Below are 94,676 nucleotides of genomic sequence, written 5' to 3'. Positions count from 1 at the left end.
AGCGGAGCACTGGCTCTAACCCACAAGGTCGAGGCCGAAGCCCCGCATTTAGGGATGGTAGGTGACTCCGCTTCCTTGGCTGGCTACCCAGAAGATAGGGCAGTGCAATCATACAAGGGGTGGTTGAAAAACTAGCATTAGAAATTACTGTCTAGAGTCAGCACGCGAGATGTCTCGACAAGCTCGACATGACGTTCCACATGGGTCGTTCAACTGGTAATCAACCACCCCTAGCCCCTCCTCAACTGAGGAGGGGAACTAGCCTTAGCTAGCCTGCGGCGGACAGTTGTATTAGATGATGAGGTTTGGCTACGTTCTAGACAACAGCGCCCCGGACCGCCGCTAGCCGGCTCGTCCCATTTTTCCGGGGCTTCGTCACATCTGCTTCCGGTGGGACAGGTGGCGGCGGTAATCTTGTTTCAGCAACCCGGCCCGCCCGCCCGCTACCGCGCCGGAGCCGAATCGTTGCTGATTCTCCCACTGCTTTTCCGCCCGCTGCCATGCTCCGCGACTCCGCCCTTGCCCACCGTCTCCGCGCCCTGCTGGGCAGCCCCGGGGAAACCGGTCCCACCGCCCGCCGCCGCCTGCTGCGCGACGCGCTGCTGGCCCTGGTGCTGTGGGGGCTGGGCATGCTGCTGCTACTGCCAGCCGAAAACGGGCCGCTGCTGCTGTTCTGGTTTTTGCTGCTCGTGTCGGGGCAGCTGCTGCACCGGCTCAGCTCCATCATCCTGATTCCGAGCGTGTGGGGGCGGCGCCGGGCCTGGTGGCATTACCTGTGGCGCTACGCCCTGGTGATAGTGGGCACGGCCTGGGTGCTGGGCGTGTTCATCGGGGCGGTGCTGCTGCAGGATGGGGAGGCCGGGGTCGGGTATGCCTGCGCCTACCTCGCCTTTCACCTCGGGCTGACGGGCCAGCTGAGCTGGCTGCTGTTTCGCTGGCGCAACCGCGAGCAGCAGGCGCTGGAAGGGCTGCAGCAGGAGCTGGGGCAGTCGGAAGCCAGCCTGGATTTGCTTCGCTCTCAGATCAATCCGCACTTTCTGTTCAACGTGCTGAACACGCTCTACGGCACGGCCCTGCAGGAAAACGCCGACCGCACCGCCCAGGGCATTCAGATGCTGGGCGACATGATGCGCTTCATGCTGCACGAAAACCACCAACCGCGCATCCTGCTGGCCCGCGAAATCGAGTACCTGCGCAACTACATCGAGCTGCAGAGCCTGCGCACCGCCACCTCGCCCGACATCAGCCTCGAAACCCACCTGGCCGAGGTGCCCACCGGCGAGTACATTGCGCCCATGCTGCTGATTCCCTTCGTGGAAAACGCCTTCAAGCACGGCATCAGCCTGCAGCGCAAGTCCTGGATCAAAACCACGCTGCACTGCGAAGGCCGCCGCCTGTACTTCGACGTGTACAACAGCACCCACCCGCGGCGCGAGGGCGAAAGAATGCCCGAGGACTCCGGCATCGGGCTGGCCAACGTGCGGCAGCGCCTGCAGCTGCTCTACCCCGGCCGCCACGAGCTGGTAATCCGCGAAACGCTCGGGGAATACTTCGTGCACCTCACCCTGGAGCTCTGATGGTAGCCACCGCCGCCCGGGCCGCGGTATCTTCGCCCCCGAGTCCGCCTTCCCGCCCACTTGCCCGCCCCCGCATGCGCGCCATTGCCATCGACGACGAACCCGTAGCCCTGGAAGTGGTGCGCGCCCTGGCCGCCAAAGTGCCCTTCGTGGCGCTGCAGGCCACGTTTACCGACGCGTTTCAGGGCCTGGCCTACCTGCAGCAGGAGCCCGTGGATCTGCTGTTCGTCGACATCAATATGCCCGATATCAGCGGGCTGGAGCTGGTGGGCAGCCTGCCGCAGAAGCCGCTGGTCATCTTCACCACCGCCTACGCCGAGCACGCCGTGTCGGGCTTCGAGCTGGACGCGGTGGACTACCTGCTCAAGCCCTTCTCGCTGGCGCGCTTCGTGAAAGCCTGCAACAAGGCCCACGAGCTGCTGCAGCTGCGCCGCCAGAGCTCCGCGCCCGTCCCGCCCCCCGCGCCGGTGGTCGACTACCTCTTCCTCAAAACCGGCTACGAGCAGGTAAAGGTGCGCTTCGACGACATTCTGTACCTGGAAGCGGCCGGCAACTACATCACCTTCGTGCTGACGGGCCAGCGCCTGCTCACCCGCATGACCTTCCACGAGGTGCAGGAGCTGCTGCCGCGCGGGCAGTTTATCCGCATTCACCGCTCCTACATCGTGGCCCGCCACCGCATCGACCGGATTGAACGCCACCAGGTGCGCGTCGGCGCGGCGAACCTGCCCGTGGGCGCTTCTTACCTGGCGGATTTGCAGCTGGCCGGGCCGGGCGCGGCGGAGTAGTTTGGCTCCGCTGAAGCTGTGCAAGAAGTGTCATCCTGAGCGCAGCGAAGGACCTTATCACGTGTGAACGAGTCGTCACAACGATTGTCGTTCATGCGTGCTAAGGTCCTTCGCTGCGCTCAGGATGACGGGCATTTTGTCGCGAATCGACTGCCCGCCAAGCTTCGCTCAACAAAGCACGCGAGATGTCTCGACAAGCTCGACATGACGGGCTGGCGAAGCGCCAAAACTTACCCCGCGGCAATGACGGCCAGCACGGCGCTCAGGCCGACGAGCAGGGCAATGATGACGCCGCGCTTGCGGGCTTTGCTGCGCCACTCGGTTTTCTCGGCGGTTTCGGAGGTGAGCAGCTGCTGCTGGTCGCTGAGGCTTTTCTGGTAGGAGCGGCCCACGTCCTGCTGCAGGGCGGCGGCGCGCTGCAGGCTGTCGGCGGAGCGGCGGTAGGCACCGGCCGCGAGGCGCCACTGCCGGGCCTCCTGCCGCACCACGGGCAACACCCGCAGGCTGTCCTCAATCTTGGCCGCCTGCGCCACCGACAGCGTGACCGACTTAGTAGTCTGACAGTTCGCGCTGGAGCTCGTCAGCAGAAGTGTCAGCAGCAGCGCGCTGGCGGCTGCGGCGGTGGAGGCGGAGGGCGTTTTCTTCATCTTGCTGGCCTTCGTGGTAGAGGGTTTGGGCCGTGGAGTCGGCCCGGACGATTTGCAGGGAGTCGCGGCGGCGGCGGACCTCCTGCTGGCTCATATCCTGGCGGAGGGCTTTCTTTTCGCGGTTGGTCAGAATCAGGCTGTTGCCGTCGGCATCGGTGGGGCGGCGCACGTACCAGAAGGCCAGCAGCAGCAGCAGAAGCAGCCCCAGGATGGCCAGCCAGGCAACGGGCTTTTTCAGCAATGCGGCTAAGTTCATAGGAAGTAGAAAAGCGGGGGAGGAGAACAGAACTCAGGCCTTACCGGCCGGCAGCGGCGCGTCGGAGCCAGCCGGGTCGGGCGGGGGCAAATCGAACACGACGTGGTGAGCCGGGGGCGGCGGGGCAATGGTCGGCATCGGCGGTAAGGTTTGGGCCGGTACGGGCGGCGGCGCGGCGGCCGGGGCCGAAGCTGGCGGTGCGTAGGCCCCGGCAGCGGCGGGTGGGGCGGCGTAAACCGGGGCCGCGGGCGGCGGGGCAAACGTGGGCGCGGCTGGAGCCGCCGGGCTGGGCATGGGTGGCGGAGGCGCGGTGCCAAACCCAGGAGCGGCCGGAGCGGGCGGCGGGTAAACGGGCGCGGCTGGTGCGCCGTAAACCGGCGCCGTCGGCGCAGGATAAACCGGCGCGGCGCCGGACGGCATTATCGGCGTGCCGGGGGCGGCGAACTGGCTGGGCAGGCCCGCGCTGCCGAGGGCGGCGTTGTCCTGCTTCTGGCCCTGCCATTTCAGGCCCAGGTAGGTGGCGCTGCTGATGGCCAGCAGCAGGGTTTCGTTGTTGTCCCACTCCGGCAGGGCCACCGTCTTGTACACCGTGCGCACGAAAAAGTAGCCCAGCAGCAGCGTAATGACCACTTTCTGCAGGCGGTTGATGCTCACGCCCTGCTCGTCGGACAGCAGATCGGCGAGGAAGCCGCGGCTGGGGCGCAGCGGCTCATTGGCCTGTAGTTTGGCTTTGTCGCCCACGTCGAGCAGGCCGCTGATGCCGGTGGTGCCGGCGCTGATGCCCAGCAACGAGAGGGTGGTCATGCTGATGTTGGTCATTTCGCCCGTCACGCAGTAAATGACCAGGTAGCAGCTCATAATCAGGAAGGTCCAGAACGCCAGCTGGGTTTTGGCCAGGCTGAAGGGCGGCGTGAGCGTGCCATTGGCCGCCAGCTGCTCGTAGGCCGCGGCGCTGGGCTTGGTTTCCCACTCGCGCAGCATCCAGGAGCGGTGGGCCAGCAGCAGAATGCCCAGCGCCAGCAGCCCCGTACCGATGCCGGCCACCCACAACGAGCTGGGCTGAATCAGCTCCAGGCGCACGTTGTTGGGGTGGTTGGGGTAGAGCTCCGTAAACACGCGGTCCTCGTAGCCCAGCCCGATTTTGCCCGGGTGCGAGTAGTCCCAGGGCGAGTCGTACACGATGTCCCAGTAGCGGTAGTTGTCGGGCGTGCGCACCAGCTTGAAGATGACCTTGTCGCGCACGGCAATGGGGTCGTCGTCGCCGGGGCCGGTGGCCGCGTCGCCGGTGGAGGAAATGACCAGCGTGGAATCGGAAGCGGCGGCAATGCTGGAGTCGGGCGCGGCGGTTTCGTCGGCGTACACGGCCAGGGGCGGCAGCCCGATGAGCGGCGCGTCGTCGATGTAGAGCACCAGGCTGTGGGACTTCTGGTGGGCCTTCTGCGGGTCGAAGCCGCGCTTGACGAGGTTGGCTTCCTCGGCCTCCATCCACTGCCCCAGGCCGGTGACTTCGAGGGTGATGGTGCTGCCGAGCTTGAACACCGAGTCCTGGCTTTCGTCGGCCGTGTCGTGGATGCGCTGAATGACCGGGTGCTGGGCCCGGGCGGCGGGGGCGGCCAGCAAGAGCAGCCCGGCCGCCAGGAACATCAGACGGAAATAAAAACGGGTAAAGCGTGGGGGCATATCAATCCCGAAACGGGCGGCGAGGATAAGAGCAATGACGCGGGCAACATACAGGAGTCGGGAGGCAAAACCCGACAAAAAGCAGTGAAACCGGCTAATCCGTAAGTCAACGTCGCAATCCGGTATGTTGCCCGCCAACAACTAAGGTAGCAGGTCCGTAGCGCGGTTTTTCATCCCATTTTGGGACTGAGTATCGATGGGCTTGAATATTCTTTAAGTTGGCATACCAAGCGGCGCCGTTCACATACCAGCCGGCCGGGCTTCACCACATTTCCCGGCCCGGGAAGCCCGAATCGAGGCAGTTTCACCCCGCCGGTTCGCCCCGGGCCGGGCTTCGTTGTTTTTCCTGCTTATCCCATTTTTTTCCCCGCGTACTATGGCTGACTTCAACCACTACTATCCCACGCTGCTGGCCAACGAAGGCGGCTACTGCCACGACCCGCTCGACCCGGGCGGCGAAACCTACCGCGGCATTGCCCGGGCCTCCAATCCGCACTGGGCCGGCTGGCCGGTGGTCGACGGCATCCGCAACCACGTAACGGCCGCGCACCCGGTGCCCCACACCGAGTGGCACGCCGTGAGCCGGGCCCTGGAAGCCGACGCGGCCCTGAACCAGTCGGTGGAAGCCTTCTACAAAGCCGCCTACTGGAATCCGCTCAATCTCGACCTGGTGCACACCCAGGCCATTGCCGACCAGCTGGCCGACCACGGCGTGAATGCCGGCACCGCCCGCCCCGCCAAGATGCTGCAGTACCTGCTGGCTTCGGAGTTCGGGGCCCAGCTGGTGGTCGACGGCAAGGTGGGCGCGCACACTATTGCCGCCCTCAACGCGGTCGACCAGAGCGCCTTTTACAGCCGCTTTATTGCCATGCGCCGGGCTTTCTACGCCTACCGCGCCGGCTCCTACACCGCCGCCGAAGCGCAGGCGCTGGCGCCATGGCACCAGTTTTTTCACCAGCACCTGGGCCTGAACACCGACGTGCGGATGCAGAAATACCTGGCCAGCTGGATGGGCCGCACCCACGAGCAGTTCACGGCTTGAGTTTAGGGTATGAGGGTATGGGGGTAGGAGGGTAGGAGTCTTTTGGGTAGAAAGGTAAAAGGGTACGGGGGGAGGAGTGGGGCAGTAGCGCCCTTACTTCCTCCCGTCTGCAAACCTGTACCCTTTAACTAGCCCTGCCAGACTTATTCCCTGACAACTCTTACCCTCACACCCGCCTACCCTCATACCCTTACAACACCCCACTATCCCCGTATGAAACAGGCTTTGCTGGTGCCCGTGCAGCTGGAGGCGCTTTTTCTGGCCCATCCGACCCCCATGCGCGAAGGCCTGGCCGACTACACCGGCCTGCCCTACTCCGACGGGCAGCAGGACTACAACCCCGACGTGCCCTTCCTGGGCGAGCAGGTGCTCACGCCGCCCCTGCAGGAGCCCAACCTGGTGCTGCCCGCCGGCCTGCACCTGCACTGGTACCTGCCCGGCGTGCTCACCCGCACCTTCAGCCCCCGCGCCGACGCGCCGCCTCTGCAGGCCGGCCAGCTGCCGCCCCGCACCATGCCCGCCGCCCCCGACCGGTGGCTGGTGACGCGCTACCGCCAGGGCCAGCCGGAGAAAAGCTGGCTGATTGAGGGGGACGTGCTCAGCCGCGAGGGCCCCGATAACGGCATGGTGCGCTGCCACGTGCCCTTCTACAGCGGCGACCCGCGCAGCCCCGACCAGCCCTTCCGCTTCCTGGGCCGGGTCAGGGAGCTGGACGGCCAGTGGCAGCGCAACGCCCCGCTCGACGGCGAGCGGCTCGATTACCTCACCGCCGTGGGCTACGAGCCCCAGCCCGGCGCCACCGGCTACGGCGAGCCGACGTTTGCCGCCTTCTACCCGCACTGCAGCTCCGTGTTCGGCTTTTACGACCACGAGGTGGACGAGCCGGCCGCCCAGTCAGGGCAGCTGAGCTACCAGGTGCTGGGCTTCTACGGCCGCCCCGCCCACGACTACCTCAGCACGTTCATTGCCGATTTTGTGGCCCAGCCGCTGGCCGCGCCCCTCAGCCCGCGCGCCTTCCACGAGCAGCTCGTGGCGGCCCTGGCGCGGGAGTTCAGTTGGGAGCTGGCCTTCGATACCAGCGCGCTGCCCGACGACAAGACGCAGGCCGCGTTCAGCGTCGACGACGTGCAGCTGCCCACGCAGAGCCTGTTTTCGGCCCGCATCGAGGTGCAGCTGAGCCGCAAAACGGAAGTGGTGCCCTACAAAGTAGCGGTGGGCAACACCGGCACCGAGGCGCTGTCGGCTTTCCTGGCCGACCACCTGCCCGGCGACAAAAGCCTGCTGGAGGAGCAGCTGGAAGCCGTGCAGCTCACGGCCACGCTCAGCAACCGCAGCCTCGACCTCGGTGCCAAATTCCAGGAGGCCCGCCACGAAAAGGGCTTTGCCGCCCTGCCCGGCGAAACGCACTGGACCGTGGTGGTGCGCTCCACCGACAACACCCAGCCCGACGGCCCCGACGAAGTGGTGACCGAGCAGGCCCTGGCCGCCGCCGAGCTGCAGCTGCTCAACACCCTGCAGCGCCGCTACGAAAAAGCCGGCCTCGACCTCGACGCCTGGCAGCGCCACCTCTTCGCCGACTGGACCAAGTACATGCTCTGCGCCTACCCGCCCCACGACAGCCCGGACGCCTACCCGGACGTGGACGAGGCCCGGCGCTACATCGAGGAGGAGTACCTCGCGCCCATGACGCGGCTGCGGGCCGTGATGGGCACCCTGCTGGTGCAGCGCAACGAGCGGGGTCACCTGCTGCGCGCTGCCCCTAGCCCCGGCGACGTCGACAGCCTGGCCGCCCAGCTCAGCGCCCAGATCAACCGGGTAACGCAGCTGGTGGCCGACGCCAACACGAAGGGGCAGATCGACAAAACCAACAAGGAATACGCCCTCAAGCCCCTGGCTGGTCCGCGCTACTGGCGCCCCAACGACCCGGTGGTGCTGCTGGCCCGCCCCGGCGCGGCCAACTCCGGCGCCCCCGTCGAAGGCCGCGACCCGCGCGCCACGCTGCAGTGCCTGAGCCTGCCCGCCGGCCCCGGCTTCGACCCCGCCCAGCTCGACGCCCCGGGCCTGCTGCAAGCGCAGGCGCAGGCGGCTGGCTTCTACCAGGCCGGGCAGCTGAAGGCCACGCGCTGGCAGCAGAACCCCTGGCAGCCATTTTTGCTGGAATGGGAAACCGAGCTGTTTCCGCACGTGGCGGCCGGCAACCTCGCCACCAAGGACAAAAGCTACTCCCCGGACTTTATCACCCAAAACTACCGCCTCGACGAGCTGGCCACGGATTTCAGCCTGCGCGCCGACGCCCCCGAGGCCCCGGCCGACGGCGAAGTGGCCACCGTGTACCGCGGCCTGTCGATTCTGACGCCCGGGGCCGGCCTCAAGCTGGGCGCCGATGTGCGCGCCTACCTCAGCAGCTGGCTGAAAACCGACCTGCCGGCCCGCTTCTACGCCGCCACCAAGGTGCCCGACACGGACATCAGCCCCGGCTACCTGGAAAAGCACCTGGCCGCTTTCGGCAGCTGGCTGCAGCCGCTGGTGCCCGGCCTGGCCGCCCTGCCCGCCGCCGACGACCCCAACGTGGGCGCGGCCCTCGACGCCTGGTGGACCGCCAGCTACGACCAGCTCACGGCCTGGTACCTGGGCCAAACGGGGCCGGCCGCGCCGCCGGATGCGGTGCTGAACCTGCTGCGGGCCCAGCAGCAGCTCGGGCAGTGGCAGTGCCTGGCGCAGTCGTTGGGCGGCTTCAACGAGGCGCTGCTCATGCGCCAGCAGGCCCGGCAGCTGGAAGTGGCCGACCCGCTGGGCTTCGCCGAGTACCAGGACTTCACCGACCAGGTGCGGGCCGCCGGCGCCGGCCGCAGCACCAGCGCCCCGCTGCCCCTCAACGACTTTATGCCCCTGCGCTCCGGCTACCTGAAGCTGCTGGGCCTGCGCCTGGTCGACAACTTCGGGCAGGTGCTCGACGTGGCTGGCCTCGACCAGGGCATGGTGGCCAGTGAGCCGCTGCGCGACCCGCTGCACCCCGACCGCGTGGCCCTGCGCCCCCGCCTGAGCCAGGCCGCCCGCCTTAACCTGCGCTGGCTCTCGGCCCGCGACGGGGCCGAGGAAACCAACTACCACCCCGACACCAACCCCATCTGCGGCTGGCTGCTGCCCAACTACCTCGACAGCAGCCTCAACTTCTACGACGCCGATGGCCAGCCCCTGGGCGCCCTCACGCCCAATCCCGACGCGCCCTGGCAAAGCGCCCCCGGCAGCCCCAGCCCCGTCACCATCGACCACATCGATAATCCGCACCTGCGGGCGGTGGCCCAGTCGCTCTACAACCAGCAGACCGACAGCCTGCAAACCAGCGGCGGCCGGTTTCTGCAGCAGTTCATCGACACGCTGGAGAGCGGGCTGGAAAACATTGCCCCCGAAAACTTCGCCCAGCACGCCGACCTGGCCCTGCTGATGGGCCGCCCGGTGGCGGTGGTGCGGGTGGCGCTGGACCTGCAGCTGCAGGGGCACCCGGCCCGGCACCAGGGCTGGAACGTGTTCATCAAAGCCCTGCAGGGCGCCGCGGCCGAAACCGACAACTTCGAGCTGGTGGAGTTTCCGGTGCGGCTGGGGGAGCACCGCCAGCTCAACGACGGCCTGCTGGGCTACTGGCCCGAGGACCTCGACGGCCGGCTCGGGCCGGTGTTCTACAGCCCGGTGGCCAGCAGCCCGGCCGAGGCCAGCGCGCTGCCGCCCGGCATCCGGGTGTACGAGGAGGGCGGCGAGCCGCTGAACGTGGGCGTGCGGGTCCAGGGCGAGGCCCAGAACTACACCCTGCTGCTGGACCCGCGCGGCAAGCTGCACGCCACCGCCGGCATCGTGCCCACCAAGGTTATCGACATTCCGGCCAGCCAGTACGGCCCCGCCCTGCGCAACATCGCCGTGACCTTCCTGGTGACCCCGCTGCTCAGCGACCCGGGCAAAACCCGCATCAACCTGCCCACGGAGGCGGGCTTCAACTGGAGCTGGCTGGAGCAGACGGCCCCGGCCCAGTGGCGCGAGCTGACCCGCCAGGCCGTCATCAGCCGCACGGTGTTCGACGAGAAGCTGCCCGACCCGGCCGGGCTGTGGGCCGCCTTGCTGGCCGCCGGCTGGCTGCAACCCCTGCCCGAGCGCCCCGGCGTGGCCGCCATCGTGCCCAAGGACCAGCGCCCTAAAATCGTGGCGCCCGACCCGCTGGCGGCCGTAGCCGAGTCCGTCGACCAGGTATTCGACGCCTACGGTCAGCGCCTGCAGCCCATGAGCACCACGGCCACGTTTGCGGCGCCCCAGGTTATCCGGGAAGGCTGGCTGCGGCTCAGCCCCGAGCCGGCGCCCGCACCCGAGCCCGCCGGCAGCTAATCGGCCGGCCCCTTTTTCCCCTGTCACATCCCGCTTACGGCGCCGGGCCCCTGGCGCTGCTACCGCCTAATCTTCGTCATCTTCTTATGAGTACGCTGCTGCAGCTCCAGACCCGCAAAACCCTTCCCCTCGATTTCACGCTCCGCAACGAGCAGTCCTTGGCCGTGCTCTACATCCTGGACACGCCCGGCGGCCAGAGCCTGACGCTGGAGCTGACCAATACGGCCGGCGAGTCGCTGGACCTGCTGGCCCCGGCCCCGGATGCGGCCCGGCCCTACCACTTCGAGCTGGTGTTCCGGCCCGGCGTGCTCAACGAGGCCACGCTCCCGAGCCTGACGCTCAAGGATGGCACCAAAGCCACCTTCAGCCAGGCCAAAAACACCGACGGCACCGTGGCCCTGCGCCTGACCGTGCCGGCCCAGACGCTGGCCAAGGGCGATAAGCTCACCTTCACGCTGCAGCACGTGGAGCCCGACGGCCGCCTGGGCAGCCGCGGCACCCGGGTGCTGCTGCGCTACGCCAACGCGCAGGTGCACGGCGCGGGCGTGGTCATCAGCGGCTTCCGCGAGACGCACCTGAACATCGTCACCCACGTGGGCAAGCCCACCATTCCGCTGCACCTGGGCGTGGTGGGCAACGACAAAGTGCTCAATACCGGCACCCCGAACGACCCCAAACACCCGCTGACCATGCGCGTCAGCAACGTGTCGAGGACGGATACCATCCAGCCCGCTGACAAAGCCGTCTTCTACCTCTCGTTCGATACCGGCGAGAAGGCCGAGGAGTGGGCCCTGGGCACCGCCGACCAGGTAAAAGCCATCCAGGTTGCCTACGGCAGCCACGACAACTGGAAGGGCGCCGGCCAGCCCGGCAGCGACGTGACCCTGGGCCTGCACTGGACGATTCCGGTGCCCGAGCTGAAGCCCGGCGAGTACCTCGACATCCGGTTGGACAAGATCCTGACCATGCACCCGGCCGGGCTGACCAACGTGTACCTGCGCTACGAGAACGTGCCCGGCTACTGGGACGGGCAGCTCACGACGCAGCTGGAAAAGTCGCCGCTGGTGTACGCGGGCACCAATGTGGGCATTGGTACGACGGCGCCGGGCCAGAAACTGGAAGTGGCCGGCGTGGTGTACACCAACGGGGAGAGTTCGGGCTTTATTACCGATGCGGGCAATGCCAGCCGGGTGGGTCTGCTGAAATACTTCGGGCGCGAAGGCGGCATCTGGCGCACCAAGGCGCAAAGTTTTGAAATCGGGCGGGTAAACGCCGACGTGCTGCCCGGTACGCCCAGCACCTGGACCACCGACTTGTTTGTGAGTGGCACGGGCGCGGTAGGTATCGGTACCACCAAGCCCACCGAGCAGGTGCAGATTGGCGACTCGGAAACCAGCAAGACGCCCACCTACCTGGCCGTGCAGGCGGTCGACGGCGTGGCGGCCGGCGTGAAGCTGCGCCACGGCGGCGAGGATACCGGCTACGACATTACGAGCGACAACAAAACCCTCAACATCACCAGCAACAAGCACGAGGCGGCCCAGGTGCGGTTCAGCGGGCAGAAGCACGCCATGGAGGTGGTCATCGAGGCCGATACCGACAACAACGGCGGCGACACGCCCATCCTGACGTTTACGACCCAGGCAGGTAGCGTGAAGGGCCAAGTGGGCTTTCTGGGCGCCGGGCACAAGTCGTTTTCCATGGTCAACTACGCCAGCCAGACTTCGGTGGAACTGAACGAAAACGGAAACGCCCACCTGATGAGCCGCACCACCCTGCTGGCCGTGCAGGGCGACGGCAACGTGTGCATCTACCGCGTGGGCAACGGCAACGCGGTGTGGTGCACCGGGACCAATATTTCCGATATCCGCCTCAAAACCGACATCGAGCCCATTGCCAGCCCGCTGCAGCGGCTCAGCGAGTTGCGCGGCATTTCCTTCCGCTGGAAAGATACCGCCATCGGCAAGGAGCGGGAGCTGGGCCTGGTGGCGCAGGAGGTGGAGCAGGCCTTCCCGGAGCTGATGCACCGCGTGGAGGGTCAGGACATGAAAATGGTGCAGTACGAGAAGTTTGTGCCGGTGCTCATCGAAGCCATGAAGGAGCAGCAGCAGCAGATTGCGCAGCTGCAGCAGCAGCTCAACCGGCTTTTGCAGGCCACTAACGCCCCGCAGTAATGGCCGCCTTTACGTTCATCTTCGTGGAAATGGGGCAGGGCGACTGTACGCTGGTGCAGTGCCCCGACGGACGGGTGGTGGTGGTGGACTGCGGCTCGACCAACGCCAAGGAAGCCAACGACAAGTACTGGATTCAGGCCTACCTGCAGCTGCGCACCTGGACGCGCACCCGCAGCAACAAGATTGACGCCCTGATCCTGACCCACCCCGACGCCGACCACCACAACCAGGTCGTGACCTTCTTCCAGGCCCTGACGTGGAGCGGCAACGTGACGCTGCCCGACGGGACGGTCCTCACCAAGCCCGCGGGCGGCAAGGTCGACATCGACACCATCTACGTCAGCAACGCCGTGTCCGACACCTCGCCGCTGGGCCACTACACCGGCGCGGCGCTGAACACCAACGTCTACAGCCACTACTTCAACACCTCCACGGTGTACGAGGTAACCAGCAACACGACCAAGAGCAAGGGCAACGTGCTCAAGCGCTGGACCAAGGCCAGCAACTTCGGTACGCTGGCCGGCACGCAGTCCATTACGGGCAACAAGGTGAACGTGCTGTCGGGCGGCACCGGCGCGCAAAGCTGGTCGATTGACATCCTGGCCGGCAACGTGCCCGGCGGCTACGGCAAAGTGAAAGACCTGGCCACCGAGGACAACGCCCGCAGCCTGATTACGCTGTTTACGATGGGCACGCGCAAGGTGCTGCTGTGCGGCGACGCCACGCTCAGCACCGAAAAGTTCCTGCTCGATGCCCACGCGGCCACCATCAGCGACGTGGATTTGATTATGGTGCCCCACCACGGCAGCGCCTACGCCTCGGGCTGGGACTTCGTGAAGAAAACCAACCCCTCGGCCGGCGTGGTCAGCGTGGGCTTTCTGGAGCACAGCTTCCGGCTGCCGCGCTACAGCATTCTGGAACGGTGGCTGGAAACCATCGAGAAGAAAGGCGCCACCATTGCCGACCACGACATCGACTACTGGGAGCTAATCGATTTTGACGAGGTGGATGAGCAGTACAACAAGTGGGTGGCCAGCAGCCAGAAAGTGGCCTGGAACGACTCCAAAACCTTCTGCTACCTGCTCAACCCGGGCAACAAGGCCTTTGCCCTCTACAAGCTGCAGAAAGCCGGCATGTGGCTGTACCGCGAAACCGTCAACTCCCCGCTGACCATGACCTCACAGAAAACCCAGGTGTACCAGCTCAGCAGCGCCGGCGTGAGCCTGCAGTAACTGCTTATTCCTCCTTGCTATTCCCGTTTCTATGAGCAGCCTCTCCCTCGCCACTTTCAAGCAGCTGCTGGCCGACGCGCAGCAGGCCGGCGCCTTTTCGCTGGATCTGACGCAGCTGCAGTCGGCCGCCGTCAGCCAGCTGGCCCAGGACTACCTGCCCGCGCAGCCCCTGCAGCTGGCCGCCCCCGTCACCGTAAGCACCGCCGCCGACGGGGCGCAGGTGACGGTGAGCGGCACCGGCACGGCCGGCTGGCTGGCCAAAGCCGGCGTAACGGCCCAGTTCACCTACGCCGACAACGCCGACGTGGCCCTGCAGCTGACCGTGACGGCCCCAGAGGGCTGGTCGTTCGGCGCGGGCTTCCCCACGCTGCAGGGTACGGTGCTGGAAAACTTTGCCTTCGTGGCCGGCCAGCCGTCCGTGCTGCAGCTCGCCTCGGCCGCCCTCGACGCGGGGCTGACGTTTACGGCGGCGCTGGACCTGCAGAAGCTGTCGGGCGGGCTGGCCGAGCTGCTGGGGCTGAGCAACCAGACGTTCACCGGCTTTTTCCGCTGCGCAAAGAATGGTACCGCCATTCAGCAGGTGGAGCTGGATTCGCCCGTCATTGCCCAGACGGACCTGAAGATTTTTGCGGTGCAGGACACCAGCTTCAAGGTGGGCAGCAACATCACGTACGACTTCCTGGCCAAGGAGACGCACGCCGTACCCTACGTGGTCTTCGCCACCAGCATTCCGTTCTCGGCCCAGGGCCAGCAGCACACCCTGCCGCTGACGGCCACCGTGTACGACTTCGGCCGCAGCCTGCGCTTCGAGGCCGACGTGACGGGCGTGGCCAGCGCCGCCCTCGACGAGATAGTGGCCCTGGCCAAAAACTTCCCCGTGGACATTCCGAGCGTCGTTCCGCCCGATTTCCACCTCGAAGACGTGCTGCAGTTCCGCGGCTTCTTCTTCGATATTGACTTCAGCAACCCCAACAAGCTCGCCCTCATCGGCTTCGACATCGGCAGCGCCTCGCCCTGGACGCTGCTGCACCTGAGCGCCGCCAAGCAGGACATTGCCCTGACCAACGTGCTGCTGCAGTTCCGGCTCAACGACCCGCTGGGCGCCAAGCTGCCCTGGGCCAGCCTCGGCGGTGACATCGTGCTGGGGCAGGCCGGCGTCATCGAAGCCGGGGCCACTTACCCCGAGTTCAGCGTGCACGGCGGGCTGAAAGACGAGGCGCTGCTGCACTTCAGCGAGCTGCTGGGCAGCCTGCTCGGCCCCAGCACGGCGGAGCTGCCGCTGATTGACGTGACCACGCTCAACTTCGCGTTTGCCAAGGGCAACTACGCCTTTGATGCCGAGGTGGAGGGCTACATGCCCCTGGGCAGCCTGCCGCTGGCCATCGAGGACATCCGCTTCGGCGTGGCCTACACCCCCGAGAAGCTGACGGGCGTGCTGGCGGGCATCATCAATGTGGCCGGCGTCGACGTGCTGCTGTCGGCCACCTACGCCGGGGCCGGGCTGGGCTGGCAGTTTCTGGGCGCCACCGGCACCGGGCAGGCCATTCCCATCGGCACGTTGATGAAGGACGTGGCCGACCGCTTCGGGGTGGGCGAGGACCTGCCCCCGGCCCTGACGGGCCTCACCGTGGACAACGTGACGGTGACACTCGACACCAAAACCAACGACTCGACCTTCAGCTGCGAGCTGCAGTTCCCGGTGCAGGGCCAGACCACGGTGGACCTGACCCTGGACATTGCCCTCACCCACGTCGACGGCAAGTTCGAGAAGACCTTCAAAGGCCGCCTGACGCTGGCCGGCCGGCAGTTCGACCTCGATTTCAGCACCGGCGGAACCGACACCATTTTCTGGGGCGACTACGAGAATACCGCCGGGCAGGAGCTGGCCGTCAGCGACCTGCTGCGCCTGCTCCTGCCCGCCGACGACAGCCTGCTCACCGAAACCCAGGACCTGCGCTTCAACCTCAAGGACGCCTTTGCCGGCTACCTGAAGGGCACTGACGAAGGCGCCGTGGCCAAGTGGCTGCTGGGCCTCGACATGGAGTTTGGGGCCGACCTGACGGCCCTGCCGCTGGTGGGCCAGTACATTCCCAAGGACGAGGCGCTGCGCCTGGTGTTCCAGCCGCGCATTGCCACCCAGGAGTTCCTGCAGGCCGACGTGACGGCCCTCAAAGACCTGCTCGGCGACGCGGCCATCGTGCTGCCCGATGCCTTCAGCAAGGGCCTGCTGCTGCAAATCGAGCTGAGCCTGGGTACCGTGGTCATTCCCATGGCCTTGCCCATCGGCCTGAAGCAGGGGCAGCTGGCCGACGACCCCACGAAGGCGCCCGCGCCGCCCGCCGGTACCACGCCCGCCCCGGCCGAAAAAGCCACCTGGTTTAACCTGCAGAAGTCGTTCGGGCCGCTGCAGCTGCAGCGCGTGGGCGTGCAGTACGAAAGCGGCCTGCTCACTTTTCTGCTCGACGGGGGCTTCTCGGTGGCGGGCCTCACCGTCTCGCTCGTGGGCCTGTCGGCCTCGGCCCAGCTGCACCCGTTCGCGCTGTCGTTCGGGCTGCAGGGCCTGGGCATTGAGTTCAAGAGCGGGCCGGTGGAAATCGGCGGGGCCTTCCTGGCGAAGCACTACACCGACAGCCAGGGCAACCCCTACACCGAGTACAGCGGGGCGGTGCAGATCAAGGCGGAGGAGTTTTCCCTCGCGGCCGTGGGCGCCTACGCCAACTACGAGGGGCACCCGTCCATGTTCGTCTACGGCGTGCTCGACGTGCCGCTGGGCGGGCCGGCCTTCTTCTTCGTGACCGGGCTGGCCGCCGGCTTCGGCTTCAACCGCGCCCTGCAGGTGCCCGGCATCGATAAGGTGGCGCAGTTTCCGCTGGTGAGCCTAGCCGCGGGCGGCGCCGGCGCCGCCAAGCCGAGCCTGGCTACGATGCTGGAGCAGCTGCACAGCTACATTCCGCCGGCCGTGGGCGAGTATTTCCTGGCCGTGGGCATCAAGTTCACTTCCTTCAAGCTCATCGACTCGTTTGCCCTGCTCGTGGTGAGCTTCGGCTCCGATTTCGAGCTGGATTTGCTGGGCCTCTCCACCCTGGTGCTGCCGGCCCAGACGGGCGGGGCCGTGCCGCCGCTGGCCGAGGTGCAGATGGCCCTGAAAGCCAGCTTCGTACCGGCCATCGGCTTTGTGGGCGTGGAAGCCAAGCTCACCAGCGCCTCCTTCCTGTTCTCGCGCGACTGTCACCTCACCGGCGGCTTCGCGTTCTACTGCTGGTTTGCCGGCCCGCACCAGGACGACTTCGCCGTGACGCTGGGCGGCTACCACCCCAGCTACCAGCGGCCCGCGCACTTCCCGGTGGTCGATAAGCTGGGCTTCAACTGGGTTATTACCAGTCAGCTCAGCATCAAGGGCGACGCGTACTTTGCCCTGGTGCCCTCGGCCGTCATGGCCGGCACCCACCTGAGCGCGGTGTGGGAAGATGGCAGCCTGCGCGCCTGGTTTAACGCCGGCGCCGACTTCATCATCGCCTGGAAGCCCTACCACTACGACGCGAGCATGTACGTGGACATGGGCGTGTCGTACACCTACCACTTCTTCGGCACCCACCACATCAGCGTCGACGTGGGCGCCGACCTGCACATCTGGGGGCCGGAATTCGCCGGCAAGGCCCACGTGCACCTCTGGATTGTCACCTTCGACGTGCGCTTCGGCAGCAGCAGCTCCCAGCAGCCCAGCCCGATTTCGTGGCCGGAGTTCAGCCAGTCGTTCCTGCCCGACCACAATACCGTGTGCAGCCTGGCCGTGCAGCGGGGCCTGGTGAAAAAGGACGGCGACGGCGCCGATGCCCACCCGGTCGTCAACCCCAAGGACATGGTCCTGGGCTTCAATTCCCTGGTGCCCCTGAAATCGGCCAAGCAGCAAACCGCGGCCCAAACCACCGCCGACCTGTCGCTCAACGGCGCGGCCACCAACTGGGGCGTGGGGCCGATGGGCTTGCCGGCCGTTCTGGTGGGCTCGGAGGCCGTCGTGACGGTGAAGCGCGGCAACGATTACGTGACCGAGGGCCTGCGGCTCGAACCGGTGACCAAGGGCGTGCCGGTGGGCTTGTGGGGGCAGTCGGTGAGTCCCGCCATCAACGGCGCCCGGCTCATCGACGGGGCTGCCTGCGGCTTCACCATCAGCTGCAGCCCGCCCAAGGAGCCCGCCGAAACGGCCTTTATCGACCGCGCCGAGCTGGAATTAGAGCCCGAAGACATATCCAGTCCGGCCTGGCAGTGGAGCACGATGCCCGCCTTCAACGCCACCGCGGCCGAGCAGCAATTCAACGCCCCCAGCCAGGAAACCGCCCGCCGCGACTACCTGCGCACGCACCTCGAAACGCTGCAGGCCGGGCGCGCGGAGCTGCTGCGGCAGCTGGGCTTCACCGCGCCCATCTTCCCCGATAAGTCCTTGGCCGACGCCTTCGTAGTGGCCCCGCAGTTTGCCGAAGCCCTGAGCTAAGCCCGTTTGTTCCTGATTCTCGCCCGCTTATTTCCGCTGTTATGGCCGACGATACCCCCGCCCAGCTCGAATTCCTGCAGTTTCATTTGCCCAGCCTCACGCCCGGCACCTACTCCGTCGAAGTGCAGCAGACGCTGACCGGCCCGGGCATCGGCGGCAGCACCGGCAACACCTTCGGGGCCGCGCTGAGCTTCACCGTGGCCGGGGAGCGGCTGCTGCTCCCGCCCACCGACATCCAGGCCGTGTTTCCGCCCGAGGGCAGCCTGCTCGACCACAACAACGTGCTGCCCCACCTGGTGCTGGGGCGCAGCACCGCGCCCTGGGAGCGGCACGCCGACCCCGCCGACCCTGAAAGCCCCTGGCTGGCGCTGGTGCTACTGGAGGAAGGGGAGAACTTCGCCACCCAGACCTACCCGCTCGACAAGCTGCCCGGCGTGCTGCCCGGCTTCGTGGCCGAGCCCGGCGAAGCGGCCGATGCCCAGGCCACCGTGCTGACGCTGAACGACGGGTTGGCCCAAACCCTACTGCCCGCCACCACCGCCGAGCTGAAGCTGCTCACCCACGTGCGCCGCGGCAAGGACGAAAAAGGCGTGCTAGGGGAGGAGCTGGCCGTGGTCATCGGCAGCCGCCTGCCGGCCAAGGGCGTGCGCAGCACCGTGCACCTGGTGGCGCTGGAAGGCCGCTACCCCGGCGGCCAGTTCGACGCAGGCAGCGGCCAGGTGGCGCTGCTGAGCCTGAAAAGCTGGAGCTTCAGCTGCCTGCGCCGGTTTATGCTCACGTCAAAGGCCATCAGTGAGCTGCAAGCCACCGTGCCCGCCGCCGATTTGGCCCTGCTGCAGCCGCTGCTGGACACCGAAGTAACCGGCCAGGAAGCTTTCCTGACGCAGGTCGGTCAGCTGCTGGGCCACGAGGTGCCCGCCAGCTACCGGGCCGACTTGCTGAAGTACGCGGAGCAAAGCAAGACTTTCCGGGAGCTGGTGCACGCCCTGCAGCCGGGCACGCTGCGCCTGCCCGGCCGCGGCGTAGCCGAAAACCTGCTCGGCGCCGGCTTCCTGCCCCTCGCGCACCAGTTCCGCGACGGGCAGCAGCTCGTGTCCTGGTACCACGGCCCGCTCATTCCGGCCACCAGCACCGCGGCCGATGCCCCCCAGCCCGTGCGCGCCGCCGACGCGCTGCTGCGCTACCACCCCAGCACCGGCCTGCTCGACGTGTCGTACGCCGCCGCCTGGGAGCTGGGCCGGCTGCTGGGTCTGAGCAGCAAGGCGTTTTCGGTAGCCCTCTACAACTGGAAGCGCAGCGTGGCCCAGCAGCAGCTGGTGCTCCAGAACGAGCCCCTGCACGCCGCCCCGCTGCTGCTCACCGCCGCCCCGGCCACGGCGCCGCCACCGGTGCCGCCCGTCGTCAGCAAGTGGTTTGCCGATATTAGCCTGCTCGTCGACCTGCCCTTCGGCTACCTGGTGCCCGACGAAAGCCTACTGCCAGTGGAGTCCCTGCGCTTTTTCCAGGTCGATGCGCTGTGGATGGACGCCTTGCTCGACGGAGCGGCCAGCCTCGGCCGCATCATCGGTCAGGACGTGCAGCACGAACAGGCCCTCAACGCCGATTTCCGCTTTCCCTACCGCGAAAAAGGCCTGAGCGGGGTACTGATTCGCTCGGAAATCGTGGCCGGCTGGCCCGATCTGGTCGTTCTTGGCCATGCGGGAAATGACGCAAGCACCCCGCAGCAACCGTTGCGCCGCGCCCTGCTCTCCAAAAACGTGCTACTGTGTTTGTTCGAAGGCCCCCTGCAGACGTTGGACGTGCAGCTCAAGCCCGAAACCATGCACTTCGGCCTCGACGACTCTACCACCCACGAAGGCGCCTACAGCAAGCTCCTGCGCGGCCCCAAGGGCAGTACCACCGGCCAGCCCACCGTCGACCCCGTGCCTTGGCGCGCCGAAGACCACCGCGTGCTGGACATCAGCAACCTGGCTAACCAGATCCAGCAATTGCAAACGCGCACCACCGCCCCCGATTCGGCCTGGTTTGCCCTGGAAATGATTGAAGGCTCGGTGAAAGCGCGCTTCCACCGCACCATTTAAAAACCGTTCGTGACCCGGCGGCTCGCCGCGTCGTTCCCTTCGGTGGCAAAGCAGCTGCCGAAGGGAACGACGCTTGCTGCTGGACGCACCATAAGCGAAAAGCCCCGATTCTGTAGTCGAATCGGGGCTTTTGCAATTTGTGGTGGTCACGTAGGGAGTCGAACCCCAAACCTCCTGGTTCGTAGCCAGGTGCTCTATCCAGTTGAGCTACGTGACCGTTTTTCCGTTTTGGTGGTGCAAAGATAAGGGCCGTTTTTTGGCTTGTGCAAATGTTACGTCAATATTTCCGGGAAGAAAGCCTTGTAAAAGCGGCAAGCGGCTGAGAGTCAGCCGACATTTTTTTGCGACTTTTTTAGCGCCCGGTTCAACGCCCGGTTGAAGAGGAAGTACAGGCCGAATACCGACACCACAATCAGGCCGATGACGAGCAGCTTGCCGGCGGTGCCGCTGTCGGGGTCCTTGATGAGGTCGAACACGTCCTGGGCTTTGGTGCCGAGCCAGTAGAAAAACAGGCTGCGCGGGAGCATGCCCATGACGGAGGCGGAGAGGAAACGCTTTTTCTCCACGCGCATCACGGCCAGCACGAAGGTCATCAGGGCAAAGGGCAGGACCGGGGAGATGCGCGTGAGCAGGATGAGCTGCCAACTGTCCTTTTTCAGCTCCTCCATCACGGCGTCGGCCTTGGGGAAGTGGTGCAGGAAGCTGAGCATCTTGCCGTGGTCGAGGGAGGAGGCCACGGTGTAGCCCACCATGGCGGCCAGGGCGTAGCTGAGCACCATGCCGGGAAAGCCCCACCAGCCCAGGTAAAAGCCCGTCACCAGTGCCACGAAGGTGGTAGGGGTGAGGGCAAAGGCCATGGTGAAGGCAATGATGGCGAAGTACACCAGCGTCTGGGCCACGGTGAGGTGCTGCAGCAGGGTCTGGTTCTGGTACAAGACCCAGCTGAGCGTGGAGCTGCCGAGCACGGGCAGGGCCACCAGCAGGCCCATCGAGAGCAGGGTGGAGGCGTTGTGGCGAAGCAGTTCGCGGAGAAAGCGCATAGGCGGCAGAAAAGAAAGCGGGCCGGCCTGGCGACCGGCCCGCTGCTGGGGCTCAAACGTAAAACCGGGCGCCGAAGCTACACCCCGGGCGCCGGAGTGGCGTCGTCGGTGGTTTCCTCGGCGGCGGGCTGCTCATCTTCCGAGGACGACCCGCGGCCGGTGAAGAAGCGGCGGATGGCGGTGAAGCCGGCGGCCAGCAAACCCAGCAGCACCTTCCAGAACTTGGCCAGCAGGGCGAAAGCGCCCACCTTGGCCAGCACCTTGCCCGCCACCAGGCCACCCAGCGAGTAGGCGGCCACTTCGTCGATGTCGGGGTTGAAATCGGCGTAGCGCTGGCCCTGGGCAAAGTCGGTGCCCTTGACCACGGCCGGAATCTGGGCCTGCACCACGGCCAGCTGGTCGGTGTTGGCCACGGCGTTCAGGCTCAGCACGCCCTTGCGGCCCAGGATGCGCACGTCGTAGTTCAGCGTGGGTCCTTCGCTGCCCTCAAACTGGATTTTCTTGGCCCAGTGCAGGGCGTGGGCGGCTTTGTCGTAGTGCGGGGCGGCGGCCCAGCCCAGCAGCTCCATCGTGGGGAAGCCGGCGGCCTTACGGTCGGGGTTGGCGTCCTTGATTTCCTGCTGCATGTCGCCGAGCAGCTCGGTGTAGTCGATTTCCTCCGCGTCGTCGTCCTTCACGTAGCCCATCGACTCGAAGCTGACGATGAAGGCCCAGTTCTTCTCGTCGAGCGGGCCCTTATCGGCCGGGAAAACCATGCCCTCCAGGCCCTCGGTGGTCGACTCGGGGTTGCCCCAGAGGCGGGTGAGGACGTGGCGGCTCTGGGCGGCGTCGAGGTAGCGCATGCCGGCGGGCACGGTGAAGGTGCCACGGCCCTCGGTGAGGGTGATTCGGCCCGTCTGGTAGCGGAACGAGGCCTGAATGGAGTCGATGCGGGCCTTCATCAGGGCAGCGGAGTCGACCGGGGCGGGCGTGGGGGCGGCCTGGGTGGTGGCCGGCAGCAGCAGGCAACCGGCGAGCAGGAGGCGTAAAAGTTGTTTCATGCGGTAAATGAAGAGGTTGAAGGATAAATACAAACCAGCGCAAGTTAAGGGGCCGCGCGGGTTTGTAAGCGGGCAAGGCAGAAGAAAATCAGCTTGCTACCTTTGGCGTCCCATTCGTTAAGCTCCCCGCATCCCAATTCCCCGCCCATGAAATTCGGCACCAAAGCCATCCACGCCGGCGTACACCCGGACCCCAGCACCGGGGCCATCATGACGCCCATCTTCCAGACCTCGACCTACGTGCAACGCTCGCCCGGCGACCATAAGGGCTACGAGTACTCGCGCACGCACAACCCCACCCGCACCCAGCTGCAGAACGCGCTGGCCGCCCTCGAAAACGGCAAGCACGGCCTGTGCTTCGCCTCGGGCATGGCCGCCATCGACTGCATCGTGAAGCTGCTGGAGCCCGGCGACGAGGTGGTATCGACCAACGATTTGTACGGCGGCTCCTACCGCCTCTTCACCAAGGTTTTTGCCAAGTACGGCATCAAGTTCACCTTCGTGCCCATGCACGACGTGGCGGCCGTGCGCGCGGCCATGACCGAGCGCACCAAGCTGGTGTGGGCCGAAACGCCCACCAACCCGCTGCTGCACATCATTGATATCAAGGCCATTGCCGAGGCGGCCCACGAAGGCGGCGCCCTGCTGGTGGTCGACAACACCTTCGCCACGCCCTACCTGCAAAACCCGCTGGACCTGGGCGCCGACGTGGTGATGCACTCGTTGACCAAGTACATGGGCGGCCACTCCGACGTGGTGATGGGCGCCCTCATCGTGCAGGACGACGAGCTGCACCAGCGCCTGGCCTTCCTGCAGAACGCCTGCGGCGGCACGCCCGGGCCCCAGGACTGCTTCCTGGTGCTGCGCGGCCTCAAGACGCTGCACATCCGCATGCAGCGCCACTGCGAAAACGGCCGCGCCGTGGCCGAGTACCTGCGCCAGCACCCGAAAGTGGAGAAGGTGTACTGGCCCGGCCTGGAGTCGCACCCCGGCCACCAGGTGGCCCGCCAGCAGATGCGCGACTTCGGCGGCATGATGTCGTTCGTGCTGAAGGGCGACCGGGTGGAGGACGCCACGGCCGTGCTGGAGAAGTTCCAGCTGTTTTCCCTGGCCGAAAGCCTCGGCGGTGTGGAAAGCCTCTCGGGCCACCCCGCCAGCATGACGCACGCCAGCATTCCGGCCGAGGAGCGCCGCAAGGCTGGCCTGTCCGACTCGCTCATCCGCCTGTCGGTGGGCATCGAGGACGCCGAGGACCTTATCGAGGACCTGGCGCAGGCCCTGGGCTAAGCCCACCGCTTATCTTCGCAGGCCGTCATTCCGAAGCGTTCGGGGTGGCGGCCTGTCTGCGTCCTGGCCTTTTTGCAATTGTTTCGGATGAATCGTTTTCGTTTGCTGCTGATGCTGACCCTGCTGGGCGCCGCGGGCGCGGCTGCAGCCCAGGCGCCGGCACCGCGCCCGCGCACCGTGAGCGTGCGGGGCACCGCTACGGCCGAGGTGGAGCCCGAGCGCATGGAGCTGCTCATCACCTACCGCGTGGCCGACAACGTGAAGGACGCCGACAAGGCCAAGGCCCAGGAGCAGGCGCTGCTGGCGGCCCTGCAGAGCTTCGGGGTGCCGCGCGAGAAGCTGGTGCTCGACAACCTCTCGGCCTACGGCTACGGCGCGTTTTCGAAGACCTTCAACTCCACCGTGTCGCTGACCAAGGTGTACCGGCTCACGCTCGACAAGCCCGCCGTGCTCAACGACCTGATACCGCGCCTGGTGCAGACCGGGGCCGACAACGTGCAGGTGGCCCGGCTAGAAAGTGCCCAACTGGACGCCCGCCGGCAGCAGGTACTGGCCGCAGCCCTCGACAACGCCCGGCAGAAAGCCGCCGTGCTGGCCCGGCAACTGGGTTTGCAGCTCGGCGCACCGTTGTCGGTGGCCGAGGCCTTGCCCCTGCGCCTGCCCCCGGCCGACGACGCGCCGCGCGGCTACTACAAGCTGCGCGGGAGCCTGCCGGTGGAACCAGGCGCCGACGCCGACGGCCCCGTGCCCAACCTGCGCACCATTCACCTCAGCAGCTCGGTCGACGCCGAGTTTGAGCTGAAGTAGCCGCGTGCCCGCCCCCGCTGCATCCCGCTGGCCCGCCTGGCTGCGCCGCTGGCCGCTGGGCCCGTACGCCGGCCCGTACCTGCTGCTGCTCACGCTGCTGGTGGTATTGCTGCCCGAGGCGGGCTACCCGGCCGATACCTGGCTGTGGGCGCGCTGGGCCGAGTACAGCCGGGCCCACGGGCTGGGCAACGTGTACGCCCTGCACGGCAACAACTACAACCCGCTCTACCACTACCTGCTGGCCTTGTTTGGGCAGCTGGAAGGCAGCGCGGCGGCCATTCAGGCCCACTGGTACCGGCTGAAGCTGCTCACCCTGCCCTTCGACGTGGCCGGGGCGCTGCTGGCCGCCTCCCTGGCCCGCACCGACCGGCGCCGCTTCCTCGCCTCGTTGGTGCTGCTGCTCAGCCCGGCTTATCTGTACAACACGCTCATCTGGGGCCAGGTCGACGCTATTTACACCGGCTTCGTGTTTGGGGCCGCGTGGCTGGCCCTGCGTGGGCGACTGGTTGGCAGCGGGGTGTGCTTCGTGCTGGCGCTGAATGCCAAGCTGCAGGCGCTGATTTTTCTGCCCCCGCTGCTGCTGCTCTGGGCGCCGCTGGGCCTGGCCGCGCCGCGCCGCCTGCCCGGGGCCGTGCTGGCCGCCGTCCTTACGCAGGGGCTGGTGCTGGCGCCGTTCATCTGGGGCGGGGAGCGGAGCTACCTGCCCGAGCTGCTGCGCATCAACCGGCAGGCCGTGGGCTACTACCCGTTTCTGTCGATGAAGGCCTTCAACTGGTGGCAGCTCACGGCTACGGGTAACCTGATGACCCGGCTCGACACCGACCTCTGGCACGGCATGACCTACCGGCACTGGGGCATGCTGCTGTTTCTGGGGGCGGCCACCGGGGTGCTGCTGCCCTTGCTGGGCCACACCGTCGGGCGGGTGTGGCGCCGCCGGCCGGCTGATGCGCCGCTAGTGCTGCTCACGATGGCCCTGGTGCCGCTGGTTTTCTGCTTTTTCAACACCCAGATGCACGAGCGGTATTGGCACAGCGCCCTGCTGTTTCTGGCTGCTTACGCCTTCACCTCGGGCCGCTACGCCCTGCTGGCGCTGGTATCGGTGGCTTACCTGCTGAACCTGGAAGCCGTAATGAACCACCTGCGGCTGCCGGCCGCGCTGCTGACGCCCGAGCCGATTGCGGCCCTGTTTGGGCTGAGCATAGCGCTGGGCACCTGGCAGCTGTACCGCCGGGCCCGTCACGTAGTCAGCCGCCGCGAAGCATGAAGCCCCTTACTGCCGTCCGCCGCCTGAACGAGCCCTACCTGCTGCTGTACCTGCTGCTGTTCGGGGTGCTGGTCGTGCTGCTGCCCCGCACCGGCTACGGCCCCGATTTGTCGTCCTGGATTTTGTGGGCCCAGCACATTCACGCCCGCGGGCTCGGCGAGGCCTACACCATCCCCGACAACAACTACCCGCCCGTGTACCTGTACGTGCTCTGGCTGTACGGCAAGCTGGCGGGCAGCGCGGCGGCCATCCGGGAGCAGGTGTACGGACTGCGGCTGCTCACCCTGCCCTTCGATGTTGCGGGGGCGCTGCTGGCCGGCCGCCTGGTGCGCCGACCCGCCCGCCGCTTCGCTGCTTCGTTGCTGCTGCTGGCCAATACGGCTTACCTCTACAACACCCTGCTGTGGGGGCAGGTCGACGCCATCTACACCTGTTTCGCCTTTGGAGCGGTGCTGCTGGCCCTGCGGCAGCGGGCGGCCTACAGCGGCTGGCTGTTTGTGCTGGCCCTGAATACCAAGCTGCAGGCCGTGCTGTTTCTGCCGGGCCTGCTGCTGCTCTGGCTGCCGCTCTGGGCTGAGCGCCGCAGTGAGTTGCTGCGTGCCTTAATCGGCGGCGGGCTGCTGCAGGCCGCGCTGCTGCTGCCGTTTTTCAGCGCCGGCGGCTGGGCCTACCTGGGGCGGGTGGTAGCGGTGGGGCAGCACGCGGTGGGCTACTACCCCTACATTTCCCAGAGTGCCTACAACCTCTGGCACCTGCTGGTGGGCCCCGGGCAGGTGGGCCTGTCGGACACGCGGCCCTACCTGGGGCTGACGTACCGGGCCTGGGGCCTCATCTGGTTCGGGCTGGCTGCGGCCGTAATCCTGCTGCCGCTGGCCCGGCACACCGTTCGGCAGCTGCGGGGCCGGGCCCGGCCGCTGGACAGGGCGCGGGTGCTACTGGCCTTCGGCTTGCTGCCGCTGGCGTTCTGCTTTTTCAACACCCAGATGCACGAGCGGTACTGGCACGGCGCCCTGCTGTTTCTGGCCGCCTACGGCTTCACTTCGGGGCGCTACGCCGCTTACGCGCTGGCCTCGGGGGCGTACTACCTGAATCTGAACCAGGTGCTGCGGGCGGCGCCGCAGTTCATGCCGGCCCCCGGGCCGGCGGTGGCGCTGCTCTTTGCCGCCGTGCTGCTGCTGGGCCTCTACCAGCTCTACCAGCCCGCTGGTGCTAGCCGCCCGGGTCTGCGTAGCTTTGGCGGCATGACGAATGGGTTCCGGCCTTTTGGGCGCTACGCCGTGCGGCGCCGGCTGGTGAGCTGGCGCTACGGCGTGCTCCATGGGCTGCTGTTCAGCCTGCTGCTGGTGCTGGCCGGCCCCACCGCCCACCAAGGCGACCTGGAAGCCTGGCGCACCTGGGGCGTGTACCTGCAGCAACACGGCTTGAGCCGGGCCTACGCCAACCCGGCCATCGACTACAACCCGCTGTACCTGTACGTGCTGTGGCTGTTCGGGCGGCTGGCCGGCAGCGCCGAGGCCCTCATCAGCCACCTGCACGGCCTGAAAGCCATTACCCTGCTCTTCGACTTCGCCGGGGCGCTGCTGGCCGCTTCCCTGCTGCGGGGGCGCTGGCGGCAGTTCGTCGGCTCGTTGTGGCTGCTGCTCAATGCCGGCTACCTCTACAACACCCTCGTCTGGCAGCAGGTCGATGCCATTTATACCTGCCTGGTGTTTGCGGCGGTCCTTCTGGCTTTGCGGCAGCGGCCGGCGCTGAGCCTGGTTCTCTACGTGCTGGCCCTAAACGCCAAGCTGCAGGCCATTGTGTTCTTGCCGCTGCTCGGGCTGCTGTGGCTGCCGTTGCTGCGCCGCCGGCCGCGGCAGCTTTTGCCGGGCCTGGGGGCCGCCGCGGCGGTGCAGCTGCTGTTGCTGGCCCCTTTCGTCTGGGGCAGCGGGCAGAGTTACCTGGGGCGCATCCTGCACATCAACTTCTCCGCCGTCAGCGTGTACCCCTACACCACCGTCAACGCCTTTAACATCTGGGTGTTGCTGATGCCCGACGCCCTATTCTGGGTACCCGATACCCTGCGCAAATTCGGCCTGAGCTACCGGCACTGGGGCCTGCTGGCTTTCGGCGGGGCCTCGGCGCTGGCGCTGGCGCCGCTGCTACTGGGCGCCTGGCAGCGGCATCGAGGTGCTTTTACCGCGGCGCAGGCCCCGCTGGTGCTGCTCGTCGGCGGGCTGATTCCGCTGGTTTTCTGCTTTTTCAACACCGAGATGCACGAGCGGTACTGGCACCCGGCCGTGCTGTTTCTGGGCGCCTACGCGCTGGTTTCGCGCCGCTGGCTGCCCTACGCGCTGGTGTCATTGGGCTATTTGCTGAACCTGCACACCATGTTCAGCCACTATCACCACCGGCCCACCTGGCTGGTGCAGCACCCGCAGGTGGTGGGCGCCATCTTCGCCGCGGCCCTGCTGAGCGGGTTTTACTGCCTGTGGCTGGAAGTTCGACCGGTCGCTGCCAGGCCAGTCGAGCAGCCCTGAAAAAAGCCGCCCCGCTACTTCACCGGAAGCAGCGGGGCGACCAGGACGGCCGGCGTCCGCGCGTATTATTCCGCCTTCACCAGGCGCACGGTTTGCTGGCCGTCGGGGGTGCGGGCGAAGTACAGGCCGGCCGGCAGGGCCTGGGGCTGCCAGCTCACGCGGCCGTCGGCGGCGCTGTGCAGGCGGGCTACCAGGCGGCCCAGCCCGTCGGTTATCAGCACGGGTTGGGCTTTGGGCTCCAGTAGCTGAAACGTTACCTGCTGGGTAAAAGGCGTGGGAAAGGCGCTGAGCAGGCGCGCCGCCCGACCCCCGGTGGTGGCGTTGGGGCGCCGGCCGCTCACGCGCAGCAGCACGGTGCGGGTGTCGCTGCCGTTGAGGGGGCAGGCGTTGTCGGTGGCGCGCACGGTGAAGGCGTACTGCCCGCCCGCCGCCGTGCCGGGCACCGTCCAGCTCAGCTGCGCCGTGGGCGTCACCAGGTTGGGCTGAAAGGTGGCGCCGGGCAGCTGGCTGGCCACGTTGCTGCTCAGGCGCACCGCCTGGCCCGCGTCGGGGTCGGTGGCCGCGAAGGTCAGGCTCAGCACCTGCCCGGGGCTAACCGTCAGGGCCTGGTCGAAATCAACCGGCGCGTTGTTGCTGGTGGCCGTCAGCGTGGGATTGAGGTTGGGGCTGGCCTGGGCGAAATAGGTGACTTCCCGCCAGGTGCTGCCCAGCAGCACCGCCGTGCCGTTCAGCCGCCGGTACTCGTCCACGCGCACCACCACGGCGTAGCGGCCCGGCTGGGCGGGGGCCAGCTGCAGCAGGCCGGTGGCCGGGTTCAGCGCCGCCCAGGGCGTAGCCGCGCCATTGCTTACGCGGAAGGAGGGCAGCGGAAAAGTGGCCGAAAACTGCCCGGCCGGGTAGCTGCCCGTTTGCCCGCTGGCCGCATCGGTGGCGGTGCCGGCCGGGTAGCCGAGGTACTGCATGTCGAGCGGGCAGGGGTACACCGTAGTGCCGCCGGTAGGAGTGGTGACCAGGCTCCAGCGCGCCGCCGCCAGGCTGTACCTCAGCGAGTCGCCGTCGGCGTCGTAGGCGGCGAAGCTGTAGCGGTGCGCCGCATTCAGGGGCACAATCGGCAGCTCCAGCTCGGCAAAGCGCGGCGAGCTGTTGGCCTGCCCGCCGGTGTTGTCCAGCACGGTCTGCAGGTACATGCTGCGCATTTCCGACTGGGCCACGTTGGCTATGCCGGACTGGCGGTTCGTGTTGTCGACGCTGAGCGTCCACTGGGCGGCCGGCAGCGTCACGGTAACTTCGCCGACCAGGAACTGGTAGGGCGCCGTGCCGCCGCAGGTAGGCGGTACGGCCGCGGCGGGCTGCAGGTACAGCTGCGCCACCAAGCTGCCCGCCGCGGTGCTGGTGCAGTCGTTTTTCTTGCACACCAGCTCCACGTTGCGCGCCGCCGAAGCGGGCGAAGCCGGGTCAAAATATTCCTCTACCCGCACCCGGTACTGGTTGTTGCCGAGGGCGGTGTAGCTGATATGCCCGCCCAGGTGGTGGGTGGCGTGGGCGCTGAGCGGGCCGGCCAGGCCCGCCAGCAGCAGAAGCCAGCAGCGGCGAGGGTACAGACGAGTCATAAAAAAGCAGGAATCGTTAGGATTAGGATGACAGCCTAAACCTAACGATTCCTGCGCGTTGGGTGTTGTTCGGCGGGCTACTTTCCGGCCTCCGAGTTGGTGCCCAGAATCTGGAACAGCTCGTCGAGCTTGGGCGTGAGGATGATTTCGGTACGGCGGTTCAGGGCCTTGTTCGGGGCCGAGTCGTTCTGGGCCACCGGTACGTACTGCGAGCGGCCCGAGGCCGTCACGCGCTCCGGCTGCACGCCGCCGTTGGTCAGCAGGCGGGCAATTTCGGTAGCGCGCAGGGCCGAAAGGTCCCAGTTGTCCTGCATGCCGGCCGTGCCGCGCAGAATCGGCACGTTGTCGGTGTGGCCTTCCACCACCACGTTCACGTCGCGCTGCTCCTTGAGCACCCCAGCCAGCTTGGTCAGGGCCTCCTGGCCCTTGGGGTCGACCTTGGTGGAGCCCGACTTGAACAGCAGCTGCTCCGACAGAGACACGTACACCTTGCCGTCCTTCACCTTCACCTGCAACTCGCTGGATTTAAACGCCAGCAGGGCGTTGCTGACTTTGGTTTTGAGCGCATTCACGGCGGCGTCCTTCTCGGCCAGGGCTTTTTCCAGCTCGGCCAGGCGCTGCTCCCGGCTTTTCACGTCGGCCGAGAGCTTGTCGATTTCGGTGCGGCTCTTGTTCAGGTTGGCCGACAGCTCGCCCAGCTCGGCTTCGCGGCGGGCCAGGTCCTGGGCTATTTTCTGGTAGTCGGCCGTTTTGTTGGCCAGCACCTTCTCGTTGTTCTTGATGAGCTTGTCGTAGGTGTCGCTCAGCTCGCGGTACAGGCTCTGGGTGCGGCGCAGCACGTTGCCGGTCTGGGTGGAGTCGCTGATGAGGCGGCGGTTGGTCAGCTTGGTTTCGTTCAGCTCGTCGGTGGCCTTTTTCAGCTCGGCCACGGCTTCGCGGGCCTGCCGCTCGGCGGTGGTTTTGGCCTGCTCGGTGGCGTTCTGCCGGGCCTGCAAATCGTCGAATTTCTTGGCGGTGACGCAGCCCGGCAAGGACAGCGCGGCGCCGGCCAGGGCGGCCAGCAGCAGGGTAGGAGTGGACTTCTTCACGGGCAACGTAAGGCAAAGCCGCCGGACCTGCCCCGCAGGCCCACGGCCCCGGCAAGGTAGCCCCAACCGGTCGGAAATGCCAACGCCGCCGCGCCGGCTCCCGTACTTTTCGGCCTATATTGGGCTGACACTCACCTTGCCCGCTACCTCCAAAACCCCTGTTCTATGGCCGCCCAGCTCCAGCTCACCGCCGACCACGAAGCCCTGCTTCAGCACCAGTGCCGCACCATCCCGAAGGAGCAGCTGCACCAGCCCGGCCCCGACTTTATCGACCGCAGCTTCGTGCCCAGCTCCCGCTCGGCGCAGGTTATCCGCAGCCTCGGCCAGCTCTACAACCACGGCCGCCTCGGCGGCACCGGCTACCTGAGCATCCTGCCCGTCGACCAGGGCATCGAGCACACGGCCGGCTCCTCGTTCGGGCCGAACCCGATGTACTTCGACCCCGAAAACATCATCAAGCTGGCCGTGGAAGGCGGCTGCAACGCCGTGGCTACCACCTTTGGCACCTTCGGCACGGTGGCGCGCAAGTACGCCCACCGGATTCCCTTCCTGGTCAAAATCAACCACAACGAGCTGCTCACCTACCCCAATAAGTTCGACCAGATCATGTTTGGCTCGGTGGAAGAGGCCTGGAACCTGGGCGCGGCGGCCGTGGGCGCCACCATCTACTTCGGTTCGGAGGAGTCGGGCCGGCAGATTCAGGAAGTGTCGGCGGCTTTCGAGCGGGCCCACGAGCTGGGCCTGGCCACGGTGCTCTGGTGCTACACCCGCAACAACGCCTTCAAGACGGCCGACAAGGATTACCACGTGGCGGCCGACCTCACGGGGCAGGCCAACCACCTCGGCGTCACCATCGGGGCCGACATCATCAAGCAGAAGCTGCCCGAAAACAACGGCGGCTTCACGGCCCTTAAGTTCGGCAAGATCCACAAGGCCATGTACGAGCAGCTCTCGTCCGACCACCCCATCGACCTGACGCGCTACCAGGTGGCCAACTGCTACATGGGCCGCATCGGCCTCATCAACTCCGGCGGGGAAAGCCTTGGGGCCGGCGACCGGGACGCGGCCATCAAAACGGCCATCATCAACAAGCGGGCCGGCGGGCAGGGCCTGATTTCGGGCCGCAAAGCCTTCCAGCGCCCCTTTGCCGAGGGCGTGGAGTTGCTGCACGCCATTCAGGATGTGTATCTGGACGATTCCATTACCTTAGCCTGATGCGGGGCGCGCCCAACGGCGCGCCCCGTTGCTTTCAGCCCCTTTAGCCTACCTCTATTGCCCCGATGTACGACGAGCAGCTGACCGCCCTGATTGATGCCACTATTGCCGACGGGCAGCTCACCGACAAGGAGCGGCAGGTGCTGACCCGCAAGGCCCAGTCCTTTGGCGTGGATGCGGACGAGTTTGAGGTTTACCTGGCCGGGCGGCTCTTCGAGCGGCAACGCGAGCTGCGCGACGATGAGCTGCTCAACCAGCAATTGCAGCAGCGCGCCACGCGGCTGGCGCCCCCCGCCCCGCCATACGCCGCCGCTCCCGCCGACCGCGACCGTGCCCCGCTGAGCAAGTGCCCGGCCTGCAAGGAGCCCTTGAGCGGCCTCAGCCACGTGTGCCCGGCTTGCGGGCAGCTCGTCGACGCCGAACACGACGCGCACGGCAGCCTGGAGGAAATGATGGGCGAGATGGAAGATTTGCTCATCGAGGCCAAGGCCCAGGCCGTGCGGCCCCAGAGCCAGCTGAGCCGCTCCGGCGCCCTGTACCTGGTGCCTACTCTGCTGGCCCTGGTGCTGTCCGTGGTCAGCTTTGCCTTCGTCGGCAACGAAATGGGCTGGGGCTGGTGGGTTATTGCCGCCCTGGCCTTCGGCGTGGGCTGGCTGATCGACCGTGCCCTGCAGCTTCGCCGCCAGCCGCCGGCTCCGACGCGCCACCACCGCCCGCTGGCTGAAATCCAGGCCGAATTCGACAAGCACGCCCGGCAGATTACCCTGTTTTTCGGCGCCGACCGGCAGGTGCGGCAGGTCGTCGACACGCTCGGCGGCGAAATGAGCCGGCTGCGGGCTGCGCCAGCGGCTGCCGGTACCTACCTCACGCCCCGGCGCGTGCTCGGCGGGCTGTGCCTGCTGGCCCTCGGGCTGGGGCCGCTGCTGAGCCGCGGCCGCGTGTTTCCGGCCGATACTAAGGCGCAGATGGCCCGCGGCGAGCAGCTGGTGGAGTTCGGGCGTCTGCCCGAAGCCCGCCGCCTGCTCGATTCGCTGGAGCTGGAGCCCAACCGCGTGCGCCTGGCTAGCCTGATTCAGCACGCCGAGTTGGAGCAGCGCCTGGATTCGGTGCCGGAGCTGCTGACGGCCCGCCGCTACACCGAGGCGCGGCGGCGGCTGGAGCGCCTGCGCTGGCGCCGCATCAGCCCCGATGCGGCGTACCTCTACCAGGAGCAGCCAGCGTTTCAGGCCTTTCAGAACCGCAAAACCGCGCTGAACGAGCAGCTGCCCGCTAACTACCAGCTGCTCGTCGACACCACGTTCAGCCGGTAACCACCTGCTACTTCCCGATTGATTATGGCACTGTTTGGCCCAAGCCCCGAAGGCGGTCTGCTCGACGCAATCCGCTGTGACAAACCCGAATACCTGGTGTGGAAGTGGCGCCCGGCCGGCGCCCACGGCCCCAGCCACAAGGAAAACGCCCTGCGCTGGGGCAGCAGCCTGCGCGTGAAGGAAAGCGAAGCCGCCGTGCTGGTGTACCCGCAGGCTGATGGCAGCGCCTACGACGTGGTACCGGGCCCGCAAGACCGCCTCCTGCGCACCCTCAACCTGCCGGTGCTGACGGAGCTGCTGGGCCTGGCCTACGGCGGCGACTCGCCCTTCCCGGCCGAGGTGTACTTCTTCAACCTGGCCGCCAACAACCAGATTCGCTTCGGCCTGCCCGAGTTCGACGTGTTTGATGCGCGCTTCCCCGACCTGGCTCTGCCCTGCGTAGTGCGCGGCACGCTCACCTTCAACCTGACTGATATTCGGCAGTTCATCCGCCTGAACCGCCTCGTTACTTTCGACCTGGAAGACCTGCGCCTGCAAATCCGCAGCGCCTTCGCCCGCCAGGCCAAAACCCTGATCATCAACGCCGCCCTGGCCGCCGACTGGTCTGTGCTGCAGATTGAAAGCCGCCTCGACGAGCTGAGCGCGTTGCTACAGGCTCGCCTCGCCCCGGTGCTGGCCGAAGACTTTGGTGTGAACCTGAAGCGCGTCGACGTGGCCGCCATCGAGCTGGACAAGGCCCACCCGCACTACCAGCAGCTGCGCCATACCACCGCCGACCAGCAGACCCGGCTGGCCGCGGCCCAGACCGACCTGAGCATCCTGAACCAGGCCGAAAACGCCCGTATTCAGCGCCGCGAAACCGAAATGCAGATGGAAGCCCGCAATTTCCCCCTGCACCAGTTCGACCAGCAGGCCCGCATCCTACACGCGGCCGCCGCCAACCCCGGCGGTGCAGGCGGCGCTGCTCTGGCCGGCTTGCTCCCGGGCTTGGTGATGGGCCAGCAGCTGGGCAGCATGCTAAACAGCTTTGTGCCGGCTCCGCCCGCGCCCCCAGTGCAGCTCTACCACTTGGCCCTGCATGGCCAGCAGTTAGGCACCTACACGCTGGCGCAGCTTGGGCAACTAGCCGCCGCGGGGCAGCTCAGTCCGGCCCACCACGTCTGGCGTGAGGGGCTGGCGGGTTGGGAACTGGCCGGGCAAAACGCCGAAGTAGCCGCCGTTTTTGCGGCGGGGCCGCCCCCGGTCCCGCCGCAGCCCTGAGCCCGGCTACGCAGGCGCCGCGGCCAATCCTTACTCATATTTAAGCCGCTTTGCCCGGCCCGGTTGCGCGAAGTCGGCGGGGCTACTTTACTTTTGTAGAACCGGCCGGCCCTTCCCGGGTCCCGTTGCCGCCGGCCCCACCCGGCCGCGGCGACGTAACTTGCCCGCGGCGGCCCCGGCAGCACTCCCATCATATGACGCAGTCCCCGAACATAATGGCTTGGTTTAAACGGCAGGAAAAAGGCATCATCACCCCCACGGAGGAGAAAAAGGAAACCCCCGACGGGCTGTGGTACAAGTGTCCCGAGTGTGGCACCGTGGCCGATATGGGTGAGCATCGGCGCATGCTCTACACCTGCGCCAAGTGCAACTACCACGACCGGATTGACTCGGCCGAGTACTTTGAAATCCTGTTCGACGGCAACCAGTTCACGGAGCTGGACGCCGACCTCTCCTCCGGCGACCCGCTGCACTTCGTCGATACCAAGGCCTACCCGCAGCGCATTGCGGCTACCCAGCGCAGCACCGGCCTCAAGGACGCCGTGCGCACCGCCCATGGCCCCATGAACGGGCAGGAGCTGGTAGTGGCCTGCATGGACTTCCGCTTTATCGGCGGCTCCATGGGCTCGGTGGTGGGCGAGAAGATTGCCCGCGCCATCGACTACGCCCGCCGCAACCGGGTGCCCTTCCTGATGATCAGCAAATCGGGCGGCGCCCGCATGATGGAGGCTGGCTACTCGCTGATGCAGATGGCCAAAACCTCGGCCAAGCTGGCCCTGTTGGCCGAAGCCGGCATTCCGTACATCTCGCTGCTGACCGACCCCACCACCGGCGGCGTCACCGCGTCCTACGCCATGCTCGGCGACTTCAACATCTCCGAGCCCGGCGCCCTCATTGGCTTCGCCGGCCCCCGCGTGATTAAGGAAACCATCGGCAAGGACCTGCCCAAGGGCTTCCAGAGCGCCGAGTTTGTGCTAGAGCACGGCTTCCTCGATTTTATCGTCGACCGTAAGCAGCTGAAACAGAAGCTCACCGACCTCCTGCAGATGCTGCGCCCGGCCACCGTACCGGCCGAAACCGCCGGCCAGTAGCCGCTCCGGCACGCTTGTTGGATAACCCCGCCCGGTTGCTGAGTAAGCAGCCGGGCGGGGTTTGTCGTTTGCGGCCCCACCCCGGGCCAAAATCCTGGGCTGAGTATTAGGCACTTGCTATGCTTGGCCAACCTTTTCGGCCCGAACCGGGTAAAGCCCAACTGAAAGTTCTTCCCCAACCTTCACCTTTCACTGACATTATGAAATCATTCAATTCTTGGATTGCCCTGCTCTTGTTGTTCACCCTGGTCTTCGGCTCCTGCCAAACCTCCCGGACCACCGGCAGCACCGGCAGCACCGACCTGCCCAGCAGCAACGGCACCGGCGAGCGTAAAGACGGCATGAGCAAAACGGCCAAGGGCGGCGTTATCGGGGCCGGGGCCGGGGCCGCGGCCGGCGCCGTGCTGGGCCGCGTTATCGGCGGCAAATCGGGTACGGCCATTGGGGCCATTACGGGTGCTGCCGTGGGCGGTGCCACCGGGGCCGTCATCGGCCGCAAGATGGACAAGCAGGCCGAGGAGCTGCAACGCGACATGAAGAATGCCCGCGTGGAGCGCGTGGGCGAGGGTATCAAAATTACCTTCGACTCGGGCATCCTGTTCGACACCAACAAATCGGATTTGCGCCCGGCTTCGATTACGGAAATCGATAACATGGCCGAAGTGCTGAAAAAGTACCCCGACACCAACGTGCTGGTGGAAGGCCACACCGACAACACCGGCTCCGACGCCATCAACCAGCCCCTGTCGGAGCGCCGGGCCCAGGCCGTGGCCGCCGAAACCCGTGCCCGCGGGGTAGCTGCTGAGCGCATCACCACGCAGGGCTACGGCTCCTCGCAGCCCGTGGCCGACAACGCCACTGCCGAAGGCCGCCAGGCCAACCGCCGCGTGGAAATTGCCATCTACGCGAATGAGAAAATGAAGAAAGCGGCCGAAAAGGGCCAGCTGTAAGCTAAGCGCCGCTTCGGCTGCGCGTTCGGGCCGTCCTGCAAAGGGCGGCCCGTTTTATTTTCAGGAGAGGTCGGCCGGAAACTCGACCGTTGGTGTAACCCCAACCCGGGCAGTTTACGTTTTAAATCCAAACAGCCCGCTATTTCCCCATTTCCCGCGGCGGGCCCTAACTCCTAGACTGCCATGAACTTTCATAAAGGAATCGTTGCTGCCGTACTGTCGGTAGCCTTGCTCGGCGGGGGCGTATCGGCCCAGGCCCAATCGAAGATTACCAAACCCAAAACCTGGAGCGGCAAGGCCAAAGGCGCGGCCATCGGCGGCGCGGCCGGCGCCGCTACCGGGGCCGTAGTAGGTGGCGGTAAAGGCGCCCTGATTGGGGCCGCCGCCGGTACCGTCGGCGGGGGCATAATTGGCCGCAAGCGCGACAAGAAGAAAGACCCCGTACGCCACGAGCAGTACACTCGCAAGGACTAAGCCCGAATGGGATTTTTTTTGGAAGGCCCCGCGGGCCGGAAAAGATAAGTTTCTCAGCTACTTGGAAGAGAAAAGCCCTCCCGAATCCGGGAGGGCTTTTTTTGTGCGCTGGGATTTAGCACAACATTCCAGATAATTGTAGCGTTGAATGGGACGCTCCGCAGTAGGCGGTAGCTTCCGCCCTGATCTGGTAACCAGCCGCGTTACCTGGTTTTCGGACGCTGTAAATCAGCGGAAATTCAGCTGCAAGGCAAGTTTTTAATGAAATTATTGCCTTGATAATCATGTATTTGTGTAATTAATCTGCTACTGTTGGCCGAGTTGGCAAGGTGGTTGCAAAACCCACATCAGACAGGGGCGTTACACTGACCAGATTTCTCCACTTGCTCCTCTCAACTCACCAACCCGAAACCCAAGAAAAATGAACAAGCTTCGTTCTTCCCTTGCCTTCCTGCTGGCCCTGGTGCTGCTGCTGACCTCGGCGGCTTCGCAGGCGCAGACCACCACTACGACCACCCAAAAGAAAGGCATGAGCAAAACCGCTAAGGGCGGTATCATCGGTGGCCTGGGTGGGGCTGCCGGCGGCGCCGTGCTGGGCCGCGTTATCGGTGGCAAAAAAGGCACGGCCGTCGGGGCCGTTATCGGGGCTGCCGTAGGTGGCGGCGCCGGGGCCCTCATCGGCCGCCGCATGGACAAGCAGGCCGAAGAGCTGCGCCGCGACATGGCCGGTGCCAAAGTAGAGCGCGTGGGCGAAGGCATCAAAATCACCTTCGACTCGGGCATCCTGTTCGCCAAGAACTCGTCGGAGCTGACCGGCGCCGCGCAGTCCAACATCGACGTGCTGGCTACCACGCTGAAGAAGTACGGCGACACCAACGTGCTGGTGGAAGGCCACACCGATAACACCGGTAACGACAAAATCAACGACCCGCTGTCGGTACGCCGCGCCCAGGCCGTGGCCAACTACGCTATGAACCAGGGGGTAGAGTCTTCGCGCTTTGAGGTGAAAGGCTACGGCTCGAAGCAGCCCATTGCCGACAACACGACCGAAGCCGGCCGTTCGCAGAACCGCCGCGTGGAAGTGGCCATCTACGCCAACGAAAAGCTGAAGAAAGCAGCCGAGAAAGGCCAGATCTAAGCCGGGCCGGCCAACGCCGCGTCCCGATGCTCTCCGGCGGTTCCCTTGCGGGAGCCGCCGGATTTTTTTTGTGTAGCCCTAGGGCGGTATTTAATGCAAAGTTTACAATGAAACGCGGGCTCTATCCTTATATTTACTGCCTATGCCGCACTTTTTTCTCTTGCGGCGTCGGACGATGAGAGGGTGGGCCAGCCTGCTGCTTGCCTCCTGGGCCACTGCTGCCACGGCTCAGCAACCCCCCACCGCCCCGGCGCCTCCCGCTCCCGCCCCCACCGTTCCGTCCGCCGCCAACCCCGCCCAATCTGCCAACACCGCTACTACTCAAGCTTCTAAGCCCAAGCAGACCCGCGGCGCCGCCAGCCTGCTGCAGTCGGGGCCGATGGTGGGCTACTCCGCCATGCGGGAAGTCATGCTCTGGGTGCAAACCTCGGAGCCCACGCTGGCCCAGATAGAGTACTGGGAGCGGGGCAAGCCCGAGGTCCGGCACCGCACCCTGGAGCTGGAAACCAGCGAGGAAACCAGCCTGACCGCCCACCTGCTGGCCGACGAGGTGCAGCCCGGCCGCCGCTACGAGTACGCCCTGTACCTGAACCGCCGCAAGATAGAGCGGCCCTACCCGCTGGAATTTCAGACCCAGGAGCTGTGGCAGTGGCGCAAAGACCCGCCCGACTTTCGCCTGGCCCTGGGCAGCTGCAACTACGTGAACGAGCCCGCCGTGGAACGCCCCGGCGCCCCCTATGGCGGCGACTACCGCATCTTCTCCGCTATCGACCGGCTGCGGCCCGACGTGATGCTGTGGCTGGGCGACAACGTGTACCTGCGCGAGGTGGACTGGCACACGCGCACCGGCATCCGGCACCGCTACAGCCACACCCGCGCCCTGCGCGAGCTGCAGCCGCTGCTGGGCCACACCCACCACTACGCCATGTGGGACGACCACGATTACGGCCCTAACGACTCGGACCGCAGCTACGCCTACAAGCAGCTCACCCTGGATGCCTTCAAGCAGTTCTGGGCCAACCCCAACTACGGGCAGGGTGGGGGCGGCATCACCGGTACTTTCGAGTGGAACGACGTGCAGTTTTTCCTGCTTGACGACCGGTGGCTGCGTTCTTCCAACCACCTGCCCACTGCCGCCGGCAGCTACCTCGGCGACTCGCAGCTGCAGTGGCTGGTGGAAGCCTTGGCGGCCAGCTCGGCTACGTTTAAGGTGGTGGCCGTGGGCGGGCAGGTGCTGAACCCGGCCAAGGTCTTCGAGAACTACAGCAACTACCAGCAGGAGCGCGCCCGGCTGCTGGCGGCCATTTCATCGGCGGGCATCAAGGGCGTGGTATTCCTCAGCGGCGACCGGCACCACACCGAGCTGACGCGCATGGAACGGCCCGGCACCTACCCGCTCTACGATTTGACGGTGTCGCCGCTGACCAGTGCGCCCTCGGCCAGCGGCAAGGACGAAAACAACTACTACCGGGTAACAAACACGCTCACCACCCAGCGCAACTTCGCCATCGTGGACGTGACCGGTCCGCGCTTCGACCGCCGCCTGAACATCCGCATCCTCGACGTGGACGGCAAGCAGCTCTGGACGCAGGAGCTGAGCAGCAAGGAGCTGAAGTAAGCCCCGCCGTAGCGCGAACCGCGGGTCAGCTCCGCTGACCCGCGGTTCGCGCTACTACCGTCCTGGCTTCCTGGCGCAACCCCGGCCGTGCGGCGGCGGTACACCCCGGTATGCCCACCCTTGCCCTGACCACCGCCTACGACCTGCCCCCGGCCGCCAAAACCCGGGAGGACCACCGCATCCTGAACGCTTTTTACGGTCCGGTGCCGCCCGGGCAGCGCCGCACGCCCATGCGGGAGCTGATTAGCACCGTCCTCTCGCACCGCACCACGCACCGCGACGAAGAGCTGGCCTACGAGCGGATGCTGGAGGCTTTTGGCGACTGGCAGGGCGTGGTAGACGCGCCCACCGCGGAGCTGGCCCACGCCATCCGCACCACCCGCTGGCCCGATACCCAGGCCCCGCGCATCCAGGAAATCCTGCGCCGCATCAAGGCCGAGTTCGGGGGCTACTCGCTCGACGCCCTGGCCGACTGGCCGGTGGAGCGCGGGCTGACCTGGCTGACCGACATGCCCGGTATCGGCCTGAAAACGGCTTCACTGGTGCTGCTCTTCAACTTCCAGAAGCCCGTGCTGCCCGTCGATACCCACGTGCACCGCGTGGCCCAGCGCGTGGGCCTGATCGGGCCGAAGGTGTCGGTGGAAAAGGCCCACCAGGTGCTGCTGAGCCAACTGCCGGCCGAGGCCACGGACCTGCTCAACTTCCACAAGCACAACTACTGGCTGGGCCAGCACATCTGCTTCTTCACCAAGCCCAACTGCCCGGCCTGCCCGCTCAAGGGCCTGTGCAACTACTACCTGGAGCACTACGGCCCCGCCTCAGCGGCCGAGCTGGCCGCCGTAGCGCCGGAGTGGACGGGGGAGAAGCTGCACTGACCACAGATGGGACGGATGGATGAGCAGATGGGAACGGATTCGTTCTGGTGGTACCTTTAGGTCGTTTGGTCGGCACCAGCGAATGTGAAGCCGGTCAACAATGTCTTTACGGAGCGGTTGTCTTTACCGCAAGTCGTCAGAACGAATCCGTTCCCATCTGCTCATCCATCCGTCCCATCTGTGGTCCATGCGCCTCGTTCGTCACCCGGTCTTGTGCAACTACTACGTCACCTACCGGTGCAATGCGAAATGCTCCTTCTGCGACATCTGGGAGAAGCCCTCGCCCTACATTCAGCTGGCCGATGTGGAGCAGAACCTGCGCGACCTGAAGCGCCTGGGCGTCTCGGTGATTGACTTTACGGGCGGGGAGCCGCTGCTGCACCGGCAGCTGCCGGAGTTCCTGGCCCTGGCCCACGACATGGGCTTCATCACCACCGTCACCACCAACGGGCTGCTCTACCCGAAGTACGCCGAGCGACTGCGCGGCAAGGTGGACATGCTGCACTTCTCGCTCGACTCGTCGGAGAAGGAGCAGCATGATAAAGGCCGGGGCGTGGCCTGCTTCGATTTCGTGCTCGAAAGCATCCGCGTAGCCCGGGAGCTGGGCGAGCGGCCCGACATCCTGTTCACCGTCTTCCCCGAGAACCTGCACCAGCTCGAAGCGGTGTACCGCGACATCACCCAGCCCAACGGGCTGATGCTCATTATCAACCCCGCCTTCGAGTACAACGCCGTGGCCACTGGCGAACAGCTCTCCGACGCCGAGCTGGATTACCTTTCAGCTTTCGGCAAGCGGCCGGGGGTGTATTTGAACGAAGGCTTCATCGGGCTGCGCCGCGACGGGGGCAACCACGTGGCCGCACCCGTGTGCCGGGCCGCCAGCACCACGCTGGTCATCTCACCCTCCAACGAATTGGTGCTGCCCTGTTACCACCTCGGCACGAAGACCTTCCCCGTTGAGGGCAATCTGTACGAGCTATACCGCTCGGAGCCGGTGCAGCAGCTAGCCGCGCTGGAAGGCCGCCTGCCCCAGTGCGAGGGCTGCACCATCAACTGCTACATGCAGCCCAGCTTCGCCGTCGAAACCAGCAAGTACTTCTGGCAGGCGCTGCCCAGCACCCTCAAGTACAACTGGTACAAGGGCACCTGGAAGCGGATGCTGGCCCGTTGAGGAATGGTCAGAACGAGGTAGAGACGCATCATTGCGTCTCGCCGTTCAACGACCGATGCCGCAACAACTTCAGCAACGCTTTGAGACGCAACCGAAGGAAGGCGTAGCCAATTATGCGTCTCTACAGCGGGGCGGCCGTTTCCGGGGCGGGGTGGCCCAGCTGCGCCAGCGCCCGTCGCGCCTCTTCGGGGCGCTGGGTGCCCAGCAGCAGGCGGCGGCCGTCGAGTAGCTCCAGCTGAATACCCTCGCTGCCGGCCACGTTCAGGACGCGGTTGCGGCGCGTGCCTTTGAGGCCCCAGCCGCCGTACTCGCCCAGCGGGTCGTAGCTGCGCACGTAGGCGCGGCTGATTTCCGCCCAGGGCTGCTGCCGCTCCGCCAGCTGCAGGGGCCAGAGGCGGTAGTGCGCCCCGGTGGCGTCCAGGCGCACGTCGAGGCGGATGCTGAGCACCAGGCCCAGCAGCGCCAGCGCCACCAGCGGCGCCACCCAGGCCTCGGCCCCCACGGCCCGCGGGCCGTCGACGCCGGCAATAATGGCCGGCAGCAGGGCGGGTATCAGGGCCAGTAGCAGCAGGCCCCACCAGTGGCGCAGGAAGCGTTGCTGCTCGGTGAAAACGGGCGGGAAAGCAGCGGTGGGTTCCATGCGGGCAAAGTAGCGGATTTGGGCGGGGCGCAGGTGAACGGCTGGTTAGGGCACTTGACGGCTAGTTGACCTACTTGGCGCATCGGTTACGGTACCTGGTGGTCGGTTGACCTACTTGACGCTCGGTTGGGGTGCCCGAAGCCGCCACGGCGGTACTTGACAGCGCGGCCAGGGCACTTGAGGTACTGGCTAGCGTACTTGACGCGGTGCGCAAGGCGCTTGAGAGGACGGTCAGGGCACTTGGGGCGGCAGCTAGGCCCCTTGATTCGCCGGTTACCCCGCTTGAGCCTTCACCACCGGGGCTTGAAGCGGTGAACATAGTCCTTGACGGTCTTTGGGCGGATTACGACAAATTTTTACCTTACCCGCATCCAGTCGACTCATTCTTTCCCGCTCATACCATGAAAAACGATTTGATTGAGGCGCGTCTGCGCCGCGACACCGCCGCCGCCGCTTTTCTGGCGCAGGCCAAAGCCGATTACGCCGACATCGAGGACGACGTAGCGCCGCTGCGCAGCCAGCTCACGGCTAATCTGGAGCGCGCCGGCACGCTGGTTCAGCAGGTACTCAGCGCCGATAACGACGGCAACCCCGACCGCAAAAAAGGGGTCCGCAGCCAGCTCACGGCTCTGCTGCGCCGCCTTATTCTGGCGGCCCGCGCCGAAGCCATGAGCAGCAAGGACGCTGCCCTACGCGCCGCCCTGGGTAACCTTGGGGAGCTGTCGAATCTCAACGAAAGCACCTTCCGCGAAGAAGCCACCCGCCTGCTGGGGCTGGTGCCGGGCCGCGAACAGGCTCTCACCAAGCGCCGTTTCAGCGCCGACCACGCCCGCGAGGCCCAGCAGCTGCTCCAGGACTTCACCGCCGCTACCACCGCCGGCCGCCTGAACGACACCAGCGGCAGCACCGGCCGCCAGGCCCTCGAACGCCTCATCAAGGAATCAGCCCGTCTGCTGGAGGAAATGAAAGTGTACTTCGACCTCTACAAAGCCGACGACCCGGACCTCTGGCAACGCTTTCAGGCCGCCACGAAGGTGGTGAAGCGCGGCGGGGGAGGGGGCAAGGAGGAGGAAGACGATAAGGGTTGAAAAAAGAACCGCCCCGCTGGATTTCCGGCGGGGCGGTTTTGGGTTATTGCTGTATCATGTCCTTTATTTTGATGATTACAGGAGTGAATGTTTCTTTTGCGATGCTATTGCAGTCAATATTATTGTAAATTTTGCTATAATATTCGGTGTAAATATCTTTGCCATCTGTTGATCTTATTTTGTAAACAAAATCTTCAAATATTATAAATATATTGCTTGTTATATTTTTATGCTCTGGATTTTGTTTGAACTTGCTGTATACAAAATCAATCTTAACGCTGGCTAGCCCCTTGTTCTTATACATGGTAATAGCAGTTGCTGATATTGCTGATGCAATATTCTCCAGAAACATTCTGTCTTTAACATCATTTTGCTCTTCAAAGTAGCTTCCTGTGTAATTAACTGGTCTTTCAGAATCAGGTATTGGAAACACTGTTATGCCATAAGATGGGTTGTGAAATAAATCGGATATTTTTAAATGCTTATCTAAAATAAACGGAAAGCATTTGTTAAAGAAATTAATAATAGTGCCACTTATTTGTTCGGGATTGATTTCTTTTCTGGAAATAATGTCTGTGGATACGCTCTTCTTTAGAAGGGCTATTTCCTTGTCTAAATCATCGTCGTCATTAATATCCTCCCCTCTAGCCCCCTTCAAATAAATATCCAACGACCGAATCAGCCGCTCCGCGAAATACTCCAGTAGCGGCGCTTCCACGCCCGCGTCGGCTTGGCTGAGCACGGCGTAGTACTCGCGCTTCTCCTCGGTTTTGACGACGATGGGCGGGTAGCCGGCCTTCATCAGCAGCATGTTGGTGAGCAGGCGGGTCATGCGGCCGTTGCCGTCGTCGAAGGGGTGAATGGCGACGAACCGGTGGTGAAACTGCGCGGCCAGCACCAGCGGGTGCAGGGCGGCGCGGTGGCTGCGGTACCACTCGATGAGGTCGTGCATTTTGCCCGGCGTCTCCTCGGGCGTGGCGTAGTAGTGCGTTTCGCCGGTGCCGGTGAGCGTGTGGTTGGGCATGGTCTTGTACTGCCCGGGCTCAATGAGGCGGCGTTGGGGGCCGGCGCTGGTTTCCACCGTCACCTCGTAGGGCTCGGCCATGATGATGCTGTGCAACTCCCGGATGTCGCGCTCCGTCAGCTCTGCCTCCGCGTTGCGAATCATGTCCTGCAGCACGTCAATAGCCTGGTTGTGGCCGCGCAAATCGAGGTGGTCCTTGAGCGGCTTGCCCTTGGCCGTGACGCCCTCCATGATGAAGGCCACCGTCTCGCCGTAGGTCAGGGAGTTGCCCTCGATGGAGTTGGAGTGGTAGTTCCAGTCGAGGCGGAACTTCTGGAAGATGCGCGCCTGCACGTCGGGCGGCAAGGGGCGCAGGGCGTCAATCTGCTGCTGCAGGCTGTCGATGCGGGCCAGCTGGTCTTGTAGTTCGTCGGAATAGATGGGCATGACTATCAGGCGGGAAACGGGCGCGGAAAATAGGGTACCGGCAGTGTGTGCAAATTAGCTCACTATTTCACCATCTCACCAGTTCACCCGATGCCCCCGCTCATCCTCCCCATCCAAGGCAAACACCCCCAAATCGACCCCAGCTGCTACGTGGCCGACAACGCCACCATCATCGGCGACGTGACGCTCGGCCCCGGCTGCACCGTGTGGTTTACCGCCGTGGTGCGCGGCGACGTGAACAGCATCCGCATCGGGGCGCGCACCAACATCCAGGACGGGGCCGTGATTCACTGCACCTACGAGCGGGCCGCTACCACCATCGGCAGCCGCGTGAGCATCGGGCACCGGGCCATCGTGCACGGCTGCACCGTAGAGGACGACGTGCTCATCGGGATGGGCGCCATCGTGATGGACCACGCCGTGGTGGGCCGGGGCTGCATCATTGCTGCCGGCGCCGTGGTGCTGGAGAATACCATCTGTGAGCCCGGCTACCTCTACGCCGGCGTGCCCGCCAAGAAGATCAAGCCGGTGAGCGAAGCCCAGCAACAGGGCCTCAGCCGCACCGCCGACAACTACGTGATGTACGCTTCTTGGCTGAATGGTCAAATGGCTTGATGGTTAAATGGCTGGTCGTTCAACGAAACCGCTAGAACGACCAGCCATTTAACCATCAAGCCATTTGACCATTTAAAACTTACTCCTCCAGGTCCGGCAGGGTGCCGCTGATTTCGCGCTCGGCGGGCTCCAGCACCCGGAGCTGCACCAGCTCCACGGCGCGGCGGGAGCGGTTGAGGATGCGGAACTCGTAGTTCTCGAACACGGCCACGTCGCCGATTTCGGGGATGGAGCCATAAATGACGTTGACCAGCCCGCCCACGGTTTCGTAGTCGTCGCCCTCGGGCAGAGCGTAGGGCAGAAACTCGTTGGCGTCGTTGATGGCGGTGGAAGCGGCCACCCGGTACTCCTGCTCCGACACCTTCTCCACCACCGGCACCTCGTTGTCGTACTCGTCCTGGATTTCGCCCACCAGCTCCTCCATGATGTCCTCGATGGTGACGATGCCCGACACGCCGCCGAACTCGTCCGACACGATGGCCATGTGCAGGTGCTTGCGCTGAAACTGGCGCAGCAGACGGTTGATCTTCTTGGTTTCGGGCACGAAGAAGGCCGGGCGCATGATCTGCGCAATGTTGATCGGGTCGCCGCGGCGGATGAGGGCAAACAGGTCCTTCACGTAGAGGATGCCCACGATGTTGTCGATGTTGTCCTCGTAGACGGGAATGCGCGAGAAGCCCTCGTTGAAGGCCGCCTCCACAATTTCGTCTTCGGTGCAGCTCACGTCGATGGCCGAAATCCGGGTGCGCGGCACCATGATCTGCTTTACCATCCGGTCGTTGAACAGGAACACGTTCTCAATCAGCTCGTGCTGCGACTCCTGAATCTCGCCGCTCTGCTTGCTCTGGTCGATGAGCAGGCGCAATTCCTCCGCCGTGTGCACCTCGTGCTCCGAAGCCGGCTGAATGCCCACCAGCCGCAGAATGGCGTTGCTGAGCTTGTTCATCACCCAGATGATGGGGAACGTGAGGTAGTAGAAGCCCTGCAACGGGGCCGCCACCACCATGCTCACCGCCTCCGAGCGTTGGATGGCCAACGATTTGGGCACCAGCTCGCCCAGCACGATGTGCAGCAGCGTAATCAGGCCGAAGGACACCGGCACCGAAATGCTGTGGGCCGCGGCCGGCGCCATGTTGTAGCCCAGGCCGTGAATTACGGCCAGCACGATTTCGGCCACCACTTCTTCGCCCACCCAGCCCAGCGCCAGCGAAGCCAGCGTAATGCCCAGCTGCGTGGCCGATAAGTAAGCGTCGAGGTGGTGAATCAGGCCCAGCGTCAGCTTGGCGAAGCGGTTGCCCTCCTGCGCCTTGAGCTCGATTTGGGAGGCCCGAACCTTAACTAAAGCAAATTCGGCGGCGACAAAAAAACCGTTCGCCACGACCAACAGAAGCGTCCAAAGGATGTTTAAGCCCATATAGTCAGCGACGGCCGGCACCCGCGGATCCGCGCTGTATGCTACAAAAGTACGACAATCCGCCTAAGCGGTTCTGGCCGAGTTGGCCGGGCGGCGGATGCAACGCTTCGCGTACCTTTGTTTCTTCTGCGGAAAGCCCCACACTTCTATGTTCCTGCGAATCATCCTGTGGCTGAGCCTGGCGTTGCCGCTGGCCGCCGCCTGCCCGGCCACAGCCCAGATTTTGGTGCCCACCAAGCTGAGCACCACCGTCAGCCCTGCTACTGCCAAAGTGGGCGACGAGGTCGACCTCATCGTCAACGCCCGCATCGACCCGACCTGGCACCTCTACGCCACCGATTTCGACCCCGACCTGGGGCCGACGGTCTTCGCCTTTAACTGGACCAAGAGCCCGGCCTACGAGCTGGTGGGCAAGCCCAAGTCTGTCGGCACGAAGAAGAAGTACGACACCGTCTTCAAGGGCGACGTGACCTACTTCGAGACGACCGGGCAGATCCGGCAGCGCGTGAAGCTGCTGCAGCCCGGCACGCTCACCATCCGGGCCGCCGTGGAGTACCAGAGCTGCACCGACACCGACGGCCGCTGCATCCCCGGCGACGAAACCCTGAGCTTCGGCCCGCTGACGGTAACCGGCGCCGCCGCTGCCCCGGCCACCACGCCCGCCGTCCCCGCTACATCGGCCAAAGCCCCCGTCACGGCCGCTACGCCGACTACGGCTGCTGCTCCGCCGGCCGCGGCGCCCACGACGGCGCCGGCCACCCAGCCCGCTGCTGCTCCTGCCGAAACCACCGCCGTAGCCGCCGCCCCGGCGGTACTGCCCGCCGATACCGCCCCCGAAGCCACCGCTGCAGTGGCCCCGACGGAGCCGGCCGCGGCTGCCGGAGCCGCCCCGGCCGTGGCCGCCAAGCCCGTCACGGCCGGTCTGGGCCTGTGGCAGTTTCTGCTGCTGGCCGTGGGCGCCGGGCTGGTAGCTGTGCTCATGCCTTGCGTGTACCCCATGCTGCCGATGACGGTGTCCCTGTTTTCGCAGGGCAGCCGCAGCCGGCAGGAAACGGTGCTGCGGGCCGTGGTCTACGGCCTGTCCATCGTGGGCATCTACACCGGCGCGGGCGTGGTGCTCAGCCTGCTGTTCGGGGCCGATACGGCCAACCTCATCAGCTCGCACTGGCTGCCCAACCTGCTGTCCTTCGTGATTTTCGTGGTGTTTGGCCTTTCGTTCCTCGGCTTGTTTGAAATCAATGCCCCGAGCGGGCTGGTAAACAAGGTCGACGCCAAGGCCGACAAGGGCGGTTGGTCGGGGCTGTTCTTCATGGCCGCCACGCTGGTGCTGGTGTCGTTTTCGTGCACGGTGCCCATTGTGGGCTCGGTAGCCATTGCGGCCGCCAACGGGGAGCTGCTGCGCCCCACGCTGGGCATGCTGGCCTTCTCCACGGCTTTTGCCCTGCCTTTCGTGCTGTTTGCGCTGTTCCCGACCCTGCTGAAGTCTATGCCCTCCTCGGGTGGCTGGCTGAACACGCTGAAGGTGGTACTGGGCTTCGTGGAGCTGGCCATGGCCTTCAAGTTCCTCAGCTCCGCCGACCTTTCCTACCACTGGGGCCTGCTGCCGCGGCCGCTGTTCCTGGTTATCTGGATTGTGCTGGCCGGCCTGCTGGGCTTCTACCTGCTGGGCAAGTTCCGCCTCTCCCACGACAGCGAAGCCGCCTACGTGAGCGTGCCGCGCCTGCTGCTGGCCGCCGCCGCTTTCTCGATGATGCTCTACATGGTGCCCGGCCTGTTCGGCGCCCCGCTCAACGCCCTGTCGGCCCTGGCCCCGCCGCCCAGCCGCCACGATTACGCCTGGACCAGCGGTGCCGCGGCCGCGCCCGCCGTGGCTACTGCCGGGGCCGCCACCTGCACCACGCCGCAGTTTGAGGGCCGCCTGGAGCTGCCGCTGAATTTGTCGGGCTACTTCACGCTGGAAGAGGCGCTGGCCTGCGCCCGGCAGAAAGGCAAGCCGGTGTTCGTGGATTTCACCGGCCACAACTGCGGCAACTGCCGCGTGATGGAGTCGACCGTGTGGAGTGACCCGCGGGTGCTGCAGCGCCTGCAGAACGACTTTGTCATCGTGGCCCTGTACGCCGACGACAAAACCGAGCTGCCCCAGGCCAAATGGTACACCTCCCCCCGCGACCAGCGCGTGAAACGCACCATCGGCGAGCAGAACCTGGACTTCCAGATCCGCGCCTTCGGCATGAACGCCCAGCCCTACTACGTCATCCTCGACCCGGCCAGCACCCCGGCCAAGCCCCTGCAGCTGACCCCGGCCGTGGCCTACGAGTCGGACATCGACAAGTTCATCCAGTTCCTCGACGCGGCCAAGACCAGCTACCAGCAGCAAAACCAGGCCGTGGCAGCGCACTAAGCGTCCCGCCTGCGTATTTTGCCCGACCCGTCTGCCCCCGCGGCAGGCGGGTCGGCTTGTTTTCCCCCACCGAAATTCCCCGCCATGAAACGCCTGCTACTCCTGCTGCTGCCCTTGTTGCTCGAAGCCGCCCCCGCCGCCCGGGCCCAGACTGCCCCCGCGCCGACTGCCGCCGCCGACCCCTCGCGCATCACCCTGGTCATTCACGGCGGGGCCGGCACCATCACGCGGCAGAACATGACGCCCGAGAAGGAGCGGGCCTACACCGAGGCGCTGAATCAAGCCCTGCAGGCCGGCTATACCGTGCTACAACGTGGCGGCACCGCCCTCGACGCCGTGGAGGCCACGGTGCGCGTGATGGAAGACTCGCCCCTGTTCAACGCCGGTAAGGGCGCCGTCTTCACCCACGACGGGCGCAACGAGCTGGACGCGGCCGTGATGGACGGACAGACGCTGAAAGCCGGCGCCGTAGCTGGCGTGACGGTGGTGCGCAACCCCATCAGCGCCGCCCGGGCCGTGATGGAGAAGTCGGAGCACGTGCTGCTGACGGGCACCGGAGCCGAGCAGTTTGCCCGCGAAAAAGGCTTGACCATCGTCGAGCCCGGCTACTTCTACACCGAAGCCCGCTACCAGCAGCTGCAGAAAGCCCTGGCCAGCGAAAAAGGCGCCGTGCCCGACCAGCTGAACACGCCCACCAAAACCACCCCAGCAGCCCCGGTACCTACCAAAACCAAGACGAAAACCAAAGCTGGTAAGCCCCAGGGCTACGCCGAGCCGCCCATCTTCACCGAGGGCCGTAAGTACGGCACCGTCGGCGCCGTAGCCCTCGACCAGTACGGCAACCTGGCCGCCGCCACCAGCACCGGCGGCATGACCAACAAGCGCTACGGCCGCGTGGGCGACGCGCCCATCATCGGGGCGGGCACCTACGCCGATAACCAGACCTGCGCCGTGTCGTGCACCGGCTGGGGCGAGTATTTTATCCGCGTCGGGGTGGCCCGCGACGTGGCTGCCCGCATGGAATACGGCCGCCAGCCCTTGGCCGCTGCCGCCCAGGCCACCCTCGACAAAGTGGCCCAATTAGGCGGCGACGGAGGGCTTATTGGGCTGGATCGGCAGGGCAACATTACTATGCCGTTTAACAGCGAAGGGATGTACCGGGGCTACATCAAGGCCAACGGGCAAACCGAGGTACTGATCTATAAATGAGGCAGCCAGCTGTTGGCAGGAGACGAAAAAACCGGCGGTTAATAAAAAAATTAGCCGCCGGCTATTGTCAAGGCCGGCGGCTAAAAGTGCCAAATTTAGCGTTTCGTGCAACAATTGGGCGGCTTCGTTGTCATTGATGAAATGCCAGCTTGCCAGCCCCGTCCAAATCTTTCGTTGCAGTCGTCTGTAAAATTGCCAACTTGCTGGCTAAAGAGCACAGAAAAGGCGGCACCCACCCAGATGCCGCCTCTAATGAAGGACACACCCACCCAGATGCGTCCCAGTTTTTCCCTCCTCACACGATCCACCCAAGTTGTAGATGAAGGAGTTGAACCTTCCCAGATTCTTCGCCCGGCTAGCGTGCCAGCGCCAAGAATTACTGTTGAACCGCCAGGCCCACCCAGGCACACGGCTATCTTCTACAAGATTCGCAACGCCGGCTGCGTTGTGTTGTGACAAATGTAACAGCTTTATTTAATTGGTAAAATATTTTCAGTGTTATTCTGAAATATTTACGTACTTTTTTCAAGCCGCTACTTCCTTTTGCAACTTTCTTAAGCAACGCCCCTTAAAATGTCTCGTAATTACGAACTTGACGACACTGACCGGAAAATCCTGTCCCTGCTGCTGGATGACGCCAAGATGCCTTACACCGAAATAGCCCGCCGCGTGCACGTATCGGGCGGCACGGTCCACGTCAGGATGGCGCGCCTGGAAGAGCTGGGTATCGTCAAGGGCGCTACGCTCAAAATCGACTACGCCAAGCTAGGCTACGGCGTCAACGCCTTTCTGGGCATCTACTTGCTTAAGAGCTCGGTGTACGGCAGCGTGGCCGAGCAGCTGCGCGACATTCCGGAAGTAGTGAGTATTCACTTTACCACCGGGGCCTACGGGGTTTTTGCACGGCTGGTGTGCCGCGACACCCAGCACTTGCGTGACGTGCTGCACGACCGGATTCAGCTCATCGAAGGCATTGAGCGCACCGAAACGCTCATTTCGCTGGAAGAAACCCTGAACCGCCCGATTCAGCTGATGTAAGCAGCGGCGGCAATCCGCAATAGACTAAGCGCCTCGACCCATCTGGGTTGGGGCGCTTTTTTTGTGCTTTAACAAGTCAGTTGTATATATTAAAATAAAAAGAAAGTATTTAACTGTATTTATTTTGGAGTCATTTTTATAGTATTATAATTACATAAAATTGTGTTATCGAGCTGCGCCACCCTCTTTAACACCCGCCGGGGCCCGCCAAGCCTGCCGAGCGTGCAAATCTCCCATCATCCCTGTTAAAGCCATGAATTCCACCATTGTTGTACTGAGCCGCTGCCGCTCGCGCTGGCGGCACTGGATCTGGTTTCTGCTGCTGACGCTGCTGGCGGGCAGTAGCCACGCCCAGGCAGTAGGCGACTACCGGTCGTTGGCCGGGGGCGTCGCCAACTTCGCCAACCGAAGCAGCTGGCAACGCTGGGACGGGAGCAACTGGGTCATCAATACCACCGCCCTGAACTACAGCAAGACCTTCACCGTGATGCACTCCAAAACCATTGCTGCGACGGGTATTGCCGCGACCATCGGGCGCATTGTGGTAGCCGAGGACCCCGCTACGGGGGGAGCCGGTACGCTTAACGTTAACGGCGAGGTGCATTGTACAGCGCTGGAAGTCGACGGCAACAACACGCAGGTGACTATTAAAAGCGACGATGCCGAATTCGGCAGCACCCATATCACCAGTAAAGGGCAGCTGACCTTGCTAAGCGACGCCCGCCTGGGCACCGTGACCGTGGATACCGACGCCCGGCTGCAGCTGCTGACCGGCGTGAGCAGTGCCACGATAGTGGGGCCCTCGACGGTGAGCAGCGGCGGCATACTTAGTGTAGCGGCCAACGGCCCCACCTTGCAGGAGCTGACCGTAGCCGCCGGCGGGCAGGCGCTTATCGGGGCGCAGGTGAAGCTGGTGAAAACGGTGGTAGACGCCGGCGGGGTGCTGGTGCAGCAGCCCAGCGGCCAGATTCAGGTGGTGCGCGACGCCTCCGCCAGCGGGGTCGACTTCGTAATGAACGGCCAGCTGCGCAACGAAAGCAACACGGCCAGCATGAGCCTGACGACCGGGGCCCAGGCGCGGATGCAGGCGGGCTCCGTTTACACGCACTCGGCCAACGGCGGCCTGCTGCCGGTGTGCACCTGGGACGCAGCTTCGACCCTGGAAATCAAAGGCGTAATAGATGCCTCGGGCTTTGCCAACGACAATCAGACCTTCGGTAACCTGGTGTGGGATACGCCGGACTACGGGACGTCCGGCACCGGCAGCAACGTATTTTACCTGAACGCAGCAGGCTCCATGCGCCTTGCCGGCAAGCTGACGGTACGCAACACGGGCCTGGGCCGCCTGCAGCTCACGCCGGCCAGCGGCTCGGGCAGCATCGTTACCGAGCTGGGTGAGTTTGAGCAGCAGGGCGGGCAGGTATGCGTGGCCCGCTTCGGCTCCACGCTGACGCGAACCGTGAAAGTCAACGGCGACTTTGTGCTGGGGAGTGGGCGGTTTGAGCTAAGCAACTCCTCGTCCTCCGGGGAAGGCGTGCTGAACGTGGATGGGAAACTGCGCCTCGACGGTGGCACGCTGCTGCTCAGCGGCGGCACGGCGGCCGGTACCCTCAACCTGAAGGGTGACCTGGCGCTGAATACCGGCAGTGACTTGCGCCGGGAGGTAACGGGCGGCACGGCTACCGTAAACTTTGCCGGCACTCAGGTGCAGTATTTTAGCCGGGCCAGCGGCACGACCATTACGGGCGTGGTCAACTTCGCAGTGCTGAGCGGGGCCGCCCTGGATGTGGGCAACCAGGTTATCGACGGCGACGGTGACTTCGTGCTGAATGCCGGCGCTACCCTGCTCATCGGGCACAACCAGGGCATTGCGGCCAAGACGCCCGTGGCCACGGCCAGCACCGGCAACGTGCAGGTAAAAGGGGGCCGCAGCTTCAGTACGGCCGCCGCCTATATCTACAACGGCAGCGCCACCCAGCAAACCGGCAACGGCCTGCCGGCCAACCTGGCCGCCGGCGCCACCCTGGGCCTCGACAACAGCAGCGGCGTGGTAACGCTGAGCCGGGCTACCTCGCTGGCCGGCCGGCTGCTGCTGCGCCGGGGCCGGCTGCAGACCACCACCAACGCCCTCACGCTGGCGCCCGCGGCCACCTGGGCCGAAGCCAGCGACGCCAGCTACGTCGACGGGCCGCTGCTACGCCAGACCAGCAGCGCCGCCCAGGTGTACACCTTTCCCATCGGCAGTGGGGGGCGGCTGAAAGTAGGCGGGCTGCGGCCCGGAGCAGCCACGGCCGCCACCTACCGCATGATGGCCTACGCCGCCACTGCGCCCACGCCCGACGCGCTGGCCCCCGGCAGCGGCCTGTACAACGTCAGCCGGCGCGAGTACTGGGAGGTGGCCCGTACCGTCGGCACGACGGATGCCACCGTGCGCCTGTACTACACCGTGCCCCACAGCGGCGTGCAGGAAACCCTGGAAGGCCGGCAGGCGCTGCGCGTGGCGGCGCTGCTGGGCGGGCAGTGGCAAAACTACGGGCAGGCTGCCCTGCCCAACACCACGGAGAAATACGTGGACGCCGGTCAGCCCCTAACCCTGACCACTGGCGCGCCCGTGGAGGTGACGCTGGGCTCAGCCACGCCCATCAATCCGCTGCCGATAACGCTGGTGCTGTTCAGGGCCAAGCTGGTAGGCAAGGACGTGCAGGTGACCTGGCGCACGGCCCAGGAAATCAACTGTGCGGGCTACGAAGTGCAGGCATCCGGCGACGGAACGAACTACGAGATATTGGATTATTACAATGGGCAGGGCAATTCCACGGTGGCTATTGACTACGCCCACCTCGATGCCGGGGCCTTCCGCAACGGGCAGCGGGTACGCTACTACCGCCTGCGCCAGCTCGACGTGGATGGCAAGTTCTTCTACTCGCCGGTGGTGGCGGTGGCCGCGCCCGGCAGTCCGGCCGGGGAGCTGGTCGTCTGGCCCGTGCCGGCTACTGATTGGCTTAATATCAACCTGAACACCAAACAACAAAACGAGCTGACCATCCGGGTAACCGACGCCCTTGGGCGCCTGTGCCGGGTGCAGCACTACCCCGCCGCGGAGGCGCCCGACGTCGTTCGGCTCCCCGTGGACCAATTGCACCGCGGACTTTACTTCGTGCAGGTGGAGACGAAGCAGAGTCGCGTGCAGGTGCGCTTCCAAAAAGAGTGAGGCGCCCGACGCCGGCCGTGGGTGGCGCCACGGCCGGCGTTAAATTTTGTAAAAAACCGGGGCAGTTGACTTCCTTTTTGCGCCGGTAGCGTATATTTCGGAAAGGCTTGTTTTTACTCCGACCCCTATGAAGGCTTGGCTGGCAGTTTTGCTGTTGGGCGGCACACCGGCTGCGGTGGCCCAGAGCCTGCCCGCCGTGTACCTGAACGAGCAGAACCAGCCGACCGTGCCCGACAGCGCCACGCATTACCGCGTGGTGGAGCAGCAGCTCGAAGCCGGCCTGCACCCCATGCGCGAGTTTGCCATGAACGGCACGCTGCTGCTGCGGGGCTTCCTGGCCAGCATCGACCCGCCGCGCCGCAGCGGCTTGTTTACCGGCTTTCACGCCAACGGCGCCAAGGCCAGTCAGGTACACTTTCAGGACGACGAGCCCGAGGGCCTGTACGTATCGTGGTACGAAGACGGCAGGGTGCAGCAGCGCGGCGAATATCACCACGGCGAGCGGGTGGGCCGCTGGCTGAGCGTGCATCCCAACGGGCAGCGCCGCTCCACCGGCAACTACCTGGCCGACCGCCCCACCGGCGAGTGGCACTACTACTATAGTTCCGGCCAGCCCGCCGCGGTGGAAACCACCCAGGCCGGTCAGCCCACCGCCCTGACGCTGTACAACGAAGACGGCAGCCGCTACGAGGGCTTACCGCTGCGGCGCCAGGCCCCCGAGTTTCCGGGTGGGGAGGCAGCGTTGCTGGAATACCTGGCCCGGCATACCAACTACCCGCGCGAGGCCCGGCGCAAGGGCATTACCGGCAAGGTGTACGTGAGCTACACCGTGGGCGAAGACGGCCGGGTAGGGCAGGTGCGCGTGCTGCGCGGCCTCTCACCCGACGCCGACAACGAGGCCAAGCGCGTGGTGGCCAGCCTGCCCCGCTTCCGTCCCGGCCGCGAGTACAACGTGCCCACCAGCTTCACCTATACCGTCCCGATTTACTTCGCGCCGCAGTTCAGCCTGTTTGGTGGCCCCAAGCCGCCGCCCACGCCGCCGGTAGAGGCCCGCGCCAACTGGTAGAGCCGCCGGAGTTGAACAGACGAGCCGGGCTTTCAACAACAAAGCCCCGCCACCTGTATTCAGGCGGCGGGGCTTTTGCATGAACGGCGCGCAGCCGTCGGGATTTAGGCGGTTACCTGGGCGTCAAGCTTCTGGGCCAGTACGTGCTTGGGCACGGCACCAACCTGCTTGTCAACCACTTGGCCGTTCTTGAACACCAGCAGCGTGGGGATGCTGCGGATGCCGAACTTCATGGACGTCTGCGGGTTAGCGTCCACGTCAACTTTGCCGATAACAGCTTTGCCTTCGTATTCGCCGGCCAGCTCTTCTACTACCGGGCCTACCATGCGGCACGGACCGCACCATTCGGCCCAGAAGTCCACCAGCACGGGCTTATCCGAGTTGATGATTTCGTCGAAGTTGGCGTCGGTGATTTCAATGGCTTTGTGTCCCATTGTCGTAGTCAATTGTTAAGGAGTGGGTGTCAGTGTTGAGTAAGCTGCTTACGCAGATTGGGCGCGCAAGGTAGCAGATTGGATGTCAAACATGCGGCCCGCTGGAAAGTTCAAATATCCGGGTTTGGCTATGTGGTTCCCGATAGCACCAAAGAAAAAGAACGTCATTCCGAGCTTGTCGAGGAATCTCGCGTGCTGACTTCCGAGAGTAATTTCTTCGTCCGACGAGGAATGTACTATCTGGCATCAGCACGCGAGATTCCTCGACAAGCTCGGAATGACGTTCTTTAGTTCGTCATTTTGATGACTCTAAATCAGCTGGCAGGCGTCAATTTCCATCTCGCGCATCTTGAAAATGAACGACTTGGGCTCGATGCGGTACTTGCGCGAGTAGGTATCTACCGTCAGGTGCTCGTGGGGCTCGGCGAACTTGATTTCCAGCTTTTTCGAGCCGGCGCACTCCTCCACGGCGGCCATGAAGCGGTCCATGAACGGCTCGGTGATGGTGCGCAGGTCAAGCTGCACGCGCACGCCACCGGCCAGCTTCTCGGCCACGTTGATCAGCGGCTCCATGGTCATGACCTTGAACTCGAACTGGTCGGAGTCGCGGAAGCGGGGGGCGTACTTGCCGCGGATGAACATGGGCGGCACCTGCTCCTTATCGTAGTTGCGCGGGTTGATCAGGGCCGAAAAGCGGGTGTAATCATCGCGGAACAAGGCCAGGTTCAGCGAGGAGTCGTAGTCTTCGATGTTGAACGAGACGAAGGGCTGCCCGGTCTTGGTGGTCTTGAACATCACGTTGGAAATCAGCCCGGCCACGTTGATGTCGCGGTTTTTGTACGTCTCGATTTTGTCGAGCGCGCAGGTGCAGTACGAGTCGATTTCCAGCTTGAAGTCGTCCAAGGGGTGGCCCGAGAGGTAGAAACCCACCACGTCTTTTTCGCGGCGTAGCTGCTCGGTGGCGGGCCAGGGCTCCATGTCGGGCACTTTGGGCAGGGGCATAGCCACGGCCCCAAAGGCCCCGCCGCCAAACAAACTCTGCTGGGCCGAGTCCTTGTCGGCCTGGTGCTGCTGGCCGAGCTTCACGGCCTTGTCGATGAGGTTCTGGTCGCCGCTGGGGGCTTCCACGAACTGCCGGCGGTGGTAGCGCTCAAACGAGTCGAAGGCGCCGGACAGGGCCAGGCTTTCGAAGGTCTTCTTGTTGACGGCGCGCAGGTTCACGCGCTTGGCGAAGTCGAAAATATCGGTGTACGGGCCCTTTTTCTCGCGCTCGGCCACGATGTTCTCGATAGCGGCTTCGCCGGCGCCCTTCACGGCAGCCATGCCGAAACGAATCTGGCCCTTCTCGTTCACGTTGAACTTGAGCACCGATTCGTTCACGTCCGGCCCGAGCACCTGCACGCCCTGCCGGCGCGCCTCCTCGATGAAGAAGGTCACCTTTTTGATGTCCGACATGTTGTTGGTCAGCACGGCGGCCATGTACTCGGCGGGGTAGTTGGCCTTGAGGTAGCCCGTCTGGTAAGCCACCACCGAGTAGGCGGCGGAGTGGGAGCGGTTGAAGCCGTAGGCCGCAAACTTCTCCATCACGTCGAAGACCTCGTTGGCCTTCTTTTCCTTGATGCCGTGCAGCTCCAGGGCGCCTTTGCAGAATTTCTCCCGCTCCAGCGCCATCTTCTTCATGTCCTTCTTACCCATGGCGCGGCGCAGCAGGTCGGCGCCGCCGAGGGAATAGCCGGCCAGTATCTGGGCCGTCTGCATGATCTGCTCCTGGTACACCATGATGCCCTGAGAGTAGTTCAGGATGGGCTCCAGCAGCTCGTGCGGGTAGTCGATTTCCTCGCGCCCGTGCTTGCGGTTGATGAAGTTCGGGATGAACTGCATCGGGCCCGGACGGTAGAGGGCGTTCATGGCAATCAGGTCCTCAATGTTGGTGGGCTTGAGGTCCTTGAGGTACATGCGCATGCCCTCGGATTCGAACTGGAACGTGCCGATGGTGTCGCCGCGCTGGTACAGCTCGTAGGTCTTGGGGTCGTCGAGCGGAATGTCGTCGATGTTGATGTCGACGCCGTGGTTTTTCTTGATGAGCGTCAGCGCGTCCACGATAATCGTGAGCGTCTTCAGCCCCAGAAAGTCCATCTTCAGCATCCCCGCCGACTCGATGACCTTGCCGTCGAACTGCGTGACCAGCAGATCCGAGTCCTTAGAGGTCGATACCGGGATGTACTTCGTAATGTCGTCGGGGGCGATGATGACGCCGGCGGCGTGGATGCCGGTGTTGCGCACCGAACCTTCCAGCTTGTGGGCCAGCCGCAGAATCTGCCCGCGCAGGTTGTCGGGCGCCTCGTCGCGCAGGATGTAGTCCAGCTCCGGGTTTTCGGCGAAGGCGTCGTTCAGGGTGGTGCCGGGCTTTTCGGGCACCATCTTGGTCAGCTCGTTGGTGGCGGGCAGGGGCAGCTCCATAGCCCGCGCCACGTCCTTGATGCTGGACTTGGCCGCCATCGTACCGAAGGTGATGATCTGGGCCACCTGGGTCTTGCCGTACTTGTCCACCACGTAGTCGATGACGCGCTGGCGGTTCACGTCGTCGAAGTCAATGTCGATATCGGGCATCGACACGCGCTCCGGGTTCAGAAAACGCTCGAACAGCAGGCTGTACTTGATGGGGTCGATGTTGGTGATGCCCACGCAGTAGGCCACCGCCGAGCCGGCCGCCGAGCCGCGGCCCGGGCCCACGGCCACGCCCATGTCGCGGCCCTTGTTGATAAAGTCCTGCACGATGAGGAAGTAGCCGGCGAAGCCCATCGTCTGGATGATGCGCAGCTCGTATTCCAGTCGTTCCTCGATTTCGGGCGTGCGCTCGGAGTAGCGCGGCGGCTTGGTCATCGTCACGATGCCCTTGCCCGCACTCGGGCCGAACGCGCCCACGTAGGTCAGCTCGCGCAGGAACTCGTCGGCGTTGGCAAAGCCGGCCGGCAGCGGGAAGTTGGGGAGCAGGATGTCGCGCGCCAGCTTGGGCGGCGTGATTTTGTCAACGATTTCGTTGGTGTTATCCAGGCTTTCGGGCACGTCGGCGAACAGGTTCGCCATTTCCGCCTGGGTCTTGAAGTAGAACTGGTCGTTGGGGAAGCCGAAGCGCGACTTGGGCTTGGGCATCTGCAGCTCCTCGTCGATGCGCATGAGCTGGCGGCGCACGGCGTCGTCGCGGCCGGCCAGGGGGCGCAGGTTGTCGAGGTGGTCGTATAGCACCTCGTTCTGACCCGAAATCAGACGGAAGTACTTGGTCTGGAAGTCACCGACCGGGATGCTGTGCTCCTCGCCGGTGTTCACGCACAAGAGCAAATCGTGCGGGGCGAAGTCCTGCTGATCGACGTAGTGCGAGTCGTTGGTGGCAATGACCTTGACGTTATACTTCTGCGCCCACTTGAGCAGCGTCTGGTTCAGGTCCTCCTGGCTCTTGCCCGTGTTGTCGATGTTCTCGATGCCGTGGCGCTGGATTTCGATGTAGTAGTCCTCGCCAAACAAGTCCAGCCACCAGCGCAGCAGCTTTTCCGCCTCTTCCTCCGATTTCCACAGCAAAGCCTGCGGAATCTCAGCCCCGATGCAGCAGGAGGTAGCAATCAGGCCCTCGTGGTACTGCAGCAGCAGCTCCTTATCGATGCGCGGGTACTTGGAGTACGTGCCCTCGATAAAGCTCATGGAGCAGAGCTTGGCCAGGTTCTGATAGCCGGCCTGGTCCTTGGCCAGCAGCAGCTGGTGGAAGCGGTTGTCCCGCTCGCCCTTTTCCCGGCTGAAGGTTTTCTTGTGCCGGTCCTCCACCAAATAGAACTCGCAGCCGACAATGGGCTTGACGTTGTACTTGTTGGCCTCGGCCACGAAGTTGAACGCCCCGAACATGTTCCCGTGGTCGGTGAGGGCCACGGCGGGCATGCCGTCCTTCTGGGCCTTTTTCATCAGCGCGCTGATGCTGGCCTGGCCGTCGAGCAGGGAATATTGGGTGTGGCAGTGCAGGTGCGAGAACGTGGGCATGGGCAAGCGGGTCCGGCGGCATTAGGCCACCAAACCAAAAGTAAAGTTACCGCCGCTAGCGGGGAAAGGAAACGTTGCGGCGGCGGGAGTTTTTGCGTATCAGAGTAACAAAAAAGGACGGCCTTTGGAGCCGTCCTTTCTACTCTGTAACCCGGGTGTCATTCGACGACCACGCGGCGCGACACTGGCAACTGGCCCGGCACCTGTACTTTGAGCAGGTACACCCCACTGGCCAACCCCGCGGAACTGATGCTGGTGCGCTGGCCGCTGAAGGTCTGAGCCCGTACTGCCTGCCCGAGCCCGTTCAGCAGGAAGTAGGATGCCGTGGGAGCGGCGGCGGCCAGGGTCAACTGTAGCGCATTGCCCGGCCCGAGCGGGTTGGGCCAGAGCTGGAACGAGGCGGCAGAAGCATCTAGGGTGCTGGTGGGGGCCGCCGTGCCGTTCAGGCGGACGCTGAGCTGGTTGGAGCTTTGGCCATAGTTGCCAAACACCAGGTCGAGGGCCCCGTCGTTGTTCATATCGACCAGTGCGAGGGACTGTGCGCTGCGCTGACCGACGCTGAGCGTGGAGGCGACGCTAAAGGAGCCAGTGCCGTTGTTGCGACTGATGCCGACGTTGCCACCCGGAGCCGTGGCCAAAATATCCAGGTCGCCGTCGTTGTCTACGTCGCCGAGGGCTACTTCCGTGGCGTAGGGCACGGCCAGCAGTTGGGTGGCGGGGGCAAACGCGGCATTGCCGTTGTTGAGCCGCACGTAAATAACCCCGTTGTAGTCGAAGGGCGGAATGATGACATCCAGGTCTCCGTCGCCGTCGATATCCCCGACGGCAATGGTGCCGGTGTAGCTGGTTTCAGCCACATCGGGGACAGCAGTGAAAGTGGCTGCTGACCCGTTGTTCAGGCGGATGCTGAGGCCACGGCTGGTGGCAGCCAGTACATCCAGGTCACCGTCGTTGTCCAGGTCGTGAAGCTGCAGGCGCCGCGCATCACTGGGAAGCGTGATGATGACGTTGCCAGCAAACGAGCCGCTGCCGTCGTTGAAAAGCACTTCGGCCTGAGGTGTCCCGCCCCGCTGCATAACGATATCCTGGTCGCCGTCGCTATCCATATCACCCAGGGCCACGGCCGGAATACCTGAGCCGTTGGTGGAGCTGATGATGTCGGCAGGGCCCGTGAAAGTGCCGTTGTTGTTACGGAGCAGAAAAATCCGGGTGGCTACGGCCGTATTGCGCGTGGCCAGCAAGTCCAAGTCCCCGTCGTTGTCGATGTCGCCAAGCAGAGCCACGTTGACGGAGTTAGAGCCGGTGCTCAAGCTGCGCTGGGTCAAGGCGCCGGTACCGTCGTTGAGCAACAGGTCGAGGGCGGTGCCATTGGTCGGCACCACCGCGTCCAGGTCCCCGTCGCCGTCGATGTCCCCCGTAACCATCGAGGTTTGCGACACAGGCGTGTCACTGCCGCCGCCAAACACGCCCGTACCAGCGCCCGTGGCGGCGGTAAACTGCCAGAGGTATTTCACGCTGCCATCGGTCACGACGGCTGTCAGCTGCTCACCCGGCTTGAAACCGGTGGCCGGGGTGAAGACGACGGTGTTGCCGGCAATGGTAGCGGTGCCAGCTTTTCGGCCGCCGGCTTGTTGGCTGAAGACCGTCAGCACAGCACCGGCCGACAGCGCCCGCGGCAGCGTAGCTGAAACCGTTGCCGAGCGGGGCACTGCTAAGGCGTTGCGCACCGGCAGCAGGCTGGTTGGCGCCTGGGCCGCGGCCATTTCGGCGAATAAGGAGGTCCAGGCCGTGGCAGCGGTGAGTAGTAGAACTGCTTTCATGTCGAAGATTGAAGAAATAATCGAAACTGAACTGCCCAGCCGGGCTAATATTTCGTTGAGAAGATACCTGTTATAACAGGTAAAGTTGTGCTATTAAGGACTTTAATCTGCTTTTGTCCAGGGCCAAGCTTTGGAGCCCAGAGAAGGGCAGACGGAATTAGCTTGCTGGGCCACGAACCTGATCGGCAATGACCTTGCAGCCGCCTATTCACCGACTACATCGTGAGCCGAGCCCTACAGCGGCCGGGCGCCGGCTGGCGCGCTGCCCGCCGGGCCGCCGTGGTGCTGAATCTGCAGGTATTCGGCCTGTTGCAGCCGGGCTGCCGCCGCTTTTAGCGCCGGGTGACGGTTGGCCCGGGCCTGAAAGCCGCGGTACTCCGCGCTCAGGCTGAACTCGCGCAGCGCCCGAAACCACGGCTGTTGCTGCATGCGGGCCGCTAGCTGGTCCTGCTGCTCCGCCGGCAAACTTGCCTGGTAGCGCATAAACCGCTCGTAGCGCGGCCCTATTTCCCGGATGGCCTGGTCGATTAGCCGGGCGGCCCGGGCATCATCGGGCTCGGCGTAGATGGCGCGCATCCGCTCAATACCCTGACGCGCTATTTCAATCATGATGGCGGTAGAATCGGGGGCGGCGGTCTGTGCCCGGGCGGATGGCGCAATGCCCGGCAGCAGCAAAAGCAAGCCGAAAACCGGGAACAAACGGAGGGCAAGGCGCATAGTCAGAAGCGGTAATAGTATCGTTCGGTGGCTGTACGGGAAGACTGACAAGGTAACGCTGCAACGAAAAAATACCGGTTGTTCAGTTGCCTACAATCTGCCATTCTGAGTACCGGCTGCGGCAGCAAGCAAAGGGAAGCAGCCAGAAAGCGGGCAGTTCGCGCGGTTCCAACTCCCACCCGGGACGCGGCGTAAGGTCAACAAGACCATCCTTGCCGCTTGACTATGAAATGCTTCGAAAAAACCTGCTGGGGCGCGTTACTGAGCCTCGGCCTGCTGCTGGGCGCCGCGCCTGGGGCCCAGGCCCAACAATCAGTCGAGCTGATTATGGACAACTTCACCAGCAGCGTCGTGTCGCAGACCAATACGCTGCTGGCCAACAACGCCGTCGAGGCGTCCATGCGCAACGCGGACCGGAGCAAAAGCGCGAGTGCCGGTGCGGCGACAAAATCGGCCGGCACCGCCTATAGCCCCAGCGCCACGGCCCGCCGGCAGGCCCTGGCCGCGCAAAACCACGGCAAACCGGCCGCCGCCGCGCAGCAGTTCACCGCCGCGTTCGGGCCGGGCGGCACCACTGATTACACCACGCTGTACCGCAAGCTGCTGAGCGGCTCGGGCCTGCGCGAAAACGACCTGGCCGATGCTTACGCCGCCTACCTGGTGGCTACCTACCAAGTGGCGCACGGCGCGGTGCCGGGCCAGGCACTGCTGCCGGCCGGTAAGTCGGGGGCGGTGCGGGCGCAGCTAGCCCCGGCCGTGGGCCGCGCCCTGGCGGGCAAATCGGCCAGCACCACGGCGGCCCTGGGCGAGTACCTGAAGCTGCAGACCGCCCTGCTGTACGTGGGCGCGCAGGGTGCCCCCGATACGCAGCCGGCTTTCCGGCGTAACGTGGCCAGCACCCTGCAGCAGCGCTTCGGCATCGACATAAACGCGCTGACATTGACCAACAAGGGCTTTGCCAGAAAATAGCGGGGTGACCCTGCCTGGGACATTCTTACAGCAAAAAGGCCCGCTTCGAAAAGCGGGCCTTTTTGCTAAGCATTGCCGGCGGTGCTACTGAATGACCACGCGCTGCACGGCCGGGGCCGCGTTGGGTGTGCTGACGCTCAGCAGGTAGAGCCCCGGGGCCAGACCCGCCGTCGGAATGTCGGTGGCGGTGCTGGCTACGGCCTGCTGCCGCACCAGCTGCCCCAGGGCGGTGGTGAGGCGGTAATGGGCCGGGCCGGCGTGCGTTAGGCGCAGCGGCTGGCCGGCGGCTACGGGGTTGGGCCAGGCCAGCGTGGCATCGAGGCGGGGGCGCTGCGTGGCCAGCGGGCGGTTCTGGTTGAGGAGCACGTAGCCGCCGCTGGTGGCGTTCCAGTTGGAGGTGACCAGCGCATCCAGGTCGCCGTCGTTATCCAAATCACCCATTGTCAGGGTATTGAGGTAAGCCCCGGCCACCGCTTGACCGCTGCCGCTGAAGTTGCCGGCCCCGTCGTTCAGGCGCACCTGCAGCGACTGATCCTGCCAGCTGCTGGCAATAAGGTCCAGGTCGCCGTCGCCGTCTACGTCGCCCAGCTGAGATGCGCGCGGGTCCGTCCCGGCCGCCACCGTGGTAGGCGCCCCGAAGCTGCCGCTGCCGTTGTTGCGGCGCACGATTACGCCGCTAACGGTGCCGTAGCTCGTGCCCAGCCAGTCCAGGTCGCCGTCGCCGTCGATGTCGGCCAAGTTGACGGCCTGAAACGAGCCGGCCGTCCAGGGCATGGGGGTCGGGGTAAAGCTGCCGCTGCCGTCGTTGAGGGCGATGGTTACGGGCGTGGGGTTGGTGGCGACCAGGCTGACGGCCGTAAAATCCACGTCGCCGTCGTTGTCCACGTCGCCCAGGGCTAGGGCCGTGGGCTGAATGGTCACGGGCACGTCGCCGGCGGAAGTAAACGAGCCGGTGCCGCTGTTCAGCAACACGGTGACGTAGCTCGTCTGGGAGCTGGGAAACGGGGTCAGCACAAACATATCCAGGTCGCCATCGGCGTCGGCGTCGGCCAGCTGGATGCTGGCCGGGTTTGTATTGCCGATCGGTACGTTCGGGCCCGTCAGGAAAGTGCCGTCGCCGTTACCAAAAAACACCTTGATGTGGAACGGCAGCGTTGGGGTGCTGGTGCTGTTCGGAATCAGCGCGTCGGGGCGCCCGTCCCCGTTGACGTCGCCCACGGCCAGCGCGCTGGCCGTGCTGTTCGGGTTTACCGGCGGGGCCGGTATGCTGCTAAAGGTGCCGCTGCCGTTGTTCAGCCAGAGGCTGATGCCCGTCGGCTGATTTTGCTCCGAGGACAGGATGTCCAGGTCGCCGTCGCCGTCGAAGTCGGCTAGTCTGGGCGCGGCCGGAGACAAGCCAAGGTTGAGGCGGGTGGGGCTGCCGAAAGTGCCGGTGCCGCCGGTGGTAGCGGCCGTGAACTGCCACACCTGCCCCTGGGCCACCGTGCCGCCGTTGGCCGCGCCGAGCAGGGTGGCCTGCACGGTTTCGCCGGGCCGGAAGGCGCTGCCCGGGCTGAGGGTAAGCGTGTTGCCGCTGGTCGCGAGCGGGCCGGTGCGCTTGCCCCGGGCCTGCTGGCTGAACACGTGCAACTGGGCCGGGCCCGTGGCCGGCAGGGCGGAGGAAGCCGTAACGGAAATCGGCGTGCTGACCGGGGCGGCCACGGCATTGCGCGCCGGCGAGAGGGCCGTGACGACGTGCTGGGCCGCGGCGTAGCTGCTAATCAGCAGCAGACCAGCACTCAGTACCGTACTCGGCCCGAGGCTTTTGGGGGTACGGAGGTGCTTCATAGACGGGTAAGGAAAAAATGACGAACTGTATCAACGGGAAGAAATATAGCTAAAAGGTTGACTTTTTCCGGGCTGCTGATGCTTTTGGAAGCCAGTTGGCGTAGCCAGGCACTGAGCCCGCCCACCACTCAGCGCCCCGCCGCTTCGGGGAATAGCTCGTCCAGCCGCGCATCCAGAAACCGCTGGTACGCCGTTTCCAGGGCCGGATTGCGGCGGCAGCGGTCGAAGAACTTCACGGCCTGGGGCGTTTTGTTGAGCGCCGCCAGCTCCTGCCGCCAGCTGTCGGTGGGCTTAATGGTGAGGCCGGTTTTGCCGGGCAAAGCGGCCGTCAGCTCGGCGCGCAGGGCCTTGCGGCGGGCGCTCAGCTCCTCGGTGGCGGTGCTCAGCAAGGCCGTGGCCCGCGGGTCGCCGGGGGCAAAGTAGGCCGCCCGCAGCCGCTCCAGGTAGTCGCGGTGGTACTGGGCCACGCGCTCCGACGAGGTAGCGGCTTGAGCGGCCCGGGGCTTGGGGGCCGTCTGAGCAGGGGCCGGGGAGGCCAGCAGCAGGCTCAGCACAAGGGACAGGTAGGACATGGCAAAGGGGCGGGAAAGGGCCGACAGCGCGAGAAGTAAGAACGGGAAGCTGGGGGCAAAGCACGGAATAATACGCTGGTAACGTTCGGGGCGGCGGCCATTCGCTGGTAAAAGCCTTATCTTGGGCGTAGGTTCCCCGACCTATAACTGCTCCTGCCGGGCGTATTGTCCAGCTTTACCTGCCTCTCACCTCACCTGCCTTTGTTTCGCTTGTCAGCCCCCGCGCCGGCGGCGAATCCAATGCATTTCACTCCCCATCAGCTCCTTGTTCAACTGATGCCGGCCCGCTAATGCGTCGGATTGCTGCCTATGAAATCATTTAGCGTCCTCACGGACCCCACGTACCAGGAGCCGGCCCAACGCTCCGCCGTCGACCAGTGGCTGGTCAGCCTCATCAACGACAAGCGTGACCTGCCGTTTGTGCACCTCACGCTGCGCATCACCGCCACGCTGATTCCGCTGGCGGCGCTGCTGTTCGTGCCCGGCCTGCCTGGCTGGGCCTGGTGGCCGGCGGCGGTGGCGTACCAGTTTCTGAACAACATCACCTTCAAGGGGCCCTTCGGGCTGATGCTACACTGCACCAGCCACCGGGCTTTCTTCAAGAAGGAGTACGGCTTCCTGAACCACTACCTGCCCTGGGTTATCGGGCCCCTGTTCGGGCAGACGCCGGAGACCTACTACGCCCACCACCTGGGCATGCACCACGCCGAGAATAACCTGGAGGACGACAAAAGCTCTACCATGTACTACCAGCGCGACTCGCTGCGGGGCTTTGCGCACTACCTCGGCACCTTCATCATGCTGGGCATCTTCCACCTCTCGCACTACTTCATCAAGAAGCGCAAGATGAAGCTGCTGTGGCGCTCGGTGCGCGGCGAAGTGCTCTACGCGGCCCTGTGCGTGGGTTTGTGGCTGGTAAACTGGCCCGCCACGCTGGTGGTGTTCGTGCTGCCCTTCCTGATTTCGCGCGTCATCATGATGCTCGGCAACTGGACCCAGCACGCCTTCATCGACGGCAACGACCCGGGCAACGACTACACCAACAGCATCACCTGCATCAACACCAAGTACAACCACAAGTGCTGGAACGACGGCTACCACGCCAGCCACCACATCCGGCCCGCCCGGCACTGGACCGAGCACCCGGCCGCCTTCCAGAAGGATATTCCCAAGTACGTGCAGAACGACGCCATCGTGTTCGACGGCATCCACTTCCTGCACGTCTTCGCCTGGCTGATGCTGAAGCGCTACGACCTCATGGCCAAGCACTTCGTGAACCTCGGCGACCGGTACCAATCGGAGGCGGAAGTCGTGGAGCTGCTCAAGAGCCGCACCCGCAAAATTGCCAAGGCCCGGCCCCAGCTGGCAGCGGCCTAGCGGGCAACTCCCCCTCAAGCACGAAAAAAGGCAGCCCCGACGGGCTGCCTTTTTTCGTGGGGCGTCCCGCGGCCGGGCGTCAGCCGCCCACGCGGTCGAAGCCGAAGGTGGCGGCGTAGCGGTGGGGCCGGCTGGTGAGGGCCGCGCAGATGATTTCGGTGGCCAGCAGGCTGTAAGTGGTGCCGTTGCCGCCGTAGCCGAGGGCAAACTGGTGCCGCGGAAAGTCCTTGTGCGCGCCGATGTAAGGCAGCCCGTCGTCGGTTTCGCCGTACACGCCGGCCCACACAAAGTCGCGGGTGAAGGGCGTCTCGCGGGCAAACAGATCCTGAAACTGCTTTTCCAGCTTGTCGACCTTGTGCTCCAGCACGGTGTTCTGGAAGGCGGCGCTTTTTACTACTTCGTCGCGGCCGCCCACCATGATGCGGCCGTCGGCGGTGGTGCGGGTGTAGAGGTAGGGGCGGGCCGTTTCCCAGATCTGGGCGTTGCCGGTGGGCAGGCCGCTCATTTCGCCGGGCTGACTGATGACCACGTAGGTGGAATGCAGGTTCACCAGGTCGCGCGGGACCAGGTTGTCGGCCTCGTAGCCGGTGCACACCACCACGTGCCGGGCCCTGATGCGCCTCTCGCCCGCGTGTACCGTCACCGATTGGCCGTCGGCCTCCGTGGCGCAGTGCTGCACGGGTGTGCGCTCAAACACCCGCAGGCCCTGCTTGGCGGCTTCGGCCAGCAGCGTGTGCGTGAGCCGGTACGGGTCCACCTGGGCCGTGTCGCCGGAGAGCAGGGCGGCGGGGGCCTGCAGCTGGTAGCGGCGCAGCAGCTCGGCGCGCTCCAGGTACTCCGCGTCGATGCCGATGCCGCGGCGGGCTTCGCCTTCGTCGTGCAGGTGGCCGGCGTCCCGCTCGCGGCTGGCCAGGTAGAAGCTGCGGCAGTACTCGTAGCTGCAGGGGTCGGGCAGCTGCTCGCGGCAGAGGCGGCCCAGCTCGTGCACGGCGTACACGTTGGCCAGGTAGGCATCGTTGGCCCGGCTGGTGCCGAGCTTCTCGCGCAGGTCGATGAGGTCCACGTCCAGCTCGTACTGGCACATGGCAGTGCTGGCGGAGGTGCTGCCGCCGCCTACGTAGCGGCCTTCCAGCACCACGGCCCGCAGGCCGGCCCGGGTGAGGTAGTAGCCCAGGAAAGCCCCGGTGATGCCGCCGCCGACGATGGCCACGTCGCAGCTCAGGTCTTCGGTAAGCACGGGGTAGCGGACGAGGCCCTGCTCGGTAAGCCAGAAGGGCTGGCCGGTAGTCAGAATCATGCGGGTGGGAATAGGGGAGGAGCACCGGCCGTGGAGCTGACCAATACTGTTTCTGCTTACGACGAAGCCAGCAGAGCCGTTGGCACTGGCCGGTATCCAACGCAAAAGCGCCGCCGGCTCGGGGCCGGCGGCGCTTTCGGGAGGGCGGGGTACTGCCGCTTACCGGCCGGGCTGAATGGTCAGCACCTCGCCCAGGCGGACGGTTTCCTCGGTCTTGTTGTTCCACTGCATAATCTGCGCGGGCTTCACCTTGTACTTCTGCGAAATGCTGAACAGCGTCTCCTTGGCCACCACCGTGTGCTTGATGGTGCCCGCCGCTGCCACCGGCTTAGCCGCTGGCGCCGCCGGGGCGGGCTTGGCGGCCGTCGTGGCGGCTGGAGCAGTTGAAGCGGGTTTGGCCGGTGTCGTTGTCGCCGCTGGGGCAGTTGAAGCCGGTTTAGCTGGGGTTGTTGCAGCCGCCGGGGCCGGTTTGGCCGGGGCGGAGGCCGGCGTTTTGGGCGCAGCAGCAGCGGCAGTCGGAGCTGGGGCGGCGGTGCCGGTGGGCGGCGTCAGGCGCAGCACCTGGCCCAGCTGCAGCGAGGGGTTGGGCGGCAGCGCGTTCCACTGCACCAGGTCGGCGGGGCGCAGATTGTAGCGGCGGGCCACGCCGTAGAGCGTTTCCTTAGCCTGCACCGTGTGCTGCCCGCTGGCCGGAATGGGCCAGCCGGCGCCCGGCGTCATCGTGGGGTCAGCGGCGGGAGTGGCCGGGCTGGCAGCCGGCTTGGGGGCAGGCACGGCCGCCGTTGGGGCGGCCGGAGTGGTTTTCGGCACCGACGTCGGAGCGGGTTTCGGGGTGGCGGGCGTAGCAGCTACCGGCGTCGGGGTGGTGGGCTTGGGCTCCGCGGCCACCGGCTTGGGCTCGGTCACGGCGGGCTTCGGGGCCGGCGCGGCCGGTTTGGGCGCCGGGGCGGGCGTAGCGGCCGGCTTGCTGACGACCGGGGCCGAAGCCACCGCCGGTTCTTCGTCGGGCTCGTTGCCGCTGGGCTCGTCGGCCAGCGGCGCGGCGGCGGGCAGCTTCTTCTCCGTCGGCTCGCCGGTGTAGAGGCCGCGGGCGGGCTTGGGCGCGGGCGCGGCGGGGGCCACAGCCGGGGCTTCGGCGGCCACTTCGTTGATAGTTTCCACCGTGGTGTCGACGGCCACGGTATCCGCTTCGGGCTCAGCGGCGGCAGGTTTGCGGCCCAGTTTGCTCAGCAGCCCGCCGATGCGCGAACTGTCCTGCTCAGCCTCCGGCGCATCGTCGATGGCGCGCTGGGCGGCGGCAGTACGGCCGGTATACACCTCGGCCTCGGCGGGCTTCCGCTTGGGTGCGGGCGTCGGGGCGGGGGTAGCGGGAACTGGAGCAGGCGCGGGGGCCGGGGCGCCGGTGGGACGCTCCATGGCGGCGGCCACGGCGCCCGTCTGGTCCTGCACAAATTCCACGGCCACGGCCCGGGGGCGGGTGTGTTGCAGCCAGAGCACGCGGCCGGGCTGCAGGGGCTCATTGGCGGCCATGCGGTTCTTGCTCCGGATGGCCCGGGCCCGCACCCCGTACTTCTGCGACACGGTGACCAGGCTTTCCCCGGCCTGCGTCACGTGGTACTCCACGGCGGCCTTGTCGCGCTTTTTCTGAGTGAAGTAGGGCTGGCCCGCCACCACGCGGTCGAAGGGCATCAGGTCGTTGAACTGCATGAACTTGCGCAGCTTCACCCCGGCGCGGCGGGCCAGCTCTTCCTTTGACTCGTTGGGCAAAGCCACCACGGCGCGCATCCCGTTTACCGTCACGAAAGCGGCGTTGCGGGCGTCGGTTTCGGGCGCGGTTACCAGCTTGGTGGCTACCTGCCGCTGCTGCACGGCCATGGCCAGCAGCTGCAACGAGTCCGTCACGGGCACCAGGGCGGTGTAGGTTTTGCCGGTAGTGGGCACGGCGGCGGCCAGCAGCCAGCGGTTGTGCCGGCTCAGCTCGGCGGGGTTGGTTTGCAGGGCCTGGGCCAGGGCGGGCAGGCTCTGCCCGGGCACGGCCGGGTACTCGCGCAGCAGCATGGCCGGCCGCGGGTTCGTGCCGATGCCCGGCTCGTAGGCCAGCTTGTGGGCCAGGAAGGTCAGGATGTAGGGGTGGGTCTGCTCGGTAATCTGCATTTCCGTCGCCTTGGCGTCGGTGGGCAGGGTGTAGGGCTTCACGCCGCCCAGGCCGAGGTTGTAGCTCAGCAGGGTGTGCAGCCAGTTCTGGTACATGCGCTGGCTGCGCAGCAGGTACTTGGCCGCCCCGTGGGTGGCCGCCACCAAGTGCTTCCGCTCGTCCACGGCGTCGCTGACTTCCAAGCCGAAGTCGGCGGCGGCCTCGCGCTTGAACTGCCAGTAGCCGATGGCGTCGTGGATGCTCTGCGCGTCGCCCTGCAGGCCGCTTTCCTGGATGCAGAGGAAGCGGAAGTCCAGCGGCACGCCTTCCTCCTGGAATACCCGCTCAATGATGGGGAAGGCCGCGTCGGCGGCGGCTACGCGCTGCTGGTAGGAGCCGGGGTGGCGGCGCAGCGCGTCCACTTTCTGCTGCACGGCCGCCCGGCCGCCGTCGGAGAGGCGCAGGCGCAGGCCGGCAAACTGGATTTCGGCCGGCACCGGCAGCGGGGCCAGGCTGGCCGGGGCCGCCGGGCGGGGCGTGGCCGCGGGGGTGGCCGTGGTTTTGGCGGGCGTCTTCGCGGGGGCAGCGGCGGGCTTGCGTTGGGCCGTAGCCACCAGGGGCAGGGCCGCGAGCAGGACGGGCAGCAGTCGTTTCATAAGCAGGCGGAGCAGGCGGGGCCGGTCCGGCACTGCGCCTTTGCCCGCCCCCTCAGCTTACAAAGTAGGCGAAAAAATCGGGGTGGTGGGGCCTGATTGGCTGAAAACCACCGGCTGAGCCCGGCCCGAAAGCCGCGCCGCGCCAGGCAGAAACCGCTCTTGACGCCCGCGAAAAGCCAGCCCGCGCCCATCCGTCGGGGCTCAGCGCGCCGCCCGTTGTACCAGCGCCTGCACGTAGGCCTGCAGCGTGGTGTGGCCCCGCTCGGTGGCTTCCGGGCGCGGAAAGTCGCCCTGCAGGGTCAGGTCCGTCATGGCCACGAACGACTCGGTGGCCGCCTCCGAAAAACCCATGCCCCGCAGCGTGGCCGGCCACTGCGCCCGCGGCAGCTGCACGGCCCGCACCGGCTGGTCCAGCGCGGCGCTGAAGGCCGCGGCCACGTCGGCGGGGCAGTAGCGGGCGGGACCTTCGGCGAAGTGCGGGCCGCGCTCCACGGTCGGGGCCGTCAGCAGCCGGGCTGCCAGCTGACCGATGTCCTGCGGGGCCACCATGGGCAGGCGGAAATCGACGGGGTAGAAGGTGGCCAGCTCGCCCGACTGGCGCACGGCGTCGAGGTAACCGTCCCAGTTGCTCATGTAGTAGGCCCCGCGGATGATGCTGTGCGGAACGGACTGCTCGGCCAGGGCCTGCTCCATTTCATAAAGCACGCCCAGGTCGCCGATGCGGCGCCCGGGCTGGGCCCCGTGGTTGATTCAGCCACGATGCGCTCCAGCCCCGAGCCTTCGATGGCCTGCAGAATGCTGCGCAAGGTGCGACGCTCCTCGGCGGCCGAATCGGAGTCGGGCGGGGCGGGCGGGTTGAGCAGGAACAGCCGCCGGCCCTGCTGCAGCACCCGGCGTAGGGCTGCCGCGTCGCGCACATCGGCCACGGCCACCTGGGCGCCGCGCTGCTGCCAGTCGGCGGACTTGGCCGCGTCGCGGGTAACTACGGTGACGGGCTGCCCTTGCTGCAGCAGGGCCCGCGCCACGGCCGAGCCCACGTGGCCGGTGGCGCCAAGGATGATGTGCATGGTGCTGGGGGGGTGATGCAGCTTGGCTCTATGGGCAGTCCGGGCGCACGTTTGACCCAGCCGACGTGAAGAGTATCAAATAATTTTCACTGAAAAGATTTGATACTTCTGGTGCCGGCCAGCAAGAGTATCAAATGATTTAAATTTAAAAGATTTGATACTCTTGCTGGCCGGGCAGCACACGGCCAGCGCCGAGCCCTTTGCGCCGCACCGTCTACAGGAAACCAAAGCGGGGCCAGCGTTTCCACCGGCCCCGCTGGGCTAAGCATTAATAGGGACCACCGCCGGGAGGGCCGCCGGGACCCGGCCCACCGCCCGGAAAGCCGCCGGGGGCGCCCCCGCCGGGGTAGCCGCCCGGCCGGCCGCCGGGGAAGCCGCGGCGCTCCTCCGGCTGGGGCTGGTCGAGGTCGGGCGTGGCGCCGCCCTTGTTGCCGGGGAAGTTGCGGATGTTGTAGGTGAACATCAGCATCACGTAGCGCGTGAGAATATTGGTGCGCACGTCCTCCACGTAGGCCGTGGTCTGGTTCGGCACGATGCTGCGGTTCTGCTTCAGAATATCAAAGGCGAAGAGCTTCAGCTCGCCCTGCTGGCGGGCAAACAGCTTCTTGCCCACCGAGGCGTTCCAGAGCACGTAGTTCTGGTTGAAGCCCTCCGACAGGCCCGAGTAGCCCACGTGGGCCACGTCCGACTGCACCGTGAGGCCCTTGATGATAATCCAGCTGAAGCGCAGGTTGGTGTTCTGCCGGAAGTAGTTGCGGTCGGCCGTGGGCTGGGCCGTGTTGCGCACGTAGGTCTGGGTGGAGTTCGACGAGAGCGTGAAGTCCAGGTTCGGGCTGATGTTGGAGCTGAGCACCGCCCCGAAGCCGAAGCTGGGCGTGCGGCTGTAGTTGAGCTGCTGGCCTTCCACGCCCGTCACCGTTACCAGGCCCGGCGTCTGGGCGAAGTTGGCGTTGGCGTTCAGGTTCAGGTTCGATTTCACGAAGCTGAGCGGCAGGGTGTAGTTGCCGAAGGTGCGCAGCGAGTACTGCCCGTCGAGGTTAATCGGCTCGGTTACCTGCCCGCCCGCCGGCACGATGACGCCGCGAAACTCCGTGGGGCGGCTGAAGATGCGGGTGCTGTTGGTGATGTTGTTGCTGGTATAGGAGCCGCCGAGCAGGGCGAAGAACGAGGTCGACTTCTCCACGTTGGCCGAGGAGTAGCGCAAAAACAGGTTGTGGTTGTTTTCCTGGCGCAGGTTTGGGTTGCCGGTCGTAATCTGCAGCGGGTTCGAGTTGTTGACCACCTCCTGCAGCTGGCTGATGCTCGGTGCCTGGGTGCGCATGCGGTAGTTCAGGCGCAGGTTCTGCTGCCGCGAGAAATTGTAGCGCATCTGGGCGCTGGGCAACACGTTCAGGAAGTTGCGCCGGGTGCTGGTGGCCAGCGGAAACTCCTGGTCGTTGCGCAGCTGCGCGTGCTGCACCTGCGCGCCCACCGACCACTGCAGCTCCCGGTCGTTGTAGCGGTAGCTTACCTCGCCCGCGTTGGTGAGGTAGCGGCTGCGAAACACGTTGCTCAGCTCGGGATTAAACACCGAGTACTCCGCCGTCGTGCCGTCCAGGTTGTAGGTTTTCTTGTCCGAGTCGTTGGGCGTGTAGTTGGCGTTGTAGCTCAGCTGCAGCTGGCTCTTGGGGCTCAGCGGCTCGGTGTAGTTGGCGTTGGCGCTCCACTGCCAGCCCGTCTGCGCCAGGTCCGAAAACTGGTCGGTGCGCGTAACGGTGGGCGTGCCGCCCGGGGTGGTGCGGGTGTAGTCTTCGTTGACGGAGTTCAGGAAGTTTTCGGCCTCCCGGGTATTGTAGCCCATGTTCAGGCCCAGCGAGAAGGTGCGCCCGCGTTTCTGGAAGCGGCGCCGGTACAGCAGGCTCTGCCCGAAGTTGACGCCCAGGTTGTCGGCCCGGTAGTCGCTCAGGTTGGTGCTGCGCCGCTCCCCGATGGTTTCCGAACTGGGCTGCCCGCGGTAGGTGTTGCCGTCGAGGGTGTTGCGGCTGTCGTTGCTCTGCACCGAGAGGCGCGGCTGCCAGAGCACGGAGTTTACCGAGTCGAATTTGTGCTCCAAGCGCAGGTTGAAGCGGTTGTTGATGTTGGTGCTGCCGGTGTTGGAGTTTTCTTGGTAGCGCAGAATACGGCCCAACGAGTCCTGAGCGGTGAAGCGCCGGTCGGTGTTGCTGACCAGCGTGTTCACGCTGCGGTTGAAGAAGTAGCTGGCCTGCACGTCGGTTTTCTTGCCCCAGGAGTCGGAGTAGTTCAGGCCCACCGCGTTGGTCTTCGAGATGCCGCCGCTCTGGCCCACCAGGAAGTTGCCCGAGGCGTTGGTGCCACCGCCGCCGCCACTGGCCCCGTTGCGGCCGCCGCCCCCGCCGCCGCGGGCCGAGCCGCCCACCACGCCCAGCAAATCGTCGGTGCCGAAGTTCTGCTCGTTCACGTTATTGCTCTGCGCAATGACGGAGAAGCGCTGCTTGCCGCGGAAGGAGTTGATGTTGCCCGAGGCCCGGTAGCGCGTCTGGTTGTCGCCGCCCTGGCCCGCGCCCACCAGCACCCGCCCAAACTGCCCGTTACGGAACTGCGGCCGGGTGACGATGTTGATGGTTTTCTGCTGGTTGCCGTCGTCGAAGCCCGTGAACTGGGCCTGGTCGGAGGCCCGGTCGTACACCTGAATCTTGTCGATGGCCTCGGCGGGCAGGTTTTTGAGCACCGCGTCCGGGTCGTTGCCGAAGAACTCCTTGCCGTCGACCAGCACCCGCTGCACCTGCTCGCCCTGGGCCTGAATCTTGCCCGAGCTGGGGTCCACCGTCACGCCCGGCATCTTGGTAATCAGGTCCTGGGCGTTGGCGTCGGGGTTGGTCTTGAAGGCGCGGGCGTCGTACTGGGCCGTGTCGCCCTTCTGCACGGCGGCGGCGGCGCGGCCGGTTACCTCCACGCCCTTCAGCGTCACGCCCCCGGCCTGCAGGCTCAAGGTGCCCAGCTCCAGCGGCTGCCCGCTCACCGTCACGGCCCGCTTGATGGTCTGATAGCCCAAGAACGACACCGTGAGGCGGTAGCGCCCGGCTTCCACGGCCGGCACCGCGAAGTTGCCCTCCGCGTCCACGGCCGCGCCGGTGCGGGCCGAGTCGGCCGTGAGGCGCGTCAGCAGCACGTTGGCCCCGATCAGCGGCGCCTGATCCTTGGCATCGAGCACCCGGCCGCTCACCGGCACGGTCTGCGCCAGGCCCGGGGCCGCGACGGTAATCAAAGGAAAGAGTAGCCCTAGAGCGTGTTTCATATCAGCAAAAGCGGAGCCCAACTAAGGAGATATGGACCGCGCAACGACGCGGACGTTTAATCGGAGGAGGTATACGCAGGCGTATTTTTTTAAGCCGGCTTTAATTCCGGGCTGAGCTAGTGCAGCTTACGCACCAGCAGCAGCCCGTCGCGGATGGGCAGCAGCACGTTTTCCACCCGCGGGTCCTGCTGCACAAAGTCGTTGAAGGCGCGCACGGCGTGGGCGTCCTTGTCGGCGGGCTTCAGCGGGTAGTCGGGCAGGGCCTTGCCGCTCCACAGCACGTTGTCGATGAGCAGGAAGCCGCCGGGGCGCACCCGCGGCAGCACCAGCTCGTAGTACGTGTGGTTGCGGATTTTGTCGGCGTCGATAAACACCATATCCCAGGTTTCGGGCAGCTTCGGAATAAGCTGCTCCGCGTCGCCGATGTGCAGGTGGATGCGGCCCTGCAGACCGGCTTCCCGCACGTAGCGCTCCACCCGGCTGCGCAGCTCGGGGTTTTGCTCCACGGTGTGCAGCTCCCCGTCTTCCGCCAGGCCCTCGGCCAGGCACAAAGCCGAATAGCCGGTAAAGGTGCCCAGCTCCAGCACCCGGCGCGGGCGCAGCATCTGGCTGAGCATGCCCAGCAGCCGGCCCTGGTAGTGGCCCGAGAGCATGCGCGGCATGAGCGTCTGCAGATGCGTTTCGCGCACGAGGCGGCTGAGCAGAGGCGGCTCGGGGGACGTATGCTCGTCGGCGTACCGCATCACGGATTCTTCCGGATTCATCGGATTACACGGATTTTGTGGACGATTAGGGCAGCAGGAGCGTGGTGGAAATGCGGGGTCGGAATCAGCCCGATTCGTCATCCGTGAGGAGCGGCGGGCTAAATATGGACGGCCCGCCGCGGCTTGCTCTCCTGTGGTGTGCTGCCCGGAGCGAGGAACGCTCTTCGGATTCACTACGGTTTTAGTTGCGCGCCGGGTGAAGCCGGAACTTCCATACGCCGAAACCCGACTTGCCCAACTCGTACGCGTGCCCGACGACGCGGTAAAGCCCTTCGTAGCGAAACACCTGCTCGGCCCGCTCTTCATCGTACACTTTGCGGATAACGCGCACGGGCTGGCCGGTTTCCTGGCTTTTCATCAGGGCTAGATTCCGGTCGTTGAGTGTCTGGTCGGTGGTTTGGTGGCCGGTTTTCAGGTCGCGCCCGCCCTGGCCGGTATAGATGATTTCGTCCTCGGCGAAGACGTCATCCTCGTATACCTGCGACATGACGATGCTTTCGGCCCCGGTGTGCTGCGAGCCGGCAATGCCCGCCCGCACCGGCCGGTGCAGGCCGCTCAGCCGCAGCTCCAGCCGGGAGCGAAACGTGTCGCCGGGCAGGTAGGAGCCGACGTGGCCGAAAATAGAAGGCATGGAAGAACAGAATGCTGTAGCGCGGGCTTGGCTGCGCCTTCCTGCGGTTCAGCCCGCGTCCGGTCGGGCGGTTGTCGCAGAACGAAATCGGCCGGATAAGTGAGTCACTATCTGGCGGACGCGGGCTGAAGCCCGCGCTACAGTTGCGCTACGAAAGGTTTAGCCTCCGTTACCGTCCTTCCGGCACGTACTGCAGGCTGCTCAGGTTGGCCTCGCCGAACACTTCGTTGGCCAGCTCCTGCAGCTGCGGGGCCGTCACGGCCCGGATCTGGGTGAAGATTTCGTTCAACGATTCCACCCGGCCCAGGTCGAGGGTGCTTTTGCCCAGCAGCTGCATCATGCCGCCGTTGCTTTCCTCGGCCATGGCCAGCTGGCCCATCAGCTGCTCCTTGGCCACGTGCAGCTGGGTGGTGGTCAGCGGCTTTTCGCGCAGCAGGCGCAGCTCCTTGAGCACCAGCTGGGTGGTACGCTCCAGGCGGCGCTTCTCGGTGGCGAAGTAAATGCCGAACAGGCCCGTATCGGTGTAGGGCGCGTAGTTGGCGTCGATGCTGTACACGAAGCCGTACTTCTCGCGCACGGCCAGGTTCAGGCGGGAGTTCATGCCCGGGCCGCCCAGGATGTTGGTGAGCATGAAGAAGGGCAGGCGGCGCTCATCCGTCAGCGCGTAGGCCGGGCAGCCAATGAGGCTGTGGGCCTGCGTGATGGGCCGCGTCTCGGTCTGCTGCTGGGGCTGGTACTCTCCAAAAGCCTGGCGCGTCCGGGCGCCGAGCTGTGCGGGCAGCGGGGCCAGGTACTTATCGGCCAGGCGCTTCACTTGCTGGAAGGGCAGGTTGCTCACGGAGCTGAACACCAGCTGGTCGGTGCGCAGGTTTTCCCGCAGAAACTGGAAAAAATCGGCCTGCTGGAAGCCCGACACGCTTTCCCGGGTGCCCAGGATGTTGTGCCCCAAGGCGTGCTGCCCGAAGACCACCGCGTCGAAATCGTCGATGATGGCGTCCTCGGGGGCGTCCACGTACATAGCCATTTCCTCCAGAATCACCCCGCGCTCCTTCTCGATTTCCTTGGCCGGGAAGGTGGAGTGGAAGGTCAAATCGGTCAGCAGCTCGAAGGCCCGCTCGAAGTGGGTGCTCAGCAGCGAGGCGTAAAAGCAGATTTTCTCCTTGGTGGTGTAGGCGTTCAGCTCGCCGCCCACGGTTTCGAGCCGGTTCAGGATGTGGATGGAGCGGCGCTTTTCGGTGCCTTTGAAGGCCATATGCTCCCAGAAGTGGGCCAGGCCGTACTGCTCGGGCCGCTCGTCGCGGGAGCCGATGTCGAGCAAAAAGCCGCAGTGGGCCACTTTGGTGTGGGGTACCTGCTTGTGCAACAGCCGGATGCCGTTGGGATACTGGTGAAAATCGTAGTCGAGCATGGATATAGGAAGCAGCGCGGGGGAGGCCGTCGGGCCGCCAGGCGCGCTTGAAGTCAGCAAGAGCGAGGGAAAAACGCGGCGCCGTTCGGGGCTGCCGCGCAAAGGCTACAAAGATAAACCGGCAAGCCCCACGAACGGTTCGGGCAGCTAGCACCGTTGCTGGCGCCGGTTTAGCGCAACGAAGTGAAGCGTAACCGGTGCCCGGTATAAAGCAGGTTTCCAACCTGCGTGGACCGTTACGGCGTCAATCCAGGCATATTCGTCCGGGCGCCGGCCTCAGGCTGAAAGCCTGCCTTATGCCAGGCACCGGTTACGCCGTCTTCGACGGCTAAACCGGCGCCAGCAATGGCCCATCGGCCAGGGCCAGCAATGGCCCATCGGCCGGGGCTACCTGCCCGCCGCCTGCACGGGCCGCTGCTCGGCTTCGGCCAGCACGGCCAGCAGCTGGCTGGTCTGGATGCCGTGGGCGCAGTGGAAGTGGCCGAGCGGGCACTTCGGGTAGCCATGCAGCCCGCAAGGCCGGCACTCCAGCTCCTCGGGCAGCTGCACGATGCGGGCGAAGGAGCTGAGCGGCCCGAAGCCGAAGTAGGGCACCGTGGAGCAGAACACGGCGCAGGTGGGCGCATCCACCGCCGAGGCCAGGTGCATGGGCGCCGAGTCGTTGACGTAGTTGAGCACCGCCCCGCGCATCAGCGCCGCCGAGGCCAGCAGGGAAAGTTTGCCCGAGAGGTTGACGACGCCCGGCCGGCCGGCTTCGTCGAGCAGGGCCTGGCACTCGGCCGTGTCGGGCGGACCGCCGAGCAGGAACACGGTGTACTGCGCCGGCAGGGCGCGCAGCAGCTTCACCCACTGCGCCCGCGGGAACTGCTTGGTAAACCACACCGAGGTGGGCGCGATGCAGAGGTAGGGCCTGCCCTGGGCCTGACCGGCGGCCTGGGCCGCGGCGGCTTCGTCGGCGGGAGTAGGGTAGAGGCGGGGGCGGGTGAGCGGGCCTTCGGGCTGGGGCTCCAGCAGCATGAGGTTGCGCCCCACCTCGTGCAGGCCCGGCACAAAGCCGTGCGGCACCCGGCGCGTAAACAGCCGGCTCAGCGGGTTTTTATCGAAGCCCACGCGCTCCGGGGCGCCCGAAAAGGCCGTCAGCAGGCCGGTGGAGGCGAAGCGCTGCAGGTTGTAGACGCGGCCGTAGCCCGCGGCGCGGATCTGCTGCAGCAGGCGCCACAGGCCCGCGTACTTGCCGGCTTTCTTGTCCCAGATGAGTACCCGACGCACGTGCGGGTGGCCCTGCACCAGCCCCTCGTTGCCGCGGCGCACCAGCACGTCGACGGGCGTTGCGGGCTCGGTGGCGTGCAGGCGCTCCAGCAGGGCCGTGGCCAGGATAACGTCGCCGATAAAGGCGGTCTGAATCAGCAGGATGGGTGCAGGGGGCGCAGACTGGGGCATGAACAAGGGAGGCGGGCCGCAAAGATACCGCCCGGCCGACGTTCGGGCTATACCGGTCGCGTCCGGGCTGCGGCTACTCCCGCCGCAGCCAGCGCGCCACTAGGTAGCCCAGGCCCAGGCAGCCGACCATGCCCCCGGCCAGCAGCGCCGTGGTGGTCGGCGTTTCCGCGTCCAGGTAGTGCAGCACCCCGCCCGCCCCGATCAGCAGCACCGCCTCGGCAATGAGCAGAAACAACGCCAGCCACAGCAGCCAGCGCCCGCGCCAGAGCCGGTTCAGGCCCATGCTCAGCCCGCCGACGGCCAGGGGCATCAGCAGCAGCGCCACGGTGTACTGATTGGTTTCGGCGGCAGTGCCCGGGGCGGCCGACAGCTGCGCGGAAGTCAGCCAGTGCCAGCACCAGAGCAGCAGGCCCAGGCAGCTCAGCAGCGCCAGCGCCCCCCAGCCCCGGCCCCGCCGGGCGGGCTGAGCGGGCTGAGCAGTGGGCGGCTGGTCGATGGCGGGGTCGGCGGCGTAGCCTTCCGGCTGGTTCATCAGGGCGGGGTTGGTCGGAGAGGAAGTACGGCCCGACGAGCGGCAAAGGTATCCGGGCGGCTGCGAGTTGGCGGCGCGGCTACGGGCGCGTTTGCCGGGGCCACCGCTGCCGCCGCCTGGTGGCCGCCCCACAGGCGGCGCAAATCAGGTCCAGAGCAGCCGGAGTTGATTCAGGGCTGGCCAGGCCTCCTTATTGCAGGCCGACCGGCACGAGCGGCTGCCGCTCCGGCAGCCGCTTGCGGGGTTGCGGCTGCTCCTTCAGCGTCAGCAGCACCAACTGCGTGCCCGGCGCCGCCCCGTACCGCGCCGATTCGGCCACCGTCAGCAGCTGAATGCCGCCGATGGCTTGGCCCCGGATGCTGCGCATGGCGGCTTTCTGGGTGGCGTAGATGCGCGGCTGCGGGCCCTGCACCGCCCACGGAATGCGACTGGTGATGATGACGACGTCTTGCGGGGGCCGGCAACTCGTCGGGAGGCCGTCTTTCAGAACTGACACTTCTACAATCTGTGGTGTATTAAGCTGATCCAGCATAGTAGAAGCGGGCAGCACAAAGCCGTCGAGCACTATCAGGGCCTGCGCGGCCGGCACCAGCTTGGGCAGCGCCTGAGCAGGCTCCGTCGTTGAGGCGGCCGCATTGCTTGTGCGGCGAGGCGGGCAGGTCTGCGCCTGGGCTGCAGAGGCCGGCAGCAGCAGTCCGCCGATGCCGAGCAGGAGTAAGGCTTTTTTCATAGGGAAATAACCGGGCTGGAAATATCGGCAAATCGGCATACGTAAGGTAGGCAGCGCGGAGCCAATTGCCATCCGCCCAATCCGCCTAACTTGCAGCCGGCCGCTGCGGCGGCCCGTTTCCCGCGTTTCTCCACTCCCGATATCATGCGCTACGGCTCCATTTCGCCCGACCTCTTCACCACGAACCGCCGCAACTTCGAGCGGCAGCTGCTGCCCGGCTCCCTGGCCATCTTCCACTCCAACGACGTGATGCCGACCAACGCCGACGGCACCATGGCTTTCCGCCAGAACAACGATTTGTTCTACCTCTCGGGCGTCGACCAGGAAGAGAGCATCCTCGTCATCTTCCCCGACGCCAAGCTGCCGCAGTACCGCGAAATCCTGTTTTTAAAGGAAACCAGCGAGCATATTCTCATCTGGGAAGGCTACAAGCTCACCAAGCAGCAGGCCCGCGAGCAGTCCGGCATCCAGACCATCATGTGGCTCGACTCCTTTAAATCGGTGCTGCCCGCGCTGATGAACGAAGCCGAGCACGTGTACCTGAACTCGAACGAGCACATCCGCGCCGTGGTGGAAGTGGAAACGCGCGACGCCCGCTTTATCCAGGAAATCCGCCGGCAGTACCCGCTGCACGACTACAAGCGCGCCGCGCCCATCATGCACCATCTGCGCGCCATCAAGCACCCGGAGGAAATCCGGCTGATGCGCAAGGCCTGCGAAATCACCGGCAACGCTTTCCGCCGCCTGCTGGGCTTCGTGAAGCCGGGCGTGATGGAGTACGAGCTGGAGGCCGAAATCGTGCACGAGTTCATCCGCAGCGGCTCCCGCGGGCCGGCCTACGGCAGCATCATTGCCTCGGGCGAAAACGCCAACGTGCTGCACTACGTCTCGAACGACCGGGAGTGCAAGGACGGCGACGTAATCCTGCTCGACTTCGGGGCCGAGTACGCCAACTACGCCGCCGACCTCTCGCGCAGCATCCCCGTCAACGGCAAGTTCACCCCCCGCCAGCGCGAAGTGTACGACGCGGTGCTGCGCGTGATGCAGTACGCCAAGTCGCAGCTGGTGGCCGGTAATAACATCGAGGAATACCACGCCGGCGTGGGCCGCTTCATGGAGCAGCAGCTTATCGGCCTCGGGCTGCTGAGCCAGGGCGACGTGAACAACCAGGACCCGGCCGCGCCGCTCTACAAGAAGTACTTCATGCACGGCACTTCCCACTACCTCGGCCTCGACGTGCACGACGTGGGCGCCAAGTACCGCACCTTCGAGCCGGGCATGGTCTACACCGTCGAGCCGGGCATCTACATCCGCGAGGAAGGCCTGGGCATCCGCCTGGAAAACGACGTGGTCATCACCCGCTCGCAGTGCGAAGACCTGATGGCCGACATTCCGCTGGAAGCCGACGACATTGAGCGGCTGATGGCCCGCGGCTAAGGCGCGGATTCAGGCCGGTTGCGCCAGCTCGGTTCGGTTAGCCGTCATTGCGAGGCGCAGCCGCGGCAATCGTTCCTCCCGAGGTACGACGATATAAGAAGCACCGCCCGAAACTGGTATCTGCAGTTTCGGGCGGTGCTGTTTTCGTTCTGCTGGATTTTCGGTTTCTGCCAGTTGAGCCGCCGTGCCTCGGGAGGAACGATTGCCGCGCTTCGCTCGCAATGACGGCCAACCGAGCCGGCGTAATCGACCCCAAGAGGTGATTTACTTCAGAATCTCGCCCGTCATGCCGGGCAGAATCTTGGTGAGCTGGTCGACCTGGCTCTGGGTGAAGTTGCCGCTCACAGCCAGCATGACGAAGGACTCGGGGGCGTCGGCCTGGCGGCCGGTGGCTACCACTTCGGTTACTTTGTCGCCGGAGCGGCGCACGGCGTAGCGGTACTGGGCGTTGCCGGCGCTGGTTTCCCGGGTCGAGAGGGGCTCGTACCGCTCGTTGCGCAGCAGCCCGTCCACCTCGTTCTGCAGGCCCCGCTCGTTCAGGTCGCGCGAGCTGGCCGAGGTAGGAGCGAAGGTGATGGCGCGCACCGTACGAATGTTGGTGACGGCCTGCAGGGCCTCGGCGTCGGATATCTTGCCCAGGCGGCCCAGCACGATGCGGGTGAGGAAATCGGGCTGGTAGGAAGTAGCTCGGAAGCCGGAGCGACTTTCGTACTTGTTGAAGAACTCGGCCACGGTGCGGGCGGGTTTTTCGGGGCCGGCGGCGCGGCAGGCGCCCAGCCACAGTAGCACCAGCAGGGGCCAGAAACGGAGCAGTCGGGAGAGGTTCATATGCGCAGGGGAAAGGTGACAATAGCCCCTCCTACGCGCCGGCCCGGCCCGGGGATATGGCAGCGCTACCGGCCCGCGTCCTCAAACGCCACCGCGTTCAGGAAAAACACCTGCCGGGCGGGGCCGTGCTCGGTGCGCACGCGCTGAAAGCCGTAGGCCAGGTAGCGGCTGCCGTACCAGGGCAGCACGCCCGCCTGGGTGGTGGAGAGGGTTTTCTCGCGCAGGCCCTGGGTGTTGGTCTGGATGTCCACGTGCAAGTCGTTGGGCGAGCTGGCCGTGCGGTCCACGATTTTGTAGCGCAGCTTCTCCTCATCCATGTACACCATGGCCAGGCGCTGGCCGTCGGGCAGGGGGCGCAGGCGCACGGTTTCGGCCAGGGTGCTCTGCTCGGCGTTTTTCAGTACGAAGGTGTTGTCCCACAGCAGGGTACCGTACCGGTCGAAGCCGCACACAATGGCGTGGGTGGAGCGGTAGGTGTCGAACATGCGCGGCGTGCCGTAGCTGGCCCAGCCGTAGTTGGCGCCGGTGCGGTACTGCGGATAGTACACCTCGGCCACCATCACGTACCCGTCCTGGAAGGGAATCATGCGGTGAGTAAGGATGCGGTAGCGCAGGCGCAGCTCGCGGCCGGCGGCGCGCCGCTCGGCGCTGCGGGCGCGCACGCGGGCGGCCCGACGCGGGTTCATGAAGTCGAAGAAGTGCTTGAGCACCGCGAAGTCGTAGAAGCGCAGCGGGGGCCGCAGCGTCGGGTCGCCGGGCAGATTGGAGGCGAACAGGCCTTGGGAGTAACGCGGGTCGCGCAGGGTGTAGGTGCCGGCCACCAGGCGTTGCGAAGTGTCGCCGGGGCTGAGCTGGGCGGTGATGAGGCCGCGGCCGCTTTCGGCCTGGATGAAGCGCGAGGCCATCAGCTGCCCGCGGGCCGAGAGCTGCTTGACCTGCAGGCGCGCCAGAAAGCCGTTGGACTGGCTCACCACGTAGCCCGCCCGCTGGGTGGCCGAGTCGGGCAGGAAGGTCAGCTCGGTGGGTGCCTGCTCGTACACGGCCGGCAGCAGCCGAAACTCTTCCTCCTCCACGTCCACGTGGAGTACGGTGAGGTGGTGCTCTACCTGCACCGTGGCGAAGAGCTTGCCGTCGAGCACCTCCAGGTCGTAGAGGTTATCGACGAGCTTGGTATCGAAGGCGAAGCCCAGCAGGGCACCCGTGCGCAAATCGAGGCGGTAAACCTGAAACTTGGCCGGCTGGTACTGCGACTGAAACAGCGCAAAGGCGTAGGGCGCGGCGGCAGCGGCCTGTTCCAGGCGAAACTCGCGGGGCACGTCCACCAGCACTTCGCGCAGGGGCCGCAGCTGCTTGTCGAAGTGGTGGAAGCGGTACTGCGGGCGGAAAGAGCCGTTGGGCGAGGTATCCACGAACAGGGCCACCGTGGAGTCGGCCAGGGGCAGCACGCGCGCGTCGGTGTAGTCCGGGTCGAGGTTCAGCTCCAGGCGCAGCGGCTGGGTGGGGGCCGACTGCGCCCGCAGCGCCTGCAGGGGCGTCAGCAGCAACAAGAGCAGCGGTAAAAGACGAGTCATAACGGCGGAAGGCAGCTTAGCGCGGGGCACTACTAAAATACGGCAAAACGCCCTAAACGCCGCAAGGACTTTCGGGCAGGCTGCCAGTTAGGATGCGCGGGCGGGAGAGAATTCACAAGGCAGCGCTAAAATCATAGCCGGTACAGGGCAGTAGAACCTACCTGAAAAATCCACCCGCCGGAGCCCACCTGAACCGCGTGTTCGACGCCCCGGATTAAGAGGTAAGGGACCCGCGAAATCGGAGGATTAGGACCGCGTCAGCCGGTTGTCAGGCATATATTTTGAGCCACCACCAAAAATATATGCCAGGGGTCGGCATATATTTCTGCCGACTAACAAAAATATATGCCAACTCCCGGCATATATTCCGGATCGATTCCGAAAATATATGCCGGCATGGGAAAAATCACTCGCTTTACTGACAGCGCCTTGCATACTGTGCGGCGCCACTTCGGGCTGGACCAGCACGCGCTGGCGGCCTGGCTGGGCCTGACGCAGCCGCAGCTCAGCCGCTACGAATCGGGCCGCCGCAGCCTGCCCCCGGCCGCCGCCGCGGCGCTGGCCACACTCGAAGCCGGGCTCGGGGCCGAAGCCACCCCCGCGGGCGGGGCCGGGCCGCCCGACCCGGCCCCGCTGCTGGCCCGCTTACGTTACTGCCGCCACCACGCCCGCCGCCTGCAGCGCGAGCTGGCTCCGCTGGAAGCCCGGGCCATTCAGGCCGCCCGCTGGCAGGCGGCGCGGCCCGCCATTCAGGCCGCCCTGCCGCCCGACCCCGGCGGCCCCGAGCCGCCCGACCTACCTCCCGGCGAAGCCCGCTGGGCGGCTTACCTCACCTGGTTCCGGCACCGGTGGCTGGCGCAGCGCCCCGGCGTCCTGACGCCCGCGCAGAGCGAAGGATTTATTTGAATTTGTTGCAAATAACACCGATGTTGAATGGAGTCTAATGAAATTTGGGGAAGGTGGACTTCAATCAAATATTATTAGCACTAGCCATAAAAGAGACAATGAAGTGGGAGCAGGAATTTTATTAATTAACAGTCCCCTTGGTAGAACAAGTGACTTACGAGGTTATGACCACAGTCATCCAGATGGTGAATGGCGTCCATCAGGGGCGGTTCACGCGCCAGGAACGAAAGAGCGGCAATTTGGGGATATAGTATTCGCGCAAAACCTTCAACAAATACATAGAGGCGCAAGTATAGAACTCAGAGTTTACACAGCAACTGACAGGAAATATTTTCCTTATAATAAAGATACTTATGTGCCCATGATGATAAATGAAATCAACATAACTGGAAAAAAACCAAGAAAATGAAAAACATATTGAGTATATTTTTTGCTCTCTTGCTGTCCAGATCAGCAGTTTGTCAAAATACAGATACATATACCTTGTCTCCAGATACTATGTATTCTATTTTTCAATCTGTCGACTACAAATCAAATATCAAACTAATATCAATACCAAGATATGAAGCTGGACTTTGTTTAATAAATTCCCTAGATATTCTTGTGCAAAACGACAAGTCATGCATTGATAAGATTGGCTACTATTTTTCCGTTGCGAAGATTGAAGACAGTCCACTGATTATAATAAACCCAGTAAGCTTAAATAGAATACAACGCGGAAATTATTATGGGTATTTTATTTATTCTGGAAGAATCTTTTTATGCCATGGTGAAAGCAATCATTACATATCAAAGATGTCTACAGTAGACCCCATTGCTATAATGCCTTACCTGCCAGATAATACAATAACTGATAGTTTTTATCTAGGAGGCGACACCAATGGTGTATTAAACAAATTATATTGCGACAACAAGATACAGTATTCATTGATCAGGACGTGCATTCCCCCGAACAAACAGATGCATAAAAGAATCAAGTCACGCACGAGAAGACGTACATAGATTATATATTTAGAGCAGATTGAGCGAGAGAAAACAAGGAATTGGTTGAACAAGTATTCAGAACTTAACTAATTGGGAGCCCCCTTTTGAGTTACTAATCAATTTTCTATACTGCATTGTTTACCCATGTTTTCCTACCGCTGCGTGCTATACGTTATCATGAAAGATTCATCCATATAAATCTCTTCAAGTCATTGCAAGCCAGTTGTTATACAGCCAAATGAGTGTGCTGAGAGAGAAACTGCTACAATGCGCGCTTCAACCAGTTCCCGCCCGAGGAGCTGGCCGCCGAGCAGCAGCACTTCGACTCGGCCTCGGTGTCGGCGCCGGTGCGCGACTACGCCCACGCCGCCCTCTCCTTCAGCCACAACGGGGTGGCGCGCCTGACGGCGGGCACGGGCCAGCCCACGCCGCTGGCGGCCGTCAAGCAAGTGGCCGTGGCCAAGGGCGACACGGTGTCGATGGAGGCGTTTGCCCTCTACGAGCAGGGCGTGCAGGACCCTGAAGCAAAACCCAACGGGCGGTTTGCAACAACGCAAACCGCCCGTTGGGTTTTAGCTTTCGCCCCGTTTAGTGCCCCAGCGCCAGCACCACGTCAAACTCCTCCGGCGTGAGGCTCATCACCGACAGCCGCGACTGGCGCAGCAGGCCCATCTGCTGCAGGCGGGCATCGGCCTTGATGGCGGCCAGCGACACGGGCCGGGGCAGGCGCTGGTGCGGGGCCAGGTCCACGGCTACCCAGGGCGTACCGGGCTCGGCGGTGCGGTCGGGAGCGGGCGGGCCCACCACGCGGGCCACGCCCACCACTTCCTTGTCGGTCACGCTGTGGTACACGAGCACCAGGTCGCCGGGCTGCATGCGGGCCAGGCAGGCGCGGGCCTGGTGGTTGCGCACGCCGGTCCAGTCGGTGCGGCCCTCGCGTTCGAGGTCAGCATAGGAGTAAGCGGCAGGTTCGGATTTGACGAGCCAGAAGTTCACGTTTGGGGTGATTGGGGGAAAGAGAAATACAAAAGAACGTCATGTCGAGCTTGTCGAGACATCTCGCGTGCTGATGGCAGATAGAATAATCGTCGTTCAACGATTGGAATTACTGTCTGGCGAGATGTCTCGACAAGCTCGACATGACGTTCTGGTATTTCAGTTCTCAACCTATTTCTGCCGCACCTTCAGCATCTTCTCGTCCAGGGACACAATTTCCAGCTGGTAGTCGGGGTCTTTTTTGTCGCTGAGCGAAACGCGCACGGTGTGCTCATCGACCACGCTCCACAGGCCTTTGCGGCCCTCCACGCCGTCGGTGGGGGCAATGTCGTACTGGGTGAACAGGCCGTTCTGCTCGAACATAAAGCCCGTACGGCCGCGCGACGGGGGAAAGTTGTAGGTATTGGGGCGGTACACGCGCACGTCGCCCTGGTCTTCCTCGTGGGCGTGCAGCCAAGTGCGGGTCAGCAGGTTGAGCTGCTGCTGCTGGAAGGCGGTTTTCGAGTCGGTGCGGCAGGTGCTGGCCAGCAGCACGGTGCTCAGGGCAAAAAGCAGGGCGGTGAGTCGCATAGCTGCTAACATACGCAGGCGGCGCGGCTTCGGCCGGGCCGTAGCCGGGGCGGTGGCTGCCCGGCGCCGGTTTGCGTAGTAGCTTTACCGCCCCAAACCCCCGAACTGCCTTGGAAAACCGCGCCCTCATTCGCGCCTTTCGGCTGATGGCCCAGCTGCTGGAGCTGCACGACGAAAACCCCTTCAAGGTGCGCGCCTACGAGGGCGCCGCCGCCGCCGTCGACCGCCTCGACTTCCCGCTCACCGACCTCGCGCCGGCCGAGTACACCACCAAGGGCGGCCTGGGCAAAAGCGCCGCCGCCGCCGCCCAGGCCCTGGTGCAGACCGGCACCTTCCCCGAGCTGCAGCGCCTGCAGGAAACGACCCCGCCCGGCGTGGTCGAAATGCTCGACATCAAGGGCATCGGGCCGAAGAAAATCCGGGCACTGTGGCGGGAGCTGGGTGTGGAAAGCATCGACGCCCTGCGCGAGGCGGCCGAGCAAAACCGCGTCAGCGGCCTCAAGGGCTTCGGGGCCAAAACCCAGGACGCCATTCTGGCCGCGCTGGAATTCACGGCCCAGAGCCGCGGCAAGCTGCTGCTGCCCCAGGCCGAGCAGCTGGCGCACCAGCTGAAAACGCTGCTGGAAAACGCCCTGCGCACCGAGCAGGTGGCCGTGGCCGGCGAGGTACGCCGCGCCCTGCCGGTGGTGGAGACGGTGCGGGTGGTAGTCGGCACCAACCAGCCCTGGCTGGCCCACGAGGCCCTGAACGGCACGGAAGGGCTGGCGGCCGATGACCGCACCTCCGGCCCCTTCGCCTGGCGCGGCACGGCCACGCAGTCGGGCATCAAAATCGACGTGCAGCTGGCCAAGCCCGAGGACTTCGTGACCTGCCTGTTTCAGCAAACCGGCGCCGATGCCCACCTCAACGCCCCGCTGCCGGCCGGCGCCCCGGCCCCCACGCTGCGCCGCCTGGTGAAGCAGACGCGCTTTTTCTCGGAGCCGGCCATCTACGAAACCGCCAAGCTGCAGTACGTGGAGCCCGAAATGCGCGAGGGAGCGGGCGAAATCGAGGAAGCCGCCACCGGTAAGCTGCCCGGCCTGCTGACGGATGCGGACCTGCGCGGCTCTTTGCACAACCACAGCACCTACTCCGACGGGGCCCACTCCCTGCGGCAGATGGCCGAGTGGCTGCGCGACAACCAGTACCAGTACCTGGGCATCTGCGACCATTCGCGCTCGGCCCACTACGCCGGCGGGCTGAGCATCGAGCGGGTGCGCGAACAGCACCGCGAAATCGAGCAGCTCAACCAGCAGCTCGGCCCCTTCCGCATCTTCAAGGGCATCGAGTCGGATATTCTGGGCGACGGCAGCCTGGACTACCCCGACGAGGTGCTGGCCGAATTCGACTTCGTGGTGGCCTCGGTGCACTCGGGGCTGAAAATGGACCAGGAGCGGGCCACCGAGCGGCTCTTGCGCGCCATTCAGAACCCGTTTTGCACCATGCTGGGCCACCCCACCGGCCGCCTGCTGCTGCGCCGCGAAGGGTACCCGCTCGACTACGAGGCCGTTATCGACGCCTGCGCCGAGCACCAGGTGGTCATCGAAATCAACGCCAACCCCTGGCGCCTCGACCTAGACTGGCAGTGGGTGCGCCGCTGCATGGAAAAGGGCGTGCGCCTGAGCATCAACCCCGACGCCCACCACACCGATGGCTACGCCGACATGCGCTTCGGCGTGCTGCAGGGCCGCAAGGGCGGCCTCACGCCGGAAATGACCCTGAATGCGCTGCCGGTGGAGGAAATAGCCGCCTACTTCCAGCAGCGCCGCGAACGGGCCGTGAAGTTCGGCAGCCCCGCTCCGGCAAAGAAACCAGTGGACTACGGGCCGTTGTTTGGCTGAAAGCTGGCGCCGGTTTAGCCGTCGAAGACGGCGTAACCGGTGCCCGAAATAAAGCAGGTTTCCAACCTGCGTGGACCGTCGCTGCGCCCAAGCCGGCTCGTCCGGGCGCCGGCCGCAGGCTGAAAGCCTGCCCTATGATAGGCACCGGTTACACTCGCTTCGCTCGCTAAACCGGCGCCAGTTTGTCTTTCCCGATGAAAATACTCGTCCTGCGCTTTTCCTCTATCGGCGACATCGTGCTGACCACGCCGGTGGTGCGGGCCCTGAAGCGGCAGGTGCCCGGCGCCGTGGTACACTACTGCACCAAGCCCGCCTACCGCGGCCTGCTCGAAGCCAACCCCTACGTGGATAAGGTGCACACGCTCACGGGCACGCTGGGCGAGCTGGTAAAGGAATTGAAGGCCGAGCGGTTCGACTTCGTGGTGGACCTGCACCACAACCTGCGCACCTCTCTGCTGAAGCTGCGCCTGGGCGTGCCCGGGGCTTCGTTCGACAAGCTGAACTGGCGGAAGTGGCTGAAGGTAAATCTGAAGTGGGACGTGCTGCCGCGCGTGCACATCGTGCAGCGCTACCTGCAGGCCGCCGCCCCCCTGGGCGTGCGCGACGACGGGCAGGGCCTCGACTACTTCATCCCGCCCGGGCAGGAGATAGACGTGCCCGCCACGCTGCCGCCCGCGTTTCAGGGCGGCTACGTGGCCTTTGCCATCGGGGCGCAGCACGCCACCAAGCGCCTGCCGGTGGAGCGCATCATCGAGCTGTGCGGGCAGCTGCGGCGGCCGGTGGTGCTGCTCGGCGGCCCCGAAGACGAAAGCACCGGCCACGTGGTGGAGCTGCACTTCGAGCACGCGCCCAACGCCGCCCAGGCCACCGGCATTACGCCCGCCGACCTGTCGCCGCGCGCCCACTACCACGACAAAAACGCCCTGCCGCCCACCCAGACGCTGATTTACAACGCCTGTGGGCGGTTCTCCCTGCACCAATCGGCCTCCTTGGTGCGGCAGGCCCAGCTGGTCGTCAGCCACGATACCGGGCTGATGCACATTGCCGCCGCTTTCCGCAAGGAAATCATCAGCGTGTGGGGCAACACCGTGCCCGAGTTTGGCATGTACCCCTTCCGCACCGAGTTCCGGGCGCTGGAAGTGGAAGGCCTCGGCTGCCGGCCCTGCTCCAAAATCGGCTACGAAAAGTGCCCCCAGGGCCACTTCCGCTGCATGCGCGACATCCGCTTCGACCTGGAATAGGGCGGTTGCTAGGGTAGGAGGGTAGGCGGGTGTGAGGGTAGGAGTTGAGGGCTTCTGGCGTTGTATAGAAGGGTGGGATTCAGGACTCGGCGCAATACCACAGCCGCGTAGCGGTGCCATGTTGGTAGCATCGGCCGTTCTTCTGTCCGGAATTTCTACCAATATGGCGCTGCGCTGTGGCTGTAAGAATGCCCCTGATGCACTTCTATTACCTTGTTGCCCTCACGACTCTTGCCCTCATACCCTAGTTAAGATGCTTGATTCCCTGACTCCCGTTGCCGCGCCCGGCGACGCCCCGACTCCCCTGGGCCATGCCGTGCTGGTGCGCGTCGGCGCCGAGGCCCTGCTGGCCGACGTGCAGGCCGGCCGCCACACCTTCCTCGTCGACGAGCCCGAAACCGTGGGCGGGCAGGACCGCGGCCCCACGCCCTACGATTTGCTGCTCTCGGCCCTGGGCGCCTGCACGGCCATTACGCTACGCCTGTACGCCAACCAGAAAAAGTGGCCGCTCGAAGGCGTGGAAGTGCGCCTGCAGCACCGCCGCGTGCACGCCCAGGACTGCGCCGCCTGCGAAATGCCCGGCCACACCCTCGACGAGGTGCACAAGGAGCTGCGCCTGCTCGGGCCGCTGACGGAAGAGCAGCGGCAGCGCCTGGAGGTTATTTCGCAGAAGTGCCCGGTACAAAAGGCGCTGCTCAGCGGCCTGCGCATCGTCACGGAGCTGCTGCCGGCCGGGGCCGCTTTTTCGCAGTAGCCGGCCGGCCCCCGGGGCGGTGGGCAAGCCAGCGGGGAAGAGCTTCGCGGAGCCTGAAAAAAAGTGGGCGTTAGGACGGGATAGTAGGACAATACCGGCTAGTTTTGTCGATGGTCCGGAAAAGCATTCCGTCTCTTCATCCTCTCTTTTTCCCTCATCTACATGCGTATTTCTACTCTTAAGGCGCTGGCTGTTTTGATGCTGGCGCTGTGGTGCACGGCTTGCGGGCCGAACATTTACTTGTCGCAGGACTTCCGCACCTACGCCACCAAGCACAAGCGCGTAGCCATCCTGCCGTCGGCCGTTATCATCGAGCTGCGCCCCAACCAGGCCAAGCACACCTCGGCCGAGCAGATGCGCGCCATGGAGCGCCAGAGCGGCATTGATTTCCAGGAAAAAATCTTCGCCTGGCTGCTGCGCCGCGGCCAGAAGCAAGCCTACACGGTGGAGTTTCAGGACGTGACGCAGACCAACGCCCTGCTGGCCAAGCAAGGCATCAACTACGAGGATCTGCGCAAACACTCGCCCCAGGAGCTGTCCCAGATTCTGGGCGTCGACGCGGTAATGACCTCGTCGGTACGCACTTCCAAGCCCATGAGCGACGGCGCCGCCGTGGCCGTGGGCCTGCTGGTGGGCGCCTGGGGCGCTACCAACCAGGCCAACATCACCATGAACATCCACGAAAGCGGCCAGGGCAAGCTGATGTGGAAGTACGACTTCGTGGCCTCCGGCTCGGTGGGCAGCTCCTCGGCTTCGCTGGTGAATGCCCTGATGCGCAACGCCTCGCGCAAATTCCCCTACACCACCAAATCCTAAGCCGCCCGCCTTTTCCCGACCAGCCTTGACACAACGCGCCGCGGCCGAAAAGCTGCGGCGCGTTGTGTTTTACCAGCCCTGCTGCTGCCGCTTCGGCTATATTTAGCCCGCCCCGCCGGGCCACACCATCAGCTGTTACCGCCTTATGCAACCCAAGCTCTGCGCCCACCTCACGGGCCTCGACCACCTCACGTCCGCCGCCACCCACACCTGCGCCGAGTGCCTGGCCCTGGGCGACACCTGGGTGCACCTGCGCGTGTGCCAGCAGTGCGGCCACGTCGGCTGCTGCGACGATTCCAAGAACAAGCACGCCACCAAGCACTTCCACGCTACCCAGCACCCCGTAGTGGCCTCGGCCGAGCCCGGGGAACGGTGGCTCTGGTGCTATCAGGACGAGACGTTTGCCGAGTACTAGGTCAAAGTAGCGTCTGGGCCGATGGATTGGTGCGGTCAGCACAGCCGCGTAGCGGCGCCACGTCAATAGCCAAAAGCAGAAGAATAAAACGACAAGAGCTCCGTAGGAGCGGCACCTTTCCCGCACGGATAAGGTGCCGCTCCTACGGAGCTCTTGTCGTTCCTGGCGTGTCGGTTGCTATTGATGTGGCCCCGCTACGCGGCTAATGGACGATGTGGACAGCTTCGATAAAATAAGAGGCCCGCCGGAGCATCCAGCGGGCCTTTTTCTTACAACACGTCTGGTGTTTAGCCCAGCTGCGTGAAGCCGGTGTAGCGGTGCAGCACCTCGGGCAGCTTAATGGTGCCGTCGGCCTG

The 94,676-nt window shown here is 65.1% G+C and carries 71 protein-coding genes and 1 tRNA gene (1 of these 72 running past the window's edge); 39 read left to right on the top strand and 33 right to left on the bottom strand.

The window, feature by feature from the left end; genetic code table 11:
• Window positions 1-500: 500 nt before the first annotated feature.
• Window positions 501-1,577 carry a sensor histidine kinase gene (locus tag EJV47_RS11835; RefSeq protein ID WP_126693356.1) on the top strand — a complete coding sequence of 359 codons (1,077 nt, stop codon included), beginning with the start codon at window positions 501-503 and terminating at the stop codon, window positions 1,575-1,577.
• Between the two features lie 74 nt (window positions 1,578-1,651).
• The gene (locus EJV47_RS11830; RefSeq protein ID WP_126693355.1) at window positions 1,652-2,365 is read left to right on the top strand and encodes a LytR/AlgR family response regulator transcription factor; all 714 of its coding nucleotides are present in this window, start codon (window positions 1,652-1,654) and stop codon (window positions 2,363-2,365) included.
• Window positions 2,366-2,595: 230 nt separating this feature from the next.
• Here the strand turns inward: EJV47_RS11830 and EJV47_RS11825 are convergent, their stop codons facing one another.
• Genes EJV47_RS11825 through EJV47_RS11815 form a run of 3 tightly spaced genes read right to left on the bottom strand, consistent with a single transcriptional unit; the run spans window position 2,596 to window position 4,948 of the window.
• Window positions 2,596-3,012 carry a hypothetical protein gene (locus EJV47_RS11825; protein ID WP_126693354.1) on the bottom strand — a complete coding sequence of 139 codons (417 nt, stop codon included), beginning with the start codon at window positions 3,010-3,012 and terminating at the stop codon, window positions 2,596-2,598.
• Complete coding sequence (locus EJV47_RS11820; protein WP_126693353.1) at window positions 2,915-3,268, bottom strand: hypothetical protein; 354 nt, start codon at window positions 3,266-3,268, stop codon at window positions 2,915-2,917. The genes EJV47_RS11825 and EJV47_RS11820 overlap by 98 nt, the downstream gene beginning before the upstream one ends.
• Before the next feature lie 33 nt (window positions 3,269-3,301).
• Complete coding sequence (locus EJV47_RS11815) at window positions 3,302-4,948, bottom strand: hypothetical protein (RefSeq protein WP_126693352.1); 1,647 nt, start codon at window positions 4,946-4,948, stop codon at window positions 3,302-3,304.
• Window positions 4,949-5,324: 376 nt separating this feature from the next.
• Between EJV47_RS11815 and EJV47_RS11810 the strand changes: the two genes are divergently transcribed.
• The 6 genes from EJV47_RS11810 to EJV47_RS11785 all read left to right on the top strand — a co-directional run bounded on the left by EJV47_RS11810 (window position 5,325) and on the right by EJV47_RS11785 (window position 20,337).
• Window positions 5,325-5,990 carry a glycoside hydrolase family 108 protein gene (locus EJV47_RS11810; protein ID WP_126693351.1) on the top strand — a complete coding sequence of 222 codons (666 nt, stop codon included), beginning with the start codon at window positions 5,325-5,327 and terminating at the stop codon, window positions 5,988-5,990.
• A 213-nt stretch (window positions 5,991-6,203) separates the two neighbouring features.
• Complete coding sequence (locus EJV47_RS11805) at window positions 6,204-10,361, top strand: hypothetical protein (protein ID WP_126693350.1); 4,158 nt, start codon at window positions 6,204-6,206, stop codon at window positions 10,359-10,361.
• 86 nt (window positions 10,362-10,447) lie between these two features.
• A complete protein-coding gene (locus EJV47_RS11800) occupies window positions 10,448-12,535 on the top strand; it encodes a tail fiber domain-containing protein (protein WP_126693349.1) in 2,088 nt (695 codons plus the stop codon).
• Window positions 12,535-13,767, top strand: coding sequence for a ComEC/Rec2 family competence protein (locus tag EJV47_RS11795; protein ID WP_126693348.1), 1,233 nt, complete (start codon window positions 12,535-12,537; stop codon window positions 13,765-13,767). Before EJV47_RS11800 ends, EJV47_RS11795 begins: the two co-directional genes overlap by 1 nt.
• A 31-nt stretch (window positions 13,768-13,798) precedes the next feature.
• Window positions 13,799-18,256 carry a DUF6603 domain-containing protein gene (locus EJV47_RS11790; protein WP_126693347.1) on the top strand — a complete coding sequence of 1,486 codons (4,458 nt, stop codon included), beginning with the start codon at window positions 13,799-13,801 and terminating at the stop codon, window positions 18,254-18,256.
• A 41-nt stretch (window positions 18,257-18,297) separates the two neighbouring features.
• Complete coding sequence (locus EJV47_RS11785; protein WP_126693346.1) at window positions 18,298-20,337, top strand: hypothetical protein; 2,040 nt, start codon at window positions 18,298-18,300, stop codon at window positions 20,335-20,337.
• Between the two features lie 140 nt (window positions 20,338-20,477).
• Here EJV47_RS11785 and EJV47_RS11780 read toward each other — a convergent pair.
• From EJV47_RS11780 to EJV47_RS11770, 3 genes are all read right to left on the bottom strand, one after another.
• A tRNA-Arg gene (locus EJV47_RS11780) sits at window positions 20,478-20,554 on the bottom strand.
• 109 nt (window positions 20,555-20,663) lie between these two features.
• Window positions 20,664-21,377 (bottom strand): TVP38/TMEM64 family protein, encoded by a 714-nt coding sequence (locus EJV47_RS11775; protein ID WP_126693345.1) that lies wholly within the window; start codon window positions 21,375-21,377, stop codon window positions 20,664-20,666.
• A gap of 77 nt (window positions 21,378-21,454) precedes the next feature.
• Complete coding sequence (locus EJV47_RS11770) at window positions 21,455-22,417, bottom strand: DUF2167 domain-containing protein (RefSeq protein ID WP_126693344.1); 963 nt, start codon at window positions 22,415-22,417, stop codon at window positions 21,455-21,457.
• Between the two features lie 147 nt (window positions 22,418-22,564).
• Between EJV47_RS11770 and EJV47_RS11765 the strand changes: the two genes are divergently transcribed.
• The 4 genes from EJV47_RS11765 to EJV47_RS11750 all read left to right on the top strand — a co-directional run bounded on the left by EJV47_RS11765 (window position 22,565) and on the right by EJV47_RS11750 (window position 28,294).
• Window positions 22,565-23,704 carry a cystathionine gamma-synthase gene (locus tag EJV47_RS11765; protein ID WP_126693343.1) on the top strand — a complete coding sequence of 380 codons (1,140 nt, stop codon included), beginning with the start codon at window positions 22,565-22,567 and terminating at the stop codon, window positions 23,702-23,704.
• Window positions 23,705-23,791: 87 nt separating this feature from the next.
• Window positions 23,792-24,511: an SIMPL domain-containing protein gene (locus EJV47_RS11760; protein WP_126693342.1), complete on the top strand. Its 720-nt coding sequence runs from the start codon at window positions 23,792-23,794 to the stop codon at window positions 24,509-24,511.
• A gap of 4 nt (window positions 24,512-24,515) precedes the next feature.
• Entirely contained in the window at window positions 24,516-25,775 is a 1,260-nt protein-coding gene (locus EJV47_RS11755; protein ID WP_126693341.1) for a glycosyltransferase 87 family protein, read from the top strand.
• Entirely contained in the window at window positions 25,772-28,294 is a 2,523-nt protein-coding gene (locus EJV47_RS11750) for a hypothetical protein (protein ID WP_126693340.1), read from the top strand. The genes EJV47_RS11755 and EJV47_RS11750 overlap by 4 nt, the downstream gene beginning before the upstream one ends.
• 65 nt (window positions 28,295-28,359) lie before the next feature.
• On the opposite strand, the gene EJV47_RS11745 is transcribed toward EJV47_RS11750, so the two are convergent.
• Together EJV47_RS11745 and EJV47_RS11740 are read right to left on the bottom strand one after the other, a co-directional pair.
• On the bottom strand, window positions 28,360-29,904 hold the full coding sequence (locus tag EJV47_RS11745) for a hypothetical protein (protein ID WP_126693339.1): 1,545 nt from the start codon (window positions 29,902-29,904) through the stop codon (window positions 28,360-28,362).
• Window positions 29,905-29,981: 77 nt separating this feature from the next.
• On the bottom strand, window positions 29,982-30,992 hold the full coding sequence (locus tag EJV47_RS11740) for an OmpA/MotB family protein (protein ID WP_243651120.1): 1,011 nt from the start codon (window positions 30,990-30,992) through the stop codon (window positions 29,982-29,984).
• Between the two features lie 165 nt (window positions 30,993-31,157).
• Between EJV47_RS11740 and EJV47_RS11735 the strand changes: the two genes are divergently transcribed.
• The 10 genes from EJV47_RS11735 to EJV47_RS11690 all read left to right on the top strand — a co-directional run bounded on the left by EJV47_RS11735 (window position 31,158) and on the right by EJV47_RS11690 (window position 42,094).
• Window positions 31,158-32,207 (top strand): class I fructose-bisphosphate aldolase, encoded by a 1,050-nt coding sequence (locus EJV47_RS11735; protein ID WP_126693338.1) that lies wholly within the window; start codon window positions 31,158-31,160, stop codon window positions 32,205-32,207.
• A gap of 65 nt (window positions 32,208-32,272) precedes the next feature.
• Entirely contained in the window at window positions 32,273-33,517 is a 1,245-nt protein-coding gene (locus EJV47_RS11730; protein WP_126693337.1) for a hypothetical protein, read from the top strand.
• A gap of 24 nt (window positions 33,518-33,541) precedes the next feature.
• A complete protein-coding gene (locus EJV47_RS11725; protein WP_126693336.1) occupies window positions 33,542-34,777 on the top strand; it encodes an SPFH domain-containing protein in 1,236 nt (411 codons plus the stop codon).
• A 215-nt stretch (window positions 34,778-34,992) separates the two neighbouring features.
• The gene (gene accD, locus EJV47_RS11720; RefSeq protein ID WP_126693335.1) at window positions 34,993-35,868 is read left to right on the top strand and encodes an acetyl-CoA carboxylase, carboxyltransferase subunit beta; all 876 of its coding nucleotides are present in this window, start codon (window positions 34,993-34,995) and stop codon (window positions 35,866-35,868) included.
• Between the two features lie 200 nt (window positions 35,869-36,068).
• Window positions 36,069-36,818: a YiaD family glycine zipper/OmpA-like lipoprotein gene (locus EJV47_RS11715; protein ID WP_126693334.1), complete on the top strand. Its 750-nt coding sequence runs from the start codon at window positions 36,069-36,071 to the stop codon at window positions 36,816-36,818.
• A gap of 183 nt (window positions 36,819-37,001) precedes the next feature.
• Window positions 37,002-37,292, top strand: coding sequence for a glycine zipper domain-containing protein (locus EJV47_RS11710; RefSeq protein WP_126693333.1), 291 nt, complete (start codon window positions 37,002-37,004; stop codon window positions 37,290-37,292).
• A gap of 421 nt (window positions 37,293-37,713) precedes the next feature.
• On the top strand, window positions 37,714-38,430 hold the full coding sequence (locus tag EJV47_RS11705; protein WP_126693332.1) for a YiaD family glycine zipper/OmpA-like lipoprotein: 717 nt from the start codon (window positions 37,714-37,716) through the stop codon (window positions 38,428-38,430).
• A 142-nt stretch (window positions 38,431-38,572) separates the two neighbouring features.
• Window positions 38,573-40,048 carry an alkaline phosphatase D family protein gene (locus EJV47_RS11700; RefSeq protein WP_243651119.1) on the top strand — a complete coding sequence of 492 codons (1,476 nt, stop codon included), beginning with the start codon at window positions 38,573-38,575 and terminating at the stop codon, window positions 40,046-40,048.
• 110 nt (window positions 40,049-40,158) lie between these two features.
• The gene (locus EJV47_RS11695; RefSeq protein WP_126693331.1) at window positions 40,159-40,923 is read left to right on the top strand and encodes an endonuclease III domain-containing protein; all 765 of its coding nucleotides are present in this window, start codon (window positions 40,159-40,161) and stop codon (window positions 40,921-40,923) included.
• Window positions 40,924-41,110: 187 nt separating this feature from the next.
• Window positions 41,111-42,094 (top strand): radical SAM protein, encoded by a 984-nt coding sequence (locus EJV47_RS11690; protein WP_126693330.1) that lies wholly within the window; start codon window positions 41,111-41,113, stop codon window positions 42,092-42,094.
• A gap of 121 nt (window positions 42,095-42,215) precedes the next feature.
• On the opposite strand, the gene EJV47_RS11685 is transcribed toward EJV47_RS11690, so the two are convergent.
• On the bottom strand, window positions 42,216-42,734 hold the full coding sequence (locus EJV47_RS11685; protein ID WP_126693329.1) for a hypothetical protein: 519 nt from the start codon (window positions 42,732-42,734) through the stop codon (window positions 42,216-42,218).
• Window positions 42,735-43,135: 401 nt separating this feature from the next.
• On the opposite strand from EJV47_RS11685, the gene EJV47_RS11680 reads away from it, so the two are divergent.
• On the top strand, window positions 43,136-43,822 hold the full coding sequence (locus EJV47_RS11680) for a hypothetical protein (protein ID WP_126693328.1): 687 nt from the start codon (window positions 43,136-43,138) through the stop codon (window positions 43,820-43,822).
• Window positions 43,823-43,865: 43 nt separating this feature from the next.
• Here EJV47_RS11680 and EJV47_RS11675 read toward each other — a convergent pair whose 3' ends face one another.
• Complete coding sequence (locus EJV47_RS11675; RefSeq protein WP_126693327.1) at window positions 43,866-45,272, bottom strand: Fic family protein; 1,407 nt, start codon at window positions 45,270-45,272, stop codon at window positions 43,866-43,868.
• A gap of 90 nt (window positions 45,273-45,362) precedes the next feature.
• On the opposite strand from EJV47_RS11675, the gene EJV47_RS11670 reads away from it, so the two are divergent.
• Window positions 45,363-45,887, top strand: a complete 525-nt coding sequence (locus tag EJV47_RS11670; RefSeq protein ID WP_126693326.1) for a gamma carbonic anhydrase family protein — start codon at window positions 45,363-45,365, stop codon at window positions 45,885-45,887.
• A 79-nt stretch (window positions 45,888-45,966) separates the two neighbouring features.
• Here EJV47_RS11670 and EJV47_RS11665 read toward each other — a convergent pair whose 3' ends face one another.
• On the bottom strand, window positions 45,967-47,301 hold the full coding sequence (locus EJV47_RS11665) for a hemolysin family protein (protein WP_126693325.1): 1,335 nt from the start codon (window positions 47,299-47,301) through the stop codon (window positions 45,967-45,969).
• A 148-nt stretch (window positions 47,302-47,449) separates the two neighbouring features.
• On the opposite strand from EJV47_RS11665, the gene EJV47_RS11660 reads away from it, so the two are divergent.
• The 5 genes from EJV47_RS11660 to EJV47_RS11640 all read left to right on the top strand — a co-directional run bounded on the left by EJV47_RS11660 (window position 47,450) and on the right by EJV47_RS11640 (window position 56,226).
• Window positions 47,450-49,702 (top strand): protein-disulfide reductase DsbD family protein, encoded by a 2,253-nt coding sequence (locus EJV47_RS11660; protein ID WP_126693324.1) that lies wholly within the window; start codon window positions 47,450-47,452, stop codon window positions 49,700-49,702.
• 84 nt (window positions 49,703-49,786) lie between these two features.
• Window positions 49,787-50,911 (top strand): isoaspartyl peptidase/L-asparaginase family protein, encoded by a 1,125-nt coding sequence (locus EJV47_RS11655; RefSeq protein WP_126693323.1) that lies wholly within the window; start codon window positions 49,787-49,789, stop codon window positions 50,909-50,911.
• 573 nt (window positions 50,912-51,484) lie between these two features.
• A complete protein-coding gene (locus EJV47_RS11650; RefSeq protein ID WP_126693322.1) occupies window positions 51,485-51,949 on the top strand; it encodes an Lrp/AsnC ligand binding domain-containing protein in 465 nt (154 codons plus the stop codon).
• Between the two features lie 253 nt (window positions 51,950-52,202).
• The gene (locus EJV47_RS11645; protein WP_126693321.1) at window positions 52,203-55,160 is read left to right on the top strand and encodes a T9SS type A sorting domain-containing protein; all 2,958 of its coding nucleotides are present in this window, start codon (window positions 52,203-52,205) and stop codon (window positions 55,158-55,160) included.
• A 127-nt stretch (window positions 55,161-55,287) separates the two neighbouring features.
• Window positions 55,288-56,226 (top strand): energy transducer TonB, encoded by a 939-nt coding sequence (locus EJV47_RS11640; protein ID WP_126693320.1) that lies wholly within the window; start codon window positions 55,288-55,290, stop codon window positions 56,224-56,226.
• Window positions 56,227-56,330: 104 nt separating this feature from the next.
• On the opposite strand, the gene trxA is transcribed toward EJV47_RS11640, so the two are convergent.
• From trxA to EJV47_RS11620, 4 genes are all read right to left on the bottom strand, one after another.
• The gene (gene trxA / locus EJV47_RS11635) at window positions 56,331-56,660 is read right to left on the bottom strand and encodes a thioredoxin (RefSeq protein ID WP_111478462.1); all 330 of its coding nucleotides are present in this window, start codon (window positions 56,658-56,660) and stop codon (window positions 56,331-56,333) included.
• Between the two features lie 309 nt (window positions 56,661-56,969).
• Window positions 56,970-60,686: a DNA polymerase III subunit alpha gene (gene dnaE, locus EJV47_RS11630; protein ID WP_126693319.1), complete on the bottom strand. Its 3,717-nt coding sequence runs from the start codon at window positions 60,684-60,686 to the stop codon at window positions 56,970-56,972.
• Between the two features lie 158 nt (window positions 60,687-60,844).
• Complete coding sequence (locus tag EJV47_RS11625) at window positions 60,845-62,506, bottom strand: FG-GAP-like repeat-containing protein (protein WP_126693318.1); 1,662 nt, start codon at window positions 62,504-62,506, stop codon at window positions 60,845-60,847.
• A 234-nt stretch (window positions 62,507-62,740) separates the two neighbouring features.
• Window positions 62,741-63,223 carry a hypothetical protein gene (locus tag EJV47_RS11620; RefSeq protein WP_126693317.1) on the bottom strand — a complete coding sequence of 161 codons (483 nt, stop codon included), beginning with the start codon at window positions 63,221-63,223 and terminating at the stop codon, window positions 62,741-62,743.
• 225 nt (window positions 63,224-63,448) lie between these two features.
• On the opposite strand from EJV47_RS11620, the gene EJV47_RS11615 reads away from it, so the two are divergent.
• A complete protein-coding gene (locus EJV47_RS11615) occupies window positions 63,449-64,192 on the top strand; it encodes a hypothetical protein (protein WP_126693316.1) in 744 nt (247 codons plus the stop codon).
• A gap of 84 nt (window positions 64,193-64,276) precedes the next feature.
• Here the strand turns inward: EJV47_RS11615 and EJV47_RS11610 are convergent, their stop codons facing one another.
• Window positions 64,277-66,019 carry an FG-GAP-like repeat-containing protein gene (locus EJV47_RS11610; RefSeq protein WP_126693315.1) on the bottom strand — a complete coding sequence of 581 codons (1,743 nt, stop codon included), beginning with the start codon at window positions 66,017-66,019 and terminating at the stop codon, window positions 64,277-64,279.
• 128 nt (window positions 66,020-66,147) lie between these two features.
• A complete protein-coding gene (locus tag EJV47_RS11605; protein WP_126693314.1) occupies window positions 66,148-66,591 on the bottom strand; it encodes a hypothetical protein in 444 nt (147 codons plus the stop codon).
• Between the two features lie 309 nt (window positions 66,592-66,900).
• Here EJV47_RS11605 and EJV47_RS11600 point away from each other — a divergent pair, with 309 nt between their 5' ends.
• Window positions 66,901-67,968: a fatty acid desaturase family protein gene (locus EJV47_RS11600; protein ID WP_126693313.1), complete on the top strand. Its 1,068-nt coding sequence runs from the start codon at window positions 66,901-66,903 to the stop codon at window positions 67,966-67,968.
• A gap of 79 nt (window positions 67,969-68,047) precedes the next feature.
• Here EJV47_RS11600 and EJV47_RS11595 read toward each other — a convergent pair whose 3' ends face one another.
• The 11 genes from EJV47_RS11595 to EJV47_RS11550 form a co-directional block, all read right to left on the bottom strand.
• Window positions 68,048-69,265 (bottom strand): NAD(P)/FAD-dependent oxidoreductase, encoded by a 1,218-nt coding sequence (locus EJV47_RS11595; RefSeq protein WP_126693312.1) that lies wholly within the window; start codon window positions 69,263-69,265, stop codon window positions 68,048-68,050.
• A gap of 159 nt (window positions 69,266-69,424) precedes the next feature.
• Entirely contained in the window at window positions 69,425-72,055 is a 2,631-nt protein-coding gene (locus tag EJV47_RS11590) for a LysM peptidoglycan-binding domain-containing protein (RefSeq protein WP_126693311.1), read from the bottom strand.
• 201 nt (window positions 72,056-72,256) lie between these two features.
• Complete coding sequence (locus EJV47_RS28420) at window positions 72,257-72,748, bottom strand: Rossmann-fold NAD(P)-binding domain-containing protein (RefSeq protein WP_207895882.1); 492 nt, start codon at window positions 72,746-72,748, stop codon at window positions 72,257-72,259.
• Window positions 72,685-73,122 carry an NAD(P)H-binding protein gene (locus EJV47_RS28415; RefSeq protein WP_207895881.1) on the bottom strand — a complete coding sequence of 146 codons (438 nt, stop codon included), beginning with the start codon at window positions 73,120-73,122 and terminating at the stop codon, window positions 72,685-72,687. Before EJV47_RS28415 ends, EJV47_RS28420 begins: the two co-directional genes overlap by 64 nt.
• Window positions 73,123-73,390: 268 nt before the next feature.
• Window positions 73,391-76,417 (bottom strand): TonB-dependent receptor, encoded by a 3,027-nt coding sequence (locus tag EJV47_RS11580; RefSeq protein WP_126693310.1) that lies wholly within the window; start codon window positions 76,415-76,417, stop codon window positions 73,391-73,393.
• 116 nt (window positions 76,418-76,533) lie between these two features.
• Window positions 76,534-77,181, bottom strand: coding sequence for an O-methyltransferase (locus EJV47_RS11575; RefSeq protein ID WP_126693309.1), 648 nt, complete (start codon window positions 77,179-77,181; stop codon window positions 76,534-76,536).
• A gap of 181 nt (window positions 77,182-77,362) precedes the next feature.
• Window positions 77,363-77,812, bottom strand: a complete 450-nt coding sequence (locus EJV47_RS11570) for a YDG/SRA domain-containing protein (protein ID WP_126693308.1) — start codon at window positions 77,810-77,812, stop codon at window positions 77,363-77,365.
• 169 nt (window positions 77,813-77,981) lie between these two features.
• A complete protein-coding gene (locus EJV47_RS11565) occupies window positions 77,982-79,220 on the bottom strand; it encodes a M16 family metallopeptidase (protein WP_126693307.1) in 1,239 nt (412 codons plus the stop codon).
• A gap of 387 nt (window positions 79,221-79,607) precedes the next feature.
• Window positions 79,608-80,660 carry a glycosyltransferase family 9 protein gene (locus tag EJV47_RS11560; RefSeq protein ID WP_126693306.1) on the bottom strand — a complete coding sequence of 351 codons (1,053 nt, stop codon included), beginning with the start codon at window positions 80,658-80,660 and terminating at the stop codon, window positions 79,608-79,610.
• Window positions 80,661-80,733: 73 nt separating this feature from the next.
• Window positions 80,734-81,192 (bottom strand): hypothetical protein, encoded by a 459-nt coding sequence (locus EJV47_RS11555; protein WP_126693305.1) that lies wholly within the window; start codon window positions 81,190-81,192, stop codon window positions 80,734-80,736.
• A gap of 190 nt (window positions 81,193-81,382) precedes the next feature.
• Window positions 81,383-81,922 (bottom strand): hypothetical protein, encoded by a 540-nt coding sequence (locus tag EJV47_RS11550; protein WP_126693304.1) that lies wholly within the window; start codon window positions 81,920-81,922, stop codon window positions 81,383-81,385.
• A 144-nt stretch (window positions 81,923-82,066) separates the two neighbouring features.
• Here EJV47_RS11550 and EJV47_RS11545 point away from each other — a divergent pair, with 144 nt between their 5' ends.
• The gene (locus EJV47_RS11545) at window positions 82,067-83,359 is read left to right on the top strand and encodes an aminopeptidase P N-terminal domain-containing protein (protein ID WP_126693303.1); all 1,293 of its coding nucleotides are present in this window, start codon (window positions 82,067-82,069) and stop codon (window positions 83,357-83,359) included.
• A gap of 264 nt (window positions 83,360-83,623) precedes the next feature.
• Here EJV47_RS11545 and EJV47_RS11540 read toward each other — a convergent pair whose 3' ends face one another.
• Together EJV47_RS11540 and EJV47_RS11535 are read right to left on the bottom strand one after the other, a co-directional pair.
• Window positions 83,624-84,187 carry a DUF4252 domain-containing protein gene (locus tag EJV47_RS11540; protein ID WP_126693302.1) on the bottom strand — a complete coding sequence of 188 codons (564 nt, stop codon included), beginning with the start codon at window positions 84,185-84,187 and terminating at the stop codon, window positions 83,624-83,626.
• Window positions 84,188-84,252: 65 nt separating this feature from the next.
• On the bottom strand, window positions 84,253-85,758 hold the full coding sequence (locus tag EJV47_RS11535; protein ID WP_126693301.1) for a hypothetical protein: 1,506 nt from the start codon (window positions 85,756-85,758) through the stop codon (window positions 84,253-84,255).
• Window positions 85,759-86,154: 396 nt separating this feature from the next.
• On the opposite strand from EJV47_RS11535, the gene EJV47_RS11530 reads away from it, so the two are divergent.
• Together EJV47_RS11530 and EJV47_RS11525 are read left to right on the top strand one after the other, a co-directional pair.
• Entirely contained in the window at window positions 86,155-86,664 is a 510-nt protein-coding gene (locus tag EJV47_RS11530) for a helix-turn-helix domain-containing protein (RefSeq protein WP_165903713.1), read from the top strand.
• A 37-nt stretch (window positions 86,665-86,701) separates the two neighbouring features.
• Complete coding sequence (locus EJV47_RS11525; protein WP_126693299.1) at window positions 86,702-87,073, top strand: hypothetical protein; 372 nt, start codon at window positions 86,702-86,704, stop codon at window positions 87,071-87,073.
• A 1,163-nt stretch (window positions 87,074-88,236) separates the two neighbouring features.
• Here the strand turns inward: EJV47_RS11525 and EJV47_RS11520 are convergent.
• Together EJV47_RS11520 and EJV47_RS11515 are read right to left on the bottom strand one after the other, a co-directional pair.
• Window positions 88,237-88,644: an EVE domain-containing protein gene (locus EJV47_RS11520; RefSeq protein ID WP_126693298.1), complete on the bottom strand. Its 408-nt coding sequence runs from the start codon at window positions 88,642-88,644 to the stop codon at window positions 88,237-88,239.
• 171 nt (window positions 88,645-88,815) lie between these two features.
• Window positions 88,816-89,214 (bottom strand): hypothetical protein, encoded by a 399-nt coding sequence (locus EJV47_RS11515; RefSeq protein ID WP_126693297.1) that lies wholly within the window; start codon window positions 89,212-89,214, stop codon window positions 88,816-88,818.
• A 110-nt stretch (window positions 89,215-89,324) separates the two neighbouring features.
• Between EJV47_RS11515 and EJV47_RS11510 the strand changes: the two genes are divergently transcribed.
• From EJV47_RS11510 to EJV47_RS11490, 5 genes are all read left to right on the top strand, one after another.
• Complete coding sequence (locus EJV47_RS11510; protein WP_126693296.1) at window positions 89,325-91,094, top strand: helix-hairpin-helix domain-containing protein; 1,770 nt, start codon at window positions 89,325-89,327, stop codon at window positions 91,092-91,094.
• Window positions 91,095-91,288: 194 nt separating this feature from the next.
• Window positions 91,289-92,335 carry a glycosyltransferase family 9 protein gene (locus tag EJV47_RS11505; RefSeq protein WP_126693295.1) on the top strand — a complete coding sequence of 349 codons (1,047 nt, stop codon included), beginning with the start codon at window positions 91,289-91,291 and terminating at the stop codon, window positions 92,333-92,335.
• Window positions 92,336-92,588: 253 nt separating this feature from the next.
• Window positions 92,589-93,089, top strand: a complete 501-nt coding sequence (locus tag EJV47_RS11500; protein ID WP_126693294.1) for an OsmC family protein — start codon at window positions 92,589-92,591, stop codon at window positions 93,087-93,089.
• A 162-nt stretch (window positions 93,090-93,251) separates the two neighbouring features.
• Complete coding sequence (locus EJV47_RS11495) at window positions 93,252-93,905, top strand: hypothetical protein (RefSeq protein ID WP_126693293.1); 654 nt, start codon at window positions 93,252-93,254, stop codon at window positions 93,903-93,905.
• Window positions 93,906-94,050: 145 nt separating this feature from the next.
• Window positions 94,051-94,320, top strand: coding sequence for a UBP-type zinc finger domain-containing protein (locus EJV47_RS11490; protein ID WP_126693292.1), 270 nt, complete (start codon window positions 94,051-94,053; stop codon window positions 94,318-94,320).
• 287 nt (window positions 94,321-94,607) lie between these two features.
• On the opposite strand, the gene serS is transcribed toward EJV47_RS11490, so the two are convergent.
• A protein-coding gene (gene serS, locus EJV47_RS11485; protein WP_126693291.1) for a serine--tRNA ligase crosses the window boundary here: on the bottom strand, window positions 94,608-94,676 show its final stretch. 1,209 nt of this gene lie beyond the right edge of the window; only the last 69 of its 1,278 coding nucleotides appear in the window; its start codon lies off the right edge, out of view; it ends in the stop codon at window positions 94,608-94,610.

The sequence above is a fragment of the Hymenobacter gummosus genome (genome assembly GCF_003970915.1).
Classification (GTDB): domain Bacteria; phylum Bacteroidota; class Bacteroidia; order Cytophagales; family Hymenobacteraceae; genus Solirubrum; species Solirubrum gummosum.
Note: the sequence above shows the minus strand (reverse complement) of the source record. Positions and strands in the feature narration are given on the sequence as shown.

What these genes read in the sequence shown, in the direction of transcription:
- EJV47_RS11835 (WP_126693356.1), top strand. Translation starts at nt 501, where the DNA reads ATGCTCCGCGACTCCGCCCTTGCCCACCGTCTCCGCGCCCTGCTGGGC.
- EJV47_RS11830 (WP_126693355.1), top strand. Translation starts at nt 1,652, where the DNA reads ATGCGCGCCATTGCCATCGACGACGAACCCGTAGCCCTGGAAGTGGTG.
- EJV47_RS11825 (WP_126693354.1), bottom strand. Translation starts at nt 3,012, where the DNA reads ATGAAGAAAACGCCCTCCGCCTCCACCGCCGCAGCCGCCAGCGCGCTG.
- EJV47_RS11820 (WP_126693353.1), bottom strand. Translation starts at nt 3,268, where the DNA reads ATGAACTTAGCCGCATTGCTGAAAAAGCCCGTTGCCTGGCTGGCCATC.
- EJV47_RS11815 (WP_126693352.1), bottom strand. Translation starts at nt 4,948, where the DNA reads ATGCCCCCACGCTTTACCCGTTTTTATTTCCGTCTGATGTTCCTGGCG.
- EJV47_RS11810 (WP_126693351.1), top strand. Translation starts at nt 5,325, where the DNA reads ATGGCTGACTTCAACCACTACTATCCCACGCTGCTGGCCAACGAAGGC.
- EJV47_RS11805 (WP_126693350.1), top strand. Translation starts at nt 6,204, where the DNA reads ATGAAACAGGCTTTGCTGGTGCCCGTGCAGCTGGAGGCGCTTTTTCTG.
- EJV47_RS11800 (WP_126693349.1), top strand. Translation starts at nt 10,448, where the DNA reads ATGAGTACGCTGCTGCAGCTCCAGACCCGCAAAACCCTTCCCCTCGAT.
- EJV47_RS11795 (WP_126693348.1), top strand. Translation starts at nt 12,535, where the DNA reads ATGGCCGCCTTTACGTTCATCTTCGTGGAAATGGGGCAGGGCGACTGT.
- EJV47_RS11790 (WP_126693347.1), top strand. Translation starts at nt 13,799, where the DNA reads ATGAGCAGCCTCTCCCTCGCCACTTTCAAGCAGCTGCTGGCCGACGCG.
- EJV47_RS11785 (WP_126693346.1), top strand. Translation starts at nt 18,298, where the DNA reads ATGGCCGACGATACCCCCGCCCAGCTCGAATTCCTGCAGTTTCATTTG.
- EJV47_RS11775 (WP_126693345.1), bottom strand. Translation starts at nt 21,377, where the DNA reads ATGCGCTTTCTCCGCGAACTGCTTCGCCACAACGCCTCCACCCTGCTC.
- EJV47_RS11770 (WP_126693344.1), bottom strand. Translation starts at nt 22,417, where the DNA reads ATGAAACAACTTTTACGCCTCCTGCTCGCCGGTTGCCTGCTGCTGCCG.
- EJV47_RS11765 (WP_126693343.1), top strand. Translation starts at nt 22,565, where the DNA reads ATGAAATTCGGCACCAAAGCCATCCACGCCGGCGTACACCCGGACCCC.
- EJV47_RS11760 (WP_126693342.1), top strand. Translation starts at nt 23,792, where the DNA reads ATGAATCGTTTTCGTTTGCTGCTGATGCTGACCCTGCTGGGCGCCGCG.
- EJV47_RS11750 (WP_126693340.1), top strand. Translation starts at nt 25,772, where the DNA reads ATGAAGCCCCTTACTGCCGTCCGCCGCCTGAACGAGCCCTACCTGCTG.
- EJV47_RS11745 (WP_126693339.1), bottom strand. Translation starts at nt 29,904, where the DNA reads ATGACTCGTCTGTACCCTCGCCGCTGCTGGCTTCTGCTGCTGGCGGGC.
- EJV47_RS11735 (WP_126693338.1), top strand. Translation starts at nt 31,158, where the DNA reads ATGGCCGCCCAGCTCCAGCTCACCGCCGACCACGAAGCCCTGCTTCAG.
- EJV47_RS11730 (WP_126693337.1), top strand. Translation starts at nt 32,273, where the DNA reads ATGTACGACGAGCAGCTGACCGCCCTGATTGATGCCACTATTGCCGAC.
- EJV47_RS11725 (WP_126693336.1), top strand. Translation starts at nt 33,542, where the DNA reads ATGGCACTGTTTGGCCCAAGCCCCGAAGGCGGTCTGCTCGACGCAATC.
- accD (WP_126693335.1), top strand. Translation starts at nt 34,993, where the DNA reads ATGGCTTGGTTTAAACGGCAGGAAAAAGGCATCATCACCCCCACGGAG.
- EJV47_RS11715 (WP_126693334.1), top strand. Translation starts at nt 36,069, where the DNA reads ATGAAATCATTCAATTCTTGGATTGCCCTGCTCTTGTTGTTCACCCTG.
- EJV47_RS11710 (WP_126693333.1), top strand. Translation starts at nt 37,002, where the DNA reads ATGAACTTTCATAAAGGAATCGTTGCTGCCGTACTGTCGGTAGCCTTG.
- EJV47_RS11705 (WP_126693332.1), top strand. Translation starts at nt 37,714, where the DNA reads ATGAACAAGCTTCGTTCTTCCCTTGCCTTCCTGCTGGCCCTGGTGCTG.
- EJV47_RS11700 (WP_243651119.1), top strand. Translation starts at nt 38,573, where the DNA reads ATGCCGCACTTTTTTCTCTTGCGGCGTCGGACGATGAGAGGGTGGGCC.
- EJV47_RS11695 (WP_126693331.1), top strand. Translation starts at nt 40,159, where the DNA reads ATGCCCACCCTTGCCCTGACCACCGCCTACGACCTGCCCCCGGCCGCC.
- EJV47_RS11690 (WP_126693330.1), top strand. Translation starts at nt 41,111, where the DNA reads ATGCGCCTCGTTCGTCACCCGGTCTTGTGCAACTACTACGTCACCTAC.
- EJV47_RS11685 (WP_126693329.1), bottom strand. Translation starts at nt 42,734, where the DNA reads ATGGAACCCACCGCTGCTTTCCCGCCCGTTTTCACCGAGCAGCAACGC.
- EJV47_RS11680 (WP_126693328.1), top strand. Translation starts at nt 43,136, where the DNA reads ATGAAAAACGATTTGATTGAGGCGCGTCTGCGCCGCGACACCGCCGCC.
- EJV47_RS11675 (WP_126693327.1), bottom strand. Translation starts at nt 45,272, where the DNA reads ATGCCCATCTATTCCGACGAACTACAAGACCAGCTGGCCCGCATCGAC.
- EJV47_RS11670 (WP_126693326.1), top strand. Translation starts at nt 45,363, where the DNA reads ATGCCCCCGCTCATCCTCCCCATCCAAGGCAAACACCCCCAAATCGAC.
- EJV47_RS11665 (WP_126693325.1), bottom strand. Translation starts at nt 47,301, where the DNA reads ATGGGCTTAAACATCCTTTGGACGCTTCTGTTGGTCGTGGCGAACGGT.
- EJV47_RS11660 (WP_126693324.1), top strand. Translation starts at nt 47,450, where the DNA reads ATGTTCCTGCGAATCATCCTGTGGCTGAGCCTGGCGTTGCCGCTGGCC.
- EJV47_RS11655 (WP_126693323.1), top strand. Translation starts at nt 49,787, where the DNA reads ATGAAACGCCTGCTACTCCTGCTGCTGCCCTTGTTGCTCGAAGCCGCC.
- EJV47_RS11650 (WP_126693322.1), top strand. Translation starts at nt 51,485, where the DNA reads ATGTCTCGTAATTACGAACTTGACGACACTGACCGGAAAATCCTGTCC.
- EJV47_RS11645 (WP_126693321.1), top strand. Translation starts at nt 52,203, where the DNA reads ATGAATTCCACCATTGTTGTACTGAGCCGCTGCCGCTCGCGCTGGCGG.
- EJV47_RS11640 (WP_126693320.1), top strand. Translation starts at nt 55,288, where the DNA reads ATGAAGGCTTGGCTGGCAGTTTTGCTGTTGGGCGGCACACCGGCTGCG.
- trxA (WP_111478462.1), bottom strand. Translation starts at nt 56,660, where the DNA reads ATGGGACACAAAGCCATTGAAATCACCGACGCCAACTTCGACGAAATC.
- dnaE (WP_126693319.1), bottom strand. Translation starts at nt 60,686, where the DNA reads ATGCCCACGTTCTCGCACCTGCACTGCCACACCCAATATTCCCTGCTC.
- EJV47_RS11625 (WP_126693318.1), bottom strand. Translation starts at nt 62,506, where the DNA reads ATGAAAGCAGTTCTACTACTCACCGCTGCCACGGCCTGGACCTCCTTA.
- EJV47_RS11620 (WP_126693317.1), bottom strand. Translation starts at nt 63,223, where the DNA reads ATGCGCCTTGCCCTCCGTTTGTTCCCGGTTTTCGGCTTGCTTTTGCTG.
- EJV47_RS11615 (WP_126693316.1), top strand. Translation starts at nt 63,449, where the DNA reads ATGAAATGCTTCGAAAAAACCTGCTGGGGCGCGTTACTGAGCCTCGGC.
- EJV47_RS11610 (WP_126693315.1), bottom strand. Translation starts at nt 66,019, where the DNA reads ATGAAGCACCTCCGTACCCCCAAAAGCCTCGGGCCGAGTACGGTACTG.
- EJV47_RS11605 (WP_126693314.1), bottom strand. Translation starts at nt 66,591, where the DNA reads ATGTCCTACCTGTCCCTTGTGCTGAGCCTGCTGCTGGCCTCCCCGGCC.
- EJV47_RS11600 (WP_126693313.1), top strand. Translation starts at nt 66,901, where the DNA reads ATGAAATCATTTAGCGTCCTCACGGACCCCACGTACCAGGAGCCGGCC.
- EJV47_RS11595 (WP_126693312.1), bottom strand. Translation starts at nt 69,265, where the DNA reads ATGATTCTGACTACCGGCCAGCCCTTCTGGCTTACCGAGCAGGGCCTC.
- EJV47_RS11590 (WP_126693311.1), bottom strand. Translation starts at nt 72,055, where the DNA reads ATGAAACGACTGCTGCCCGTCCTGCTCGCGGCCCTGCCCCTGGTGGCT.
- EJV47_RS28420 (WP_207895882.1), bottom strand. Translation starts at nt 72,748, where the DNA reads ATGGAGCAGGCCCTGGCCGAGCAGTCCGTTCCGCACAGCATCATCCGC.
- EJV47_RS28415 (WP_207895881.1), bottom strand. Translation starts at nt 73,122, where the DNA reads ATGCACATCATCCTTGGCGCCACCGGCCACGTGGGCTCGGCCGTGGCG.
- EJV47_RS11580 (WP_126693310.1), bottom strand. Translation starts at nt 76,417, where the DNA reads ATGAAACACGCTCTAGGGCTACTCTTTCCTTTGATTACCGTCGCGGCC.
- EJV47_RS11575 (WP_126693309.1), bottom strand. Translation starts at nt 77,181, where the DNA reads ATGAATCCGGAAGAATCCGTGATGCGGTACGCCGACGAGCATACGTCC.
- EJV47_RS11570 (WP_126693308.1), bottom strand. Translation starts at nt 77,812, where the DNA reads ATGCCTTCTATTTTCGGCCACGTCGGCTCCTACCTGCCCGGCGACACG.
- EJV47_RS11565 (WP_126693307.1), bottom strand. Translation starts at nt 79,220, where the DNA reads ATGCTCGACTACGATTTTCACCAGTATCCCAACGGCATCCGGCTGTTG.
- EJV47_RS11560 (WP_126693306.1), bottom strand. Translation starts at nt 80,660, where the DNA reads ATGCCCCAGTCTGCGCCCCCTGCACCCATCCTGCTGATTCAGACCGCC.
- EJV47_RS11555 (WP_126693305.1), bottom strand. Translation starts at nt 81,192, where the DNA reads ATGAACCAGCCGGAAGGCTACGCCGCCGACCCCGCCATCGACCAGCCG.
- EJV47_RS11550 (WP_126693304.1), bottom strand. Translation starts at nt 81,922, where the DNA reads ATGAAAAAAGCCTTACTCCTGCTCGGCATCGGCGGACTGCTGCTGCCG.
- EJV47_RS11545 (WP_126693303.1), top strand. Translation starts at nt 82,067, where the DNA reads ATGCGCTACGGCTCCATTTCGCCCGACCTCTTCACCACGAACCGCCGC.
- EJV47_RS11540 (WP_126693302.1), bottom strand. Translation starts at nt 84,187, where the DNA reads ATGAACCTCTCCCGACTGCTCCGTTTCTGGCCCCTGCTGGTGCTACTG.
- EJV47_RS11535 (WP_126693301.1), bottom strand. Translation starts at nt 85,758, where the DNA reads ATGACTCGTCTTTTACCGCTGCTCTTGTTGCTGCTGACGCCCCTGCAG.
- EJV47_RS11530 (WP_165903713.1), top strand. Translation starts at nt 86,155, where the DNA reads ATGGGAAAAATCACTCGCTTTACTGACAGCGCCTTGCATACTGTGCGG.
- EJV47_RS11525 (WP_126693299.1), top strand. Translation starts at nt 86,702, where the DNA reads ATGAAATTTGGGGAAGGTGGACTTCAATCAAATATTATTAGCACTAGC.
- EJV47_RS11515 (WP_126693297.1), bottom strand. Translation starts at nt 89,214, where the DNA reads ATGCGACTCACCGCCCTGCTTTTTGCCCTGAGCACCGTGCTGCTGGCC.
- EJV47_RS11505 (WP_126693295.1), top strand. Translation starts at nt 91,289, where the DNA reads ATGAAAATACTCGTCCTGCGCTTTTCCTCTATCGGCGACATCGTGCTG.
- EJV47_RS11500 (WP_126693294.1), top strand. Translation starts at nt 92,589, where the DNA reads ATGCTTGATTCCCTGACTCCCGTTGCCGCGCCCGGCGACGCCCCGACT.
- EJV47_RS11495 (WP_126693293.1), top strand. Translation starts at nt 93,252, where the DNA reads ATGCGTATTTCTACTCTTAAGGCGCTGGCTGTTTTGATGCTGGCGCTG.
- EJV47_RS11490 (WP_126693292.1), top strand. Translation starts at nt 94,051, where the DNA reads ATGCAACCCAAGCTCTGCGCCCACCTCACGGGCCTCGACCACCTCACG.